Source organism: Paraburkholderia domus, from assembly GCF_905220705.1.
Lineage (GTDB): Bacteria > Pseudomonadota > Gammaproteobacteria > Burkholderiales > Burkholderiaceae > Paraburkholderia > Paraburkholderia domus.
Genome location: NZ_CAJNAT010000020.1, coordinates 57,089 through 142,354, shown reverse-complemented (window position 1 = coordinate 142,354; position 85,266 = coordinate 57,089). Strand labels below are relative to the sequence as shown.

70 protein-coding genes, 3 pseudogenes and 3 riboswitches are annotated in these 85,266 nt (G+C 61.8%); of the genes and pseudogenes, 36 read left to right on the top strand and 37 right to left on the bottom strand.

Going from position 1 to position 85,266, the window contains the following annotated elements:
- Positions 1-172 precede the first annotated feature (172 nt).
- The 4 genes from KHO31_RS27435 (at position 173) to KHO31_RS27420 (ending at position 4,656) form a co-directional block, all read left to right on the top strand.
- Positions 173-427, top strand: a complete 255-nt coding sequence (locus KHO31_RS27435) for a type II toxin-antitoxin system RelE family toxin (protein WP_200655540.1) — start codon at positions 173-175, stop codon at positions 425-427.
- Positions 411-737, top strand: coding sequence for a helix-turn-helix domain-containing protein (locus KHO31_RS27430; protein ID WP_201084468.1), 327 nt, complete (start codon positions 411-413; stop codon positions 735-737). Before KHO31_RS27435 ends, KHO31_RS27430 begins: the two co-directional genes overlap by 17 nt.
- A gap of 721 nt (positions 738-1,458) precedes the next feature.
- Positions 1,459-1,965, top strand: a complete 507-nt coding sequence (locus KHO31_RS27425) for a hypothetical protein (protein WP_211624551.1) — start codon at positions 1,459-1,461, stop codon at positions 1,963-1,965.
- A gap of 372 nt (positions 1,966-2,337) precedes the next feature.
- Positions 2,338-4,656, top strand: coding sequence for a sigma-54-dependent transcriptional regulator (locus KHO31_RS27420; RefSeq protein ID WP_211624549.1), 2,319 nt, complete (start codon positions 2,338-2,340; stop codon positions 4,654-4,656).
- A gap of 296 nt (positions 4,657-4,952) precedes the next feature.
- On the opposite strand, the gene KHO31_RS27415 is transcribed toward KHO31_RS27420, so the two are convergent.
- The 3 genes and pseudogenes from KHO31_RS27415 to KHO31_RS27410 all read right to left on the bottom strand — a co-directional run.
- Positions 4,953-5,204, bottom strand: a complete 252-nt coding sequence (locus KHO31_RS27415) for a hypothetical protein (RefSeq protein WP_201072987.1) — start codon at positions 5,202-5,204, stop codon at positions 4,953-4,955.
- A 576-nt stretch (positions 5,205-5,780) separates the two neighbouring features.
- A pseudogene (locus KHO31_RS39885) lies at positions 5,781-5,900 on the bottom strand (SRPBCC family protein); the annotation flags it as partial.
- A pseudogene (locus tag KHO31_RS27410) lies at positions 5,846-6,214 on the bottom strand (ArsR/SmtB family transcription factor); the annotation flags it as partial. The pseudogenes KHO31_RS27410 and KHO31_RS39885, both read right to left, overlap by 55 nt.
- Before the next feature lie 155 nt (positions 6,215-6,369).
- Between KHO31_RS27410 and KHO31_RS27405 the strand changes: the two are divergent.
- From KHO31_RS27405 to KHO31_RS27395, 3 genes are all read left to right on the top strand, one after another.
- Positions 6,370-7,164 (top strand): DUF899 domain-containing protein, encoded by a 795-nt coding sequence (locus KHO31_RS27405; protein ID WP_201142374.1) that lies wholly within the window; start codon positions 6,370-6,372, stop codon positions 7,162-7,164.
- 389 nt (positions 7,165-7,553) lie between these two features.
- Complete coding sequence (locus tag KHO31_RS27400) at positions 7,554-9,239, top strand: phospholipase C (protein ID WP_211624547.1); 1,686 nt, start codon at positions 7,554-7,556, stop codon at positions 9,237-9,239.
- 117 nt (positions 9,240-9,356) lie between these two features.
- Positions 9,357-10,793, top strand: coding sequence for a cytochrome-c peroxidase (locus KHO31_RS27395; protein ID WP_201122370.1), 1,437 nt, complete (start codon positions 9,357-9,359; stop codon positions 10,791-10,793).
- Between the two features lie 163 nt (positions 10,794-10,956).
- On the opposite strand, the gene KHO31_RS27390 is transcribed toward KHO31_RS27395, so the two are convergent.
- Complete coding sequence (locus KHO31_RS27390) at positions 10,957-12,327, bottom strand: MFS transporter (RefSeq protein ID WP_211624545.1); 1,371 nt, start codon at positions 12,325-12,327, stop codon at positions 10,957-10,959.
- Positions 12,328-12,378: 51 nt separating this feature from the next.
- Positions 12,379-13,629 (bottom strand): metal-dependent hydrolase family protein, encoded by a 1,251-nt coding sequence (locus tag KHO31_RS27385; protein ID WP_211624543.1) that lies wholly within the window; start codon positions 13,627-13,629, stop codon positions 12,379-12,381.
- Positions 13,630-14,039: 410 nt separating this feature from the next.
- Here KHO31_RS27385 and KHO31_RS27380 point away from each other — a divergent pair, with 410 nt between their 5' ends.
- From KHO31_RS27380 to KHO31_RS27365, 4 genes are all read left to right on the top strand, one after another.
- Positions 14,040-14,246 carry a hypothetical protein gene (locus KHO31_RS27380; protein ID WP_201072976.1) on the top strand — a complete coding sequence of 69 codons (207 nt, stop codon included), beginning with the start codon at positions 14,040-14,042 and terminating at the stop codon, positions 14,244-14,246.
- Between the two features lie 40 nt (positions 14,247-14,286).
- A complete protein-coding gene (locus tag KHO31_RS27375) occupies positions 14,287-14,445 on the top strand; it encodes a hypothetical protein (RefSeq protein WP_201072975.1) in 159 nt (52 codons plus the stop codon).
- Between the two features lie 88 nt (positions 14,446-14,533).
- Positions 14,534-14,716, top strand: a complete 183-nt coding sequence (locus tag KHO31_RS27370) for a DUF2934 domain-containing protein (protein ID WP_236061004.1) — start codon at positions 14,534-14,536, stop codon at positions 14,714-14,716.
- Positions 14,717-14,838: 122 nt separating this feature from the next.
- Entirely contained in the window at positions 14,839-15,303 is a 465-nt protein-coding gene (locus KHO31_RS27365; RefSeq protein WP_211624541.1) for a DUF2501 domain-containing protein, read from the top strand.
- A 137-nt stretch (positions 15,304-15,440) separates the two neighbouring features.
- Here the strand turns inward: KHO31_RS27365 and KHO31_RS27360 are convergent, their stop codons facing one another.
- Positions 15,441-15,899 carry a universal stress protein gene (locus KHO31_RS27360; RefSeq protein ID WP_201072971.1) on the bottom strand — a complete coding sequence of 153 codons (459 nt, stop codon included), beginning with the start codon at positions 15,897-15,899 and terminating at the stop codon, positions 15,441-15,443.
- A gap of 314 nt (positions 15,900-16,213) precedes the next feature.
- On the bottom strand, positions 16,214-18,004 hold the full coding sequence (locus KHO31_RS27355; protein ID WP_211624539.1) for a chloride channel protein: 1,791 nt from the start codon (positions 18,002-18,004) through the stop codon (positions 16,214-16,216).
- Positions 18,005-18,285: 281 nt separating this feature from the next.
- Between KHO31_RS27355 and KHO31_RS27350 the strand changes: the two genes are divergently transcribed.
- Positions 18,286-18,471 carry a hypothetical protein gene (locus KHO31_RS27350; protein ID WP_201085076.1) on the top strand — a complete coding sequence of 62 codons (186 nt, stop codon included), beginning with the start codon at positions 18,286-18,288 and terminating at the stop codon, positions 18,469-18,471.
- 378 nt (positions 18,472-18,849) lie between these two features.
- On the opposite strand, the gene KHO31_RS27345 is transcribed toward KHO31_RS27350, so the two are convergent.
- Positions 18,850-19,167 (bottom strand): DUF1840 domain-containing protein, encoded by a 318-nt coding sequence (locus tag KHO31_RS27345; protein WP_201140441.1) that lies wholly within the window; start codon positions 19,165-19,167, stop codon positions 18,850-18,852.
- A gap of 475 nt (positions 19,168-19,642) precedes the next feature.
- On the opposite strand from KHO31_RS27345, the gene KHO31_RS27340 reads away from it, so the two are divergent.
- The 3 genes from KHO31_RS27340 to KHO31_RS27330 all read left to right on the top strand — a co-directional run bounded on the left by KHO31_RS27340 (position 19,643) and on the right by KHO31_RS27330 (position 23,112).
- Positions 19,643-20,809 carry an HPP family protein gene (locus KHO31_RS27340; RefSeq protein WP_211624537.1) on the top strand — a complete coding sequence of 389 codons (1,167 nt, stop codon included), beginning with the start codon at positions 19,643-19,645 and terminating at the stop codon, positions 20,807-20,809.
- An 87-nt stretch (positions 20,810-20,896) separates the two neighbouring features.
- On the top strand, positions 20,897-21,313 hold the full coding sequence (locus KHO31_RS27335) for a MarR family winged helix-turn-helix transcriptional regulator (RefSeq protein ID WP_201085065.1): 417 nt from the start codon (positions 20,897-20,899) through the stop codon (positions 21,311-21,313).
- Positions 21,314-21,315: 2 nt separating this feature from the next.
- The gene (locus KHO31_RS27330) at positions 21,316-23,112 is read left to right on the top strand and encodes a chloride channel protein (RefSeq protein WP_201085064.1); all 1,797 of its coding nucleotides are present in this window, start codon (positions 21,316-21,318) and stop codon (positions 23,110-23,112) included.
- Between the two features lie 28 nt (positions 23,113-23,140).
- Here the strand turns inward: KHO31_RS27330 and KHO31_RS27325 are convergent, their stop codons facing one another.
- A complete protein-coding gene (locus KHO31_RS27325) occupies positions 23,141-24,100 on the bottom strand; it encodes an alpha/beta fold hydrolase (protein ID WP_201072963.1) in 960 nt (319 codons plus the stop codon).
- 448 nt (positions 24,101-24,548) lie between these two features.
- On the opposite strand from KHO31_RS27325, the gene chrA reads away from it, so the two are divergent.
- Positions 24,549-25,772, top strand: a complete 1,224-nt coding sequence (chrA, locus tag KHO31_RS27320) for a chromate efflux transporter (protein ID WP_211624535.1) — start codon at positions 24,549-24,551, stop codon at positions 25,770-25,772.
- A gap of 370 nt (positions 25,773-26,142) precedes the next feature.
- Here chrA and KHO31_RS27315 read toward each other — a convergent pair whose 3' ends face one another.
- Entirely contained in the window at positions 26,143-26,430 is a 288-nt protein-coding gene (locus KHO31_RS27315) for a DUF4148 domain-containing protein (protein ID WP_201072959.1), read from the bottom strand.
- A gap of 281 nt (positions 26,431-26,711) precedes the next feature.
- Between KHO31_RS27315 and KHO31_RS27310 the strand changes: the two genes are divergently transcribed.
- The 3 genes from KHO31_RS27310 to KHO31_RS27300 are packed head-to-tail and all read left to right on the top strand — an operon-like array spanning position 26,712 to position 32,913.
- On the top strand, positions 26,712-29,957 hold the full coding sequence (locus tag KHO31_RS27310; RefSeq protein WP_211624533.1) for an efflux RND transporter permease subunit: 3,246 nt from the start codon (positions 26,712-26,714) through the stop codon (positions 29,955-29,957).
- 19 nt (positions 29,958-29,976) lie between these two features.
- A complete protein-coding gene (locus tag KHO31_RS27305; RefSeq protein ID WP_201072955.1) occupies positions 29,977-31,314 on the top strand; it encodes an efflux RND transporter periplasmic adaptor subunit in 1,338 nt (445 codons plus the stop codon).
- Positions 31,315-31,350: 36 nt separating this feature from the next.
- Positions 31,351-32,913, top strand: coding sequence for an efflux transporter outer membrane subunit (locus KHO31_RS27300; RefSeq protein WP_201073022.1), 1,563 nt, complete (start codon positions 31,351-31,353; stop codon positions 32,911-32,913).
- Here KHO31_RS27300 and KHO31_RS27295 read toward each other — a convergent pair.
- From KHO31_RS27295 to KHO31_RS27250, 10 genes are all read right to left on the bottom strand, one after another.
- Positions 32,894-34,477: a heavy metal sensor histidine kinase gene (locus KHO31_RS27295; protein WP_211624532.1), complete on the bottom strand. Its 1,584-nt coding sequence runs from the start codon at positions 34,475-34,477 to the stop codon at positions 32,894-32,896. The two genes, KHO31_RS27300 and KHO31_RS27295, sit on opposite strands and share 20 nt — an antisense overlap.
- The gene (locus tag KHO31_RS27290) at positions 34,477-35,154 is read right to left on the bottom strand and encodes a heavy metal response regulator transcription factor (RefSeq protein ID WP_121325038.1); all 678 of its coding nucleotides are present in this window, start codon (positions 35,152-35,154) and stop codon (positions 34,477-34,479) included. Before KHO31_RS27290 ends, KHO31_RS27295 begins: the two co-directional genes overlap by 1 nt.
- 94 nt (positions 35,155-35,248) lie before the next feature.
- The gene (locus KHO31_RS27285) at positions 35,249-36,163 is read right to left on the bottom strand and encodes an ABC transporter ATP-binding protein (RefSeq protein WP_201072951.1); all 915 of its coding nucleotides are present in this window, start codon (positions 36,161-36,163) and stop codon (positions 35,249-35,251) included.
- A gap of 87 nt (positions 36,164-36,250) precedes the next feature.
- The gene (locus tag KHO31_RS27280) at positions 36,251-37,222 is read right to left on the bottom strand and encodes an ABC transporter permease (RefSeq protein ID WP_201072949.1); all 972 of its coding nucleotides are present in this window, start codon (positions 37,220-37,222) and stop codon (positions 36,251-36,253) included.
- A complete protein-coding gene (gene atzF, locus KHO31_RS27275; RefSeq protein ID WP_201085063.1) occupies positions 37,209-38,762 on the bottom strand; it encodes an allophanate hydrolase in 1,554 nt (517 codons plus the stop codon). Before atzF ends, KHO31_RS27280 begins: the two co-directional genes overlap by 14 nt.
- Positions 38,759-42,382, bottom strand: coding sequence for an urea carboxylase (gene uca, locus KHO31_RS27270; RefSeq protein ID WP_201072947.1), 3,624 nt, complete (start codon positions 42,380-42,382; stop codon positions 38,759-38,761). Before uca ends, atzF begins: the two co-directional genes overlap by 4 nt.
- The gene (locus KHO31_RS27265) at positions 42,379-43,035 is read right to left on the bottom strand and encodes an urea amidolyase associated protein UAAP2 (protein WP_201072945.1); all 657 of its coding nucleotides are present in this window, start codon (positions 43,033-43,035) and stop codon (positions 42,379-42,381) included. Before KHO31_RS27265 ends, uca begins: the two co-directional genes overlap by 4 nt.
- Before the next feature lie 11 nt (positions 43,036-43,046).
- A complete protein-coding gene (locus KHO31_RS27260) occupies positions 43,047-43,802 on the bottom strand; it encodes an urea amidolyase associated protein UAAP1 (RefSeq protein ID WP_201072943.1) in 756 nt (251 codons plus the stop codon).
- Positions 43,803-43,859: 57 nt separating this feature from the next.
- Positions 43,860-44,017, bottom strand: a riboswitch (guanidine-I (ykkC/yxkD leader).
- 363 nt (positions 44,018-44,380) lie between these two features.
- Positions 44,381-45,445: an isopenicillin N synthase family dioxygenase gene (locus KHO31_RS27255; RefSeq protein ID WP_201072940.1), complete on the bottom strand. Its 1,065-nt coding sequence runs from the start codon at positions 45,443-45,445 to the stop codon at positions 44,381-44,383.
- 9 nt (positions 45,446-45,454) lie between these two features.
- Entirely contained in the window at positions 45,455-46,384 is a 930-nt protein-coding gene (locus KHO31_RS27250) for a sugar phosphate isomerase/epimerase family protein (RefSeq protein WP_201072938.1), read from the bottom strand.
- Positions 46,385-46,539: 155 nt separating this feature from the next.
- Here KHO31_RS27250 and KHO31_RS27245 point away from each other — a divergent pair, with 155 nt between their 5' ends.
- The 4 genes from KHO31_RS27245 (at position 46,540) to KHO31_RS27230 (ending at position 50,204) form a co-directional block, all read left to right on the top strand.
- Positions 46,540-46,908 (top strand): helix-turn-helix domain-containing protein, encoded by a 369-nt coding sequence (locus KHO31_RS27245; RefSeq protein ID WP_201138843.1) that lies wholly within the window; start codon positions 46,540-46,542, stop codon positions 46,906-46,908.
- A 116-nt stretch (positions 46,909-47,024) separates the two neighbouring features.
- Positions 47,025-47,160: riboswitch (guanidine-I (ykkC/yxkD leader) on the top strand.
- Positions 47,161-47,333: 173 nt separating this feature from the next.
- Entirely contained in the window at positions 47,334-48,386 is a 1,053-nt protein-coding gene (locus KHO31_RS27240) for an ABC transporter substrate-binding protein (RefSeq protein ID WP_201072934.1), read from the top strand.
- Positions 48,387-48,639: 253 nt separating this feature from the next.
- Complete coding sequence (locus KHO31_RS27235; protein WP_236061002.1) at positions 48,640-49,038, top strand: hypothetical protein; 399 nt, start codon at positions 48,640-48,642, stop codon at positions 49,036-49,038.
- A gap of 122 nt (positions 49,039-49,160) precedes the next feature.
- The gene (locus KHO31_RS27230; protein WP_211624531.1) at positions 49,161-50,204 is read left to right on the top strand and encodes a rod shape-determining protein; all 1,044 of its coding nucleotides are present in this window, start codon (positions 49,161-49,163) and stop codon (positions 50,202-50,204) included.
- Positions 50,205-50,235: 31 nt separating this feature from the next.
- Here the strand turns inward: KHO31_RS27230 and KHO31_RS27225 are convergent.
- Positions 50,236-50,655, bottom strand: a pseudogene (locus KHO31_RS27225) (allophanate hydrolase-related protein); the annotation flags it as partial.
- A gap of 646 nt (positions 50,656-51,301) precedes the next feature.
- Between KHO31_RS27225 and KHO31_RS27220 the strand changes: the two are divergent.
- The 5 genes from KHO31_RS27220 to KHO31_RS27200 all read left to right on the top strand — a co-directional run bounded on the left by KHO31_RS27220 (position 51,302) and on the right by KHO31_RS27200 (position 56,184).
- Complete coding sequence (locus KHO31_RS27220; RefSeq protein WP_201138844.1) at positions 51,302-52,546, top strand: acyl-CoA dehydrogenase family protein; 1,245 nt, start codon at positions 51,302-51,304, stop codon at positions 52,544-52,546.
- 70 nt (positions 52,547-52,616) lie between these two features.
- Positions 52,617-53,135 (top strand): SLATT domain-containing protein, encoded by a 519-nt coding sequence (locus KHO31_RS27215; RefSeq protein WP_211624530.1) that lies wholly within the window; start codon positions 52,617-52,619, stop codon positions 53,133-53,135.
- Between the two features lie 509 nt (positions 53,136-53,644).
- Positions 53,645-54,415 carry a DUF4118 domain-containing protein gene (locus KHO31_RS27210; RefSeq protein ID WP_201072928.1) on the top strand — a complete coding sequence of 257 codons (771 nt, stop codon included), beginning with the start codon at positions 53,645-53,647 and terminating at the stop codon, positions 54,413-54,415.
- Positions 54,416-54,469: 54 nt separating this feature from the next.
- Entirely contained in the window at positions 54,470-55,306 is an 837-nt protein-coding gene (locus KHO31_RS27205) for an alpha/beta hydrolase (RefSeq protein ID WP_201073018.1), read from the top strand.
- Positions 55,307-55,386: 80 nt separating this feature from the next.
- Complete coding sequence (locus KHO31_RS27200) at positions 55,387-56,184, top strand: MipA/OmpV family protein (RefSeq protein ID WP_201073017.1); 798 nt, start codon at positions 55,387-55,389, stop codon at positions 56,182-56,184.
- 47 nt (positions 56,185-56,231) lie between these two features.
- On the opposite strand, the gene KHO31_RS27195 is transcribed toward KHO31_RS27200, so the two are convergent.
- Positions 56,232-56,936: a YceH family protein gene (locus KHO31_RS27195; protein ID WP_201072926.1), complete on the bottom strand. Its 705-nt coding sequence runs from the start codon at positions 56,934-56,936 to the stop codon at positions 56,232-56,234.
- 225 nt (positions 56,937-57,161) lie between these two features.
- Between KHO31_RS27195 and KHO31_RS27190 the strand changes: the two genes are divergently transcribed.
- Complete coding sequence (locus tag KHO31_RS27190) at positions 57,162-57,734, top strand: helix-turn-helix domain-containing protein (RefSeq protein ID WP_201072924.1); 573 nt, start codon at positions 57,162-57,164, stop codon at positions 57,732-57,734.
- A gap of 12 nt (positions 57,735-57,746) precedes the next feature.
- Positions 57,747-58,274, top strand: a complete 528-nt coding sequence (locus tag KHO31_RS27185) for a GNAT family N-acetyltransferase (protein ID WP_201138845.1) — start codon at positions 57,747-57,749, stop codon at positions 58,272-58,274.
- Between the two features lie 99 nt (positions 58,275-58,373).
- Here KHO31_RS27185 and KHO31_RS27180 read toward each other — a convergent pair whose 3' ends face one another.
- The 3 genes from KHO31_RS27180 to KHO31_RS27170 all read right to left on the bottom strand — a co-directional run bounded on the left by KHO31_RS27180 (position 58,374) and on the right by KHO31_RS27170 (position 61,826).
- Positions 58,374-59,006, bottom strand: a complete 633-nt coding sequence (locus KHO31_RS27180; protein WP_201072921.1) for a LysE family translocator — start codon at positions 59,004-59,006, stop codon at positions 58,374-58,376.
- A gap of 167 nt (positions 59,007-59,173) precedes the next feature.
- Positions 59,174-60,379, bottom strand: coding sequence for a M20 aminoacylase family protein (locus KHO31_RS27175; RefSeq protein ID WP_201138846.1), 1,206 nt, complete (start codon positions 60,377-60,379; stop codon positions 59,174-59,176).
- A gap of 100 nt (positions 60,380-60,479) precedes the next feature.
- Positions 60,480-61,826: an MFS transporter gene (locus KHO31_RS27170; RefSeq protein WP_201072916.1), complete on the bottom strand. Its 1,347-nt coding sequence runs from the start codon at positions 61,824-61,826 to the stop codon at positions 60,480-60,482.
- 179 nt (positions 61,827-62,005) lie between these two features.
- On the opposite strand from KHO31_RS27170, the gene KHO31_RS27165 reads away from it, so the two are divergent.
- From KHO31_RS27165 to KHO31_RS27155, 3 genes are all read left to right on the top strand, one after another.
- Positions 62,006-62,965, top strand: a complete 960-nt coding sequence (locus tag KHO31_RS27165; RefSeq protein WP_211624528.1) for a LysR family transcriptional regulator — start codon at positions 62,006-62,008, stop codon at positions 62,963-62,965.
- Between the two features lie 76 nt (positions 62,966-63,041).
- A riboswitch (glycine riboswitch) is annotated at positions 63,042-63,135 on the top strand.
- 174 nt (positions 63,136-63,309) lie between these two features.
- Positions 63,310-64,521 (top strand): D-amino acid dehydrogenase, encoded by a 1,212-nt coding sequence (locus KHO31_RS27160; RefSeq protein ID WP_211624526.1) that lies wholly within the window; start codon positions 63,310-63,312, stop codon positions 64,519-64,521.
- Positions 64,522-64,880: 359 nt separating this feature from the next.
- Positions 64,881-65,147: a BON domain-containing protein gene (locus KHO31_RS27155; protein WP_201072910.1), complete on the top strand. Its 267-nt coding sequence runs from the start codon at positions 64,881-64,883 to the stop codon at positions 65,145-65,147.
- Here the strand turns inward: KHO31_RS27155 and KHO31_RS27150 are convergent.
- The 4 genes from KHO31_RS27150 to KHO31_RS39750 all read right to left on the bottom strand — a co-directional run bounded on the left by KHO31_RS27150 (position 65,144) and on the right by KHO31_RS39750 (position 69,429).
- A complete protein-coding gene (locus KHO31_RS27150; protein WP_201072908.1) occupies positions 65,144-66,313 on the bottom strand; it encodes an acetate/propionate family kinase in 1,170 nt (389 codons plus the stop codon). The two genes, KHO31_RS27155 and KHO31_RS27150, sit on opposite strands and share 4 nt — an antisense overlap.
- Positions 66,314-66,320: 7 nt before the next feature.
- Positions 66,321-68,714 (bottom strand): phosphoketolase family protein, encoded by a 2,394-nt coding sequence (locus tag KHO31_RS27145; protein WP_201072906.1) that lies wholly within the window; start codon positions 68,712-68,714, stop codon positions 66,321-66,323.
- Between the two features lie 354 nt (positions 68,715-69,068).
- Positions 69,069-69,275 (bottom strand): hypothetical protein, encoded by a 207-nt coding sequence (locus tag KHO31_RS27140; RefSeq protein WP_201073027.1) that lies wholly within the window; start codon positions 69,273-69,275, stop codon positions 69,069-69,071.
- A 31-nt stretch (positions 69,276-69,306) separates the two neighbouring features.
- Complete coding sequence (locus KHO31_RS39750) at positions 69,307-69,429, bottom strand: hypothetical protein (RefSeq protein ID WP_268961918.1); 123 nt, start codon at positions 69,427-69,429, stop codon at positions 69,307-69,309.
- Between the two features lie 307 nt (positions 69,430-69,736).
- Between KHO31_RS39750 and KHO31_RS39745 the strand changes: the two genes are divergently transcribed.
- Positions 69,737-69,862, top strand: a complete 126-nt coding sequence (locus tag KHO31_RS39745; RefSeq protein WP_268963080.1) for a hypothetical protein — start codon at positions 69,737-69,739, stop codon at positions 69,860-69,862.
- Positions 69,863-69,886: 24 nt separating this feature from the next.
- Here the strand turns inward: KHO31_RS39745 and KHO31_RS27135 are convergent, their stop codons facing one another.
- The 4 genes from KHO31_RS27135 to KHO31_RS27120 all read right to left on the bottom strand — a co-directional run bounded on the left by KHO31_RS27135 (position 69,887) and on the right by KHO31_RS27120 (position 73,929).
- On the bottom strand, positions 69,887-70,591 hold the full coding sequence (locus KHO31_RS27135; protein WP_201072904.1) for an HAD family hydrolase: 705 nt from the start codon (positions 70,589-70,591) through the stop codon (positions 69,887-69,889).
- A 15-nt stretch (positions 70,592-70,606) separates the two neighbouring features.
- The gene (gnd, locus tag KHO31_RS27130) at positions 70,607-71,644 is read right to left on the bottom strand and encodes a phosphogluconate dehydrogenase (NAD(+)-dependent, decarboxylating) (RefSeq protein ID WP_201072902.1); all 1,038 of its coding nucleotides are present in this window, start codon (positions 71,642-71,644) and stop codon (positions 70,607-70,609) included.
- Between the two features lie 409 nt (positions 71,645-72,053).
- Complete coding sequence (locus tag KHO31_RS27125) at positions 72,054-73,373, bottom strand: sugar efflux transporter (protein WP_201072900.1); 1,320 nt, start codon at positions 73,371-73,373, stop codon at positions 72,054-72,056.
- A gap of 238 nt (positions 73,374-73,611) precedes the next feature.
- Positions 73,612-73,929 (bottom strand): DUF2628 domain-containing protein, encoded by a 318-nt coding sequence (locus KHO31_RS27120; protein WP_201072898.1) that lies wholly within the window; start codon positions 73,927-73,929, stop codon positions 73,612-73,614.
- A gap of 247 nt (positions 73,930-74,176) precedes the next feature.
- On the opposite strand from KHO31_RS27120, the gene KHO31_RS27115 reads away from it, so the two are divergent.
- Entirely contained in the window at positions 74,177-74,497 is a 321-nt protein-coding gene (locus tag KHO31_RS27115) for a thioredoxin family protein (protein WP_201072896.1), read from the top strand.
- A gap of 41 nt (positions 74,498-74,538) precedes the next feature.
- Positions 74,539-75,558 carry a class I fructose-bisphosphate aldolase gene (locus tag KHO31_RS27110; RefSeq protein ID WP_201072894.1) on the top strand — a complete coding sequence of 340 codons (1,020 nt, stop codon included), beginning with the start codon at positions 74,539-74,541 and terminating at the stop codon, positions 75,556-75,558.
- Positions 75,559-75,659: 101 nt separating this feature from the next.
- On the opposite strand, the gene KHO31_RS27105 is transcribed toward KHO31_RS27110, so the two are convergent.
- The 4 genes from KHO31_RS27105 to glgX all read right to left on the bottom strand — a co-directional run bounded on the left by KHO31_RS27105 (position 75,660) and on the right by glgX (position 85,099).
- Positions 75,660-79,862, bottom strand: coding sequence for a CheR family methyltransferase (locus KHO31_RS27105; protein ID WP_201108191.1), 4,203 nt, complete (start codon positions 79,860-79,862; stop codon positions 75,660-75,662).
- Between the two features lie 146 nt (positions 79,863-80,008).
- Positions 80,009-82,162: a hybrid sensor histidine kinase/response regulator gene (locus KHO31_RS27100; protein WP_211624561.1), complete on the bottom strand. Its 2,154-nt coding sequence runs from the start codon at positions 82,160-82,162 to the stop codon at positions 80,009-80,011.
- A gap of 395 nt (positions 82,163-82,557) precedes the next feature.
- Positions 82,558-82,737, bottom strand: a complete 180-nt coding sequence (locus tag KHO31_RS27095; protein WP_201072890.1) for a DUF2934 domain-containing protein — start codon at positions 82,735-82,737, stop codon at positions 82,558-82,560.
- Between the two features lie 145 nt (positions 82,738-82,882).
- Complete coding sequence (gene glgX, locus KHO31_RS27090) at positions 82,883-85,099, bottom strand: glycogen debranching protein GlgX (protein WP_211624524.1); 2,217 nt, start codon at positions 85,097-85,099, stop codon at positions 82,883-82,885.
- Between the last annotated feature and the right edge of the window lie 167 nt (positions 85,100-85,266).

The window sequence follows — 85,266 nt, the reverse complement described above, 5'->3', positions numbered from 1 at the left end:
TGAGAGGCGACCCGCCGACCGGCCGTGGATAACTCCTGGACATCAGTTCATGGCGTCCACAAAACGGGGAGTTCGCGAAAGGCCTTGACAACTTCCTGCTCATAGAAGGGGGCTTGCCTGCGGAAAATAAGTTAAGCTGGCGAAAAACTTATATTATTCTTATAATAGAAGCATGAACGCAATCAACTGGACCCAGAAAGCGGCAAAACAATTGCGCAAGCTTGACCGGCAGCATCAGGTAGCGATTCGCGACGGAGTGAGCACCCTGGCTGCGATGCCAGATTGCCAGAGTGTGAAAGCGCTCACCGATCACGAATACGGCTACCGGCTTCGGGTCGGCAATTACCGGGTCTTGTTCAACTGGGACGGCGCTATCAAGGTCGTCGAGATTGAGGAAGTGAGGAAACGCAATGAACGCACGTACTAACATTCAGGTCATCAACGGACCGGACGGCAAACCCGCATATGTCGTGATCCCGTACGCCGAATATGTGGCTGAACATAATGCTGAGCGCGGTCTGATTCCGCACGAAGTCGTGAGCCTGACGGTGGACGGTGCAACGCCGGTTCGCGCCTGGCGCGAGCATCTTGGCCTGACGCAAGTCGAAGTCGCTGCACGCATGGGCATCAGTCAATCGGCCTACGCACAGCAGGAAGGAAGCGATCGTCTGCGTAAGGCGTCGCGCGAAAAGATCGCGACCGCGCTCGGCATCACGGCGGCTCAGCTCGATTTCTGAACGATCCCAAACCATCCAGATTAGATGGGGCGCTAGACGTCCCATTTTTTCGTCCATACGTTCCACAACCGTCACGATGGTGTTTTCTCGTGAACGTATGCAGGCGGGCCGATGCCTGCAAACATCCGGCCGGAGCGCCACATTCGCGGCAGCTCGACTGCCAGTGTGCGCCAGCGCGCGAGTACGGCTGCGAACGTGCCTTCGCGCTTGGCGCGTCGGATCTTGTCGACCACATTCCAGCCGCGTACATAAAGCGCGAAGCTGCGTCGGCTCGAAAGAAAATGCGGGGCGTGAACGCCGACCCACGCGAGCAGCTCAGCAGGCGGAACGTCCGGGGCTGTAGGATCGAATTGGTGAGCGGCCGACGACGTAGTTGCGGATCGTTCGCGAGCAACAGCGCAGTTTCCTAGCGACTTCGGCGATTGAAAGACCGCCGGTCAGCGCCAGAAACTCATGCGTAAACATTACAATTGCGCAAAGAGCGCTACAAATTGTAAGAAACGAGGAATTGGTGTTAGCGACAATATTTGACATAAGATAAATTATCAACACTTTTGGTTGTAGAGGCTTTATAGAAATGTCGGGTTCTGGCTCTTCAGATTTATCAAAAAATGCCGTTCACATAGGGACACGCAACCCCAACGCATAAGACCGATCGGGGCAAGAATTCAACCCATCCTTTCGCTGTAACGAGCCGCAAACATCGAGGAGTAAGAAACCATTGAAAACAATCGTAAGGCGCTTCCTGGTAGCGTTGATGGCCTTGATGACTTGCTTTAACGGAGGAGCTGCGTTCGCAGAAACCCCTTCTGACCAGTCTTTTTCTCCTGATCCAAAAATCCAGAAGATTGCGGAGGCCTATTCGCTAGACACTGTCGATTTCTCCATGAAACAATTTGGAATAAAACTCGACTGGTCGGACGCGAGTATTGCCAATGTCGAACAGGCCTTGGCGCAAATGAATTCATCCTACGTCGGCACGACTCCCAAGCCAACGGACGACCAGGTCATGTCGTTTGCTAAAGCCTACGGGAGTTACGTTGGAGAGGTTTACCGCCGCAATCATGGTGGCGAATGGGGCATGGTCACCCTTGGCGGAAACCGATTCCCTGGTATGCGAACCACCTCAGGCGCAAGCTTCTGGCCATGGGGACGAGCATTCAATCGGATCACAAAGGGGGCTGAAGACAATGTCACCGACTACTACATGGCCCTGTTGAAAAAGTAACACGCGGCGAATACGGTCGACCTTGCCTCAACGGGCTCTCATTGAGGGCACACCCGGTAAGTCGATGCCGCCCCAACCACCGCCGCGTATCGCCCAGACCCACGTCAGATCAATGTGACATTCCAGCAATGTATCCATGCTGGCAATCAACCAGAAAGCGATGCATTGCTCGCAGCACATTACGACAAAATCCGCAGAAGCCCGGCCGCGAGAGTTAATTTCCAAAGAACAAGATCAGCGACAAGCCGTCATACTCTGTCTCTTCTTGCAGACTTCGCCCGACCCCTGATCGATGCATAACCGTCCGCCCCGTCTTTTCGACGGTAATCTCCGCGTCGTGCCACGCGCGGTTCATGTGGAGCGTATTTTGTAATGAGTTCTCCCCCTATCGTTCCGTTCGCTCACGACAAGGCTGGTTCCGGCGCCTTCGTGGGCGGCGCGCCAGCGTTTCGCCAACTGGTCCGGATGATCGATCGGGTCGCCCCCACCGATCATCCGTTGCTCATTTTTGGGCCGACCGGTTCGGGCAAGGAACTGGTCGCTCGCCGTGTGCACGCGCACAGCCTGCGTCAGGATCAACCGTTCGTCGATGTCAACTGCGGCGCGATTCCAGAGAATCTCGTCGAAGCCGAACTGTTTGGGCACGTCAAAGGCGCGTTCACCGGCGCGGGAGAAAACCGCCAGGGACTTTTCCAGCAGGTCGGCAAGGGCACCCTACTGCTCGATGAAATCGGCGAACTGCCGCTCGCGCTGCAACCGAAACTGCTGCGTGTACTTGAAACGCGAACATTCCGTCCGGTCGGTTCGTCAACCAGTCTGCACTTCGCAGGACGCGTTGTGACGGCGACCCACCGCGATCTGCGCGAACTCGCGCGTGAAGGACTATTCCGCGAGGACCTTTTCTACCGGCTCGCGGTCTTCGTGCTTGCGGTCCCAGGACTCGAGCAGCGCGTCGAGGACATTCCGGCACTCGTCACCCACTTCGCATCGCAGCACGCGCGTCGTCTTGAGTTTTCACCGGCCGCCATCCGCCGGCTATCCCAGCACGCGTGGCCAGGCCACATCCGGCAATTGCGCAATCTGATCAGCCAGCTGAGCGTGCTCGCCGAAAATCCGTTCATCGACGTCGACACGCTCGAGCCGTTTCTCGCCAACGAGACCGGCGGACCCGTGTCGCGCGCAAACCTCGCCGACATGTTGTTGCAACTCGAAGGACGCGACAAACTCGCCGCCGCCGAGGATCTCCTGATCGACCGGGCGCTCGAACGAACCGGGCGCAACAAGAGTGCGGCCGCAACACTGCTTGGCGTGGGCCGCAAGACAATCGAGCGGCGTCTGAAGTCGCGCGAGGAACATCACCGGGAAGCGCGCAAGTGTCTCGAACATGCGAGCGCGCTGATCGAGGAATCGAAGTTCGCCGAAGCCATTCCGCCGTTACGCCGCTGCCTCGACCTGCTGCAGACGCCCCATGATCAGGAGGCCGCGCGCCGTCTCCAGTTCGACGCCTACCGGCTGCTCGGGATGAGCTTGCGTAGCGTGCACGGCTGGCTGTACGCGGAGGCCACCTCCTGCTACACCGCCGCGCTGGCCATCGGCGAAGGCGTCTGCGCTCCCGCCGAAATCGCCGCGATCCAGTTCGGCATCTGGACCACGCAACTGACGACGCTTCAACTCAAGCAGGCGCGCGCGACCGCGCAGAACATGCTGGAGCGCGCGCAGAACAGCGGTGATCGGGTTTCACTCGACGAGGCCCACGTCGCGATGACCAATACCCTCTTCTGGCTCGGTGACAGCGAGGAAGCGCTTGCGTGTCTCACGCGCGGCAACCTGCTTGGCGTGGGGCGCAACGACACCCGCACTGGCTCGCAAGGGATCGATCTCGCCAGTCTCGCGTTGACTTTAGAAGGGCTTGCCGCCTACCAGATCGGCGCCTTCGGGCAGGCGCGGCGCGCCATGGAGATGCTGATCCTGCGCTCCTCCGAGCCAGGTGCGCACGCGTTCGCTCACGCCGTCAACCTGCAGGGCGCCGCCTGGCTCGCCTGCCTGTTCGAAGACGAGGACCGGCTAGGCCCCCTCGCGAGCGAACTCGTATCGGTATCGATCGCGAACGGCTTCGCGTTCTATCGGGGCATCGGTCAGATACTCCACGCGTGCCACCTCAGTTCGTCCGGTCATTCCGACGAAGCTGAAACCGTCATGCTCGATGGCTACGACAATCACATCATTTGCAATGGCGGTGCGCTGTTCTATTCCTTCAAGGCGTGGCAACACGGCGAGTTGCTGCTGCGCGCCGGCCGCGCGAAAACCTGCGAGGTGATGCTCGCCGCCGCGATCGACGAGACCCTCGCCCGTCAGGAACGCGTCTACCTGGGCGAACTACTGATCACCCGGGCACGCGCGCAGTGGGCACTCGGGGATGTCAACGCTGCGGAACAGGGTCTGCGTACCGCGCTGTCCACCGCGCTCGCGTTCGGCTCAGTGCCTGCGCGCGTCGACGCCGCGCGTTACCTTGCCGACCTGCTGCGCTCCACCGGCCGCGCTACCGAAGCAATCGACACACTTGAGCGCGGTTTGCGCTCGCTGACGGCGGATCCGACCACTCGCTTCACCAGCGCCATGGATTTGCTCGCCGAACTCCGGCGGGACGCTTCTTTCAACAACGACGGCAAGGGAGTCGTAACCGGCACATGAATTACGCCGGGAAAGGTCGATTGGACGAAATCGTCCAATTTCAGCGAAACGCTTGGACGATGCTGTCCAATGTCGCGACTGAAATGTTCTGAGGTGCCCGCATCTATGCTGCATCACGGCATGGCACGATCATTGCTCACACAACGTGGATTCCCACCACCGCCTGCAAAACAAACTGCACAGGCGGTAGCAGTGCTCAGAACATGCAACGAACCTGACCGAAAAGCTGGGGAAGCCGAGAGACCAAAAAAAGATCGCGCGCTGCAATATGTTCGACGCACCGGCGTCCTGGCTGTCTATCGATAGCCGACACCGCTGTTCGAGGGATCGCCGTTAGCCGTCACGATCCTTCGGTTAGTCATCCGAACAATATCCGGCGCGCCGATCGACGCCAACGATACTGAATTGCTGGCGATAGATTTAGAGAGGGCTGTGCTGTTGTTGTAGTTGTGGCTGTCGCGCGTCGACACATGACGAATGAATGCTTCCGCAGAGAAGATCGTCGCAATGCGTGACGCCGAAATGGTGGAATCCGTCTGGCTATGCACCGGGCGGTCCGCTGCGGGACTCGGCCGTCGTTGCTCTTCTTCTCGAAGACAGGCAGCGGCGGCTTGTCCTTCTAATTAGCTGCGCCAACCGCGGCAAACCTGCCGATCCTGCCGCCAGGCAGTCAAACAATCTGCGTACGGCGCCCGCACGCCAGGCCACCCGGACAGATTTTCTGGATAGCAAGTTAAGCAGTCTCTTTGCATTGCGTGATCACGCGGATCCACCGCGTAGCGCAGCATCTGCAGTTACCAGGCCTACGCGGTGTCAGATTGTGAGCGACGTCGCGAGCGGACCACACCGGCCATCGACGGGGGATTCAAACAATGCACCATCACATTTTCGAAAGCGAACTCGTTCATCTTGAACGCGTAGTCGCGTGCGGGTCGCAGAAACCTTTTCCGGCAACATATTGGCGCGATCGCGTCGAAAATCTGAAAAATTGTCCGCAAGCACCTATGTACCGCTACCGCATTGCCCGCCTCTCCCGCCTCGTCGCCGAATTGAACGCATGACTCGAACCTTCGATAGTTGAACTGGGACTGACGAATGGTTTCCACCAGCGACTTTTGCCATGGTTACGCCTTTCCCGAGTGGGCGCTCTCAACGGGATAGGGCTCCTGCAGAACGGCGGAGCCGGTCTCTAGCAGGGACTTGAGGTTGGAGATGACTTTCGGCCAGCCGCCGGATACCGCCTGTCACGTAGACAAAGGTCGATCGAGTCATTGCCCTTCTCCAAGCGTTGTTTCAAGTCTGAGAGCGCGTTGAGGCGCGGCCTTTCGAACTTGGCAATCCAGCGCTCGTAGATCTCCTGCAGCGGCATTGGATTGAGGAAGTGCAGCTTTTCGCGGCCGTGCCGCACCGTGGCGACCAGGTTCGCCGCCTCCAGCAGGTCCAGGTGCTGCGTCACGCCCTGCCGGGTCATGTCCAGGTGCTCGCACAAGTCGTTGAGAGTACGGCCGTTGTGCGCGCACAGCAAGTCCAGCAGCTTGCGCCGGTTGGGATCGGCGACTCCATCGGAATACCGCCAAACTTGTTACTCCCAGCGTTCGATTTCCAGTGCCAGACTAACTCCCAGCCAATAACGAACGATGATGCGCAGCGAATGGAATCGCGCTTCAGCCACGAGGCGCGGGAACTCGTCCGAATCAGGAGATTGCGAAAGCCATGACTACCTCAGCCGACAATGGACAGAAAGACGGACAGCCTGCCGTGCACACACCTTCGGTCGTGTCGCCGCAAGCGTGGGACGCGGCGCGCGAGCAACTGCTCGTGAAAGAAAAAGCCCAAACCCGCGCACGTGACGCCCTCGCCGCTGAGCGCCGGCGAATGCCATGGATGGCCGTGGAGACGGCGTATGCGTTCGAGGGGCCTGCGGGCAAGGCCAGCCTGCTGGACTTGTTCGAGGGGCGGCGTCAGTTGATCGTTTACCGCGCTTTCTTCGAGCCGGGCGTGTTCGGCTGGCCTGAGCACGCGTGCCGGGGCTGCTCCATGGTCGCCGACCAGGTCGCACACGTCGCCCACCTGAACGCTCGCGACACGACCCTCGTCTTCGTCTCGCGTGCGCCCCAGGCGGACATCGCGCGGCTGAAGGCGAGAATGGGCTGGGAGATGCCGTGGTTCACCATCACGGACAGCTTCGATACCGACTTCGGTGTGGGCGAATGGCACGGCACGAACGTGTTTTACCGCGACGGCGATCGCGTGTTTCGCACCTACTTCATCAACAACCGCGGCGACGAGCAGATGGGGGGCACCTGGAACTACCTCGACATCACTCCGCTGGGCCGGCAGGAGATCTGGGAGGATTCGCCCGAGGGCTACCCTCAGACCCCGCCGTACAAGTGGTGGAACTGGCACGACAGCTACGTCGAGGACGCAGCGCCCGACAAGAAGTGGGTCGAAGTGTCCGACGCCGGAGAGGCGGCGTTCCGGAACCAGCAGGCGAGCAAAAATCCATGAGCCCGCGGTCTGTTCCGGTGGATATGACGGACGGTGCTTTCGCAACCAGATAGCGAGCACGCGTTCAACTTGCGCCCCACTCAAGCATCTGGTCAGGCAAGGTGCAGCTTGGGGCGCCTTCGATCAGATACCGCTAGATGCTCTCCTCGCTCTGCGTGCGGTGCTTGTCGGCCTTACCCTCCGTAACGTTGAGATCTCGACCAATTCTTTCATCAATATTCCAATAACCATATTGGCGTAATAACCGAGTAAGCAAAGCGCCACTTTCCGGTAATAGCCGGATGTTCAAATGCGCGTGGGTTTTAAACGGTCCCCACGCGCCCGCTCATTTCGCAATGGAATAGCGGACGAAAAACAACTAGCAAAAACGACATCCGGAGTTAACACGTATGCTTTCTCGAGTCTTCCTGTTTGGCGTATCGGGCATCGCTATGGCAGTCGCACTGTATGCCTGCGGTGGTAATAGCGCGAATCCCTCTTCCCCCGCGACAGTACAGAATCAACTGACGACGACAACGCCCATCAAGCACGTGGTCGTGATTTATAACGAGAACGTCTCGTTCGACCACTACTTCGCGACCTACCCGAATGCGGCTAATCCGTCGGGCGAGCCGGCGTTCACGGCTGCGTCAGGCACGCCGACCGTGAACGGTCTGAGCGGCACGCTGCTGACCAACAATCCGAACTTGATCAACACGCTGAACGGCACGGGCGCTGCGAACCCGTTCCGACTGGACCGCACGCAGGCCGCGACGGCCGACCAGAACCACGCTTATACAGCTGAACAGCAGGCGTATAACAATGGTGCAGCGGACTTGTTCCCGAAGTTTACCGGTACGGCGTCGAGCGGCGGCGCTGGCGCGTTCGGTACGAAGGGCCAGGTCATGGGCTACTTCGACGGCAACACCGTGACGGCCATGTGGAACTATGCGCAGCATTTTGCGATGAGCGATAACGCGTATACGGACACGTATGGTCCGTCGACGCCGGGTGCTCTGGAAGTGGTCTCCGGCCAGAATAACGGCGTGCAACTGGTGAAGACCAGCCAGCAGCCGTTCAACCTGTCGACGGCATCGCACTCGTATTACATCAACGATGGTCAGGGTGGCATCACGCTGATCAACGACGCCGATCCGGCGAACGACCTGTGCTCCAGCACGACTGACCAGATTCTGATGTCCGGCAAGAACATCGGCGATCTGCTCAACGCCAAAGGCATCACGTGGGGCGGCTTCATGGGCGGCTTCAACCTCGCCACGGTCAATAGCAACGCGACAACCGGTTGCAAGCGCAGCACGACGTCGCCGGTGGTCGGTCAGGCAACGGCCGATTACATCCCCCACCACAACTGGTTCCAGTACTTCGCATCGACGGCGAACCCGCAACATTTGCGTCCGAGCTCGACGGCTGCCATCGGTTACACGCTTGAATCCGACGGCAAGACGGCTGACCCGGCGAATCACCAGTACGACACTGACGATTTCATTGCGTCGGTGAAGGCCGGCAACTATCCGTCCGTCAGCTTCATCAAGGCGCCGGCGTTCCAGGACGGTCATGCAGGCTACTCCGATCCGATCGACGAACAGGCGTTCACGGCCAAGATCGTCAACTTCCTGCAGCAACAGCCTGACTGGAATAGCACCGCGGTTATCGTCGCGTGGGACGATTCGGATGGCTGGTACGACCATGCCTATGCGAACCCGACGACTTCGTCATTCGACGCGCAGGCTGACCAGTTGAACGGCGCCGGCAAGTGCGGTTCGGGAACGGCTCCGAACGGCGTGAAGGGTGCGGCGGTCAACGGTCGTTGCGGCCCGGGTACCCGTATTCCGTTCCTCGTGATTTCGCCGTGGGCCAAGGTCAATTACGTCGACCACACGCGGATTAGCCAGGCATCCGTGGTTCGTTTCATCGAAGACAACTGGCTGGGCAGCCAACGCCTCGGCGGCGGTTCGTTCGATGCAACGGCGGGCAGCATCACGAGCCTGTTCAACTTCAGCGGCTTCGGCAATAACCCGACTGTGTTCGTCGACCCGAATCTGGGCACGGTGGTCCCGTCGGTACCTGCCATCTAAATTCCGCCAGTCGCATCGGCGCCTGGCGCCGATGCGAAACGGAGTAGTACCTCGGTGTTGCCAGCCCATTCGAGCTGGCAACATTTTTCGTTTTCAGAATCCCTTGTCGTTGCTCATATGCCCGCCTCCTCAGCACGCCCAGCCGAAACAAATCCTATTCAGAGTCAATCCCGCTTCAGCATGCGGCGCGCGCTTCTACGGGTTGTCGCTACAGCGGTTGTCCTTGCCGTCGGCTTTTGCGTCTGGGCGCTGCTGTATCCATCACGCGTGCCCGCTGCGATGGGCGCGATCGTCGAAAACCTCACGGGGGCGAACGCCAATCCCGTCGAGCTCCAGCGTCCCATTGCACCGCCTCAATTGAGTGCCGTGGCGCAACTTGGGAAGAAGATATTTTTCGACCCGACGCTTTCCGCGTCGGGCCGGCAGTCGTGTGCTTCGTGCCATAGCCCGGAGCATGCCTATGGGCCGCCGAATAATCTGGCCGTTCAGCTGGGCGGTCCGGCTTTGTCCCAACAAGGCTACCGCCCTCCGCAATCGCTCATGTACCTCTACCGCCAGCCGAATTTCAGCATCGGCCCCGATACCGGCGACGCGGACAACGCGCCTGATCTGGCGCAGGTCGCAAGTCAGGTGTCGGGCGTGGAGCGGGCGCAGAAGAATGCGGGCGTCGCGCCCGCAGCGCCTGCAATGGTGCCGCAGGGCGGAATGTTCTGGGACGGCCGCGCGGATACGCTGCAAGCGCAGGCAGAAGGCCCGATGCTCAATCCGGTTGAGATGGCGAATGCGAGCATGGCCGATGTCATGGCAAAGCTCGAGCGCACGCCGTACAAGAAGGACTTCATCCAGCTATTCGGTCCAAATGTGTTCCAGAACACGACGCTGGCGATGTCCGAGGCCATGTTCGCCGTTGCGCGCTATCAGGTGGAGGAGCAGTCGTTCCATCCGTACACGAGCAAGTACGACTATTGGCTCGAAGGCAAGGCTCGCCTCAGCCAGGCGGAGCTGCACGGACTGCGTCTGTTCAACGACCCGGACAAGGCGAACTGCGCAGGTTGTCATCTTTCGAAGCCGGGCGCAGACGGACTGCCGCCGATGTTTACCGACTACCAGTACGAAGCGCTCGGCGTACCCCGGAACCCCCATCTCGCAGCCAACCACGACCATGCTTTCTTCGATATGGGCATCTGCGGGCCGTTCCGCGCGGACCTGAAGGACCAGACGCAATACTGCGGAATGTTCCTGACGCCGACGCTGCGGAACGTCTCGACCCGCAAGGTGTTTTTCCACAACGGCGTCTATACATCGCTTGAAGACGTCATGGCGTTCTACAACGAACGCAATACCGCTCCACAGAAATTCTATCCGCGCGGCGCTGATGGAAAGATTCAGAAGTACGACGATCTGCCGGTGCAGTTCCATGCAAACATCGACGACAAGGATGCGCCATTCGATCGGAAGTTCGGCGACAAGCCTGCGATGACTGACGCGGATATTCGCGACATCATCGCGTTCCTTAAGACGTTGAATGATGGATATCAGGTCAGCGCGCACTAAGCGATAGCGAGCTTGCCTGACTCGAAGGGCTGCGTCGATGTTGCCGCAGCCCTTTGCTTTTGTGCCCGCTTATCGTGCAGCACTTATCAGACGTACTTGCCTGTCGCGTCACCGGCTAGCGCCTCAACGTCGCTAGCCGGGTTGGGTCCGCAAGCTGCCCTTCTTAATTCTCTATTTGCCCTGCTGCAATGTCCTCGAGCGACCTTCCGCGCGTCGGGACGCCCATGAGTACCACGGCCATCGCACCGGTCAGCAGCACAAGCGTCGTCGCGCCGAACACCCCTGCAAAGCCGAGTTTCGGATAGACATACCCGACGAGGATAGGAGCAGCAATCGCGCCCAGCCGGCCAATCGACGAAGCGAGCCCCGTGCCCGTTGCGCGCACGTCGGTGGGAAAAACCTCCGGGGTATAGGCATAAACGCCGGCATAGGTGCCGTTCATGAAGAACGAAAGCAGGATGCCCGACACCATGATGCCGGTATCCGACTGCGTCAACGCAAGCCCGAGCGCCGATACGCCGCCCAATATCATGTATGACGCGATCGTCGCCTGCCGGCCGATCTTCTCGTTGAGCCATGCGCCTGAAAAGTATCCTGGGATCTGTCCAAGATAAATCACGACCGAATACGAAAAGCTGCGGGTGATCGTCATCCCGTTCTGCACCAGCAAGCCGGGAATCCACGTGAAAAAGGCGTAGTAGCTGAACGTGATGGATAGCCACATCAGCCACGTCATCGCCGTGATGCGCGCGAGTTTCGCCGACCACAGCGCTTTGACATTCGCGACGATCGAGGCACGTCCGGCCGCGAGCGGAACGCCTCCCTCGCGCACGGGAGGCAGCGGCTCCAGCTGCATGCCCGCTTTCGTCACCTCCGCCTCCATCCGCGTCACGATTGCATCGGCTTCTGCATGACGGTCGCGCGCCTCGAGCCAGCGCGGCGACTCGGGCAACGCGCGGCGCCACCAGAGCAGCATCACAATGGGCAACGCAGTGATAACCATGACGGCACGCCATGCATTGGGTGCGAGCGGGATCACCAGATAGCCGAGCAGCGCGGCTGCCACGAAGCCAAAGGAGAAAAACCCCGCGAGGCTCCCGGTGAAACTCCCGCGATACCGCCGCGCCACGAACTCCGAGAGAAACGGCGCGACGATAGCGCTTTCCGCACCCGTCCCCAACCCGGCGACAATGCGCGTCGCGAGAAAAAATCCCCAGTCATTCGCTACCGCGCTGGCAAGCGACGCCACACAGTAAATCACCAGCGCGTACATCATGACCTTGCGTCGGCCGATGATATCGCCGAGCATGCCCGCGAGCATCGCACCGACGAAATAGCCGATGAACGTGCCGCTTCCGAGCACGCCCGTCTGGACACTCGTCAGCCCCCATTGCGTGCGCAGCACCGGCAGCAGGAAAGCGAGCACGGCAGCGTCCATCGCATCGAAGGTGTAGCCGAGACCGCCCATCAACAGCAGTCGGCGGTGAAAACCTGAAAACGGCAGTCGCTCGATACGGGCGGAAATCATCGACATGAACAGGCTCCGATAGGGATTGAGGGGCGTCGCGCACGCATGGTCATCCTGTCAGCTACTTTCGAGCTCGTTGACGAAGAGTCGGCCATCCTTCATCACGAGCGGAATATGCTCGCCCTGACCTAACAGGCAATCGACGGACTTCAGAGGATTGCCATCGACCACCAGCACATCGGCGTGTGCGCCCGGCATGATTCTGCCGAGCTTGTCCTGCATACCTAGCACTTCCGCTCCGACGACGGTTGCGCTCGCGATCACCTCGGCCGGCGAGAGGACTTCGGCCAGGATCCGGAACTCATCGCTTTGCAAACGCTGCGCCTCGCCGAGCAAGTCTGTGCCGAAACCCATCTTGACCCCGGCGCGCTTCATGATTTCAATCGAGTGCATACCGGCGCCATGCACGTCCGCGACCTTGGCGATGCTTTCCGGCGGCAGTCCATATTTCTCGCCTTCGCTTGCAAGGGCATCGTAAGTGACAAGGGTTGGCACGACATACGCGCCGTGCTCCGCGACGAGGCGGGCGGTCTCATCGTCAATCAGATTGCCGTGTTCGATCGTGCGCACGCCACAGCGCACAGCGCGCGCGATCGCAGCCGGCGTATAGGCATGAGCCAGCACGTACGTGCCGCGCCCCTGAGCTTCGGCTACGATGGCGCGGATCTCATCTTCGGAGTAGCCGAATGCGCCGACCGGATCGGTCGGTGAAGCAACGCCGCCCGAAGCCATGATCTTGATCTGGTCGGCGCCCATCTGCAGTTCCTCGCGCACGGCCCGGCGCACTTCATCGACGCCGTCCGCCACGCGGCCCAACGCGCCCACGCGCACGCAGCATCCGCACGGTGAATCGGGTGGCATGTAGTCGGAACGGGCGCGCGGATCGGCATGACCACCCGTCTGGCTTAACGCGCGGCCGGATACGAAGAGGCGTGGACCTTCAATGAGCCCCGACTCCACCGCCTGCTTGAATGGATGCCCTGCCCCTCCTGCGTCACGCACGGTGGTGAAGCCGCGGCGCAGCATCGCGCGCATGATCGGCACGGCGCGCAGCGTAACCAGAACGTTGGGTAGCGTCGCGACGCGCGGCAGGTTGAACTCGATCGCAACGACATGCACATGCAGATCGATCAGACCTGGCATGATCGTTTTGCCTTTGACGTCTATGACGTGCGCGTTGCTGCTCTTTATCGGCTTATCGGCGACTTCGCGGACGAAGCCGTCTTCAATAAGGACTTCGAAGCCTTCTAGCAGATCAGGACGGGTAGGATCGAGAAGCGCGCCGTTACGTAGGAGGAAGGTGGTCAACTGTTGTCTCCTTCAGGTTTCGATCATAGCGCCCGGCAACCGGGCCTCGCCTCCAGTATGCAAGCTGCCGCATGGAAGCGCTGCCAGGACAATCATCAGGATCGGTCTGATACCCAGCAAGTCTGTGCGCGGACGAACACTTGGCGCGAAGCGGCACGCAATCGCCGGGCGACGGGCCATGCTGCACTGCGACGGCTTCACGTCGGCACCGTAAAAATATCGAAAAAGTTTTTTCCCACATATTGATCTATTGGACACCTCAGCATTAAGATGGGTGCCTTGGCGCGCGACATGCCACCCGAACGCACGGTGACATCCCGTAGCAGCCATCCCCGAATTGATCCTGCTCGCGAAGCGAGGCCAACGGATCAGATTCCCAGCGAAGCAACAGGCTCAGCCAGGAGACGGTGATGCTCAGTCCACATGAATTCGCGACCCTCATGCTGCTCAAGGATGCCCCGGATCTGTTGAGTCTGGACGGTGCTGATCTGGAGGCGCTTCTGGACCGCCAGCTCATCACGCTGGAGAACCTCGCTTCCGGGCAACAACGACCTCTCATTACCGACGACGGACAGCTGTTTCTGAAGGCCGCCGCTCGCATCCTGAACGACGAATGACACGTATCGCTTGATCAGTTTCACAGTCAAGGAGTGTTCCGTGGCAGAATCGGGGACAGGAATCGTCGTGGGTCTGTGCGGACTGAGCGCCGTCGTGATGCTGGTTGCGGTTCACTATTGGCGCGAAATGACACGGCGGCGCAAGCTCAGGCAAATGGACCATCGCGATTGCTGGGAAGTGATGCGCCACAGGCGCTGAAGGCGCGCTTCCGGACCCGTCGCCAGTCGCGAGATGGAGTGGCTCACGCGAATTTCCCAGGCATTCCTTTGCAGATGGAGACGATGGCATGCCCGAGATGACATTGGCAGAAAGAATCCGTGAGCGCGCATTCCAGCTATGGCAACTGGACGGAAGCCTCGAAGGCTGCGCAGACGAGTATTGGCGAATCGCACGTGCGCTGGTGGAGCGAGAAGCCCAGCCTGACTTCGCTCAACGTTCGTTGGATTCCGACTGCGCGGTGCCGGACTGATCAGCAGCACGTCGCGCTCAAGCGGCTCCTTCCACGAATATTAAACGTGACAACGCCATCTGCCGTCCGTCTGAAAGGAACTATAGTAAATAGGACTTTCAGCCAGCAGAAGGAGTTCGAGTATGAACGCACGTACGTATCGCACCGCGATAGGGCTCCTGTTCGCCGTATTGCTACCCGTCTCGGCCGCCCAGGCGCAGCTAGGCAACCTGCTCAACCAGGCCGGGGGTGCTGCATCGTCCGGAGGCCTCGGGAGCCTCGGGAGCCTTGGTGGCATGGGCAGTGCCTTGTCAGGTCAGTCATTAAGCTCTGGCAGCACCGGCAACGTCGCGGGCGTCCTGGAGTTCTGCATCAAGAACAACTACCTCAGCGGCAACAGCGCGTCTTCGGTCAAGGACTCGCTGATGAGCAAGCTCCCGGGCGGTTCCAGTTCCGCCTCGTCTGACAGTGGCTATGCCAACGGCGCCAAGGGTATCCTGAGCACTGGCAACGGCAGTCAGTTGGACCTGAGCGGTGGCGGCCTGAAGGAACAGGCCACGAAGCAGATCTGCGACAAGATTCTCGACCAAGGGAAATCCTTGCTGTGAGCATGCATGGAGAGATGCATCACGAACGGCAACGCGCACGCTCAGGTCGATAGTCAGCAATCGCCCGATCAGCATCCGTAAGATGCATTCACGTCTTCATGTTGATTCGGGAGGGCTACCGCCAATCCAGAGTAATTCTACGAGTGCGGTTGATGATCATCAGCCGGGCACATCGCGACGAGCACGCTGCAACTGACTCTGTCCAGCAGCAGCCCGTCGTTTTTGCCGGCCCACCAGCGTGCCAATCGGGTGGCATGGCGGTGACCCACCACGATGAGGTCGACGTTCAGATCTTTTGCGAAAAACGGAATCTGATCCAATGGCTCCCCGACGGCGAAGTGCCCGGTTGCATGGATGCCACGCGCTGCGAGCTTCTTCAGTCCCTCCTGTAGCAAGTCTCTGGCTGCCTTGTCGACGATGTCAAAGGGCACGGCGGAGGTGATGTCCGCGCCCTGCACCCATGCCGAATTACTCAGAATGGAGAGTACGTGCGTTTCCACCCTGAGATCTTCGACCAGCGCGGCCGCCTCCCTCAGCGCCTGCTGTCCTTCACGGGTTGCGTCATAACAAAGAAGCACACGGCGGAAACTCGACATGCCACCTCCTCCCTCGTTTACCGCGACGGCGCGGAAGTCAATCCGGCAGCGCTCACTGCGTCTCGCCGGGGCGGGTGGCCGGCCATCCGCGTATGAATCTTCCCCATGCTTCATTATATATCACCGCATGATATAACTGGATGCGATGACAGCCAGAAATGACACGCTAGCAAGGTCTGGACAGCGAGTGCGGAATCTCGGCCGCGATACGCTTTGCCAAGGGACGCTCGTGCTGAGGTCCGCGGTCTTTTCCTCGCCCAATTGCAGATGGCACGCAGGTTTTTAAGGGAGAGCCGTCGTGATGAAGCAGGGATTCAGTGAGGTGGCGTGCGGTCTTTAACCGGTGCAGACCGCTTGCCGCGTGTCAGCGATACGCTCCGGAATTGCTCGCGCTCGCGTTCCTCGTTGAAGATTGAGAGCGACGGCTTGACCAGATCATGCCGCGACACGATGCCGAGCAGCTGATAGGTCGTTTCATCCGCGACGACCGGCACACGATCGAGCGAACGGACAGCGAGGCGAGCCGCGACATGCCGGCATGTCTCATCAGGCAGTGCGATTTCGGGACGCTCGCTACCGAATAGATCGGCGACGCGCGCGGCCCCGCCGCCACTGTCCGTCGCGGTACCCAGCATCCGCCGATCAGTCATGCCGACCAGCACACCGTCCCGCACGACCGGATAGGCGCGATGCGCCTGTTGCGGGCCAAAATGCCGCTCGAGGGCGTCGGCGACGCTGATGTCCGCGTCGATCGTCTTCACGTCCCTGGTCATTACCTCGTCGACATGATGCCGTTCGAGCGGATCGATCCCGTATTCGCGGTAGATGTGATAACCACGCCTCGCGATTTTCTCAGTCAGAATTGAACGGCGCATGAATAGCACCGTAAATCCATATGAAACGGCCGCGGCCGTGAGAAGTGGCAGCAATGCATTCGCGTCATGCGTCAGTTCGAACGCGAACACCACGGCCATGATCGGCGCGCGCATCATGCCTCCAAGGGCCGCCGCCATGAAGACAAGAGGCCATACGGCCGGGTCGCCGCCGGGCATGCTCGGGCCGAGCACCGCGCCTACGCCCGCGCCCATCATCAGCAATGGAGCGAGAACACCCCCGGACGTGCCTGAACCCAGCGCGATGACCCAGATCACCGCTTTCACCAGCACGATCGCCAGTACGACGCTGAGCGTGAGACGATTCAGCAGGAGATCGCCGATCACGTCGTAGCCGACGCCCAGCGCACGCGGCTGAAAGTAGCCACCGATGCCGACCACCACGCCGCCGAGCGCGGGCCACCACATCCAGTGGAACGGCAACCGCGCAAAGGCGTCCTCTACCTTGTAGAGCCAACTCGACAGTGCCCATGAAAGCGCACCTGTGATAAGCCCGGCGATCGCGCACGAAGCAAGGCCGAGTGGCCCGAGTGGCAGCGTTTGCAGCGGAAACAGCGGCCCGCTGCCCATCAGCAACGGGCGGGCGAATCCCGCCACGGCACACGAGACAGCGACCGGCAGCAGGCTGCGCGGCCGCAATTCGAACAACAGCAATTCCACTGCCAGCAACACAGCTGCCACAGGCGTGCCGAACACCGCTGTCATCCCGGCGACGGCACCGGCGACCAGTAGTGTTTTGCGCTCACCGCTCGACAGATGAAAAAACTGGGCAATTAGCGAGCCGATTGCGCCGCCAGTCATGATGATCGGACCTTCGGCGCCGAACGGTCCACCGCTGCCGATTGCAATAGCGGATGCCAGCGGTTTAAGCACCGCCACGGTAGGCGACATCTTGCTCTTGCCGAACAGAATGGCCTCGATTGCTTCTGGAATGCCGTGGCCGCGAATCTGCTCCGAGCCGAAGCGAGCGATCAACCCGACGATCAGGCCGCCGATCACCGGCACCACGACGACCCACAAGCCGAGCGTGTTGGCCGCGGGCGAATGGTTCCCGATCGATATCGTCTGAAAGAAAAACACATTCGTGAAGAAGCGGATGAGGTGCAGCAGAAAGTCTGCCGCCAGCGTACTCAGGATGCCGACAACGGCCGCGATGGCCGTGATTCGCAATAGCCGCGTATCGGTGGCGAAATCGCCTTTGGAAGCATTCACGTGCACGTTGGATCCCGACTGTCGAATGGAGAAACGCTGATGCGCCACCAACTGCACAGCGACCTGAAACCCAATATTGCATCATTTTGTGATGTAGTGTGTAAACGACATGCCCATCCCTTGACCTGCACTGCGGACCGCCGCGACGACGCACGAACGCTCGTGCAAATTCGATCACATACATCATGTCGTGATATATAATGAGGCTTGAGAAACGGCTCGCAGCGGTGCCGTTTGGTCGGATGCGGCGTAAAACGCACTTTGCCCGGGAGAGTGAAAAAATGGTCATAGGCAACGACTTTGAAATCAGCTACCTGGTAGGCGCCTTTGCGTTGCTTGGCGTCATTCTGATCGGCAGCTTGCTGGAAGCGTTACACCTTGAACGGTGGCATCCGCGGCTACTTGGCGCGACACTTGGCGCGCTTCTGGGTTTCGCGCTGATCGAAGCTGTACCGCTATTTACCTGAAGGCGCGGCGCACGACAGAAGCGGGTTCCGCGGGACTATGGAGGAAAACATGCTGGCTCCGTTTGCCCGTATCCTCGCGCGCATGGGCTCATGGAAACTAAAATTCGAACGTCGCGCGGTGACAGGGTCTCAACCGCCAACACGAGATAATATTGGAGGCGAATCATGATGGATTTATTAGTACAGCTGGTTGTTGCTGCCGCAATCCTCGCAATGGTGGTTCTCGTCGTCATTCTGCAGGGGCGCCGCGCGACATTGCGGGAGAGGATTCTCCACCCTGCCGTGCGTCGGCATTGGCGGAGCCGGACGCACAACGGGCATTGATTGCAACGCCGCCGAAGCACGTGGCTAAGGCCGTGCACTTCGTGCACGTGACGACTAGAGCCCCCAGAGAATGTCCGCGCCCGTTTTGCGCGCTGCCCGCATCATGTCCAGAAATGGCCACGCGCGCTGTGAAAGTCCGTTGCCTGAGTCGCGCCGGTTACCAGGGGAGCACTGCAACGTTTCAAGAACAAGTTCAGCCTTGGCCTCGTCCTCGATCGCTGCTTCGAGGCGGCTGATCGCGCCTGGCAACTCGTCGTGCATGATGACGCCACGAGCGTCGAGCCGCTTACCGATCAGACCCAGCAGATATTGGGCAAGATCCCGAAGCATCAAAACGTCGGGCGCCGCAGTTGATTGAAAAGTGATCATCATGATGGGCGCTCCCTTATAGAGTGAATCGCGATAGATTCGCGCCGGTCAGGTGAGCATTCCTCAAACGGCCGAATCACCGACTGCAGCACAACCGCTGGACCGCCACTTCCCCCTCTTCCGCAAGCGCGAGACGCAGCTTTCCTTCGCGGCGGTCGATCCACGCGAGCCTGAAAGCCGGCCTGCCAGAGTCTGGCCAAACTGGTTTCGCTTCTCCAGCGGTTCTGCAATCATTTATATCACAACGTGAGTTATTTTAACAGCTGCTGGGCTCGTGGGGAGTTGCACGCGGTACCCGAATGCGTCCGCAAGGGCGGACGCGGAATAACCTCATCCTCCCTGCCGCCGACCGGAAGCAACGGGATATATCACAATGAAATATAATCATGAAAATTGTTTATTTCGCTTCGCGAGGGTTCCCCCGTAAGGTCATGGCCTCGCGATTGATTTCGTGCTCCCTTCTTTTTCCGGTCAGATCTTGTTTCGATCCATCGCAATCAACTGGTTTTCCAGTTTTATCCCCGCCCCAATTACCGTCAAATGGCAGGAGCGCGGGCGATCCTGCCTCGGTGCGCTGCTCGGCATCGCGTTTACGGGTGGTTCGATGCATCTCCTGCTCGGACATGCGGCGAACATTCCACTTCTCGTCGCGCCAATGGGTGCCTCGGCTGTATTACTGTTTGCCGTGCCGGCCAGTCCGCTTGCGCAGCCATGGTCAATCGTCGGTGGCAACCTCGTTTCCGCGACGATTGGCGTGACCTGTGCGAGCACGATTGTGGACCCGACCATGGCGGCGGCCCTTGCTGTCGCCCTGTCGATCTGCGGCATGTTCGCCCTCCGGTGTGTTCATCCGCCATCGGGTGCTGTTGCATTGACGGCCGTACTGGGCGGTCCCGCGGTGCATGCCATGGGCTACGCTTTTGTGCTTGAGCCGATTGCCGTGCAGTCGGTCGCCCTGCTCTGTGCGGCGATCCTCTATCACGCCGCCACCGGTCACCGCTATCCGCACGCCGGCCGGCAGAACCGGGGCAATGCAGGCGCACCTGCCAACGAAGCGTCGCGTTCGGGTTTCACCCGAGCGGATCTCGAAGCGGTTCTGAAAAGACGCAGCGAAATGCTGGACATCGATCCGGACGACCTCGAGTCACTGCTGCGCGAGACACAGCTTCAGGCTTTTTCGCGGACCTTCAACGAATTAACGTGCGCGGACATCATGTCACGTCAAATCGTGACGGTGGCGCCGGACACACGGACCGCAGCGGCTTGGGGGCTGCTCAAACGCAATCACGTCAAGGCCCTGCCCGTCATCGACCCGGCGGGCAAACTCCTCGGCATCGTGACCCGCGCGGATCTGATCGACAAGAGAACTTTTGGAAAGTCTTCCGCCATCGCCGGTTACTTCGAGGGTTGGCTGCGTCGCGATCCGCTTTCAGCGCCAAGTGTCGGCACCGTGATGAGCACTGAAGTCTGCACGGTCGACGCGGCATCGCCGATTACCGAACTCGTGCCAATGTTTGCGAACTACGGCCACCACCATATTCCGGTACTCGATGCCACGGGTCAGGTCGTCGGCATGATCACGCAGGTGAATCTGATTTCCGGCCTGTATCGTCAGACCTTCACGAAGGGCAAGCAGGCGGCATGACGGCGGCACATCGCTTCTACGGCCGATTTGCGATTGTTTATATCATCACGTGATATAATCGCCGTTTTTTACGTTGGCGGATATCCAATGAAAGAACGGATTCGCGGGCTGCACAAGGCCGACTTCGAACAACTGTCTGAATTTCGCTACCAGATGCGGCGCTTTGAGCGTTTCTCGGAGCAAGCCGCCCAGAGCGAGGGCATCACGCCGCTGCAATATTTGCTGCTGCTGCACATCAAGGGCTATCCGGAACGCGATTGGGCAACGGTTGGCGAACTGGCGGAGCGCCTTCAGGCACAGCATCACGGTGTCGTCGCGCTGGTGTCCCGGTGTGAGGCACTCAACCTGGTCCGTCGTCAGGTTAGCGAAACCGACCGTCGGCAGGTTGAAGTCCACCTGGAAAAGGCGGGTGAAAAGGTACTGGCAAAACTGGCGGAACTGCACCGTGCCGAGCTCAAATCGCTCGAAGGTGCTTTCCAGATTCCACAGATCGACTTTGAATAATGATGAGCACGGATTCCCACAAGCGCGATTTCTCAGCTAATGCGCGGCTGCCTGGCATTTTTGTACTTGCCGCCTGCATCGGCGCTGTCAGCACGTTTGCCGCATTCGTATTGCTGAACCTGATCCATTTTTTCACCAATCTGTTTTTCTTCGGAAGTCTGTCGTTTGCGGACCGCTCGCCGGCGCACAACACGCTCGGCGCCTGGGTGATCCTGGTGCCCGTGGCGGGCGGTTTGATCGTGGGCCTGATGGCGCGGTACGGCTCCGAAAAAATACGTGGACACGGCATTCCGGAAGCGATCGAAGCAATCCTGTTCGGCAAGAGCAAGATGTCGCCGAAAGTCGCCATACTCAAACCGCTGTCGTCCGGCATTGTGATCGGCAGCGGTGGCCCGTTCGGCGCCGAAGGGCCGATCATCATGACTGGCGGCGCGCTCGGCTCGCTGATTGCTCAATGCGTGAAGGTGACATCGGCGGAGCGCAAAACACTGCTGGTCGCCGGCGCCGCAGCGGGTATGACCGCCGTGTTCGGTACACCTGTGGCCGCGGTGTTGCTGGCAGTCGAGTTGCTGCTGTTCGAATGGCGGCCGCGCAGCTTCCTGCCTGTCGCCCTCGCCTGCGCGGTAGCCGGTTTCGCTCGCGCCGCATTCTTTGGCACCGGACCATTGTTCCCGCTCGAGACGGGCGCGCCTGACGGTTGGTCGCTGGTCTCATGCGTCATTGCCGGACTGCTTTCCGGCGCACTGGCTTCAGGTCTTTCTGCCGCCTTGTACAAGACGGAAGATCTGTTCGGCAAGTTGCCCATTCACTGGATGTGGTGGCCTGCGCTCGGCGGCGTCATCGTCGGTATCGGTGGATTGATCGAGCCACGCGCACTCGGCGTCGGCTACGACGTCATCGGCGATCTGCTTCATCAGAATATCGCCGTGCAGATCGCGCTCGCATTGCTGGCCGTCAAGGCCGTCATGTGGGTGGTTGCGCTTGGATCGGGAACCTCCGGTGGCGTGCTCGCACCGTTGCTGATGCTAGGCGCCGGGCTCGGGACGGTACTTGCCCACTTGCTGCCCGGCAATCAACCGGCGCTGTGGCCGCTGGTCTGCATGGCGGCCACGCTTGGCGCGACGCTGGGTGCGCCATTGACGGCAATCGTATTCGCGTTCGGCCTCACGCACGACAGCAATGCCCTGTTGCCGCTTCTGACCGCCACACTGGTTGCACACGGATTCTCGACTGTGGTGATGCGCCGCTCGATCATGACTGAAAAAATCGCGCGTCGCGGCTATCACATCTATCGAGAGTATGGTGTTGACCCGCTGGAGCGTCACTATGTCGACGAGGTCATGACAACCTCAGTCGAATCGATCGATGCCGGCGTGACGGTGGCTGATGCGCTTACGACTTACTTCGGTGGCACTCAGACGCGTCGCGCGTATCCGGTGTCGCGAGAGGGTGCGGTACTCGGCATGGTCGACCGGATGATGCTTCAGCAGCTCTGTCACGATGACTCAGGATCCAAAGCCCACCTGAGTCTGGCTGACGTGTTGAAGCAGCGGTCCCCCGCGTTTGCATTGCCCGACGAAACCTGCCGGCTCGTCGCTACGAGGCTGGCAGTGCATGGCCTCGAACGTTTGCCTGTCGTTGCCGACCGGGAAACGATGCGTCTGGTTGGGATCGTATCGCGTAGCGATCTGATCAAACCGTCGCTCAGCCATTTTGAAGAAGAGCACAAGAAGGAGCGCTTCCGGCGGATCACGCCAGCCCTTCGAAAGCGGCGCTTTGCTCCTCGCAAAACGGCCTGAAATAGTGGAGATTGCGCCATCCGATGATTTAGCGCGGCGCGAGCGGCCATTTCATCGCCGGCGTATTGACGAACTGAACGATGGCCGGGATGGTCTGCTCGGGTGCTTCCTCCATCAGCCAGTGTCCCGAACCTTGAACGATGATTCCCTGCACGTTCGTATCGATCAGACGAGCCTGATTGATCAGGAAGGTGCCCGAGGCCTTTTCCCCAGTCAGCACCAGCATCGGCATCGTCAGCGGCGTTTTTGCGAACTCCGCAAAGTCTTGCGCGTCCTGCGGGAACGCCCGAAAGTACTCGAAGCCCGCGCGCATTCGCCCCGGCTGGGCGTAGGTCGCGGCGTACAGTTCACGATCGGCCTCAGGCATCGAGTGTTTCGGGTCGGCGGCGAAGTCGTTCCAGAAGTGGTCGAAGTAGATCCGCTCGCGTCCCTTAACCAGCTTCAGCGGCGTCTCGCCGTAGAAGTTGTAGTGCCATTTGTCGCGCAATAACCATACTTTCTGCCAGTCGCCCACACCGGGGAGGAATGCATCCATCAACGTGATGCTTTCCACCTCGCCCGGATACTGAGCGGCGTAGGCGTAAGCCACCATTAGCCCGATATCGTGGCCGACGAGCTTCACTTTGCGATAACCGAGCGCTTGAACCATCGCGTGAATATCCTGCGCCATGGCCTTCTTGTCGTAGCCCGTTTCCGGCATGCCGGAAGCGCCTGCGCCGGGTAGATCAGGCGCAATGACGACGCGCCGGTCGTCGAGTTGCTGAATCAGCGGCAACCACATGTGACTGCTTTCAGCGTAGCCGTGCAGCAGCACGACGGGTGTGCCGGCGCCATGCCCGGCTTCCAGGTAGTGCAGTTCGATACCATTCGCGGTGATTGAACGGTCCTCAATGCGCGGACTCGCTACGGCGTGTGCCGCGGCGTGCAACGCTCCAGCAAGTACGAGCGCAGCGCCGAGTTGACGCGAAACCCTACGGATAATGTTCATGACTTTCTCCAATGATGGACGATTGCGCTTGCGCAATGCCATGACGTAGCGCGGGGCGCCAGACGACAGAGCGGCGATTCTCTTCGCGCTGCAGAAAAGCTTCAGATTGCGTAGTGATATGGTGGGCTGCCCGCGTTCGTTTGCCGTACGACTTTCCCGATGAACATGTTCGAAAGAGTCGCACATGTTTCCGGAAGGGGAACTGGCTTGGCTCAATGCGATTCGCGAGAGAGCAGAAAGGTAAGTTGGAATCCGATCTCCGCTCGCCAGTCTTAGACGGCAATGCGCTTGTCGGTGGCGATGAATGCGGCTACACGGACTGTCCGGGCCCGTTGCAGACAGCTACGTCCAGGCTCAGTTATGATCGAGCGCTGCCTTGATCCACCGGCATAACGGCCGCCGAATGACGTTTGCCTTTCCGCCTCGATTCCTGCACAACAGCTAAACCATGCCCAAGCACAACGCGGATTCCAACACGTCTCTCGACCACCCTGCGCACAGTTCGCCGTGGACGCTCTTCTGTATTTTTCTGCGGCTCGGCCTGACCTCGTTCGGTGGCCCTGCCGCGCATCTCGGCTACTTCCGCGACGAGTTCGTCAAACGCCGCCGCTGGCTCGACGAGCACACGTTCAGCGACGTGGTCGCGCTGTGCCAGTTTCTACCGGGGCCCGGCAGCAGCCAGGTCGGCATCGCAATCGGCCGTTTTCGTGGCGGCATCGCCGGCGCGCTGGCGGCGTGGCTCGGCTTCACGTTGCCATCAATGCTGCTGATGGTGGCGTTTGCCTACGGTTTCACCCATCTTGCGGACGCAAGTGCGCTTCATCTGCTGCGCGGCCTGAAGCTTGCGGCGGTCGCCGTCGTCGCGCAGGCGGTCTGGTCGATGGGACGCACGCTCTGCCCCGACCGTGCCCGCGTCACAATTGCAGCGGCGTCGGCCATTGCGGTGATCGTGCTCGGTGCGGCTTACGGGCAGATCATCGCAATTGTCGTGGCGGCCATGAGCGGGGCCCTGCTTCTGAAATCGTCGACCGATGTGCCACGCGCCCCACTCGGCATGCCCGGGACCAGGACCGGCGCTTTCGCCTGCCTGGCGATCTTCGCGCTATTGCTAGCCGGCCTGCCTGCCGCGGCCGCCTTGCTGCATACCTATCCGCTCGACCTGTTCGCGGCGTTCTATCGGGTCGGCTCGCTGGTGTTCGGCGGCGGCCATGTGGTGCTGCCTTTGCTGGAAGCAGTCGTGGTGCCGCGCGGCTGGCTCTCGGCCAATTCCTTCATGGCCGGTTACGGCGCAGCCCAGGCGATACCGGGACCGCTGTTCACGTTCGCGGCGTTTCTCGGCGCCGCCAGCAACGGTCATCCGGCGGGAATCCCCGGTGCGCTGATCGCCACCGTGGCAATTTTTCTGCCGTCGTTTCTACTGGTCGGCGCGGCGTTGCCACTGTGGGGCGAATTGCGGGCGTTCGCGTCGATGCGCCGGGCGATGGCCGGCATCAATGCAGCCGTGGTCGGCATTCTGCTCGCCGCACTCTACGACCCGGTGTGGACGAGCGCGATTCACAGCGGCCGCGATTTCGCGCTGGTCGTTGTGGCGCTCGCATTGCTCGGCTGGTGGCGCGTGCCTTCATGGGCCGTGGTGCTGCTCACGGCGCTGCTTGCGTGGTGGGTCGTCTGACTCAACGCAGTCGCTTCCACACATGTAGCTTGTTTGATGCATCGGTGGATTGGGCGGCGGGTTTGAAATAGAACGCGAGAAAAAAATTAGCGAACGCTATCAAGAAGTCCCCTTCGGCGCGCGCGGCGCCGCCGGAAGAATGACGGCTTTGTCACACACGCCGAATGTGCGAGAACACAGATTCCAGATGTACCACTACCGCGACTGTGCGGGGGACCCGCTTAAAAATTAGCGGTGTGAGCCGCTTTCTTTTGCCTACTTTTCTTTGCGGCATGCAAAGAAAAGTAGGTGCCGCCCCGCACAGGGGCAACGCTAATAGACCAATAACAAATCAAGGAAAGGCCAACCCCACAGGCGACGAGACACAGCATCAATTCGCCGCCGGCACAGCCTGATTCAGCTGCACCCCAGCAGTCTTCACAGCGCCAGCGCCATCCCCCCCATGCTGAATAGCATAAATCTCCCGATTCCGAGCAATAGTAGCCTCACTAGGCGGATAGTCATCCTTAGGCGCCGGCACGAGCCCTTCAGCCTGAGCCTGCTGCAACTGCGCCATAACATCAGCGCGAGTCAACCCTGAAGGATTGGATTGAGCAAAAGCAGTCGCCCCAAAGGGCAAACTAAGCATAGCAACAGCAATAGCGGTAAACAGTTTCATGATGTCTCTCCGAAGAAGTGCAAGAAATGAGTGGCCTGAACCACGCTTCCCATTCTTGTCATTTCAGCTGTCGGAGCACTGACCAGCAGATTACCGTTTTGTTATCTACGCACCGCGCCGCACGTAACCCCAAACCCCAGATAACAGAACGGTAATCTACCGGACCGCAGCCGGTAAGCGCCATCCCCCCACACTCCTGACTCACGAAGAAGCCCGCGTCCCGCGCCGCCAGGCGCGTCAAAACCCGCGCGCCTCCCTCCGCCTCTTTTCAGGAAACCGTCATGTGGATCGTCAAGCTCGCGCTGCGCCGCCCATATACATTCGTGGTACTCGCGGTGTTGATCTTTATCGTCGGCCCGCTCGCGATACTGCGCACACCCACCGATATCTTTCCGAACATCGACATCCCGGTGGTCAGCATCGTCTGGACGTATAACGGCTTTTCCGCCCAGGACATGGCCAACCGCATCACCTCGAATTACGAACGTGCGCTGACCTCAGACGTCGACGATATCGAGCATATCGAGTCGCAATCGCTGAACGGCGTCTCGGTGGTGAAGATCTTTTTCCACCCAGGCGCGGACATCAATCGCGCGATTGCCGAGGCGGCTTCCAATTCCGCGTCGATCCTGCGCGTGCTGCCGCCTGGCACGTTGCCGCCGAACATCATCACGTACAACGCGTCGACGGTGCCGATCCTGCAACTCGGGCTCTCTAGCGACACGCTCTCCGAACAGCAACTCTACGACCTCGGCAACAGCCAGATCCGCACGCAACTGGCAACGGTGCAAGGCGCGTCGATTCCACTGCCGTTCGGCGGCAAGGTGCGGCAGATCATGGTCGACATCGATCCGCGCGCGCTGCAGGCCAAAGGACTCTCCCCGCTCGACGTGGTCAACGCCGTCAACGCGCAGAACCTGATTTTGCCGGGAGGCACCGCCAAAATCGGCACGAAAGAATACAACGTACAGATGAACGGCAGCACCGACACGGTGGCCGCGTTGAACGATCTGCCGATCAAAACGGTGGCTGGCGGCGTGGTGTATGTCCGCGACGTGGCCCACGTGCGCGACGGCTATGCGCCCCAAACCAACATCGTTCGCAGCGACGGCAAACGCGCCGCGCTCCTCACTGTTGAAAAATCCGGCAGCACATCCACGTTGACCATCATCCAGCAGGTCAAGGCCATGTTGCCGCATATCGCGGCCGGTTTGCCGAGCTCATTGCATATCACCGCGTTGTCCGATCAATCCGTGTTCGTGAAGTCAGCAGTGGTGGGCGTGGCGCGGGAGGCCGTGATTGCCGCTGCATTGACCGCGTTGATGATTCTGCTGTTTCTCGGCAGCTGGCGCGCCACGCTGATCATCGCGGTGTCGATTCCGCTCGCGGTGCTGACATCACTGATCGCGCTTTCCGCGCTCGGCCAGACCATCAACATCATGACGCTCGGTGGACTCGCGCTCGCGGTGGGTATTCTCGTCGACGATGCCACCGTGGCGATCGAAAACATCACACATCATCTGGAAAACGGCGAGCCGCTGCACGACGCAATTCTGAACGGCTCGGGTGAAATCGCCGTGCCGACTTTTGTCTCGACACTGTCGATCTGCATCGTGTTCGTGCCGATGTTTCTGCTTTCCGGCGTTGCACGTTATCTGTTCGTGCCGCTTGCCGAAGCGGTGGTGTTCGCGATGATCGCGTCGTATTTCTTCTCGCGCACGCTGGTGCCGACCCTTGCGATGTACCTGATGCGTGCGCGCAGTAACGCGCCCGTCACGGGCAACGGCCCGATTGCGCGCCTGATTCGCTTCCAGGCCGCCTTCGAACATCGCTTCGAGAGGTTGCGCGAACGCTATCGCGGCGTGCTCGGTTCGGCGATTGCAAGACCGCGCCGCTTTATCGCCATCTTTCTGCTGCTGTGTATCGGCTCGCTCGCCCTGGTGCCATTTTCCGGCCGCGATTTCTTTCCCGCAGTCGATACCGGCGAGATCCGCCTGCATCTGCGTGCGCCGACCGGCACACGTATCGAAGACACCGCGCGCATCACCGATGAAGTCGAAGCGCGCGTGCGCAGCGTGATCCCGAAGCAGGAACTTGCAGCCATGCTCGACAACATCGGCGTGCCGGTGAGCGGTATCAACCTGACTTACGATTCATCTGATCCAATCGGCCCGGAAGACGCCGACGTGATGATCACGCTCGCAGCCGGACACAAGCCGACCGCCGCCTATGTGGCGATGCTGCGCACCACGCTCTCCAAAGATTTCCCCGGCGTCACGTTTGCCTTCCTGCCCGCCGATATCGTCAGCCAGATTCTCAACTTTGGCCTGCCAGCGCCGATTGATATCCAGATCGTCGGCAACAAGCTCGACGCCAATCGCGTCGTGGCGAACCGCTTGCTGGAACAACTGCGCGGCGTGCGCGGCCTCGTCGACGCGCGCATCCAGCAGCCGGGCGACGAACCTGCGATCAACGTCAACGTCGACCGTACGCGGGCAATTCAAGCGGGATTGTTGCAACGCGACGTGTCGCAGAACCTGCTGATCGCGCTCTCAGGCAGCTCGCAAACCACGCCGAATTTCTGGCTCGATCCGCGCAACGGTGTCAGCTATCCGTTGATGGCGATGATGCCGCAGTACGATATCAACTCGCTGCAGGCGCTGGCCAATATCCCGGTCGCGCAGAGCGGCGCCGCAGGTGCGGGTGTGGCGACGGCGTCCGCTGCCGCAACCGGCAACGGCCCCGCGCCGCAGAATTTGCTCGGTGCCATGAGCACGCTGACACGCGTCACCCAACAAGCCGTCGTCTCGCACTACAACGTGCAGCCGGTGCTCGATATTTTCGCATCGGCGCAGGGGCGCGATCTCGGTGGCGTGGCTACCGACGTGACACGCCTCGTCGATCAGATCCGGCCGCAATTGCCGCCGGGCGCGTCGATCGTAGTGCGTGGCCAGGTCCAGGCGATGCACGACTCGTTCAGCGGCCTCGCAAGCGGTCTTGTCTTTGCAATCGCCCTCGTCTATCTGCTGATGGTCGTCAATTTCCAGTCGTGGCTCGATCCGTTCATCATCATCAGCGGCCTGCCGGGTTCGCTTGCGGGGATTGCGTGGATGCTGTTCAGCACCGGCACGAGCCTGAGTGTGCCGGCACTCACCGGCACCATTCTCTGCATTGGCATTGCCACGGCCAACAGCATTCTCGTGATCAACACCGCGCGTGAATTCCACCACGGCGGCAAGCCACCGCTGCAGGCCGCGCTCGAAGCGGGCTTCAGCCGTTTCCGTCCGGTGCTGATGACCGCGCTCGCGATGCTGATCGGCATGCTGCCAATGGCCCTTGGCCTCGGCGACGGTGGCGAACAGAACGCGCCGCTCGGCCGCGCGGTGATCGGCGGCCTTACGCTTGGCACGGTGTCCACTTTGCTGTTTGTTCCGGTCGTCTACGGGATGGTGCATGCGTGGCTAGACAAACGCCGCGCGGCTCGCACCGACGCAGAAGAATCTCGCGTTCCCGCCCGCACACTTTGACTCCGACGAGAACTTGCTCATGAACAATCCATCACTTCCGCCGGAATCCGGCGACAGGTCTGAACCGGCTGTCGAGGCTATCAACGCCGACGAAGCGTCCCGCGTCGCCGACACTGCGCACACCGCGTCGTCCGCACAGCCCGCGAGCGGCAACGAATACCCACATCGCAACGCGGCCGAAACCTCCCGCTCCGGCGACATGACCACAAGCCCGAAGCCGGCCCGCCGCGTGTGGCCGTTCGCATTGGCTGGCCTCGCCGCGGCGCTGCTCATCGTCGGCATCGTGCCGCGTCTGCACGCAAGCGCCGCGCTGACACAACAGACGCAAGCGCAAAGCATGCTCAGCGTGTCCGTGGTCACGCCACGCCCGGCGCCGGCCGTCCACGAGCTGCTGCTGCCCGGCGCCGTGGCGCCGTTCGCCGAAGCATCCATCTATGCACGCACGAGCGGCTATCTGGCGCACTGGAACACCGACATCGGCGCCCAGGTGAAAAGCGGCCAGACGCTCGCCACGATCGACGCCCCCGATCTGGACGCACAACTGCGCCAGGCCCGAGCCGACCAAGCCACCGCGCAGGCCAATTTCGACTTCGCGAAGACCACCGCGCAACGCTGGCAGGAGATGCTGAAAACCCAATCGGTCGCGCAGCAGGATGCGGATACGAAAGTCAGCGACATGGAAGCGCGCCGCGCAATGCTGGCGTCGGCGCAGGCCAATGTCGCGCATCTGGCGGAGCTGGTGTCGTACGAGAAGATCACCGCGCCGTTCGACGGCACGATCACCGCGCGCAACGTCGATGTTGGCGCACTCGTGACCGCGGGCGGTACGCCGGGCACGGCGGGTATGTCGGGCGAGCTGTTTCATATTCAACAGACCGGCGTGCTGCGCGTGTTCGTCGACGTGCCGCAGAACGACGCACCCTACGTCACGCCCGACACCGGCGTGTATCTGACCGTCCAGCAGTATCCCGGACGGCACATCGCCGCACGCGTCGCGCGCACGACCGGTTCGATCGATCCGTCGAGCCGCACGCTGCGTGTCGAGGTCGACGTCGATAACAAGGACGGCGCACTGATGCCAGGCGCGTACGCGCAGGTGCATCTGCAGTTGCAGTCGACCACACCCGCGCTCGATCTGCCGGTCAGCGCCCTGCTCTTCCGTCCCGACGGCGTCACGGTCGCCGTGGTCGACGGCGACGGCCGGGCGGCGCTCAAGACGGTACACATCGGCCGCGATTTCGGCACGCATGTGGAGATCACCACGGGCCTCGCGGCGACCGACCGCGTGATCGATAACCCCGGCGATTCGCTGAGTACCGGCCAGCTCGTGCAGATCGCGCCGGCTGCGCATAGCTGAGCGCCCGTCATCGAAAGGATGAGCCGAATGTCTTCAATGTCTCTTTCACGTCCGTTGCTACGCCGTTCGTTTGTGGCCACGCTGATCGGCGCACTGCTAAGCGCCTGCTCGACGCTGCCGCCGTACCAGCGCCCCACCGCCGAGATCCCCGCGCAGTATGCAGGCGCGGCGCCTGGCTGGGCGCAGGCCACGCCTGCCGACGCAGCACCGCGCGGCCCTTGGTGGACGATCTTCAACGATCCGGTGCTGAATCAACTCGAAGCACGCGTCGACGTCTCGAACCAGACCGTGCGCAAGGCGGTGGCGCAGGTGCAGCAGGCGCGCTCGATGGTGGATTATCAGCGCGCCGGCTTTTTCCCGACGATCACTGCCGGTGTCGCACAGGACCGCTCGCGGACTTCGCAGAACGTCGAAGGTAAATCGCTCGCGGGCAAGACCGTACCGGATTACTCGGCCGGCGTGTCCGCAAGCTGGGAGCCGGACCTGTTCGGCCGGGTGCGCGACACCGTGACCGGCGCGCGAGCCGATGCCGTTGCGAGTGCGGCGGATCTCGAAGCCGTGCGTCTGTCGGTAAGCGCCGATCTCGCCGTCGACTATTTCGCCTTGCGTTCGCTCGACACGCAAAAAAAGCTGCTCGACGACAGCGTGACCGCCTACGCCGCCGCCTTGAAATTGCTGCAGCAGCAACTGAAAGACGGCGCAATCGATGCCTCCGCCGTCGCTCAGGCCACCACCCAACTCGAAGCGACGCGCACGCAAGACACCGACATCGACGTGACGCGCGCGCAGATGCAGCATGCGATTGCCACGCTGATCGGCGAGCCGGCCCCGACCTTCACGCTGCCACCGAACGGCTCGGCTGCGACGCCGCCGGCGATTCCCGTTGGCGTGCCGTCGCAACTGCTCGAACGACGCCCCGATATCGCCGCCGCCGAACGGCGCGTGGCGTCGGCGAATGCACAGATCGGCGTGGCGCACGCGGCGTTCTTCCCCGATCTGGTGCTGTCGGCGAGCGTGGGGTTGGAAAGCACCTTTTTCGCGCCGTGGCTAAGCGCGCCGAGTTTGTTCTGGTCGCTCGGCCCGCAATTGGTCGGCACGCTGTTCGACGGCGGAAAACGCACGGCCAGTCTGCATGGCGCGACGGCGCAGTACGACGGCGCGGTCGCGGACTACCGGCAATCGGTGCTCGTGGCCTTTCAGCAGGTCGAGGACAATCTGTCCGCCTTGCATTCGCTCTCCGACGAAGCCGCCAGCCAGCAGCGCGCGACCACCGCCGCGGATCTGTCGTTGCGTCTCACGACAAACCGCTTCAACGCGGGGGCGGTCAGTTATCTCGACGTGGTGACCGCGCAGACGATTGCGCTGACGAATGAGCGCACCGCGGATCAGATTGCGGCGCGGCAGTTGGAGTCGAGTGTGTTGTTGTTGAAGGCGCTGGGTGGAACGTGGCATGGCCAGGGTGATGGCGCAGCGGCGCCGGATGTGGCGGCCGCCGCGGCGAGCGCGGCTGGACCTGTGACCCCATCCGCGGCTCAATCCAGCACTACGCTCGCTATCGAGCCGACCACTCAGCCAGCCCCTAAACCCGCCGGAACGTAAGCACGAAACACGTGCTCTGCGCGTCGCTCTCCGCATGCACCGTGCCGCCATGCAACTCCATTATCGTGCGGACGATGGCAAGCCCGAGCCCCGTCGAGCCGGTGGACCCTTGCGACGAGCCGGACGAAGGCAAGGCACTGCGCGATGGATCGATGCGATAAAAACGGTCGAAGATGCGTTCGAGATGCTCGGCGGCGATCGGCTGCCCCTGGTTCGACACGGTAACGCGCACCGCGTCGGCCGACGGGCGAACATCGAGCGCGATCTCGCCGCCGTGCGGCGTATAGCGGATCGCGTTGGCGAGCAGATTGCTGACGGCGCGGCGGAACAGTTCAAGATCCGCCGTCAGCCTCGCCGCACCGGTAACCTGCACCCTGACGTTCGCATCGTCAGCGATACCTTCGAAGTATTCGGCAATCCGCGTCAGTTCCTGGCCCGCATCGAATTCGCGCATGTGCTTGACGAACTGCGGATGCTCAGCGCGTGCAAGAAACAGCACGCTTTCGATCATTCGTGACAGGCGATCGAACTCTTCCAGATTTGATGCGAGCACCGATTCATATTCGTCAACGGAGCGTGGCCGGGCGAGCGCGACTTCGGCCGCGCCGCGCATGTTGCTAAGCGGCGTGCGCATATCGTGCGCGAGGTCGGCGGTGAAGCGCGACAGGTGCTGGAAGCCGTGATCGACGCGTTCGAGCATGGCATTCAGCGCGTTCACCAGTGCTTCGAGTTCGCTCGGCACACGCGCCACCGTGATCCGCGTATTCAGGCGATTGACCGTGACGAGGCCCGCACTCGCCGCGATATCGCGCAACGGCCGCATGGCGGCGCGAATCAGCAGATAGCTCAGCAGCATGGCCAGAATCACGCCGGCCGCGCCTGCGATGGTGAGCTTGTCGCGATAGCGGTCGAGCAGCCGCCAGCGGTCGCTCATGTTGCGCGCGATCAGCACAGTCGCCGTCTCGCCGTCGTGCAGACGCGCGTCCGCGAGAATGCCGCGGATCGGTGCGCCGTTGCGGCCTGTCCAGGCGCCGATATCCGCTTCGGTAATACGCGCCGACGCGGCAATGCGCGTGAGCGGCGGCAACGCGGCGATCGTCCCGACGCCGCCAGCTTGATCCGCCTCGCCGGGATCCTGGAGATCGCTTACATCGCCAGCTTCGCTCGTTTCGCTTGCCGCATTGAGTACAGCCGAAGCATAAGGTGCGTTTGACGCCGCAGGGGCGGCGCTGCTTGCCGCGCCAGCCGGCGCCGCGAACGTCTCCCCGGCGTTGTGCTCGATCGCCATACGCCCATCCGGACCGAACACCTCCAACGACATCGCTTCATTGCCCAGCACCGTGCTGGTCAAGCGGTCGCCGTGCTCGCGAATCCCTTTCGATGTAACGAGTTCCTGAGCGAGCCGCCGTGCATGGCGCGCGGCGAGCACAATGTCGAGATCGTCCTGCGCCTTGATCTGCTTGGCCAGCGCAAGGTATAGAAAACTCCCGACGAGCACGAAAACCGCGAGCGTGGTGACGCCGAATGCAAACGCGAGTGTCGCGGCGAGCGAGCGGCCGCGCATCAGGCGGCGTCCTTCAGTTCGAGTACATAGCCGACCCCGCGCACCGTGTGAATGAGCTTGACGGGAAAGTTATCGTCGATCTTGGTGCGCAGCCGGCGGATGGCGACTTCGACGACATTGGTGTCGCTGTCGAAATTCATGTCCCACACATACGACGCAATCTGCGTACGGCTCAGCACTTCGCCCTGGCGGCGCGCAAGCAACTGCAGCAGCGAAAACTCGCGTGGCGTGAGATCGATACGCGTGCCGCCGCGTTTCACGCGCCGGCGGTTGACGTCCATTTCCAGATCGCCGACCTTGATCAGTTCACTTTCGCGCGGTGGCCCACGGCGCGCCAGCGTTCGCACCCGCGCCAGCAATTCGACGAAGGCGAAGGGTTTGACAAGGTAATCGTCCGCGCCGAGTTCGAGGCCGCGCACGCGGTCATCGACGTCGTCGCGTGCGGTGAGGAACAGCACCGGCGTGGTACGCGTACTGCGCAGGGTCTTGACGATGGTCCAACCGTCCATGCCGGGCAGCATGACGTCGAGCACGATCACGTCGTATTCTTCTTCCTGCGCGAGGATCAGCCCTTGTGGGCCGTCGTTCGCGACATCGACCGCGTAGCCGGATTCTTCCAGGCCTTTCTTCAGATAGGCCGCCGTTTTCAGCTCGTCCTCGATCACCAGGATTCGCATGGGGAGTGCTCCGCTGTGCTTGACCGTCAAATCATACCGGCAAGCGAAGCACGTGGGGATTACGATCCGGTAATGTTGGCTGCAGACGGTGGCCCTACTCGACGTTATCCGCCACGTCCGTCATCCGGATCATATGGGGCTTGACGACATCGTCGTCCTCGTCGACGGTGGCGGTGGGCGGATGAATCAGCGCTTCGAGCCGGGCTCGCGTAGCTAGAAATTCCGGTGACGTGACCTGCGAATAATCGCGCGGACGGGGTACCGGCACCTCGATCAATTCCTGCACCTCGCCGGGATTTGCCTTCAGCACCAGGATGCGGTCGGCGAGAAAAATCGCTTCGTCGAGATCGTGCGTGATGAACAGCACGGTCACATCGATATTGCGCCAGATGTCGAGCAAATGCGTCTGCATCTTCGCGCGAGTCTGCGCATCGAGCGCGCCGAACGGCTCGTCCATCAACAGAATACGCGGCCGGTTCGCGAGCGCGCGAGCAATCGCCACGCGCTGCTTCATCCCGCCGGACAATTGGTGCGGATACGCATTGGCGAACTTCGTCAGACCGACCAGATCGAGCCATTGCAGCGCCTCGCGCTCGGCATGCGTGCGGCTGTGGCCGTTCATCTTCAAACCGAACATGACGTTTTTCTTGACCGTCAGCCACGGAAATAGCGTGTAGCCCTGAAACACCATGCCGCGATCGGCGCCGGGCCCTTCCACTGGCTTGCCGTCGAGCAACACGCTGCCGCTTGTCTGCCGTTCGAGGCCCGCGAGAATCCGGATCAAGGTCGACTTGCCGCAACCCGACGGCCCGATCACGCAGACGAACTCGCGCCGATGCGTTTTGAAGTTGATGCCGTTCAGCGCGGTGCATTCGCCCTGTGGACTCTCGAAGCGCTTGTCGAGGTCACGAACTTCGAGGATCACCTCGCGCGACTTCAGACGGTCGAAACGCTCGCGCACCGCTTCGGACTGGATAAGGTACTGCGGAATCGGTTGCGGATTTAGCATGATTGAATCCCTTGAATGCGGTGCAGTGTGGTGCGTGTATGGCGTGTATGGCGTGTATGACGACGAGCCGTGCTGCGAACGATCCCGCTACGCTTTGAGCGTGCGGTCCCACGGAAACAGCTTGCGGCCGACAGAGGCCAGCACGAGATCGGTGCCGAGTCCGATGATCCCAATCATCATGATCGCCGCGTAGACATTGTCGAAATGTTCATAGCGCGCCTGCTGCGTGATGTACCACGTGATGCCGGAGCTGGTGCCGACCAGTTCCGCCACGATCAGATAGGTCCACGCCCAGCCGAGAAGGATGCGCTGGTCGCGGTACAGGTCGGGCAGGATGCCGGGAATCACCACATGCGTGAGCAGCTTGAGTTTCTTCGTGCCGAGCGTCATCGCCGCTTCGAACAGGCCGTACTCCAGCTTGCGCGTGGTATTCGCCACGATCAGCACCTGCTGGAACAGCGTGCCGATCACGATGATGGCGATTTTCGGACCGTCATAAATGCCGAGAATCGCCACCATCAGCGCGCCGAACGCGGGTGCCGGCAAGTAGCGGAAGAATTCGAAAAACGGCTCCTGCAGCCGCGCGATCGCGCTGTAGGTACCGCATACGATGCCGATCGGCACGCCGATCACCGATGACAACAGAAAGCCCCAGAAGATCACCTGGATGCTGTGCCACAGGCTTTGATGCAACCACGCGCCGTCGCGCGACGCGGGCGGCGTCGTGAACGCGGTGTAGAACGCGCGCAGCACCTCGTGGGGCGCAGGCAGGTACACCGGGTTGACCGGCTCGCCCGTCGGCAAGGCGGTGTGACCCACGCGCGCATGGCTCAGCTCGTCGGCGAACACGTCCTTGTCGACACGCATGCCGGGTTGGAAATAGTCGACACTGCCCGGGCTCTCGATCAGCACCTGCGGATGCCAGACGAATGGGACGTAGCTGACAATGCACCATACGAGGAGCGGCAACAGAAACGAGCCGAAGCCCAATAGCCATTTGCCGCGTACGGAGAGTTCGCGACGCACCGCGAACCAGTCGCTTCTGTTAATCACGGTCATGGGATTCTCCGAGGCAGAGTTCGGTCGTGCCGGTGTCGCATGGCTTGCTCATCGTCCGTGCGCCCCCTACGGACGATGAAGCCGCGTGCGACCGGCCCTGCCCGCATGCCGTTTCACCGAGCCATGCGCGCGCCAGATCGAGCAGCATGAGGTCCTGATGCGCGCGCCCGACGAAAGTCACGCCAAATGGCAACCCGGCATGCACGCCGCTCGCGCAGACCCCTGCCGGCACGGCGAGTGCGGACAGGTCGAGCAGATTGACGAAGTTCGTGTAGTAGCCGAAGCGCGAGTTGACGCGGATCGGATCTGCCTCGAGTTCGTCGACCGTGGCGGTCGTGGCCGAGGTCGGTGTGACCATCACGTCGATCTGCTGCCATACCCAGCCGGCCTGCATGCGGAGAACGGCAAGGCGGTCGAAGGCGGCGAAGGCATCCGCTGCGCTCCAGCGTGCCGCGCCGCCGATGATCTCGCGGATCACCGGATGCAGCGCATCCGGCTGCGTGTCGACGAACTCGCGGATCGCGGCGAGCCGTTCGGCTACCCACGGCCCCTCGTAGAGCAACCGCGCGGTGGCAAGGAACGGTTCGAAGTCGATCTCGACCAGCTCGGCGTCGGCTTCACGCAGGCGTGTCAGGACCGCGTCGAAGGCCTGGGCGTACGAGCTGTCGCCGAAAAATTCGAGCTGGTCCGCGCGCGGCACGCCGAAGCGCACGCCGTGCAACGACGGTTGCGACGCTCGAGGCGCCGAGGCTCGCGCCGCAGGCGTCGGTGCGCGTGGCCGCGGCTGCTCGGGCGCCTGAAACGCTCGCGCGTACGGATCGTCTTCCGCAACGCCGTGCGCCACCTCGAACACGCGTTGCGCGTCGTTCGCCGAGCGCGCGAAGATCGACACGCAGTCGAGCGACTTGCAGGCCGGCACCACGCCGAGCGTGCTCAGTACGCCCTTGGTCGGCTTCAGTCCGAGCAGGCCGTGAAACGCGGCCGGCACACGTCCTGAGCCGGCCGTGTCGGTGCCCAGCGCAAACGCCGCGAGGCCGAGCGCGACCGACACCGCCGAGCCGGAACTGGAGCCCCCCGACGCGTAACGCGGGTCGAGGGCGTTACGGCATGCGCCGAGCGGCGAACGCTGCCCGGACAAGCCGGTTGCGAACTGATCGAGGTTGGTCTTGCCGATCGGAATGGCACCGGCCGCAATCAGACGCTGCACGACCGCCGCGCTTTTGTCAGGGGTGTAGGCGTACGCGGGGCACGCAGCAGTCGTTGGGATCCCAGCCAGATCGATGTTGTCCTTGATCGCGAACGGAATACCGTAGAGCGGCAGCGCGTCCGTATCCACGCCTTGCCGGCCATCGAGTGCATCGGCGTAGCGCATCATCTCGTCGCGGCTCAATGGCCGGATCCACGCGTGATGCGGGTCGTCCCCCGAGGTGCGTGCGGCAATCGCGTCAACCAGTTGCGCCGGCGTGAGGCTGCCATCGCGGTAACGCGACTGCAACGTTGCAATCGACATCGATTCGAACAGATCGTCGTGTTGTTTCATTTGCACGTAGCCTCCTCTGTGGCGTCGGCTGCAACGCCGGCACGCAGCACCATCAATCGCTGACCCGCGACGACCGCCGCGCCGGCCGCACAATCGATCGTTTCGATCACACCGTCTTCCGTGACGGCAACGGATACTTCCATCTTCATCGATTCGACAATCGCCACCACCTGCCCTTCGCTCACATGCTCTCCCTCGCTGACGAGCAGTTTCCAGACACTGCCCGATACGTCGGCGACAATGCTTTGCTGACCCGCCGCAAGCGCGTCGCCCGTTCCGCTGCCGGTTGCCGAATCTACGTCGCTGACCGGCTCGCCGACATACTCGGCGTGCCCGGCGGCATTCCAGCGCTCGCGCTCTTCGTCGAATGCCGCCTGTTGCGAGTGCTTGAAGGCGGAGATCGATTCGGCTTCGTCCTTCAGAAAACGGTTGTACGCACCGAGGTCAAAGACCGACTCCTCGATCTTCAGACTCGCGCGGCCCGAGATGAAATCGGCGCGCAACGCCGCAAGCTCGGCCTCGCTGACTTCGTAGAAGCGGATCTCGTCGAAGAACCGCAGCAGCCACGGCTTGCCGGCTTCGAACTCGCGCGTGGTGCGATAGCGGTTCCACATCTGTACGGTGCGGCCGACAAACTGATAGCCGCCGGGCCCTTCCATGCCATACACGCAGAGGTAGGCACCGCCGATCCCCACCGCGTTCTCCGGCGTCCATGTGCGCGCGGGGTTGTATTTGGTCGTGACGAGCCGGTGACGCGGATCGAGCGGGGTGGCCACCGGCGCGCCGAGATAGACGTCGCCGAGCCCCATCACCAGGTATCGCGCGTCGAACACGATGCGCTTCACGTCGTCGATGCTTTCCAGACCGTTGATGCGGCGAATAAACTCGATATTGCTCGGGCACCACGGTGCATCGGGACGCACCGATTGCATGTAGCGTTCAATCGCGATCCGCGTCGACGGGTCGTCCCATGACAGCGGCAGATGCACGATGCGGTTGGGTACGCGCATATCGTTGACGGCGGGCAATTCGCGTTCGGCCTGCTGAAGATGCGCGAGCAAGGTGTCGTGCGACAGCGCCCGGTGGTCGAAATGCACTTGCAGTGAGCGGATACCCGGCGTGAGATCGACAATGCCGGGCAATCGGTGTGCATCGAGCCAGTTCATTAGCGCATGCACGCGAAAGCGCAGGTTCAGGTCCAGCATGAGCGGGCCGTATTCAACCAGCACGTTCTGATCGCCGGAGCGGCGGTAGACCACGCCTGTACCCTCGCCTGCGGATGGATCGCTGTAGAGAATGCAATCGTGCGCGCTGGGGGTCGGGGTTGTTGTAGGTACAGCAGATGGCGCCGATGCCGTCAGCGACTGTTCCGCGCGCACCGATTCGAACCGCACCGTATCCCCCGGCCGCAGTTGGCCGAGCTTCCACAACTCGCCGCCCACCACCGTCACCGGACAGACGAAACCGCCGAGGCTCGGACCGTCCGGGCCGAGAATCACCGGCATGTCGCCGGTGAAATCGACCGCGCCGACGGCATACGCATTGTCGTGAATATTCGACGGATGCAGCCCCGCCTCGCCGCCGTCCGTGCGCGCCCACTGCGGCTTCGGACCGATCAGCCGGACCCCTGTGCGGCTGGAGTTGTAGTGAACCGTCCAGCGCGTGCCGTACAGCATCGCGATGTCATCGGGCGTGAAGAAGTCCGGCGCACCGTGCGGACCGTCGAGCACACCGAGGGTCCAGTCGTGGGTCAGCGCCGGCACGCGGGTTGGATCGAGTTGCGCGCCCACGTCGCCACGGCCCGCGTCGGCGGCGAGATGCAGCACGTCGCCCTTGCGCAAGGCGCGCCCGGCATGGCCGCCGAACTGGCCCAGCGTAAAGGTTGCTTTGCTGCCGAGATAGTCCGGCACCTGCAAGCCGCCCTTGAGCGCGAGACAGGCGCGCATACCGGCGCCGGTCACACCACCGAGCTTGAGCACCGAACCCGCTGGTGCGCGCGTGACCTGCCACAGCGTGACCGGCGCTCCGTCGAGGGTCGCGGCGAGCGGCGCGCCGCCCAGCACGAACAGCGTCGCGGTGTTAAAGCGCAGGGTCGCGCCGACCATTGCGCATTCGAGTCCCGCCGCGTCGGCCGGATTGCCGAGCAGTTCGTTGGCGAGCCGGAACGACAGATCATCCATCGGACCGGACGGCGGCACGCCGATGTCCCAGTAACCGACCCGTCCCGGCGTTTGCTGCACGGTAGTCTGCACGCCGCCGTCGAGCACGTCGATGGTGTGCGGCGCGAACATGAAGCGTGAGAGGAAGCCGGTGGTCTGCTCGCCGCGCGCGAAGGTCGCCGAACCGGCGATGGCGCGCAGATAGTCGAGGTTCGTCTCAATGCCGTAGAGCTGTGTTTGCGCCAGCGCGGCACGCATGGCGGCCAGCGCAGCGTCGCGTGTTGCGCCTTTGACGATGATCTTCGCGAGCAGCGGATCATAGAACGCGCTGACTTCGGTACCGGCATCGACCCATGTGTCGACCCGCGCATCGGCGGCGAAAGCGACGTGGGTCAGCACGCCCGCGCTCGGCTGAAACTGCTTGTGCGGATCCTCCGCATACAACCGGACCTGGATGCTCGCTCCGCTGGGCGTAGGAACAAGCGTGTCGAGCGGCGCAAGCTCGCCCTCTGCCTGGCGAACCATCCACTCGACCAGATCGACACCCGTCACCTCCTCCGTGACGCAATGCTCGACCTGCAACCGCGTGTTCACTTCGAGGAAATAGAAGCGTCGTGTGTCGGCGTCGAATACGAACTCGACCGTGCCGGCGGATTCGTACTTCACGGCCTGCGCGAGGCGCACGGCGCTCGCGTGGAGTGCCGCGCGTTCCGCCTGTGTCAAACCTGGCGCGGGTGTCTCCTCGATCACCTTCTGATGGCGTCGTTGCACCGAGCAATCGCGTTCGCCGAGCGCGATCACGTCACCGTGGCCGTCGCCGAAAATCTGCACTTCAATGTGGCGCGCATTCTCGACAAACTTCTCGATATAGACACCCGCGTTCGCGAAGTTGGCCTCGCCTAGCCGCGCGACCGATGCAAACACGCTCTCCAGTTGCGCCGCATCGCGGCACAGCGACATGCCGATGCCGCCCCCGCCCGCGGTGCTTTTCAGCATCACGGGATAGCCGATCGACCCGGCCTCGCTTAACGCGGTAGTCACGTCAGGCAGCAAGTCGGTGCCCGGCAGCAACGCCACGTCGTTCGCCTTCGCGATCTCGCGTGCCGTGTGCTTCAGGCCGAATTCAAGCATCTGCGCGGGGCGCGGACCGATGAAGCGGATGCCCGCGTCTTCGCATGCCTGCGCGAACGCGGCATTTTCCGAGAGAAAACCGTAACCGGGATGCACGGCATTCGCGCCGGTTGCGCGCGCCGCCTCGAGAATCGCGGCGCTATTCAGATAGCTGGCGGCCGCCACCGCCGGGCCGATGCAGACCGCTTCGTCAGCAAGCATCACATGCATGGCGTGGCGATCCGCTTCCGAATAGACCGCCACCGACGCAATGCCGAGGCGCTTGAGCGTGCGAATCACGCGGCAGGCAATTTCGCCGCGATTGGCAATCAGGACTTTGTCGAATGTCATTGGGCGTCCCAGATGGTCAGGCGCACGGGCGTCGGGTTGTAGCCGTTGCACGGGTTGTTCAGCTGCGGACAGTTCGAGATCAATACCGTCACGTCCATCTCGGCGCGCATCTCGACGTATTTGCCCGGCGCCGAGATGCCGTCTTCGAAGCTCAGTTTGCCGAGCGGCGTCACCGGTACATTCATGAAGAAGTTGATATTGCTGACGATGTCGCGCTTGGTGAGCTGCGTGCCCACGCCGCACGTGCAATGCGTAATCGCATGCAGGAAGCTGTCGCGGCAACTGTGCATATGGCGTTTGTCGAGCGCGTAGCGAACCGTGTTGCTCTCGGCCGCGCACGCGCCGCCGAGGGTGTCGTGACGCCCGCAGGTGTCCGCGACGAGGGTCACCATCGGCTTGCCGAGGTTCGACATCAGCACGCTGCCGGCGGACAGATAGAGGTTGCGTTGCGCGCGAATCGTGTCCTGCGCACTGTAGCGTTCGAGCGGATCGGCGCTGTTATAGAACAGTGTGTCGACGGCCTGATTACCTTCCAGATCGAGAATGCGGAACACCTGGCCGCGCTTGACTTCATGCAGCCATGGCTCGCCGGACGGCAGCGTGAGGTCATAGACCGCGTGACGGATGTCGAGCTTGCTTTCGATGATGGGCATCGCGGGTCTCCTTAAACGAACAGACGATCGGTGTTGACGAAGCCGCGCTCATTCTCGGGACAGGCGGAGCGGCAGGGATCGTCGGCCGGTACGGCGGCGTCGGCGGCATACGCGCGGTACGCAATCAGCTTGACGGGCCGCGGTTCGTATTCGGAGGAAGGGTTCAGTGGATGCGGTGCGCTCGAAAACGCGGCGAGCGTGTCCATTTCGAAACGCAGATCGAACGCCGCGCCGGCTTTCGAATGCCCCGTGACGAAATTGAGCGAGCCGTCTTCACTGATGGCGAGCTTGCTGAAAAAGTTGATGTTGGCGACGAGATCGCGCGTGCCCAGACCGTGCTTGGCCAGTTCGAGCAGCAGGCTGTCGCGGCCGTTGCGCACCATCGTATTGCGATGTTGCTGATAGCGGGCTTCGCCGTACTTGCTCGCGAACAGTTCGGCATCGCCGAGACCGCCCAGCGGATCGTGCCAGCCGAGCGTGTCGGCCGTGATCGAGGCGAGTACACGGCCCATATCCGAATAGAGCACGTGGCCGCGCGTCAGATGCGCGGTGTGCTGCGCCTTCAACGTATCGGCCATGTTGTAGCGTTCGAGCGGCTCGTCGTGCCGGTAGAACACGGCGGCCAGATTGGCGCCGCCCTCGGGATCGACGATGCGCAGCGCAACGCCACGGCGCAGCACGCCGGACCAGTGCGTGCCGGCGGGAATCACGGATTCCCACAACACGTGCGGGATCGGTGCGAGATCGACAGGATTTTGCGTCGACATGGAGGCTCCTGGTATCGGTTGGGAAAAAGCATGAGAGGGCGATTGACCGACATCGCGACCTCCCGGGCTTTTATCCCTCCGTGGAGCCTCGCCGGCGCCTTGAAAGAAGGTGAACGGCAAGACCGGATTGCTCTCGGACCAGACATCGTGTGCACGCTTCAAAGCCAACTAAAAGCCTTTAAAGCGGTACGACCGGAACCCTAGCGATCCTGAAGATGATGCAAATTACTTCGCACCTCTCGCTGCATAGCTAAGCGAGTTGCGTGCCAGGATTATGTTGCCGGGGCCGCAAGCGCAGAGTGGCAAGGGATTGAATGCTGTTGGCGGCACAATTAGCGGGCCCGCAGCTTGGTTGCGTTGATGGCACACGCACCACGGTTGAGGGCGATCAGGCACCAGATGAATGCGCGAAGCACCACGATTGGGCTGCGCGCTCACATGTCTCACGCGGCGTAGGGGCTCTTTACGATGGCACGGTGTGTGCGTGCCATGGCGCCACGTTCATCACCTCACTCATCCGACCATGCTCACGCTCGCCACGCTTCGCCGCACGCTCTACACGCTGATGTCGGTACGTTTCATCGAACTGCAGAAGCAGCGGCACCGCTCGTAAAACGCGCTTGTTGCCCAAAGCTCGCCAAACCCTTCGACCCGTCAGGCAATGCCAGCTCACCGCGTTCAAGACGCTGCTTCAAATAGGTAAAGCTCTGCGCCGTCTGGGCGAACAGATGGTCGCCTGCCGATACCGGCGGGTATTTCGCCACCGCCTCGGGTGTCGCGAACTGCGGCAGCGGCTCGACTACCGTGCGATAGTCGCAGGCGAAGAAGAGCGGAAACGAGTAACGCTCTTCCCTCACCTTGCGCACACGATGTGAAGTCGCCACGTAGGTACCGCCGGTCCACACCTCCAGCATGTCGCCGATGTTCACGACGAACGCGTTGTCGAGCGGCGGCGCATCGATCCATTCGCCCTCGCCGTTCATCACTTCAAGGCCGGGGGCTGTTGGCAGCAGAATCGTGAAGCACTCGTAGTCGGTATGCGCACCGATGCCCGGCCGGTCCTCCGCGGACGGGTCGAGAGGATAGTGGAGGAGGCGCAGCTGGCTCGGGGGCTTCTGCAAGTACTCGTCGAAATGCGTTTCCGGCAAACCGAGTGCGAGCGAGAAACCGCGGAACAACGCGCGGCCGAGTGCGAACGCCGCGTCGTAATACCCGCTGACCGCTTCGCGAAAACCCGGCTGCTCAGGCCATATATTCGGCCCGAGCATCGGCGTGCCGGCTTTGACGTCAGGGTCGTCGGGCGGCAGTTCCCGGCCTGTGTCGAACCCTTCCTTCCTGTCGCGCTTGCCGCCCGCGAAAACCTCTTCGCCTTCCGGCACATAGCCGCGATGCGCGATCGATTGACCGATGTAATAGCGCATCTTCCAGTCGTCGGGCGCGGCGAAGAACTGCTTTGCCTGTTCTATTAGCGCAGCTTGCTGCGCGCGCGAGACCTGATGGCCGGTGACGTAGAAAAAGCCCGCGTCACGCGCGGCACGGTCGAGTTCGCGTGCGGTTGTGAGACGCCGGTCCGGGTCATCGCTAAAGAGACCGCTGACGTCGACGACGGGCAGTCGGTCGAAACGGGTGTGGGTTTGGCTCATGAGGTTTGCCTATGCGTGCAGCGGTGCGATGGATGATCGAGTCGGTGAATGCGTTTGCTGTTCGGTTCGCAGGCCGCCACGCGCCTCGCGTCCGGCAAGAAACGCTGCGAGATGGCGTCGCTCCTCGCGTCCCATCCACGTGTTGATCGCCCACAGATCCGCCACCGGCGCATTGGTGAAAGGCAACGTGTGCAGATAGCCATCGGGGCCGAACTCGGGCGTCATGGTCGTGGTCGTGTAGCCCTTGTCGATCTGTGCGCTCCACAGTGCTTCCCAGATTCGCTGATGCGAAGCAAGGCAGTCTGCGTACTCGGGCGCAGCGGGATGCGGCACCTGCGGACCTTGCGGATACCCTACACGCCCGTGCAGATGATGCGCATGCGGCGCAAGCTCAAGAATCGTGTCCCATTCACCACCGTCGCCGTCGAGCAGACGCTCGCACACCGACACCCAATGGCTGAAGTCGCATGTCAGCTTGAGTTCCGGCACCGCACGCGCGACATCGCGGGTAATCCATGGGTTGTAGAACGAGCGGCCCCGATGCGTCTCGAAGCTGCAGGTCACCTCGTGCTTCGCAGCAACTTCCACCGCGCGCGCGAAGAAATCCACCTGTGTAGCCGCCGGCCACGCGTCGCAGCCTGCCATCACATTGAAAAAGCGTGGTTTGAGCGGCTTGCCCCACACGATCTTTTCCTCGAGATCGCGCAGATGCTCCGCCGGCGTGGCAGACCGTTCCGGCACATAACTGCCCGCCGTCGTGATCTCCGCGATGAACTCGAGACGTTCGTCGGCGATTGCCTGCGCGAAAGCTTCGCGCTCAGCCCCACCCGGCGGGACTGGCGCTTCGATCCCGTCGAAACCGGCGGCGCGCACTAGCGGTGCGGCATCATGCGGACCGCCGTCGAATCCCCAGAATGTCTTGAACAGTTCGAATTTCATCGCCTCTCCTATTGCATGCAAAATTGCATGCAATAGTACACACGAAATTTGCTCGCCAAAAAAACGCTTTGCGTCGCTGTGCATAATTTTGGCGCGCCCGATTTCCTGCACGATTAGCACTTAAACTGTGCACCCCTCCTCCTCATGGTGAATCGATGAAGAAGAAACTTGCGCGTCACAAGGGGCAAGCCGTCGCGCGCGCCATTCTCGACATGGACTGGCAGTGGTCGTCGCATTTCGGCGACCTGGGGCTGAACGACCTCAACTACAGCGATCTGTTTTGCCGGATGTGGGTGGACGCGGAAAATGATTTCGCCAAGACGGCGCTCTACGATTTCATGCCTGGCGTGAGCCGCCGCACCGCGGTCCGCTACGTGCAGGCGCTAATCGACGCCGGCTGGCTGCTGGAGACGAGTTCCGAAGCGGATCGCCGCATCAAGCGAGTCAGTCTCGCGGCATCGATCGAGGAGCGTCTCGAGCAGTTTCTCGCCTACGTGCATCAGCGTTTTGCCGCGCTCGAATGAACTGTGGGCTCATGTTTGCGCTGAAACATTCGCATGACTGCGCCTCGAGGCATCGCCTGGCCCGCGCTGGCATATTTCTCGCTAGATTGATTGCCGAGAGGTGCGGCAGCGTCGCATCTTAGGGATGCTAGGGTTCCGGTTCGCAAGAACGTCTGGTCCGAGAGCAGCCCGGTGCACCGGTTCGTTCGGCTCGGGCTTGATCCGGGAGCGAACGACTGTTGCACTACACGGCGGGACAAAAGCCCGGGAGATTGGCGATAGCAATGCCTATCGTGCCTCTCCGTGGCCGGCGTTTGTCTCCCGCAGTTTTCGCGCAGTGTCCGCACCATTCGGATTCTCGCGGGAACCGGCCATGTTGTTTTATCGCGCAGTCGCCGCGCGATCCAACTCAACAATCGCAATTGACCGGTCTCCTGGAGAAAACGATGAAACGCTTCGAATCCGCCCGTATGTCCCTGACCTCACTGAGCAGCCTTGCCTCGTCGCGCCGCGTGCGTGGCGCGATCGCCGGCGCTGTCGCCACGCTTGCGATCGGCTTCGCCGGTTTCGGCGCGGCACCCGCGCAAGCGGCTGCCCCCCTCGCCATCGGTTATAGCGATTGGCCCGGCTTCGTCGCGTTCCAGATTGCCATCGACAAAGGTTGGTTCAAGGAGGCCGGCGTGGATGTCAATTTTCAGTGGTTCGACTACTCGGCCTCGCTCGATGCGTTCTCCGCCGGCAAGCTCGACGCGGTCGGCGCAACCAATGGCGATGCGCTGGTCACCGGCGCAAGCGGCGCAAAAAACGTGATGATCCTCCTGACCGATTACTCGAGCGGCAACGACATGATCGTGGCCAAACCGCCCGTTCGCACGGTCGATGGACTCAAGGGCAAAAAAGTCGGTGTCGAAATGGGTCTCGTCGATCACCTGCTGCTGGACACGGCGCTCGAGAAGCATGCGCTCAAGGAATCGGACATCACGCTCGTCAACGCGAAGACGAATGAGTTGCCACAAGTGCTGGCGTCGTCCAACGACGTCGCCGCGGTCGGCGCATGGCAACCGAACGCGGGCGAAGCACTCAAGCGCGTACCGGGCTCGCGTCCGATCTTCACCTCGGCCGACGCACCGGGCCTGATCTACGACGCGATCACGGTCAATCCGGTCAGCCTGCAGTCGCGCAAGGCCGACTGGGCCAAGGTGATCAAGGTCTGGTATCGCTGCGTGGCCTACATCAACGATCCGAAAACGCAACCGGATGCCGTGAAGATCATGTCCGGGCGCGTCGGACTGACGCCGGCCCAGTATCTGCCCTTGCTGAAAGGCACGCACCTGCTCGACGCGGCGGCGGCCAGGAAGGCCTTCGTCAAGGGTGACGGGCTTGACTCGGTGTACGGTTCGAGCGTGAACGCGGACAAGTTCAACGTGCGCAACGCGGTCTACAAGCAATCGCAGAACGTGAATGCCTATCTCGACCCGGCGCTGACCAATGCGCCTTGAGTTGTGCGCCATGTTGCGCCTTGGATCACGCTAGCCGCGTGCAGGAGACATGCGCCAGGTCGGCGTGTCTCCTGTCGCGGTGTGGCCGGTTCGGATCGAATCGGGCGGATGCACTGCGCATTCAAGGGACGGCCAGGGCAACGCGACCTCGACGAAAGCTGGCCCATACACGGTAATATAGGCAGCCGCACGCGCTGCCGCAGCACGTTCGTTATTCGTTGCGGCGCCCGGGAACGCCAACGAGGAGGCAATCGTGTATAAAAACCGCTGTTGCTATAACGTCCGATTCGCGCTGACGCTCACACTATTGCTTCTGTCGGTGGCACTGCCCCGGCCCGCTTCAGCCAGCGAGGACGGCGCGAACGCCAATGCGGAGGCCGCCGGCGAGCGGGCGCACTTTGTCCAGGCGTTCTGCGGATGGACGCCGGCGGACGTGGCGCAGTACAAGGCGAAGCTCACGAAGGTGCTTACCGAAGCCAGCCAGTTCGACACTCGCTGGCAAGCGGGTTGGCGGCGTGGGGATAGCGACGCGATCCAGATGCGCTCGTTGCGCCTGAGTGCCCCAACTGACTACGAGGCGCGCGTCAAAAACAATTGCGGCCGCATCAAATGGCAGATCGACAACTCGTTGCGGCCGCGCTCGCCAAACTAGCCCACCGCCCGAAGCTGTTATTCTTCCCCCTCTCCCGACCACGACCTGGTCGCCTGCCGCCCCCGGGCGGCATTTCCATGCGGCGCGTTCACGCGCCCGGCATCAGCGAGACAGGAATTTGCATGTTTGGTTTTCTGCGCGGCTATTTTTCCAACGACCTGGCAATCGACCTCGGCACGTCGAACACCCTTATTTACATGCGTGGCAAGGGGATCGTGCTGGACGAACCCTCGGTGGTCTCGATTCGTCAGGAAGGCGGCCCGAACGGCAAGAAGATCATTCTGGCCGTCGGCAAGGAAGCGAAACAGATGCTCGGCAAGGTGCCGGGCAATATCGAGGCGATCCGCCCAATGAAGGACGGCGTGATCGCCGACTTCAACATTACCCAGCAGATGATCAAGCGCTTCATCCAGATGGCGCACGAGTCGCGGATGTTCGCGCCGTCGCCGCGCATCATCATCTGCGTGCCGTGCGGCTCGACTCAGGTCGAGCGCCGGGCAATCAAGGAAGCCGCGCATAGCGCGGGCGCCTCGCAGGTCTATCTGATCGAAGAGCCGATGGCCGCGGCCACCGGCGCCGGTTTGCCCGTATCCGAGGCGACCGGTTCGATGGTGGTCGACATCGGCGGCGGCACGACCGAAGTGGGGGTGATCTCGCTTGGTGGCGTTGTCTATAAGGGCTCGGTGCGTGTGGGCGGCGACAAGTTCGATGATGCGATCGTCAACTACATTCGCCGCAACTGCGGGATGTTGATTGGCGAACAGACCGCCGAGGCCATCAAGAAGGAAATTGGCTCCGCGTTTCCGGGTTCTGAAGTCAAGGAGATGGAGGTCAAGGGCCGCAATATGTCCGAAGGCATTCCGCGCAGCTTCACGGTTTCCAGCAACGAGATTCTCGAAGCGCTGACCGATCCGCTGAACCAGATCGTCTCGGCGGTGAAGATCGCGCTGGAACAGACGCCGCCGGAACTGGGCGCCGACATCGCCGAGCGCGGCATCATGCTTGCGGGCGGTGGCGCATTGCTGCGCGATCTGGACCGCCTGCTCGCCGAAGAAACCGGCCTGCCGGTGTTCGTTGCCGAAGCGCCGCTGACCTGCGTGGTGCGGGGTTCGGGGATGGCGCTGGAGCGGATGGACAAGTTCGGCGGGGCGTTTTCTTACGAGTAAGGCGACGGAGTCCAGCCGCTCCGATGAAGGATCAATGCCCGTTTGCCTTCAGGCTGTCGAGATAGGCGAGCCATCCGCCGAACGAGGTAATCTCCGTCGCGCCACTGTCGTCGCTGACCGCGGAAGGCTCGCAGATGAAGCCTTTCACAGCGAGCCCACTCGCGAGTAGCAGCGTGCCGATGCCCAGCGGTGCCGGTACGTCCATGACGAATTTGCCGAAGGTGCGCAACGGCACCTCCCAGACTTCGACAGCGATCGGCGCACCTGGCTTGCTGATCACGCGAACCAGTCCAGGCTTCGGCGGCTGCGTATTGGCGAGCGCGTAAAGCCGATAACAGGGCGCCGTAAATGTCGCTTCGACAAAACGCGCGCCGGCCTCCTGCAGTTGCCAGTTCAGCGGTTGCCCGCGCAGATGCGCGCCGACCACCGCGAGCGCGACCGTGGGTTCTTGAGAAGAACTCGTGGCGACTTGATCCAGGTTATCGGGCACGTGTTGTTCCTTGAGTTCAATTTTGAATAAAGGCAATGACAGGTTTTCGAACCGCAGACAACGATCCCGGGATCGAATTACGGTCAGCAACGGAACTGAAACTGCAATAGCGATGATGCCCGACCAAAACAAAACGTCAACCACGACACCGGATAGCGGATAGGTCAAAAACGCATCGCGCGAGTTTATGAACGAGGCGTCGGCGCGCGCAGCGCCGCCGGAAGTATGACTGCCTTGTCACTCACGCCGAATGCGCGAGGGCACGGATTCCAGATGCACCACTACCGCGACTGCGCGGGGGACCCGCTTAAGAATTAGCGGTTTGAGCTGCTTTCTCTTGCCTACTTCTCTTTGCAGCAGCAAAGAGAAGTAGGTGCCCCCCGCACAGGGGCAACGCTAATAGACCACTAACAAATCAAGGAAAGGCCAAAGAATCCAGATCAAGGAAAGGCCAACACCACAGGCACAGAGACAAACAAAGCGCCGAGCAGGCAAAACCCCCATTTCACTCCCCCTTCTAAGAATCAACCAAATACTTGGTTGCTAGCCCCCCACCCACTCCCGTACCGTTCTCACCCTAGGCCCAGCGCCCAGCTATGGAGAACTCATGCCATCATCACAACCGCCCCAAACCCCAAACCACAGAATCGCAGCCGCAGCAGAACTATTCGCTGAAGACGACCTAACCCACCGTTTCGCACCCATATTCGCCCGCATCGCCGAAGGCGCCGTAGACCGCGAACAGAAGCGGGACCTACCCTACGCTCCCGTGGAATGGCTACGCGAAGCCGGCTACACGAAACTACGCGTGCCCAGGCACTACGGCGGCGAAGGCATCACGCTGAAAGCGTTCTTTGCCTTAGTCACACGTCTCGGCGAAGCAGACTCAAATCTGCCGCAAATCCTGCGCGTACACGGCGGCTTCATCGAATCGCTGCTGGAAAACGGCGACGAGCCGCTGCGCGACCGCTGGCTCACACGGATCGCACAAGGCGAGATCATCGGCGGCGCCGTGTCCGAACGCACCAGTGTCACCAGCAACAGCGTGCGCCTCACGCAAACCGACGGCACATGGCATCTCGACGGCGAGAAGTACTACACCACCGGCACGCTCTACGCGGACTGGGTCGACGTCACCGCCCACGATGGGCAAAGCAATGTGCGCGTGCTCGTCAAAAGCGACGCACCCGGCCTCGCCCGGATCGACGATTGGGATGGCTTCGGGCAGCGTCTCACCGGCAGCGGGACGGCGCGTTTCGAGCATGTGCCGGTCTCGCACGAGAACCTTTACCGACGCTATGACGCCACCGAACCACGCCGTAACAGCCTGCTCACCGCCTACTATCAGGCACTGCATGTCGCGAACCTGGCCGGCATCAGCCGCGCGGCGCTGCGCGACGCTGTGGCGTTCACGCAAGCTAAAACGCGGACCTTCGGCATTCCGGGCGAATCGAGCCCGCGTGACAATCCGTTGGTGCATCGTGTAGTCGGGCGGCTCGCGAGCCTTGCTTACTCGACACAGAGCATCAGCGCTTCGCTAGCCAACGCGATCGATGAAGTGTCGGTCGCGCGGCAAGAAGGCCGTACCGACGAGCAAACCTATGTCCGCCTGGACATCCAGACGTTCCAGGCGCAGCAGATCGTGATCGAACAAACGCTGCAGGCGGCCACCCTGCTGTTCGAAGTCGGCGGCGCATCGGCAACCAGCGAGACGCGCCGCTTCGATCGCTACTGGCGCAATGCACGCGTACTGGCGTCGCACAATCCGGCGATCATCCGCGAAGCCGCTATCGGCGACTTCTATCTGAACGGGAAGGCGCATAACGAAAGGTTTGGCGTGTCCGGTTCCTAGCCCTCGTGTGGCACAGTATCGCCAGGCGCACGCGCGACGCTTGCGATACTGGACAGCCCTGACGAGCGACATGAAGAACCTGACTGCTTACGAGCCCCCGGTCGACGAAGACCAGCTTCTGCTGAAGTGGATCCGGCGCGCGCGTGAATCCCAGATGAGCCATTACGACATGGCTGACCTGCTATCGGCGCGAGACCGCAGCGTCGGCTGGCTGGTCACCGCATTAACTGCCTTCGTGGGTACTGCGGCGTTTGCATCGTTGAGTTTGAGCGCCGTCTCGCTGGCGCTCAAGATCTTCGTGGGGCTCGTGAGCGTCGCCGTTGTGGTCTCCGCCGCGCTGCAAACTTTCCTCAGATACGCGGAGCGCGCGGAAAAACATCGCGCGGCGGGCGCACGCTATGGCGCTGTGCGGCGCCGCCTGGAAGCGATCTTCGCAGGTGACGCCGATGCTCGCGACGGCCACTATCTCACCGCGATCCGCGACGAACTCGACCGGCTCGCCGAAGACTCACCGAACGTGCCGCCGCGCGTCTTCTATCGCACGCAGCGAACCCTCTCTGACGACCCGCGACGAAGCCGCGATACCTGATCTGCTACCACGCGCGCAACGCCGGCCATTCGGCGGCGCCGGCGAGACCCTGTTTCGAACGGCCCAATTAGCTGTAATTGTCGAAAAATGCGGGGTCGTCGTAAATGTTCTGTGTCATTTGTAAATTGGATTAACTGGAATTGAAGCAACACGGCCACATGTGTATAAGCGAGAAACCTGGCGGCGTGCCATTTGCGCATGCAGTTTCGCTATCAGGGTTGGACCACAGCTCAGAGTCGGCGGCCTGAAGGGCCAGTACAGGCCACTGTTACAGCCATTTAAGCGTCACTTAAGCTTGCGGCCCGCACAATGGCCGGTGGTGAGAATGCCGCTATTCCCCGGCATGTTTTTCCGTCAGACATTCGAAACACGATATCCCCACCCGGCCTGCCGGCATTTACGTTTTTCCGGGCCTGTGCTTCTGCCCGACTATGGTATTGTCCGACCTGCGCTTTAAAGCGCATTGCCACACTCAATCGGGAAGCGCAATCGCTCCCTAAAAAAACATCATGGAAGTACAAAACGCCCGTCGTTGGGCACCTCGGGGAACACGCGTCTGGCTGGGCGCAGCCGCCGCATTGGCGATCGCCAGCGGAGTGCGCATGTTGCTCCATCCGTTTCTCGGACCGATCATGCCGGGCACCGCGTTCTGTATCGCGGCGGCGCTGGTCGAATATTTTTGCGGGCTCGCGCCGGCGCTCACGGTCATGGTGTTTGGCCTGGGTATCGCCGACTATCTGTTCGTCCCGCCCTACGCAACCATCGCCGTATTCGACCGCGGTGACGTCGCGCTGCTCATCTCATATCCGTTGGTGACGCTGCTCGTCATCATGCTGATCGAACGCCTGCGCCGCGCGCAGTTTCGCGCGGAACTGATCGCCTCGGTTGCGCAATCGCGCTATGAAATGCTGCTGCGTCACGACAACGAGCGCATGCTCGCGCGCCGCGCCGTCGACGAAACACACCGGCTGCTGCGCCATCTGTCGCATCATCACAAGACCTTCGTTTTTATTCAGGCGCTCGAGCGCAACGCGCTGCACCCGGCGGACGACGTCAAGCCGCAAGGCGTGCTGCCGCGTCTGCCCAACGAAATTGCGCCCGGCCCGCGCTTTGCCGATGTCGATCCCGATGACATCCAGCGGGTCAGCAAAGCCCTGTGGCCCGGCAACCATCGCGTGCGCCTGAAAAGCGGCGATGGACCGTCGAAGCTCACCGAGTGCGTGTGCGAGCGGTTCACCACCCATGCCGGGGAGTTCCTCGTGCTGCGGATCGGAGCCTGATCCGTGAGTCAACCGACAAGTCTCTTCTTACCCGGCGACGATCATGCCGTGCTGATGTTGCACGGCCTGTCGAGCTCGCCGCTCGAATTACGTTTTCTCGCGCGCTATCTGAACGCCGAGGGCTTCACCACCTGCGCGCCGGTCTTGCCTGGCTACAGCGCAGGTTCTGAAGAAACGGCAATGGAACGATGGCTCGAAGCCGCCGTGCGCGAGTACGACGCTTTAGCCGAGCGCTTTGCACGCGTCTCGATCTGCGGGCTGTCGATCGGTGCGGCGTTAGCGCTGGCGCTGGCGCATCGCCGGCCAGGCGCGCAGTCGCTCGTGTTGTTGTCGCTGACGCTCTCATACGACGGCTGGGCGATCCCCTGGTATCGCTTCCTGCTCAACTGGGCGTACTTCACGCCGATGCGCAAACGCTGGCGCTACCGCGAGGAAGCGCCGTTCGGCCTGCGCAACGAAGCGCTCAGAGCGAAGATCGCCCGCGCGATGCAGCGCAGCGACTTCAGCGAAGTCGGGCCGTCGACGATCTCATTGCCGGCGTTGCACCAGGCGAGCCGGCTCGCCGCGAGCCTGCGCACGCAGGTGCGCGACATCAAAACCGATTGCCTGATTGTCCATGCGATCGACGATGAGACGTCGAGCCCTCGCAATGCCCGCTTTGTCGCCGCGAATATCGGCGCGGCCTTTTTACGCACAATCTGGCTGGATGATTCGTATCACATGATTACGTCGGACAACGAGCGCGAAATCGTCGCGCGCGAAACCGCGCTTTTTTTGCGCGAGAGCGAAGCCGCTCATAGCCGCGACGACGGCGGCAAGCAACAGGTCGTCTCGAAAGCTTTGGCACGACGCCTCAGGCAACTCGCCGCGCTTGGCAAGGAGCGCGCATGACGGCGCCTGCCACGCTCCGGTTCGGCAAACCCATGGACATGTCGCTGCGGACCCCATTCAGGTTCGGCAAATCCGCTCGCATGTCGCTGCTGGTCGCCGCCGCGCTGGGTCTTTGCACAGCGCGGACTGCGCACGCGGACGATGCGAGTCCCAGCACAACGTCTGACGCGAGCACGGGCGCGGCCACCGACAGCAAATGGAAAATCGGCGTGGGCCCTGGCGTGGTGATCACGCCCAAGTACCCGGGGTCGCGACAGTTGACCGTATTCCCGTTCCCTGCGCTGGATATCTCTTACGACGACCGGATTTTCTCGCAGGGCCCCGACGTGCTCGGCGTCAACGTGCTGCGCGGTCCTGCCTATCACGTGGGCGCGGCTTTCACCTTCGATTTCCAGACCCGCAAGGAGTCCGACGACCCGCGGCTGCATGGACTTGGCAATGTGTACGGCGGACCGAAGCTGAAACTCTTCGCTGATTACACGTGGTGGGCGTTTACGGGATCAGTGGCGTTGTACCAGGATGTCGCCGGGCATCACCAGGGGACCACGGTCATGACGGATTTCGTCGCTTCCGCGCCAGTTGGCGGCTGGTTGTTCTCGGTGGGCCCAGGATTTACCTGGGCGAATTCGACTTATACCCAGACGTTCTTCGGCGTGTCCGGGCAGCAGAGCGCTGCGTCAGGATTGCCCACGTATAGCACCAGTGCCGGCGTGCGGGACATCCATATGAACGCCATGGTGACTTACGATTTTTCCAAACACTGGAACGGATCAGTTTCCGCTACGTTCGGGCGACTGGAGCACGACGCGGCGAATAGTCCGATCACGGAAAAAAGATTCGAGCTCAATACGCTCGCTTCGGTGAACTACAAGTTTTAATTTCTGGCTTTTCACGCGCTCGCCGCGCGCGAAAAGTCCATCGTGTTTCAATCCCCCGTGCCCAGCTCGCCGACTTCAATCCCCAACTCGGCCGCCATGCGCCGCACCACCACCTGAAGCCGGCTCACCTCATCGGCAAGCCGCTTCTGTTCAGCTTTGACCGCCTCGAACGCCGACAGCGGCACAACCTCATCTTCCCCGCCCGGCTGTGCAAGATCGCTCGCGCTGATTTCGCCGCATAGCAGATGCGTCCAGCGATTTTCACGCTCGCCCGGCGTGCGGGCCAGCTTCACCACCCGCGGCGGATCGTTGGCAGCCAACTCGTCGAGAAACGCATCGACCGACGAGATGTCGGCGAATCCATGCAGGCGCGCACTATTCAAACGTAACTCGGCCGCGGTCTGCGGACCGCGCAGCAGCAACGTGGTCAGCAAGGCCGCCGACTGACTCGGCAACCCCAGCACCCGATTCATGTTGTGCTCAAAGCGCGGCACGCGGCTGCTGCTGCCTTCCATTACCAGACTCAGGCGCTTCAATCCGTCGACGGCGGTCAGCACCTCAGCTTCGGTCGCATTCATCACGGGCGCGCGGCCGGTCTTCTGATTGCAGCCCAAGGTCAGCGCGTTCAGCGAAAGCGGATAACTGTCCGGTACGGTGTGCTGCTTTTCGACGAGCACGCCGAGTACGCGCCCTTCAAGCAAGGTCAACGCGCGGATGGAGGGACGGGAAACAGCGTCGGGAGTGGAGTTCATAAAGAGGATGTCGCGGCATGCGCCGCCGGGTCTCGTGGAGGGTGTGCCTTACCGTTGCACAGCCAGGCGGCAGGTTTTAGTTTGTGGGCACTATGATAAACGCCCCGGCAGCTCGCGGTGTACGAATCTCCGCAATGGCGAGGTGCGTCCCGAGCGCGTCCGCATCCTTCCCGGCACGTTTTTGTTTCGTTGACGATTTTCCATATTCGAGATAATTTCCCGAATATGGAAAAGACACACCCCGACGACAACACCATCGACCGCCGCATCGCCCAGCGTCTGCGAGGGCTGCGCGCCGAGCGAAACTGGTCGCTCGACGATCTCGCGAAGCTCAGCAACGTCAGCCGCGCCACCCTGTCGCGCCTCGAAAACGCCGCCGTGAGCCCCACGGCGAGCGTGCTGGGCAAGCTCTGCGTCGCCTACGGCTTGCCGATGTCGCGCCTCATGCACATGGTCGAAGAAGACTTCGCACCGCTGGTGCCACGCGAGGCGCAGGCGGTCTGGACCGACGCGAGCGTTGGCTTCCGGCGCCGCTCCGTGTCGCCACCGGCCCAGGCGCTGAGCGGCGAGGCGCTGGAGTGCGAACTCGATGCCGGCGTGCGCATCACTTACGACGCGTCGCCGCGGGCCGGCCTCGAACATCATCTGATCCTGCTCGAAGGGCAACTGCAGATCACCGTCGACGGCCAAGGCCACGATCTGCAACCCGGCGACTGTCTGCGCTATCAGTTATTCGGCGCCAGCGCGTTCGTCACGCCCGCGCACAGCGCGGCCCGCTACCTCCTCTTCATCGTCTGAGTTCGAGCCACTATGAGCGCGACCACCATCACGAGCTTTTCCGCCGACGACCTCGTTCACCATCTATCCGAACTCGGCGCGCTCCTGCATGCCTGCGTCCATAACGGCGCGAGCGTCGGATTTGTGCTGCCGTACAGCGTCGAGGAGAGTGAGGCGTTCTGGAGCGGCAAGGTGCTGCCGTCGCTGCGCGCGGGCGTGCTTGTGCTGTTCGTCGCTCGCCATGGCGAGTCGATCGCCGGCACTGTGCAACTGGATTACGACACGATGCCGAACCAGCGTCATCGCGCCAAGGTGCGCAAGCTGCTGGTCCACCCGGCGTTTCGCCGCCAGGGCATTGCCAAAGCGCTGATGACGGAACTGGAACACCGTGCGCACCAGTTGCAGCGCAGCCTGCTGACGCTCGACACGCGCACCGGCGACAAGGCCGAGCCGCTCTATGCCGCACTCGGCTACCAGACGGCCGGCGTGATCCCGCGGTTTTGCCGCGACACGCAGGAGGCGCAGCTTGACTCGACCACCATCATGTACAAGACGCTGTGAGCATGATGCACGCAGGCCGCCCGCGATGGACGCCCAAGACGACCGGGACGCAAGCAGGACGTCGACGATGCAGACTCAGGCGAGTCTTCAATGTCCGGTTTAACGGCGCGAATCGAGTGCGATCCGCACGGCCAGACCGGCGAGCACGGTGCCCATCAGCCAGCGTTGCACCTGCAGCCACACCGGCCGCCCTGCGAGAAACCCGGCGATCGAGCCCGCCGTGCTCGCGATCAGCGCATTGATCGTGACGGCGATGACGATCTGCACGCAGCCCAACGCGATCGACTGCGTGAGCACGCTGCCGTGCTCCGGCGAAATGAACTGCGGCAGCAGCGACAGATACATCACAGCGATCTTCGGATTCGCGAGGTTCGTGACGAGGCCCATGGTGAAGAGTTTTCGGCCGCTGTCGTGCGGCAGGTCGCGCACCTGGAACGGTGAACGCCCGCCCGGCTTGACCGCTTGCCACGCCAGATACAGGAGATACAGCGCGCCGCCGAAACGCAACGCGTCATACGCATAAGGCACGGTCAGCAGCAGCGCGGTGATACCGAACGCCGCGCAGAACATGTAGAACACGTAGCCGAGCGCAACCCCGCCGAGCGACACGAGCCCGGCGCGCCGCCCCTGGCAGAGCGATCGCGAGATCAGGTAAATCATGTTCGGGCCGGGCGTGAGCACCATGCCGAGCGAGATCAGGGCGAAGGCAAGCAGCGTTGTGACAGCGGGCACGGCGTTCTCCTCGTGAATTGAAGTCAGGTAGTGCCGCTCAATATAGCCGATGTCGCCGATTCAAGCCTTCAATCCGGACTTGAAAAATCCGCATGCGCAGTTGAACAGCGCTTATCACGCAGGACTGCGCACGTGCCCTCTGCCCGCTGTCGAGCCCAGAAGGCGGGTTAGCCGAGATACGCTTCCACGAGCTTGACCCAGTAGCTTGCGCCAAGACTGATGATGCGGTCGTTGAAGTCGTACTTGGGGTTATGCACCATGCAACCGCCCCACTCGCCCACGCCGTTACCGATCATCACGTAGCAGCCCGGCACCACGTCGGACATCCATGCGAAGTCTTCGCTGCCCATCATGCCTTTGGTGTCGGTCAGAACGTTCGCGGCGCCGACCAGATCGGTGAGCACATCACGAGCTAGCGCGGTCGGCGCCTCGGCATTGACTACCACCGGCACGAGCCGTTTGTAGTCGATCGAGGCTTCCACGCCGAAGCATTGCGCCTGCAGCGTGACGATTTCGTGCACGCGTTTTTCGATCCGCTCGCGCATCTCGGGGTGAGTCGAGCGCATGTTCAACAGGAGCTTCACGGTGTCGGGGATCACGTTGTGGGTCGCGCCCGCATGAATGCCGCCAATGCTCACGACCCCCACTTCAGACGCAGGCAGGTTGCGCGAGACGATGGTCTGCAAGGCCATGATCAGCGAACCGGCCGCGACGATCGGATCGCGTGCCCTGTCCGGCATCGCACCGTGGCCGCCCACGCCTGTCAGCGTGACCGTCGCGACGTCCGAGGCTGCCGTCACGCCACCCGTCTTCACGACGAACTGGCCGACCGGAATGCCCGGGCCGTTGTGCAGCGCGTAGACCGCGTCGCAAGGAAAACGCTCGAACAGGCCCTCTTCGATCATGCGGCGCGCGCCGCACAGGTTTTCTTCGTCAGGCTGAAAGATCAGGTTGAGCGTGCCGTCGAAGCCGCGGCTCGTCGCCAGATGCTTGGCGGCGGCGAGCAGGATCGCAGTGTGGCCGTCGTGGCCACAGGCGTGCATCTTGCCCGGAATCCGGCTGGCGTACGGCAGATGCGTTTGTTCGTGAATCGGCAAGGCGTCCATGTCTGCACGAATGCCGATTTTGCGCGTACCGTTACCCAGTTTCAGTTGGCCGACCACGCCCGTGCCGCCGATGCCGGTATGCACGTCATAGCCCCACGTCTTCAGCAAACCGGCGACCAGTTCCGCGGTGTTGACGACGTCGAAGCCTGTTTCCGGATGTGCGTGAATCTGGCGGCGCAGATCGACAAAGGTCTGTTCGTCGGCAACGACGTCCGCGATAAGTCCAGCTGATTCCAGATCCGCTTCAACGACTTGTGCTTCAAGCATGCGATGTTCTCCTGTTGGTTCTGTTGGTCCTGTTGATCCTGCCAGTCACTTCTCTTGATTGACTGCGCTGCAATTGATTGAAATCTCTAATCCGGAGCGTTCAGTCAGCGTGATGCTCTTTCAACGCCGCCAGTGCACCGAGCGACACCGCGCTGCACGTGACCATGTACCAGGCGGGCGACATGGGATTGCCTGTCGTGCTGATGAGCCACGTCACGATGAATTGCGCAAAGCCGCCGAACACCGACACGCCGACGCTGTACACCACGGAAAAACCCGTGGCCCGCACATGCTTCGGAAAGCCTTCCATCAGAATCAGAAAAACCGGGCTGGAAGCGAGCGCGAGACAGCTGACCAGCGCGGCAATCACCGTCAGCGCGACGCCGAGTTGCGCGGTGTGGTTGAGCAGCCAGAACGCCGGATAGATCAACACGGCGCCGAGCAGCGTGGCGCCGACGACCAGCGGCTTGCGACGCGGCAGCCGATCCGACAGCAGGCCTGCGAGCGGCGAGCCGATCAGCAAGACCGCGCCGGCCACGCAACCCGACAGAAACGCGGTGCTTGGGGGCATATGCAGCACACGGATCAGATAAGTCGGCATGTAGAACACGACGATGTACATCGACGCCGTGCCGCCCACCATCATCAGAATCCCGACACACACTTGCCGCCAATGACGTGCCATCACCTCACGAAACGCGCTGCTTTCACGCGCCGTGGCCTGATGCGTTTCATCCAGCGCGCGGCGGATATACATACCGACCGGTCCGATCAGCAGACCGCAAAGGAACGGAATGCGCCAGCCCCAGCTTTCCAGATCGGCAGGCGCGAGGAAATGCGACAGCAGAAAGCCGCTGAGCGCGCCGACCAGCGCCGCAGCACCCTGGCTCGCCAGTTGCCAGCCAACCAGAAAGCCGCGCGTGGACCGCACGCCCGACTCCATCAGCAGCGTGGTCGACGCGCCGATCTCGCCGCCTGCCGAGAAGCCTTGCAACAAACGGCCGAGCACGATCAGCAGCGGCGCGAACAGGCCGATCTGCGCATAAGTGGGCGCAAGGCCGATTGTTGCCGTGCCGAGCGCCATCAGCGCTATGGTCAGCGTCATCGCCGCTTTACGGCCGGCCCGGTCCGCATAGTTACCGATAACGATGCCGCCCAGCGGCCGCATCACGAAACCGATGCCGAAGGTGGCGACCGCCATCAGCAGCGAGCCAAAAGCCGTATGCGACGGAAAGAACAGCTTGCCGATCAGAACCGCGAAGAAGCTGTAGATCGTGAAGTCGAACATCTCCAGGCCATTGCCTAACGTGGTCGCTGCGATCAGCGCGAACGTCGAGGCGCGGGGCCGGGCCGAAGTCTGCGCGGACAACTGAGCGAGCCCCTGAACCGGCTCCTGGGACACCGCGTCGACTGACGCGGGTTGCAGCGAGGTGTGCAGATTTGCCATAACGATTCCGATGATTCCGGTGGAAGGGGCTGCGTCGCTTTCCCGCCGACGTCAACCGAACAGTGCGGTCGTCAAATTCCGAGCGCAAATCGTTTGTTTTTATAGCCATCACTTTTATTTATCCCCACACTGGAGGCTGCCGCGGCACACAGCCGGGCACTATTCGATTGGATTCGACGATGAAACTTCACCAATTGCGCTCATTGATCGCCGTCGCGGAGAACGGCAGCATCCACGAGGCGTCGCGTGCGCTGCACGTCACGCAGCCGGCCGTGAGCAAGGCGCTGGCCGATCTGGAGGCGGAACTCGGCGCGCCGATGTTCGTGCGTTCAGCCAAGGGCACGCAGCTCACGCCATACGGGCAAAGCCTGATTCGCCATGCGCGCGCGATCGAACAGGAACTGCGCCACGCACACGAGGACATCTCCACACTGCTCGGCATCGCGCGCGGCACCGTGACGGTGGGCGTCACGCCGGTGACGTCTGCCGGGCCGTTTGCCGAGGCATTGCGGGAGTTTTCGCGGGTCTATCCGCAGGTCACCGTCAATGTGTTCGAATTGCGTCCGCCGCAGATCCAGGAAGGCCTTGCGGACGGCTCGATCGATTTCGGCCTTGTCTCGCGCATCGGCCAGCCGACCGATACGCGTTTCCACTGGGAGACGCTCTACACCATCGCCACGACGCTGGGCGTGCGCACCGGCCATCCGCTGCGCGGCACGCATTCTCTCCAGGGTCTCACCCAGGCGGCGTGGCTCAGCTGGGACGCACTCGACGATTCGACGAGCCTGATCGGCACGCTGTTCAGCAGCCAGGACGTCGCGCCGCCGAAAAACGTGCTGCGTTGCACGTCGACATCGCTATACCTGGAGATGGCCAGCACCACTGACCGCATCAGCCTATGGTCGGAACTGCCGTTCCATATGGCGCCGTACAAGGGCTTGCTGCGCAGGATCGGCTTGGCCGAGCCGCTGCCGGACATGACGATCGGATTGATCTGCCGCGATATCGAGCTGAGCACCACCGTCGCTGCGACGCTGATCGAGATGATTCGCACCGCCTGTACCAAGTTCGCGGGGGTGTACCAGCGCGCCGGTGCGACGCCGGGGCGGCGGGCACAGGAGCCGAAGGAGCGGCCGTGAGCATGGCCGATTGCGCGTTGCAGCGCAGGAAACACTTGCGGAGAAAAATTTTGCCCGGTATTGTCGAGCCGTTCTGCAATGCAGCGCGGGAGAGATCGTCAGAAGGTTGTGACGACGCCGACGGAGCAACCGCCCCGGAAACTCTCAGGCAAAAGGACCGCGCAGCTGGAACATCTGGAGAGCGGCGCCGTGCGCGCCCACCGAAGGGGATTCCCTGCATACGGGTGCATCAAGGCGCGTAGGCTCACGGGAAGAAACTCTCAGGTACATGGACAGATGGGGCATCGACGCCGGTTTCGACAAGAAATCGACACCGGTGATGCTCAACTACTCTGGACCATGTCATGTCACGAATCGCCATTATCGGCGCCGGCATTACCGGCGTCACGACTGCTCACGCCCTGGCTCAGCGCGGCCATCACGTTACCGTGTTCGAACGTCATCGCTACGCGGCGATGGAGACTTCGTTCGCCAACGGCGGCCAGTTGTCCGCCAGCAATGCCGAAGTCTGGAACAGCGCGGCCACGGTGCTGAAGGGCTTGCGCTGGATGCTCACGCGCGACGCCCCGCTGCTGCTCAATCCGATGCCCACGTGGCACAAGTATTCGTGGATGGGTGAGTTTTTGCGGCAGATCCCGCATTACCGTGCGAACACCATCGAAACGGTGCGGCTCGCGATCGCGGCGCGTGAGCAGCTGTTTTCGATCGCCGAGCGCGAAGGGATCGACTTCGATCTGGAGCGGCGCGGCATCTTGCACATCTATAAGACCCAGAAGGAATTCGACGCGGCAAGCAAGGTGAATGAAATGCTGCGCGAAGGCGGGCTGGACCGGAATCCGGTGACGTCGAGTGAGTTGCATGCGATCGAGCCCACGCTGCAGGGTGATTTTTTTGGCGGGTTTTTTACGCCTTCGGATTCGACTGGGGATATTCACAAGTTCACCCGCGGGTTGGCGCAGGCTTGCGTGCGGCACGGTGTCGAGTTTCATTACGACGCCGAGATCACAGCGATTGAGCAGCCGGCTGAAGGACAGTTCTCGATGACGGTCAATCTCGAGGGCGAGTCACAGCGCTTTGCCTTTGAACGGATCGTGGTGTGTGCCGGTGTCAAGAGTCGCGACTTCGCGGCGATGCTCGGCGATCATGTGAATGTGTACCCCGTTAAGGGGTATTCAATCACCGTTTGTCTCGATGATGAAGTGAGTCAGCAGAACGCGCCTTGGGTCAGTTTGCTCGACGACAGCGCGAAAATTGTCACTAGCCGGCTTGGCGTGGATCGGTTTCGGGTGGCCGGGACGGCAGAGATCAACGGGTTTAATCGGGATATTAGGTCGGATCGGATCGCGCCTTTGGTCGACTGGACTCGACAGTATTTTCCTGATGTGTCGACTTCGAAGGTCATTCCATGGGCTGGGTTAAGGCCTATGCTGCCGAGTATGTTGCCGAAGGTCGGGCGCGGGAAACGGCGCGGCGTTTTTTATAACACCGGGCATGGGCATTTGGGGTGGACCTTGTCTGCGGCTACTGCGCAGGTTTTGGCTGGGGCTATTCAATAGGGCTTGGTGTGCCTATGGCGTTGGCCTTTCCTTGCTTTCTTCGTGGTCTATTAGCGTTGCCCCTGTGCGGGGCGGCACCTACTTTTCTTTGCCTGCTGCAAAGAAAAGTAGGCAAAAGAAAGCAGCTCACACCGCTAACTCATAAGCGGGTCCCCCGCACAGTCACGGTTGTGGCTCATCTGGAATCCGTGCCCTCGCACATTCCGCGTTGGTGACTAAGGGCTCATCCGCGCCCACTCCGCACTGCGTGCGTCGCGGATGGGTTTGCCCGGTAAACCAGGGGCTTCTGAGCGTCGCCAAGGCAAAACCCGCGACATCTGCTAGTGTTGTCCAATCGCGGTCCATTCCCGAGGGTCTCCATGACCAGATCCCGCTCCGTCACGCGCAGCAACCCAAGCATCCGCCTCACCGATGAACAGATCGCCGCCGAAGCGACGAGGCGCCTCGCCTGGGATGCCGCCGTGCCCTCAAACACCCTCCACGTCAAAGTCTCACACGGACGCATCACCCTGCTCGGCGTAATTCAACACGATCAGCAACGAGCCGCCGCACTCGAAGATGTCTCCCGGCTGTTCGGCGTCACCGGTGTCTCCGATCACGCCACCATCAAAGCAAATTCCCCCTAGCCCGCCGCGGCTCGCAACAGCGCCCGGCAATGTCTCGCGATCTGCTTCTCCTCCTCAGTGTGAATCGCCCTCACCTTCCCCGCTTGATCCCCTTCCGATAACCCCAAAAACGCAAGCCCCGCGCACACGCGCCTACGAATCTCCTCGCTGTGTTCGCCAATGCCGCCCGTGAACACCAGCAAATCAATCCCGCCCAGTAAAGCCGCATAAGCGCCTATCGTCTTGCGTACGGCAGTTGCAAACGCATCCAGCGCCAGCAACGCATTCGCATCCCCCGCGGCCGCGCGCTTCTCCAGGGCCTGCATGTCGCTTTCGCCATCGGCGTAACCGGCGAGGCCGCTCTGGCGATTCAACAAGGTCTCCAACGCGTCGGCGTCAAGCTTCTCGACGCGCATCAGATACAGCAGTACGCCCGGATCAAGGTCGCCGCTGCGTGTGCCCATCGGCACGCCGCCGGTCGGCGTCATACCCATCGATGTATCGATGGACTTGCCGTCCTGCAAAGCACATAAACTCGCGCCGTTGCCAAGATGCGCGAACACCGCTCGTGGCGGCAAGTCGGCGCCGAGTCGCGTCACCAGCGATTCATACGACAGCCCGTGAAAGCCGTAACGAATCACGCCAGCCTCCGCATAACGGCGCGGCAACGCAAGCTGCGCCGCGCGCGGCGGCAGCGTCGCGTGAAACGCAGTATCGAAGCAGGCGAAATGCGGCACGTCGCGGAAAATCTTTGACGCCTCGTCGATCAATGCCAGCGCCGGTGGAATATGCAACGGCGCAAAGTGCACGGCGTCCTGCAAGCGCTGCCGGACTTCAGGTGTCAATCGTTGATGCGTTCGCAGATAAGGGCCGCCATGCACCACGCGATGACCCACCGCCGCCGGCCGTTCGTACTTCTGCTCCGTAAGAACGCGCGCGAGCATCTGCAATGCGTCGGTCTGCGACTCCAGCACACGGTCCTGTTGCAGCAGCACGCGGCCGTCGGGCGATTTGATGCTAAAGCTGCCGTCGCCACGCCCAATACCTTCGGCGCTGCCTTCCAGCAGCCATGCTTCGTCTGCGCCGGAGTGCGTAAAGAGCCCGAATTTCAGCGAGGACGACCCGCTGTTCAGCACCAGAATTGTCGGTATCTGCGACGGGTCGGCGGTCTTCTCATGAGTCTCCATGGCGCGCTCAGGCTTTCCAGGTCCAGTTGCGGATCTCTTCCTTGTCGATGCCTTCGGCATGCGCATAAGCCAGGTGCTCGATGATCTGCCCGCGCAACCACTCTTTCGCGTGATCGCCCACGCCGCGCAGCGCCGGCACGCGATCGATCACGTCGATAGCCAGCGAGAAACGGTCAACCTGGTTGATGATCGCCAGTTCGAGCGGCGTGTTGATGTTGCCTTTCTCGTGGTAGCCGTGCACATGGAGATTGTCGTGATTGGTACGGTTGTACGTCAGCTTATGCACCAGCGACGCGTACGAATGGAAGTTGAAGATCACCGGCTTGCTGGTGGTGAACAACGAATCGAAATCGCGGCTGGACAGGCCGTGCGGATGCGCATGCTCAGGCATCAGACGGAACAGATCGACCACGTTGACGAAGCGGATCTTCAACTCAGGAAAGCGCTCCTTCAGAATCTGCACGGCGGCAAGGGCTTCCATCGTTGCGATGTCGCCCGCGCAAGCCATCACCACGTCCGGTTCGACGCCCTGATCGGTCGACGCCCAATCCCAGATGCCGATGCCTTTGGTGCAATGCGTGACGGCCGATTCCATGTCGAGGTACTGCAGATGCGGCTGTTTGTCGGCGACGATCACATTGACGTAATCGCGCGAACGCAAGCAATGATCGGCGACGCTCAGCAGACAGTTGGCGTCCGGCGGCAGGTAAATACGCACGACGTTCGGGCTCTTATTGGTGACGACGTCGAGAAAACCCGGGTCCTGGTGCGTGAAGCCGTTGTGATCCTGGCGCCACACCAGCGACGTGATCAGCAGGTTGATCGACGGCACCGGTTGCCGCCAGTCGAGATCGCATTTCGCTTTTTCCAGCCACTTGGCGTGCTGGTTGAACATCGAATCGATCACATGGACGAACGCTTCATAGGTGGCGAAAAGGCCATGACGGCCGGTCAGCACGTAACCTTCGAACCAGCCTTCAAGCGTGTGCTCGCTCAGCATCTCCATCACGCGGCCGTCCACTGAGAGCTCGCCGCCGTCAGCGTCGCTTGCCATGGTTTCGGCCAGCCAGGTTTTCTCCGAGGCTTCGTAGATGGCCGTCAGCTTGTTGCTCGCCGTTTCGTCGGGGCCGAATACGCGGAAGTTCGTCATGTTGTTGCGCATCACGTCGCGCAGAAACGTGCCGAGCACCTCGGTGGGTGACGTGTACGAGCCGGCAGGTTTTTTCACCGTCACTGCATAGTCGCGGAACGCCGGCAAGTCGAGCGTTTTGCACAGCAAGCCGCCATTCGCATGCGGATTGGCGCTGATTCGGCGCGTGCCAACGGGCGCCAGTTCGCGCAGTTCTTCGACCAGGCGCCCTGCTTCGTCGAATAGCGACTCCGGTTCATAACTGCGCAGCCAGCTCTCGACGAGCTTCAGGCTCTTGCTATTGGTGACCGGGTCGAGCACCGGCACCTGGTGCGCGCGCCACGAGCCTTCTACCTGATGACCGTCGACTTCCTTCGGCCCGGTCCAGCCTTTCGGCGAGCGCAGCACGATCATCGGCCAGCGCGGCCGCGTCGCATCATTGGCCTCGCGCGCATGCTGCTGGATCGCGCGGATTTCGCCGATGCATTGTTCGAGCGTCGCGGCCATCTGTTGATGCATGGTGTCCGGATCGTCGCCTTCGACGAAATACGGCTTGTGGCCGTAGCCGGTCAACAAGGCTTCGAGTTCCTCGCGGGGAATCCGCGCGAGGATCGTCGGATTGGCGATCTTGTAGCCGTTCAGATGCAGAACCGGAAGCACCGCGCCATCGCGAATCGGGTTGAGGAATTTGTTCGAGTGCCACGAGGTGGCGAGCGGGCCGGTTTCCGCCTCACCGTCGCCGATCATCACCGCGACGATCAGATCGGGGTTGTCGAATGCGGCGCCGTAGCCGTGCGACAGGCTATAGCCGAGTTCGCCGCCTTCATGAATCGAACCCGGCGTTTCGGGCGTGCAATGCGAGCCGATACCGCCAGGAAACGAGAATTGCCGGAAAAAGCGGCGCATGCCGGCTTCGTCCTCGCTGCGGTCAGGATAGATTTCCGAGTAATGGCCCTCGAGATAGCAGTGGGCCAGCGTGGCAGGCGCGCCATGGCCCGGACCTGCGAGATAGATCACGTTCAGATCGAGCTTCCTGATGAGCCGGTTCAGATGGACCAGCAGGAAGCTCTGCCCAGGGTCCGAGCCCCAGTGGCCCAGCAGGCGGTTCTTGATGTGTTCGGGTTTGAGCGGCTCACGCAACAGCGGGTTGTCGCGCAGGTAGATCATGCCGGCCGAGAGGTAGTTGCAGGCGCGCCAGTAGCGGTCCATCTTGCGCAACGTGTCGGGCTCTAGTGTATTCGGCGGGGTCGGACGGGAGGTTGCTTCGGCCATGGCGTCACTCCTTGAAAAGGACTGTCTGGCAGGTTAGCGCGTGCTGCAGCGATTGTTCGTGACGCGGCCGGCGCAGAAAAACCAGCGACGCCGGCCGTCTTGTCATGCGCATGACATAACGTAAGCGTACCGACGGAGTCCGTTGCTCAAGACTCTCGGGACTGGGGCGGAGAATCGGCACGGGTGTGACAGGAAGCACGCGTCATGGTTCGACGCGATTGTCCAAAGCTTGATCTTGCGACGTGTGTGCGTCTCTTTCGTGTATGCGCGGAAAACGTGGATTGTGGAGTGGCCGATCCGATTGCCGGCCCGAACGCCGGCTAGCGCCGGTTCGATGGTGTTCAGTTGACCGCTTTACGCCTGCTCTTTCTCGTTCCGCTGTGGTGGCTGATAGCGCCATTTGCTGGCGTTCGGGTCGTTGCGCGCATCGTCGCGTTCGCGTTGTTCCGCACGCGCTTCGTCGGCGCGGCCGAGTTCGGTGCGCCGGTCGCGCACGGCAGCGGGCGAATCGGCTTGACGCAACGGCGACGGTGAACGCCGCTGAGAAGGTAGTACTGACATGAAGCCTCCCTTTCCGAGGATGTGAGACGAATTAACGTTTTTTCCCGGTCCAGCGGCGGTCCGGGCGGTGTAGGAGACGAAGCTGACGCAGATATATCGAAGCGCCGAACATCAACGCCATGCCGGCCACGACGCCCCAGATTGCCGATGTCATGATTTTTTCCTTGGGCCGCTGGCCGCACGGCGGTTAATCGCCTGCGCTGTGAAAGTGGGCAACCGGTTGAGCGCTCGGCTGATTTTGAACAGATCCGATTACGACGAGCGCCAAGCAAGGATCATGCGCTCAATTGCGGAGGATGTCTGTACGTTGTTGGACAGTCAGCACGGCAGAGGCGGCAGGTCTTGCGCTAGACTTTAAGCGCGAATTAAGTAAGGGCGGCTATGCTCCCGCTGCCAAATGCGCTTCGGCGGACCGCGTCTGGCGCGTCCTGTACTGCTCGCCCATTATCTGAACGGCCACCATGTCGACACCCAGTCGCTTCAAAACACCCCTGATTCTCGTTCTCTCGCTTGTGCTGTTGTGCGCCGGCGTTGCCGTTCTCGTCGGCGTATTCGGGTTGCTGATCAAACTGACGGGCCTTGGCTAGCCCCCATTGGGCGGACTATTGCACCTAAGCGCCCCCTGCTGTCCCGCCGCTCAGCAGCGTATTGACGTCGACATCAGCCAGCTCCCCGATTCTCTCAATCGTCACATCCGCGGGCGGATTGCTGGAGATCTCTTTAGGATCGAAAGCGTAATGCCCCTGCCGAGGAAAGACCGTAGTCAGCTTCTCCCCCCAGGCTTTCTTCATGGCTGTCAAGATCCGCAATTTGTCATCCACCATCACGTATTGCCGGGCCGGATAGCACGCCATCACCTGATCGAGCATCTGCTCCTTGTGAATGTAGATCAGCACCCGTCCCTCGACTTCCTCCCATAAGCCCGAGCGGGCGATCTTACGCGGCTGGAACACCACGTCACCATCGGACAAGATCACCGCGGGGCCATGCTTCGACACATGTTTGATTGCATCCAACGCTCCGGGATACAACCTGTTCGCAAACGGATAGTCGATCAGAAACGACGACATCAACAACAGGTGCGTGTCGCGCGGATGCTCCTGCCGGTAGCGCTGCAACGCCCCAAGGTAATCGGCGTAGCCAAGCTCCGCACGCAACTCTTCGAAAATTTCCCAGTACCGCACGCTGTTCTGCTCGCCGAACTGCCGCATCATGTGCACGCGCAGATCCGCCAGCACATGATCGTTGTCCAGTAACGTGTTATCGCAATCGAACAGAAAGACGATGTCGTGAGGCGTAGCGTTGGCGGTTTCCATTGCAGTTCCCGTGCGTTAGCGCTTCTGTCCATCGGCCGGCGTAGCCGCTTTCTCGACGTGCCCCCCGAAGTCGTGCCGCATGGCCGACAACACGCGGTTGGCGAAGTCCGCATCGCCCCGCGAGCTGAAACGCGCGAATAGCGCCGCGCTCAGCACCGGCGTCGGCACGCCTTCATCGATCGCCGCCGCCACTGTCCAGCGCCCTTCGCCCGAATCCGATACGCGCCCTGCATAGCTTTGCAGATCGGCGTCGCTGACGAGCGATCCTGCGATCAGGTCCAGCAGCCATGAACCGATCACACTGCCGCGCCGCCAGACCTCGGTGACCTCGGCGAGATTCAGTTGGTATTGGTAAAGCTCAGGGCGGCGCAGAGGCGACGTTTCGGCGTCGGCCTCGCGCGCTTGTTTGCCGGCATCGGCGTGGTGCAGAATATTCAGGCCTTCGGCATACGCGGCCATCATTCCGTATTCGATGCCGTTGTGGACCATCTTCACGAAGTGCCCCGCACCCTGCGGGCCGCAATGCAGGAAGCCCTGATCGGCCGTGCTGGCGCCGGCTGTGCGGCCCGGCGTGACAGGCGCCGCGCCCGCACCTGGCGCGAGTGACGAGAAAATCGGTTCGAGCCGCTTCACGACCTCAGTCTCGCCGCCGATCATCAGACAGTAGCCGCGCTCACGGCCCGCGACACCGCCGCTCGTGCCCACATCCACGTAGTGAAGCTGACGTTTGGCCAGATCGGCGCTGCGGCGAATGTCGTCGTGGTAATAAGAATTGCCGCCGTCGATCACGATGTCGCCGGCTTCCAGCAAGGGCACGAGGTTCTCGAGCGTCTTGTCGACCACCGCCGCGGGCACCATCAGCCACACTGCGCGCGGCTTCTCGAGCTGCGCGACCAGGTCTTCGAGCGATGCTGCACCGGAGATACCCTCCTGTTTCAGCTTTTCCACCGCTGCCGGTTGCACGTCGTAAGCGATACATTGGTGAGCGCCTTTTGTCAGGCGTCGCACCATGTCCGCACCCATGCGTCCCAATCCAATCATGCCTAGCTGCATATCTCGCTCCCGAAAGTGCCTCGTTGCGCTGCTCGAACTGGTTCGGTGTAAGGCGGCCATGCCGCGTGCTTCACTGGCGGCAAGTGGCTCATCTAACTGTAGGTGCGTTTTACGTGATCCGACAGACACACGGTAGCAGTCTGGGATCGTCCATGCAGTGAATCGGGCATCCCCGCCTGCAACCAATGACGATACGCTTCTTTGCAGAGGTTTTGCGCGGGCTGAAGTTCCGCTAGCGCGTCGGTGCGGGTTGTAGCATGGACGTAAGCTTCGATTCAGCCAACTGTTTTATTACGCTTCCTGTTCGGCAGGTCCGGGCTTATTTCGAACGTCGTCTTCGAACGGCATTGGAATCGGTCTGGGCGATACGGGCGGCGGGCGGCGTGTCGCGTCCGAGCCGTGTGCGCTACTACCGCCGTGCCTGAACCTTCCCGTATTGCGTGCGCGCGAAGCGCCGCACCGCGCGCCACATCTGCGGATAGCGGTAACCCGGCACGGCGAACAGCACCAGCGCGCAAAGCGCCAGCAAACCGCAGACCAGGAACGTGCCGCGATAGCTGAACGCCTGCACCAGCAAACCCGACAACACACCGGAGAGAATCGAGCCGACCCGCGCCGCATTGAAGAACAGCGCCGTCGCGCGGCCCGGCGAGTGCGGCATCAGATCCTGCACGTAGGTCATGCCAAGGCACGAAGTCACCGCGACCACAAACGCGTTGAGCATCTGCATCGGGATCAGCACGTGGACGCTCCCCGCCAGCGACATTGCGACGAAATACACGGCGTGAACCGCCGCGCACGCAGCCAGCCAGTTGGGCTTGTGCAGCACCGACGACTTCGCGCCGAGTGCGAGCATCATCGGAATCTCCACCAGGGCTCCGAGGCCGAGCATGACCGACACGTCCAGATGCGAGCCGTTCAGACCATGCACGATGTAGAGCGGCAGCACGATCATGGTGGCGTTCGCGGCGAGACCGAGCAAGGTGAGCGCGGCCACGGCGCGGCGGATGTCGTTCTGCGATGCGACGCCTGGCAAGTCTTCGTGCGCCTCTTCGCCGGGCGCGGTAAGCGGCGGCACGGTGATCGAGGCGGAAGGCTCCGAGGCTGTGTCTTCCACCGTGTGATCGCCCAGATGGCCCTGCGGCTCCCGCATGCGCCAGACGATGGTCGCGCAGGCCGCGAAACTCGCCGCCGCGAACAGGAAGAGCCCATAGAAACCGGCGCCGGCCAGCACCAGCGCGCCTACCGATGGACCGAACACCCACGCCGCCGATAGGATGGTCCGCAAGGTGGCGCTGGCAAACGCACGCTCCGCGGGGTCCGGCACAGGTAGCGCCGCGCGGCTGAAGGAGAACACCATCGAGATGGCCGAGCCGCCCGCGCCGATAAAGACAATGCCGACCGCCAGCAACAGCCGGTAGTCACGCACCACGCATAGACAGAGATAGCCGAGTGCGGCGGCCACCAGCGCCGCCAGTAAGAACGGCCGGTGCCGTCCGCTCGCATCGCTCCACCGGCCGGCGAAGGTGCTCGCGAGCACCCCGCTGGCGGCAATCAGCGTCATGAATATGCCGAGCTTGAGCGGTGTCATGCCGGCGCGTTCAACGCCGAACAACGACAGATACGGAGCGGTGAACGACATCGCCACACCGAGCATGAGGGTGGCGGCGGCCAGCGGCTTGAAGCCAGGGATGCGCAGCAGGTCGAAAAAACGGGAGGTTTTCAACACGGGTGGCGGTGGGTCAGGGAAAGCGAGCCCGCGACGCGCGATGCACACCGCAGACTTCGTGGCCGGAACAATCGGGGCATTATCGGCCTAGCTTGCGGGCGCGTAAACCCGCGCTCCCGTATCCCAAAACGGCACCGGCTGTGTCACCACCTGGCCGATGGCCGTCTTTACGTACCACGACACGACTTCGATGCCGGGCGGCGAAAAGGTCTTGAAGAATCCTTGCGCGCGCAACGGGTCATTGATGCTCGCCAGCGGGTTGCACAACGACGTATCCGCGTTTTTCGAGCGTCCAACGGTGCCACTGATTGCCATAGACGCCACAGGCAACGCCGAACAGCACGGACAGCACCAGTCCGATCGTTCCGACCGTTTCTCCCCACAAACCCGTGAAAAACAGCAGCGTATTGACCGCCAGCATGATGAAAGTGGCAAACCACATTCTTTTCGACATTGCCCAGATGAAGCCCAACAGCAACGCACCCCAACTGAAGCCCGTGGCGACCGCGACGGTTTCGTCCTTGCCGGGGCGCTGAAGGTAGATCCTTTCCGCCATTTCCTTTCCTGAACACGATGATGCATCTAGATGTGAATCATGACGTTTAACACGTCACACTGACAAGAACATGAGTTTGTGTGAACTCCGTACCCTGCCTGGCATCGCGTTGGCCTGCGCACAGACAAGCGCCCCTCTCACTGACGATCCTGACCATAGCTGCTACTCTTACAAAAATCCACGCGCAGCGAGACTCCGCGACAGCGGAAAGCCCTGCCGGCACAGGTAAAAAAGCACCGGAGTACCGATGGCAATCCAAACCGCCTATTCCCCCAAAGCACCCTCACGAGCCGAAGTCGACGCCTTCCCGGGCGTCACGGTCATAGAATTCGGCACGGACTGGTGCGGCTTCTGCCAAGGGGCACAAACATCGATCGCAAAAGCTTTCGAACCGCATGCCGGCATCAGGCGTCTGAAAATCGAAGACGGCCCCGGCCGCCCGCTCGGCCGCTCCTTCAAGGTCAAACTCTGGCCCACGTTGATCTTCATGCGGGACGGCGCCGAAGTCGCACGCATCGTGCGTCCGGCTAACTCCGCGGAGATAACCGAGGCTTTCGCGTCGCTCTGACAAGATTTCATCCGCAAACCGGATTAAAGGGAGCACCCCTCATGGACACCCGTAGCGAGCTGCAAGCCACCGTCAATGCGATGGTCCAACCCGGCAAAGGTCTTCTCGCCGCCGACGAAAGCGGTCCGACCATCGCCAAACGCTTCAAGACGATCGGCCTCGAATCCAGCGAGGAAAACCGCCGCGCCTATCGCAACCTGCTGCTCACCACGCCAGGCCTCGGCGAATTCGTGAGCGGCGTGATCCTTTACGAAGAAACGCTCGGGCAGAAAGCGGACGACGGTACGCCTTTCCCGCAACTCTCCGCCAGGAACGGCATCGTACCCGGCATCAAGGTGGACCTCGGCAAGATTCCACTCGCGCTCGCCCCGGGTGACGAAATCACCGAAGGTCTCGACGGCCTCGCCAAGCGTTTCGTCGACTACAAGCGGCAAGGCGCGCGCTTCGCGAAATGGCGCGCGGTCTACAACATCACGGCAAGTTTGCCGAGCCGCCTCGCCATCGAAGCGAATGCCGACTCGCTGGCGCGCTACGCGGCGATTTCCCAGGAAGCGGGCATCGTGCCGATCGTCGAACCGGAAGTATTGATGGACGGCGATCACACCATCGGGCGCAGCGCGGAAGTGACCGAGGCCGTGTTGCACGAGGTGTTCAACGCACTGCACCGGCATCGCGTGGTGCTCGAACATATCCTGCTGAAGCCGAGCATGGTGCTGGCGGGTGCTGAACACGCGCAGCAATCGTCGGTCGCGGATATCGCGGCGCACACCGTGCGGATACTCAAGCGCACGGTGCCCTCGGCGGTGCCGGGGATCGTATTCCTGTCTGGCGGGCAATCGCCGGAAGAGGCAACGGCCAATCTCGACGCGATGAATCGCCTCGGGCCGCTGCCGTGGAATCTGAGCTTTTCGTATGGCCGCGCGTTGCAGGAACCGCCGCTGCAAGCATGGAGAGGACAGGCGAGCAACGTCAAGGACGCTCAGGCGGCGTTGCTCAAGCGCGCCCGTCTGAATAGCGCGGCGGCGCTAGGCAAGTACGACGCGGCGCAGGAAAAAAACTAGCCTCTACGGCGACAGCGGGCCGCGCGTGCCACCACGTTTCAGCACGCGCGATCCCTGTCGAACCGGCTTCAAGCACAGCCGTCAACAGGAAAGACCTGCGCTCAACGATTCGTGGTGGTGGCGCGCGCGATCTTGTCGAGCAGCGCCTGCAGCGAAACCGGCTTGCCGAGGTGGCCGTCGTAGCCGGCGCGGATTGCACGCGTGGCGTCCTGCGGCCGGCCGAAGCCCGTCAGTGCAAGGGCCGGGACCGACGCGGTTGCGGGCAGTTTGCGCAGCGCAGCGATCAGTTCGTAGCCGTCCATGCCCGGCATGCCGATGTCTGAGAGGATCAGATCGAACTGTTGATGCGCTGCGACAGCAAGCGCGTCGGTGCCATTGGTTTGCGGCCACACTTGCGCGCCTTCAAGCTCGAGCAGGCCCTGGAACGCCTGCAAACTTTCGACCGCGTCGTCCACCAGCAGAATCCGCATGCCCTTGAGCAAACTGACGTCGCCCGGCATTTCGCGGGTTTCGGGCTGTGCCACCGTGCTGTCGGCCGGCAGCCAGACCCGGAAACGCGCGCCCTTCCCGAGACCTGCGGATTCCGCCTTCACATGGCCGCCATGCATTTCGGCGAGCTGTTTGACGAGCGCGAGCCCAATCCCCAGACCGCCGCTATGGCGCCGATGCGGCCCCTCGGCCTGGCTGAACATGTCGAATACGTTCGGCAGGAAGGCCGGTTCGATACCGCACCCGGTATCCTGAACCTCGACGCGCGCATAGCCACCTTCGCGCGAGAGTGTCAGGTTCACCCGGCCGCCCTGCGGGGTGAACTTCACCGCGTTGCTGATGAGGTTCCACAGAATCTGCTCGAAGCGCACGGGATCGGCGTCGATAAAGAGCGGCTCGGCCACGCCGTGCACGGTCACGCTCACGTGATGCGCCAGCGCATCGGCCTCGATCGCGCTGCCCACCAGAACCGTAATCGCCGCGATGTCCACGCGCGAGCGCTCCAGCGTCAGTTTGCCGGTACGCACGCGTGATAGATCGAGCAGATCGTCGATGATCTTGGCGAGGCTGATCACCGAGCGGCGAATCGCATCGGCCGCATCGCGCACCACAGGCAGCCCTTGCGTCGACGGCGCGCGGTCCAGCATGTCCGCTTTCACGTGAATCAGATTCAGCGGGTTCTTCAGTTCATGCGACAGCACCGCGAGGAATTCGTCCTTCAGACGGCTGGCCGTCTCCATCTTCTGGCGCATCGAGCGTTCGAGAGAAATCTTGCGCTGTTCGAGCGCCTCGGTGCCTTTGCGCTGCGTCAGATCGCGCACGATCTTCGCGAAGCCTCTGAAGGTTTCCGACGACACCGGCGTGATCACGCCGCTGCAATAAAGCCGCGTGCCGCTTTTGTGGATGTACCAGCGCTCGTCTTCGACGCGCCCGTCGTTCTGCGCGCGTTGCCGCTCCACCAGCGGTTCATTGGCTTCGCGCTCTTCCGGCAGATAGAGCCGATCGAGCAATTGCCCTCCCATCTCGCTCTCGCTGTAACCGAAGATCCGCTCCGCCCCCTTGTTCCACGTCACCACGCGGCCATCCATATCCTGCACGATGATCGCGAAGTCGTTGGTGCTTTGCGCGGCGAGATGCAAACGCTCTTCACCCTGGCGTACCCGTTGCTCGGCGCGCCGCAATGCCGTGATATCGACAATGGTCAGCACCGCGCCGTCGATGTGATCGTCGGTCGTGCGATACGGCGAGAGGCGCGTCAGAAAATAGCGGCCGCCCACACCGCGAATCTCACGCTCGATCAGCTGCAGCGATTCGAAAACGGTGGCCGTGTCCTCGGCCATCTGCGGGTAATCGAGCCGGTGCGTAAGGTCGTGCAGCGGGCGGCCCACATCGGAGGGAATCACGTTGAACAGTTCGGTCGCGGCCGGCGTATAGCGCTTGATGCGCATCTCGCGATCGACGAACACCGTCGCGATGCCGGTCGAGGCGATCACGTTCTGCAGATCGTCTTTGGCCTTGCCGGTTTCCTCGATCTTGGCCTGCAACTCGGCGTTGACGGTAAACAGTTCCTCGTTCAGCGATTGCAGTTCTTCCTTACTGGTCTCGAGTTCTTCGGTGGTCGCACGCAATTCCTCGTTAATCGCCTGCAGCTCTTCGTTCGATGCTTTCAGCTCCTCAGTCGAGGCCTCCGACTGCTCGACCGTGGAGCGCAACTCCTGCTTCGTGCGATGCAGCTCGTCTTCGAGGTGTCCCAGCAACGAATCCTGCGTAGCCGGACTGGCCGCCTGAATGGTTGGCACGGTCGCGCCGGCTGCACTCTCTTCGAACAACACCAGCGCGAATTCCGGTGAATCTTCGGTGCGCCGGTACGGACGCACGATGATCCGGACGTGTGCCTCGGCCGTGAATTCGATCGGTGCGGTCACGACCTCGCTGCTGCTACGCAGGGCCTGGAATAGCGCCCCGCGCAGTTTCAGGCGAAATACCGGATTGACCAGCATGAGGAGGTTATACGACGGCTCGCCACGCACGAAGCGCAGGAAGCGGCCGGCGTGTTCGGACATATGCAGGATGTTCGCATCCGTATCGACCACGACACTCGGCGGTGCATACAGCTCGAGAATGCGGTGATGCAGGGCCGAGAACGGCAAGACCTGCGGCAACGGCGGCGTGGGTCCGGCGCTGGCCGCGGCAGTCACGCCACCGTGCTGAACAACCGGCATGCTGATTGACGGCCGCACTGCGCTGGTGACCACGTTCGCGCGGTAAATGCGATTTTTTTTATCGACCGGCGTGAACAGATCGCCCGCCGCCTCCGCCGACTCCGAACTGCCGAGCAACAGATAGCCGCCGGGTTGTAAGGCGAAGTGAAACATTTGCAGCACCTGGTTCTGCACGCCGCGATCGAGATAGATCAGCAGATTGCGGCACGACACCAGGTCGACACGCGAAAACGGCGGGTCACGCAGCACGTTATGCACGGCGAACAACACCTTTTCCCGGATGGCTTTGGCGACGCGAAAGTGTGCACGTTCATGCGTGAAGAACTGGCGCAGGCGCTGCGCGGGGACGTCCGCGGTGATCGACTCGGGATAGAGACCCGCGCGCGCGAAAGCAATTGCGCGTTCGTCGATGTCGGTCGCGAACAACTGGACCGGAATTCCTTCAGGCCGCTCCGGATGATCGGCGAGCAGCATGGCCAGCGAATAGGCTTCTTCTCCGGTCGCGCAACCGGCGATCCAGGCACGCACCGGGTCGTCCTCGGATTTCTTCTGGAACAGCTTCGGCACGATCTCCTGCTCGACCACGTCGAAGGTTTCACGATCGCGGAAGAAATTGGTCACGCCGATCAGCATGTCCTTGAGCAGCGCCGGCGTTTCGTCGGGATGCGTGAGGACATAGTCCTGGTACGTTTGCAGATCGGGAATGCCGTTGACCTGCAGTCGGCGTTCGATACGCCGCAGGATCGTGGCGCGCTTGTAGTGACGGAAATCGTGGCCGGTGCGCGCGCGCAAGGTGGCGAGCACGCCGAGCAAAGCCCGCTCGGCGGTCGAAGCCGGATCCTGCTGCGCAACAGCGAGCGTTTCGGGTTCGTCGTCCGCGGGTGGCAGGCGGATCGCGCGAGCGTTGTCGGCGAGCTCGCGAAGTTTGCGCGGCATGTCCGCCGCGCGCAGCGTGAGGTCGACCATGCCGGTTGCCACCGCGTTCTGCGGCATTTCCGGGTATTCGGCGTCCGCAGGGTCTTGCGCGATCGTCACACCGCCCTGTTCCTTGATACGGCCGATGCCGGTCGCGCCGTCCGCGCCGGTACCCGAAAGCACGATTGCAATCGCCCGCTCGCGGTGCGCGTCGGCGAGGCTGCGGAAAAACAGGTCGATGGCAATCGGACGGCCGCGCGGGCGGTCAGCTTCGACGGGGGTCAGGTGGCCGTTGTCGAGCGACAGATCGTTCGACGGCGAAATCACGTAGACGTGATTTTTTTCGACCTCCATGGCGTGCTGCACCTGGCGCACCGGCATGGAGGTGGCGTGTTGCAGAACCTGGTCGGCGCTGCTGGCATGGTCGGGAGACAGATGCAGCACGACCACGAAGGCCATACCCATATCGGACGGCGCGTTTTCGAAGAAGCTCAGGAGCGCTTGCACGCCGCCCGCGGACGCGCCGATGCCGACCACCGGAAAGTCCAGCGGGCTGACGCCAGGCGTGCGCGTGGGCGCCGCGCCGCCGTCGGTGTTCGTTGGTGTGCCTGTCTGCGTGCTCGCCTGTGCAGCTGACTGCGTATTCGTTGGAGACGCCCCTGATTCACTGCCCGCCATACCCATCCCTTGTGCGCTCCCCTGCGTCTCAGCGGCCTCGCCTCTTTATGGCGATAAGGCCCTCGCTGCTTCCGCTCGCATTGTCGCGTGTGTTGCGCCGCATTGCAAAGTCCTGCATCCGGTTGCCAGCAAGCTCCGGGCCCGCTTTACGGTCCGCAAGCCACCAGTGCGTGCAGCTCGTCGATATTGAAGGGTTTGGCGAGTATCGCTACGCCGAGCCGGCGCGCCCGTTCGAGTTCGTCAGCGTAGCCGGTCATCAGCGCGATCTTCTGTGCGGGCCACACGCTGCGTACTTTCTCCGCGAGATCGATGCCGTTGAGTTTGCCCGGCATCTGGATGTCGGACAGCACGAGTTCGAACTTCGCGCCGCCGGTGAGCAGGTCAAGTGCCTGGTCGGCGGTCGGCTCGTGCCGCACTTCGCAGCCGAAGGTTTCCAGCACGGCGGCTACGCCCGCCGCCACGTCTTCGTTGTCTTCCACCAGCAGCACAACGCCCTTTGAAGCAAGCGCCGGCTGTTGGGCCGTCTCTACGTCCGGCACCAACGCCTTCTGCCGTTCGCGATAGCGTGGCAAATAAAGTCTGACCGTCGTGCCGCTGCCTGGCACGCTGTCGATCCTGGCCGCGCCGCCTGCCTGTTCGCACACGGCGAGAACCTGGGCCAGGCCGAGGCCGGTGCCCGAGCCGCGCAGCTTGGTGGTGAACAGCGGTTCGAACGCGCGACGGGCGACGGTTTCGGGCATGCCCTCGCCGTCGTCGGAGCAGGCAATCAGCACATATTCGCCGTCGGGCAGCAAGGTGTCGCTGCCCACCAGACGGTTATTCTGGCAACGGATCACGAAGCGGCCGCCGCGCGGCATCGCATCGCGCGCGTTGACCGCCAGATTCATGATCGCGAATTCGAGGTCGGTCGGATCGGCCAGCACCTGCCAGACGTTATCGACCATGTTCAAGGCCATTTCGACGTTGTCACCGAGCGCCGCGTCGATGAGCGGTGCGGCGTCCCGCAGCCATGTGGCGAGGTTGACCGTTTCCTGCCTGAGCGGCTGCTTCTTCGCCACGCTCAGGAGCTGCCGCGTCAGCGATTCCGCGGTAGCGGTGGCGCGCTCAACGGCTTGCACTTCTTTTTCCAGGTTGTTATAGCGCTTCAAACGCGCAAGTTCGGTATTGGCCGACACCACCATCAGCAGATTGTTGAAGTCGTGCGCGACATTGGCGACGAGATTGCCGAGCGCGCCCATGCGCTGTAGTTGCCGGCTCGACGCCTCCGCGGAAAGACGCATGGCCACTTCGCCCTGCCAGCGCTCCCAGGCACGGCGCTCGCCGGCGAGCTGGCGCAACGAGAAAAAAACCAGCAGCCAGATCGCGACGCAAGGCACGGCCGTGATTGCCGCGATCGCCATGAAGTGCTGGCGCCACGCGTTGCCGATTGCCGCGGTTGCATAGGCGCTCATGACATAGAGCGGATAGTCGCCGACCCGGCGAAACGCCAGCAGCCGCTCGACGCCGTCGACCGTGGAATTCAGACGGATGTGACCGAACAGCTGTTTGTCGCGCAATGCCGCGGTGAATGCGCTCTGCTGGGTGGGCTTCGAGCCCGCCGGCCACGCCGGATAACGCACCAGCAGACTGCCGTCCTGGCGGTACAGCCCCAACGAGACCGACGTATCGCCATTCGTCAGCTCACGGTAGAAGCGCGAAAAGTACTCGGTGCGCAACGCGACGGACACTACACCGAGGAATTGCCCATTCTCGCCCGAGCGGCCAGTCGCGGTGTTGAATACATTGGTTCGCGACAAAGGCCCGAACATGGGCAGTGAAAAAAACGCTTGCGGCCGCATCGCCTTGGCGGCATTGAAGTCGTCGCGTTGACTGGTCGACATGGCGGGCGCCGGATAAGCGCGGCTCGACACCAGCAAGTTCCCATTTGCACCGAGCAGGTAAATCGACGCGACCTGCGGGAAGTCACCGCCGATTTGCTGCAAACGGTCGTGCAATCCGGCTTCCTGCGCGCGAATCTGCGCATCGTCATCATTACCGAGCAGGTCGACGATGCGCGAGGCCATCTGCTGGTTGAGGTCAAGCACCTTGACGGCCTGTTCCTCGGTCACGCGCGCGAGACGGTCGATCATGTCGTTCGAATCGGCAATCCGGCGCTGGTAATCGAAATACCCATAACCCGCGAGGCAGGCCAGCGGAAATACAATCGACACGGCGAGCACGATCAGAAGCATGCGCCGCGTCGCAGCGAAATTACGCGACGGCATCGGGAAATCGACTGCGACACGCTCCGCACGTTGCACGGTCACGATCTCCATGAAAGTTGAGTACAGGTCGGGGGTGGCAGCGCGCAACGCGCCTCACGCCGTTCGCGCGCTATTTCCGCTTTCCGGAATTTACCGCACTTCCGCTGTTCTCCATAGGGCGCCGGGCGACGAAGACGGCACGCTTGTCGCCGTCTATATTCGGGCACACAGATTGCTGAGGCGGGAACGGCCACCGATATGCCTTTCACGGCGTGTTGCAGCGCGGCGAAGGTGCATTGCGATTCGCCGGGTGAGACAGGTCAGGCGAGCCGCGCACGTCGACGTGCGCGCGGCCTTCATGCCTTATGCGCGTCGACGATGCAACTCGCTGCTGAACCCTCCTTGTTCTGGTTCGATGCTGCTTCTACGCCGGCCGGTGCGCCGGCGCATCGTCACTTCTTCGGCGCGTCAGCGACCGGGCCGCTTTCTATCGGCGGCGCCTCCTTCTCGATCTCATCGCGCGCCTGTTCCCAATACTCATCAGGCGTACCCTTCGGATCGCTCGCCTGCTCCCAAAGGTAGTAAGCGCGTGTGCGAATCTGTTCTTCTCGAGACATGTATTCCTGTTCCATTTGATCACCCTAAGTTGGACCTGATGAAGACCGATACCTGCGCCGCGTACCCGTCGAGGAAAAGTGACGGGTGCGCTGCTATCTGGAATCGAGCAAGCGCTATACCTGACGGCTAGCGCCAGCGCCGGGCCCCCACCTCACCTCGTCACGTTGCCGCAGGGTGTTCGCTTTCGTCAGAAGTAAGTTCTTCCTCCAGGCGATCAAACACGCGTTGTGTCGCGTGGCTCGGCGCTTCGAGTGCGAACAGCAGAAACGAACGGCCAGTCACCTGAAACGCGTCGCCAGCGCTGAATTGAGGCAATTCGGCACGCACCGGCATGTTCGTATCCAGCAGGCAAATCCACTGGTCGCCTTCAGGAATGTCAGGCAGCGTGAAATTGACCACGTCGTGATGAGCATTCAGCACCAGCAGCAAAGTCGCGTCGGACGCGGGGCGTCGAATGCCGCTCGCCTGAGCACGTCCGTCGATCACAAGGCCGAAGCAGCGCATCGACGGATCGTCCCACTGCTCCTGCGAAAGATCGGTGCCGTCCGGCGAGAGCCAACGTGCGTCGGTTACGTCGAGCGCCTCGTTGTACTCGCCGGTAAGAAAGCGCCCACGACGCAGTACCGGCAGACGATGTCGCAGCGTAGTGAGATTCTTGACGAACTCGGTTAGCGCGCGCCCGTCATCGTCGACACCCGCCCAATCGACCCAGCCGATTTCGTTGTCCTGGCAATACGCATTGTTATTGCCCTGCTGCGTGCGGCCGAATTCGTCGCCTGCGAGAATCATCGGCGTGCCTTGCGAGAGCAGCAGCGTAGCCAGCAGATTGCGTTTCTGGCGCTCGCGTTGCTGCCGGATATCCGGATCGTCGGTCGGGCCTTCCACGTCCATGTTCCATGACTTGTTGTCCGAGTGGCCGTCCTTGTTGTCTTCGCCGTTGGCCTCGTTGTGCTTGTCGTTGTACGAGACCAGATCGTTGAGCGTGAAACCGTCGTGCGCACTGACGAAGTTGACGCTCGCCCATGGACGCCGCCCACGATGATTGAATTTGTCGCCCGAACCGGTCAGCCGTTTGGCGAGATCGCCGACCTTGCCTTCGTCGCCTTTCCAGTATTCGCGCACGGTATCGCGAAAGCGGTCGTTCCATTCGGCCCAACCGGGCGGAAAGCCGCCCACCTGATAGCCGCCGGGACCGCAGTCCCATGGCTCGGCAACCAGCCGCACGCTCGAGAGCACCGGGTCTTGCCGGCAACTGTCGAGGAACCCGCCGCCTTCGTCGAAACCGTGCGTTTCGCGGCCGAGAATCGTCGCGAGGTCAAAACGGAAACCGTCGACTTTCATCTCCGTCACCCAGTAACGCAGGCTGTCGGTCACCATCTGCAGCACGCGCGGATGGGACAGATTGAGCGTGTTTCCGGTACCGGTATCGTTGATGTAATAGCGCGGCTCGTCGGGCATCAGGCGATAGTAGGACGCGTTGTCGATGCCTTTGAAGGAAATCGTCGGACCGCGCTCGTTGCCTTCGGCGGTGTGGTTGTAGACCACGTCGAGAATGACTTCGAGATTGGCGTTATGAAAGCGGTCCACCATTTCCTTGAATTCGCCGACTGGATCGGTCGACGACGCGAAGAAGCGCGGATCGGCCGCAAAGAAGCCGATCGTGTTGTAGCCCCAGTAGTTAGTGAGACCTTTGTCGAGCAGATAGCTGTCGTTGACGAAGGTCTGAATCGGCATGAGTTCGACTGACGTGACGCCGAGGTCCTTGATGTAATCGAGCACGGCTTGCTGGCCGAGCCCCGCGAAGGTGCCACGCAGATTCTCCGGTACATCGGGATGACGTTTGGTAAATCCGCGCACATGCGCTTCATAGAAAATCACGCGCTCCCAGGGTAGCGCATTGCGTTCTGGATGACTCCACGAAAAGTTGGCGTCGACCACCTTGCACTTCGGCACGAAGGGCGCGCTGTCGCGCTCGTCGAATGACAGGTCGCCTTCTTCCGAATCGAGCGTATAGCCGAAGATTTCCGGCGCCCATTTGAGCTCACCGATATGCGCTTTCGCGTAGGGATCGAGCAGGAGCTTGTTCGGATTGAAGCGATGTCCGTTTTCCGGTTCATAGGGGCCGTGGACCCGATAGCCGTACACCGCACCCGGTTTGAGATTTGGCACGAACACGTGCCAGACTTCGTCGGTGTACTCCGGCAACTCGATGCGTTCGATTTCCGTCGCGCCGGTGTCATCGAACAGACATAGTTCGACCCTGGTTGCATGCGCTGAGAACAGCGCGAAGTTGACGCCGATTCCGTTCCACGTCGCACCGAGCGGGAAAGGCGTGCCTTCCGAGATGCGCGTGGAATAGCTGGCCTGGGATGACATAGGGGATTCCTGTGGAGACTGAGGACGCTTGCGCGCGTGTTTCAAGCGCGCAAGCTTGCCGGTTCAGCAAAAACCGGACCCGGGCGTTGCGCGCGATGCGTTCGCCGTGGACATGAATGATGCGGGTCAAGGGAGCGTTTGCTGAACCGGATAACCGGAAAGGACAT

Coding starts and splice junctions, on each gene's coding strand:
- KHO31_RS27435 (WP_200655540.1), top strand. CDS start 173: ATGAACGCAATCAACTGGACCCAGAAAGCGGCAAAACAATTGCGCAAG.
- KHO31_RS27430 (WP_201084468.1), top strand. CDS start 411: ATGAACGCACGTACTAACATTCAGGTCATCAACGGACCGGACGGCAAA.
- KHO31_RS27420 (WP_211624549.1), top strand. CDS start 2,338: ATGAGTTCTCCCCCTATCGTTCCGTTCGCTCACGACAAGGCTGGTTCC.
- KHO31_RS27405 (WP_201142374.1), top strand. CDS start 6,370: ATGACTACCTCAGCCGACAATGGACAGAAAGACGGACAGCCTGCCGTG.
- KHO31_RS27400 (WP_211624547.1), top strand. CDS start 7,554: ATGCTTTCTCGAGTCTTCCTGTTTGGCGTATCGGGCATCGCTATGGCA.
- KHO31_RS27395 (WP_201122370.1), top strand. CDS start 9,357: ATGCCCGCCTCCTCAGCACGCCCAGCCGAAACAAATCCTATTCAGAGT.
- KHO31_RS27390 (WP_211624545.1), bottom strand. CDS start 12,327: ATGTCGATGATTTCCGCCCGTATCGAGCGACTGCCGTTTTCAGGTTTT.
- KHO31_RS27380 (WP_201072976.1), top strand. CDS start 14,040: ATGCTCAGTCCACATGAATTCGCGACCCTCATGCTGCTCAAGGATGCC.
- KHO31_RS27370 (WP_236061004.1), top strand. CDS start 14,534: ATGCCCGAGATGACATTGGCAGAAAGAATCCGTGAGCGCGCATTCCAG.
- KHO31_RS27365 (WP_211624541.1), top strand. CDS start 14,839: ATGAACGCACGTACGTATCGCACCGCGATAGGGCTCCTGTTCGCCGTA.
- KHO31_RS27360 (WP_201072971.1), bottom strand. CDS start 15,899: ATGTCGAGTTTCCGCCGTGTGCTTCTTTGTTATGACGCAACCCGTGAA.
- KHO31_RS27350 (WP_201085076.1), top strand. CDS start 18,286: ATGGTCATAGGCAACGACTTTGAAATCAGCTACCTGGTAGGCGCCTTT.
- KHO31_RS27345 (WP_201140441.1), bottom strand. CDS start 19,167: ATGATGATCACTTTTCAATCAACTGCGGCGCCCGACGTTTTGATGCTT.
- KHO31_RS27335 (WP_201085065.1), top strand. CDS start 20,897: ATGAAAGAACGGATTCGCGGGCTGCACAAGGCCGACTTCGAACAACTG.
- KHO31_RS27330 (WP_201085064.1), top strand. CDS start 21,316: ATGAGCACGGATTCCCACAAGCGCGATTTCTCAGCTAATGCGCGGCTG.
- KHO31_RS27325 (WP_201072963.1), bottom strand. CDS start 24,100: ATGAACATTATCCGTAGGGTTTCGCGTCAACTCGGCGCTGCGCTCGTA.
- chrA (WP_211624535.1), top strand. CDS start 24,549: ATGCCCAAGCACAACGCGGATTCCAACACGTCTCTCGACCACCCTGCG.
- KHO31_RS27315 (WP_201072959.1), bottom strand. CDS start 26,430: ATGAAACTGTTTACCGCTATTGCTGTTGCTATGCTTAGTTTGCCCTTT.
- KHO31_RS27310 (WP_211624533.1), top strand. CDS start 26,712: ATGTGGATCGTCAAGCTCGCGCTGCGCCGCCCATATACATTCGTGGTA.
- KHO31_RS27305 (WP_201072955.1), top strand. CDS start 29,977: ATGAACAATCCATCACTTCCGCCGGAATCCGGCGACAGGTCTGAACCG.
- KHO31_RS27300 (WP_201073022.1), top strand. CDS start 31,351: ATGTCTCTTTCACGTCCGTTGCTACGCCGTTCGTTTGTGGCCACGCTG.
- KHO31_RS27295 (WP_211624532.1), bottom strand. CDS start 34,477: ATGCGCGGCCGCTCGCTCGCCGCGACACTCGCGTTTGCATTCGGCGTC.
- KHO31_RS27290 (WP_121325038.1), bottom strand. CDS start 35,154: ATGCGAATCCTGGTGATCGAGGACGAGCTGAAAACGGCGGCCTATCTG.
- KHO31_RS27285 (WP_201072951.1), bottom strand. CDS start 36,163: ATGCTAAATCCGCAACCGATTCCGCAGTACCTTATCCAGTCCGAAGCG.
- KHO31_RS27280 (WP_201072949.1), bottom strand. CDS start 37,222: ATGACCGTGATTAACAGAAGCGACTGGTTCGCGGTGCGTCGCGAACTC.
- atzF (WP_201085063.1), bottom strand. CDS start 38,762: ATGAAACAACACGACGATCTGTTCGAATCGATGTCGATTGCAACGTTG.
- uca (WP_201072947.1), bottom strand. CDS start 42,382: ATGACATTCGACAAAGTCCTGATTGCCAATCGCGGCGAAATTGCCTGC.
- KHO31_RS27265 (WP_201072945.1), bottom strand. CDS start 43,035: ATGCCCATCATCGAAAGCAAGCTCGACATCCGTCACGCGGTCTATGAC.
- KHO31_RS27260 (WP_201072943.1), bottom strand. CDS start 43,802: ATGTCGACGCAAAATCCTGTCGATCTCGCACCGATCCCGCACGTGTTG.
- KHO31_RS27255 (WP_201072940.1), bottom strand. CDS start 45,445: ATGAGCCAAACCCACACCCGTTTCGACCGACTGCCCGTCGTCGACGTC.
- KHO31_RS27250 (WP_201072938.1), bottom strand. CDS start 46,384: ATGAAATTCGAACTGTTCAAGACATTCTGGGGATTCGACGGCGGTCCG.
- KHO31_RS27245 (WP_201138843.1), top strand. CDS start 46,540: ATGAAGAAGAAACTTGCGCGTCACAAGGGGCAAGCCGTCGCGCGCGCC.
- KHO31_RS27240 (WP_201072934.1), top strand. CDS start 47,334: ATGAAACGCTTCGAATCCGCCCGTATGTCCCTGACCTCACTGAGCAGC.
- KHO31_RS27230 (WP_211624531.1), top strand. CDS start 49,161: ATGTTTGGTTTTCTGCGCGGCTATTTTTCCAACGACCTGGCAATCGAC.
- KHO31_RS27220 (WP_201138844.1), top strand. CDS start 51,302: ATGCCATCATCACAACCGCCCCAAACCCCAAACCACAGAATCGCAGCC.
- KHO31_RS27215 (WP_211624530.1), top strand. CDS start 52,617: ATGAAGAACCTGACTGCTTACGAGCCCCCGGTCGACGAAGACCAGCTT.
- KHO31_RS27210 (WP_201072928.1), top strand. CDS start 53,645: ATGGAAGTACAAAACGCCCGTCGTTGGGCACCTCGGGGAACACGCGTC.
- KHO31_RS27205 (WP_201073018.1), top strand. CDS start 54,470: ATGTTGCACGGCCTGTCGAGCTCGCCGCTCGAATTACGTTTTCTCGCG.
- KHO31_RS27200 (WP_201073017.1), top strand. CDS start 55,387: ATGTCGCTGCTGGTCGCCGCCGCGCTGGGTCTTTGCACAGCGCGGACT.
- KHO31_RS27195 (WP_201072926.1), bottom strand. CDS start 56,936: ATGAACTCCACTCCCGACGCTGTTTCCCGTCCCTCCATCCGCGCGTTG.
- KHO31_RS27190 (WP_201072924.1), top strand. CDS start 57,162: ATGGAAAAGACACACCCCGACGACAACACCATCGACCGCCGCATCGCC.
- KHO31_RS27185 (WP_201138845.1), top strand. CDS start 57,747: ATGAGCGCGACCACCATCACGAGCTTTTCCGCCGACGACCTCGTTCAC.
- KHO31_RS27175 (WP_201138846.1), bottom strand. CDS start 60,379: ATGCTTGAAGCACAAGTCGTTGAAGCGGATCTGGAATCAGCTGGACTT.
- KHO31_RS27170 (WP_201072916.1), bottom strand. CDS start 61,826: ATGGCAAATCTGCACACCTCGCTGCAACCCGCGTCAGTCGACGCGGTG.
- KHO31_RS27165 (WP_211624528.1), top strand. CDS start 62,006: ATGAAACTTCACCAATTGCGCTCATTGATCGCCGTCGCGGAGAACGGC.
- KHO31_RS27160 (WP_211624526.1), top strand. CDS start 63,310: ATGTCACGAATCGCCATTATCGGCGCCGGCATTACCGGCGTCACGACT.
- KHO31_RS27155 (WP_201072910.1), top strand. CDS start 64,881: ATGACCAGATCCCGCTCCGTCACGCGCAGCAACCCAAGCATCCGCCTC.
- KHO31_RS27150 (WP_201072908.1), bottom strand. CDS start 66,313: ATGGAGACTCATGAGAAGACCGCCGACCCGTCGCAGATACCGACAATT.
- KHO31_RS27145 (WP_201072906.1), bottom strand. CDS start 68,714: ATGGCCGAAGCAACCTCCCGTCCGACCCCGCCGAATACACTAGAGCCC.
- KHO31_RS27140 (WP_201073027.1), bottom strand. CDS start 69,275: ATGTCAGTACTACCTTCTCAGCGGCGTTCACCGTCGCCGTTGCGTCAA.
- KHO31_RS39750 (WP_268961918.1), bottom strand. CDS start 69,429: ATGACATCGGCAATCTGGGGCGTCGTGGCCGGCATGGCGTTGATGTTC.
- KHO31_RS39745 (WP_268963080.1), top strand. CDS start 69,737: ATGTCGACACCCAGTCGCTTCAAAACACCCCTGATTCTCGTTCTCTCG.
- KHO31_RS27135 (WP_201072904.1), bottom strand. CDS start 70,591: ATGGAAACCGCCAACGCTACGCCTCACGACATCGTCTTTCTGTTCGAT.
- gnd (WP_201072902.1), bottom strand. CDS start 71,644: ATGCAGCTAGGCATGATTGGATTGGGACGCATGGGTGCGGACATGGTG.
- KHO31_RS27120 (WP_201072898.1), bottom strand. CDS start 73,929: ATGGCGGAAAGGATCTACCTTCAGCGCCCCGGCAAGGACGAAACCGTC.
- KHO31_RS27115 (WP_201072896.1), top strand. CDS start 74,177: ATGGCAATCCAAACCGCCTATTCCCCCAAAGCACCCTCACGAGCCGAA.
- KHO31_RS27110 (WP_201072894.1), top strand. CDS start 74,539: ATGGACACCCGTAGCGAGCTGCAAGCCACCGTCAATGCGATGGTCCAA.
- KHO31_RS27105 (WP_201108191.1), bottom strand. CDS start 79,862: ATGGCGGGCAGTGAATCAGGGGCGTCTCCAACGAATACGCAGTCAGCT.
- KHO31_RS27095 (WP_201072890.1), bottom strand. CDS start 82,737: ATGGAACAGGAATACATGTCTCGAGAAGAACAGATTCGCACACGCGCT.
- glgX (WP_211624524.1), bottom strand. CDS start 85,099: ATGTCATCCCAGGCCAGCTATTCCACGCGCATCTCGGAAGGCACGCCT.